This window comes from Arthrobacter sp. SLBN-112, from assembly GCF_030944625.1.
In the GTDB taxonomy this organism is placed as follows: domain Bacteria; phylum Actinomycetota; class Actinomycetes; order Actinomycetales; family Micrococcaceae; genus Arthrobacter.
The window spans coordinates 3,314,532-3,429,874 of the sequence record NZ_JAUSXY010000001.1 but is presented as its reverse complement, the minus strand read 5'-3'; the positions used below and the strand labels follow the sequence as shown (position 1 = coordinate 3,429,874).

General features: G+C 66.1%; 95 protein-coding genes, 7 tRNA genes, 7 pseudogenes and 1 riboswitch (1 of these 110 only partly in view). Of the genes and pseudogenes, 67 read left to right on the top strand and 42 right to left on the bottom strand.

All coding sequences use genetic code 11. The annotated features are described in order from the left end of the window. The 3 genes and pseudogenes from QF050_RS15995 to cydD all read left to right on the top strand — a co-directional run. Positions 1-1,339 carry the 3' portion of a cytochrome ubiquinol oxidase subunit I gene (locus tag QF050_RS15995; RefSeq protein WP_308931302.1) on the top strand. The gene continues 266 nt to the left of window position 1, outside the view, so 1,339 of the gene's 1,605 nt are visible here — the last part of the coding sequence; the start codon falls outside the window, past its left edge; it ends in the stop codon at positions 1,337-1,339. A 43-nt stretch (positions 1,340-1,382) separates the two neighbouring features. Further along, the gene (cydB, locus tag QF050_RS15990) at positions 1,383-2,432 is read left to right on the top strand and encodes a cytochrome d ubiquinol oxidase subunit II (RefSeq protein WP_308931301.1); all 1,050 of its coding nucleotides are present in this window, start codon (positions 1,383-1,385) and stop codon (positions 2,430-2,432) included. A 1-nt stretch (position 2,433) separates the two neighbouring features. Continuing rightward, positions 2,434-5,905, top strand: a pseudogene (gene cydD, locus QF050_RS15985) (thiol reductant ABC exporter subunit CydD). Positions 5,906-5,953: 48 nt separating this feature from the next. Here the strand turns inward: cydD and QF050_RS15980 are convergent. Next, on the bottom strand, positions 5,954-6,472 hold the full coding sequence (locus QF050_RS15980; RefSeq protein ID WP_308931300.1) for a DinB family protein: 519 nt from the start codon (positions 6,470-6,472) through the stop codon (positions 5,954-5,956). Positions 6,473-6,542: 70 nt separating this feature from the next. Here QF050_RS15980 and QF050_RS15975 point away from each other — a divergent pair, with 70 nt between their 5' ends. Further along, positions 6,543-7,529 carry an ABC transporter ATP-binding protein gene (locus QF050_RS15975; protein WP_308931299.1) on the top strand — a complete coding sequence of 329 codons (987 nt, stop codon included), beginning with the start codon at positions 6,543-6,545 and terminating at the stop codon, positions 7,527-7,529. Positions 7,530-7,536: 7 nt separating this feature from the next. Further along, positions 7,537-8,319, top strand: coding sequence for an ABC transporter permease subunit (locus QF050_RS15970; protein WP_308931298.1), 783 nt, complete (start codon positions 7,537-7,539; stop codon positions 8,317-8,319). A 27-nt stretch (positions 8,320-8,346) separates the two neighbouring features. Here QF050_RS15970 and QF050_RS15965 read toward each other — a convergent pair whose 3' ends face one another. Continuing rightward, positions 8,347-10,863, bottom strand: a complete 2,517-nt coding sequence (locus QF050_RS15965) for a DNA topoisomerase IV subunit A (protein WP_308931297.1) — start codon at positions 10,861-10,863, stop codon at positions 8,347-8,349. A 76-nt stretch (positions 10,864-10,939) separates the two neighbouring features. Between QF050_RS15965 and QF050_RS15960 the strand changes: the two genes are divergently transcribed. From QF050_RS15960 to QF050_RS15940, 5 genes and pseudogenes are all read left to right on the top strand, one after another. Beyond that, positions 10,940-13,624 carry a GNAT family N-acetyltransferase gene (locus QF050_RS15960; protein WP_308931296.1) on the top strand — a complete coding sequence of 895 codons (2,685 nt, stop codon included), beginning with the start codon at positions 10,940-10,942 and terminating at the stop codon, positions 13,622-13,624. Positions 13,625-13,665: 41 nt separating this feature from the next. Then, positions 13,666-14,409, top strand: a complete 744-nt coding sequence (locus QF050_RS15955) for a DUF5998 family protein (RefSeq protein ID WP_308931295.1) — start codon at positions 13,666-13,668, stop codon at positions 14,407-14,409. Between the two features lies 1 nt (position 14,410). Next, entirely contained in the window at positions 14,411-15,646 is a 1,236-nt protein-coding gene (locus tag QF050_RS15950) for an alkaline phosphatase family protein (protein WP_308931294.1), read from the top strand. Continuing rightward, entirely contained in the window at positions 15,639-16,367 is a 729-nt protein-coding gene (locus QF050_RS15945) for a thymidine kinase (protein WP_308931293.1), read from the top strand. Before QF050_RS15950 ends, QF050_RS15945 begins: the two co-directional genes overlap by 8 nt. A 390-nt stretch (positions 16,368-16,757) precedes the next feature. Then, positions 16,758-18,249, top strand: a pseudogene (locus tag QF050_RS15940) (DUF222 domain-containing protein). An 82-nt stretch (positions 18,250-18,331) separates the two neighbouring features. Here QF050_RS15940 and QF050_RS15935 read toward each other — a convergent pair. From QF050_RS15935 to QF050_RS15925, 3 genes are all read right to left on the bottom strand, one after another. After that, a complete protein-coding gene (locus QF050_RS15935; RefSeq protein ID WP_308931292.1) occupies positions 18,332-18,919 on the bottom strand; it encodes a dihydrofolate reductase family protein in 588 nt (195 codons plus the stop codon). Between the two features lie 114 nt (positions 18,920-19,033). Next, positions 19,034-20,347 carry a septation protein SepH gene (gene sepH / locus QF050_RS15930; RefSeq protein WP_308931291.1) on the bottom strand — a complete coding sequence of 438 codons (1,314 nt, stop codon included), beginning with the start codon at positions 20,345-20,347 and terminating at the stop codon, positions 19,034-19,036. 195 nt (positions 20,348-20,542) lie between these two features. Beyond that, positions 20,543-21,031, bottom strand: a complete 489-nt coding sequence (locus QF050_RS15925) for a DUF3093 domain-containing protein (RefSeq protein WP_308931290.1) — start codon at positions 21,029-21,031, stop codon at positions 20,543-20,545. Positions 21,032-21,136: 105 nt separating this feature from the next. On the opposite strand from QF050_RS15925, the gene dut reads away from it, so the two are divergent. From dut to QF050_RS15905, 4 genes are all read left to right on the top strand, one after another. Next, positions 21,137-21,655 carry a dUTP diphosphatase gene (gene dut, locus QF050_RS15920; RefSeq protein WP_308931289.1) on the top strand — a complete coding sequence of 173 codons (519 nt, stop codon included), beginning with the start codon at positions 21,137-21,139 and terminating at the stop codon, positions 21,653-21,655. Positions 21,656-21,760: 105 nt separating this feature from the next. Next, the gene (locus tag QF050_RS15915; protein WP_308931288.1) at positions 21,761-22,474 is read left to right on the top strand and encodes a DUF3710 domain-containing protein; all 714 of its coding nucleotides are present in this window, start codon (positions 21,761-21,763) and stop codon (positions 22,472-22,474) included. A gap of 46 nt (positions 22,475-22,520) precedes the next feature. Further along, complete coding sequence (locus QF050_RS15910) at positions 22,521-22,829, top strand: hypothetical protein (RefSeq protein ID WP_374121578.1); 309 nt, start codon at positions 22,521-22,523, stop codon at positions 22,827-22,829. Further along, positions 22,826-23,593, top strand: a complete 768-nt coding sequence (locus QF050_RS15905) for a DUF3159 domain-containing protein (RefSeq protein WP_308931286.1) — start codon at positions 22,826-22,828, stop codon at positions 23,591-23,593. Before QF050_RS15910 ends, QF050_RS15905 begins: the two co-directional genes overlap by 4 nt. Before the next feature lie 89 nt (positions 23,594-23,682). Here the strand turns inward: QF050_RS15905 and QF050_RS15900 are convergent, their stop codons facing one another. Both QF050_RS15900 and QF050_RS15895 read right to left on the bottom strand, forming a co-directional pair. Continuing rightward, on the bottom strand, positions 23,683-24,438 hold the full coding sequence (locus QF050_RS15900) for an NAD-binding protein (protein WP_308931285.1): 756 nt from the start codon (positions 24,436-24,438) through the stop codon (positions 23,683-23,685). Then, positions 24,435-25,109, bottom strand: coding sequence for a TrkA family potassium uptake protein (locus QF050_RS15895; protein WP_308931284.1), 675 nt, complete (start codon positions 25,107-25,109; stop codon positions 24,435-24,437). Before QF050_RS15895 ends, QF050_RS15900 begins: the two co-directional genes overlap by 4 nt. 118 nt (positions 25,110-25,227) lie before the next feature. Between QF050_RS15895 and QF050_RS15890 the strand changes: the two genes are divergently transcribed. The 11 genes from QF050_RS15890 (at position 25,228) to QF050_RS15840 (ending at position 40,303) form a co-directional block, all read left to right on the top strand. Next, on the top strand, positions 25,228-27,204 hold the full coding sequence (locus QF050_RS15890; protein WP_308931283.1) for an APC family permease: 1,977 nt from the start codon (positions 25,228-25,230) through the stop codon (positions 27,202-27,204). Beyond that, positions 27,201-28,589: a class I SAM-dependent RNA methyltransferase gene (locus QF050_RS15885; protein ID WP_374121536.1), complete on the top strand. Its 1,389-nt coding sequence runs from the start codon at positions 27,201-27,203 to the stop codon at positions 28,587-28,589. The genes QF050_RS15890 and QF050_RS15885 overlap by 4 nt, the downstream gene beginning before the upstream one ends. 165 nt (positions 28,590-28,754) lie before the next feature. Further along, the gene (locus QF050_RS15880; RefSeq protein ID WP_308931282.1) at positions 28,755-31,568 is read left to right on the top strand and encodes an aconitate hydratase; all 2,814 of its coding nucleotides are present in this window, start codon (positions 28,755-28,757) and stop codon (positions 31,566-31,568) included. 130 nt (positions 31,569-31,698) lie between these two features. Then, positions 31,699-33,672, top strand: a complete 1,974-nt coding sequence (dxs, locus tag QF050_RS15875; protein ID WP_308931281.1) for a 1-deoxy-D-xylulose-5-phosphate synthase — start codon at positions 31,699-31,701, stop codon at positions 33,670-33,672. Continuing rightward, on the top strand, positions 33,669-34,286 hold the full coding sequence (locus QF050_RS15870; protein WP_308931280.1) for a DUF402 domain-containing protein: 618 nt from the start codon (positions 33,669-33,671) through the stop codon (positions 34,284-34,286). The genes dxs and QF050_RS15870 overlap by 4 nt, the downstream gene beginning before the upstream one ends. Then, positions 34,283-34,843 carry a hypothetical protein gene (locus tag QF050_RS15865; RefSeq protein WP_308931279.1) on the top strand — a complete coding sequence of 187 codons (561 nt, stop codon included), beginning with the start codon at positions 34,283-34,285 and terminating at the stop codon, positions 34,841-34,843. The genes QF050_RS15870 and QF050_RS15865 overlap by 4 nt, the downstream gene beginning before the upstream one ends. A gap of 9 nt (positions 34,844-34,852) precedes the next feature. Continuing rightward, positions 34,853-35,830, top strand: a complete 978-nt coding sequence (locus tag QF050_RS15860; protein WP_308931278.1) for an aldo/keto reductase — start codon at positions 34,853-34,855, stop codon at positions 35,828-35,830. 37 nt (positions 35,831-35,867) lie between these two features. Next, positions 35,868-36,893, top strand: coding sequence for a nucleoside hydrolase (locus tag QF050_RS15855; RefSeq protein WP_308931277.1), 1,026 nt, complete (start codon positions 35,868-35,870; stop codon positions 36,891-36,893). A gap of 195 nt (positions 36,894-37,088) precedes the next feature. Further along, on the top strand, positions 37,089-37,940 hold the full coding sequence (locus tag QF050_RS15850) for an ECF transporter S component (RefSeq protein ID WP_308931276.1): 852 nt from the start codon (positions 37,089-37,091) through the stop codon (positions 37,938-37,940). 10 nt (positions 37,941-37,950) lie between these two features. Further along, positions 37,951-38,739: an energy-coupling factor transporter transmembrane component T gene (locus QF050_RS15845; protein WP_308931275.1), complete on the top strand. Its 789-nt coding sequence runs from the start codon at positions 37,951-37,953 to the stop codon at positions 38,737-38,739. 7 nt (positions 38,740-38,746) lie between these two features. After that, positions 38,747-40,303 (top strand): ATP-binding cassette domain-containing protein, encoded by a 1,557-nt coding sequence (locus QF050_RS15840; RefSeq protein ID WP_308932189.1) that lies wholly within the window; start codon positions 38,747-38,749, stop codon positions 40,301-40,303. Between the two features lie 55 nt (positions 40,304-40,358). On the opposite strand, the pseudogene QF050_RS15835 reads toward QF050_RS15840, so the two are convergent. The 9 genes and pseudogenes from QF050_RS15835 to QF050_RS15795 form a co-directional block, all read right to left on the bottom strand. After that, positions 40,359-42,519, bottom strand: a pseudogene (locus QF050_RS15835) (3-hydroxyacyl-CoA dehydrogenase NAD-binding domain-containing protein). Next, positions 42,516-43,796 (bottom strand): acetyl-CoA C-acyltransferase, encoded by a 1,281-nt coding sequence (locus QF050_RS15830; RefSeq protein WP_308931274.1) that lies wholly within the window; start codon positions 43,794-43,796, stop codon positions 42,516-42,518. Before QF050_RS15830 ends, QF050_RS15835 begins: the two are co-directional and overlap by 4 nt. Before the next feature lie 117 nt (positions 43,797-43,913). After that, on the bottom strand, positions 43,914-45,248 hold the full coding sequence (locus QF050_RS15825) for an HRDC domain-containing protein (protein WP_308931273.1): 1,335 nt from the start codon (positions 45,246-45,248) through the stop codon (positions 43,914-43,916). A gap of 39 nt (positions 45,249-45,287) precedes the next feature. Next, positions 45,288-45,938 carry a DUF3000 domain-containing protein gene (locus QF050_RS15820; RefSeq protein ID WP_308931272.1) on the bottom strand — a complete coding sequence of 217 codons (651 nt, stop codon included), beginning with the start codon at positions 45,936-45,938 and terminating at the stop codon, positions 45,288-45,290. Between the two features lie 58 nt (positions 45,939-45,996). Beyond that, positions 45,997-47,095, bottom strand: a pseudogene (locus tag QF050_RS15815) (low specificity L-threonine aldolase). 43 nt (positions 47,096-47,138) lie between these two features. Next, on the bottom strand, positions 47,139-47,873 hold the full coding sequence (locus QF050_RS15810; protein ID WP_308931271.1) for an SDR family NAD(P)-dependent oxidoreductase: 735 nt from the start codon (positions 47,871-47,873) through the stop codon (positions 47,139-47,141). Then, the gene (locus QF050_RS15805) at positions 47,870-49,237 is read right to left on the bottom strand and encodes a DUF6421 family protein (RefSeq protein ID WP_308931270.1); all 1,368 of its coding nucleotides are present in this window, start codon (positions 49,235-49,237) and stop codon (positions 47,870-47,872) included. The genes QF050_RS15810 and QF050_RS15805 overlap by 4 nt, the downstream gene beginning before the upstream one ends. Positions 49,238-49,409: 172 nt before the next feature. Further along, complete coding sequence (msrB, locus tag QF050_RS15800; protein ID WP_308932188.1) at positions 49,410-49,886, bottom strand: peptide-methionine (R)-S-oxide reductase MsrB; 477 nt, start codon at positions 49,884-49,886, stop codon at positions 49,410-49,412. 59 nt (positions 49,887-49,945) lie between these two features. Then, positions 49,946-50,437 carry a hypothetical protein gene (locus QF050_RS15795; RefSeq protein WP_308931269.1) on the bottom strand — a complete coding sequence of 164 codons (492 nt, stop codon included), beginning with the start codon at positions 50,435-50,437 and terminating at the stop codon, positions 49,946-49,948. 127 nt (positions 50,438-50,564) lie between these two features. On the opposite strand from QF050_RS15795, the gene QF050_RS15790 reads away from it, so the two are divergent. The 3 genes from QF050_RS15790 to QF050_RS15780 are packed head-to-tail and all read left to right on the top strand — an operon-like array spanning position 50,565 to position 54,284. Next, positions 50,565-51,848, top strand: coding sequence for an alpha/beta hydrolase family protein (locus tag QF050_RS15790; protein ID WP_374121535.1), 1,284 nt, complete (start codon positions 50,565-50,567; stop codon positions 51,846-51,848). A 1-nt stretch (position 51,849) separates the two neighbouring features. After that, entirely contained in the window at positions 51,850-53,421 is a 1,572-nt protein-coding gene (locus QF050_RS15785; RefSeq protein ID WP_308931268.1) for a succinic semialdehyde dehydrogenase, read from the top strand. A 38-nt stretch (positions 53,422-53,459) separates the two neighbouring features. After that, positions 53,460-54,284 (top strand): SDR family oxidoreductase, encoded by an 825-nt coding sequence (locus QF050_RS15780; protein ID WP_308931267.1) that lies wholly within the window; start codon positions 53,460-53,462, stop codon positions 54,282-54,284. Here the strand turns inward: QF050_RS15780 and ybaK are convergent. Genes ybaK through QF050_RS15765 form a run of 3 tightly spaced genes read right to left on the bottom strand, consistent with a single transcriptional unit; the run spans position 54,281 to position 56,219 of the window. Continuing rightward, a complete protein-coding gene (gene ybaK / locus QF050_RS15775) occupies positions 54,281-54,793 on the bottom strand; it encodes a Cys-tRNA(Pro) deacylase (RefSeq protein ID WP_308931266.1) in 513 nt (170 codons plus the stop codon). The two genes, QF050_RS15780 and ybaK, sit on opposite strands and share 4 nt — an antisense overlap. Before the next feature lie 11 nt (positions 54,794-54,804). Next, positions 54,805-55,266 carry a SufE family protein gene (locus tag QF050_RS15770; RefSeq protein ID WP_308931265.1) on the bottom strand — a complete coding sequence of 154 codons (462 nt, stop codon included), beginning with the start codon at positions 55,264-55,266 and terminating at the stop codon, positions 54,805-54,807. Between the two features lie 29 nt (positions 55,267-55,295). Next, positions 55,296-56,219 carry a sulfurtransferase gene (locus tag QF050_RS15765; RefSeq protein WP_308931264.1) on the bottom strand — a complete coding sequence of 308 codons (924 nt, stop codon included), beginning with the start codon at positions 56,217-56,219 and terminating at the stop codon, positions 55,296-55,298. Between the two features lie 216 nt (positions 56,220-56,435). On the opposite strand from QF050_RS15765, the gene zapE reads away from it, so the two are divergent. Continuing rightward, entirely contained in the window at positions 56,436-57,473 is a 1,038-nt protein-coding gene (gene zapE / locus QF050_RS15760) for a cell division protein ZapE (protein ID WP_308931263.1), read from the top strand. On the opposite strand, the gene QF050_RS15755 is transcribed toward zapE, so the two are convergent. The 7 genes from QF050_RS15755 to QF050_RS15725 form a co-directional block, all read right to left on the bottom strand. Continuing rightward, positions 57,470-58,702: a benzoate/H(+) symporter BenE family transporter gene (locus QF050_RS15755; protein WP_308931262.1), complete on the bottom strand. Its 1,233-nt coding sequence runs from the start codon at positions 58,700-58,702 to the stop codon at positions 57,470-57,472. The two genes, zapE and QF050_RS15755, sit on opposite strands and share 4 nt — an antisense overlap. 177 nt (positions 58,703-58,879) lie before the next feature. Then, positions 58,880-59,143 (bottom strand): antitoxin, encoded by a 264-nt coding sequence (locus tag QF050_RS15750; RefSeq protein ID WP_308931261.1) that lies wholly within the window; start codon positions 59,141-59,143, stop codon positions 58,880-58,882. Between the two features lie 140 nt (positions 59,144-59,283). Further along, positions 59,284-59,355: transfer RNA gene (locus QF050_RS15745), tRNA-Val, on the bottom strand. Positions 59,356-59,388: 33 nt separating this feature from the next. Then, positions 59,389-59,461: transfer RNA gene (locus QF050_RS15740), tRNA-Gly, on the bottom strand. A gap of 54 nt (positions 59,462-59,515) precedes the next feature. Beyond that, positions 59,516-59,587, bottom strand: a tRNA-Val gene (locus tag QF050_RS15735). Between the two features lie 37 nt (positions 59,588-59,624). Next, positions 59,625-59,695 (bottom strand) — tRNA-Cys (locus QF050_RS15730). Positions 59,696-59,742: 47 nt separating this feature from the next. Further along, positions 59,743-59,815: transfer RNA gene (locus QF050_RS15725), tRNA-Gly, on the bottom strand. Between the two features lie 364 nt (positions 59,816-60,179). Between QF050_RS15725 and QF050_RS15720 the strand changes: the two genes are divergently transcribed. The 14 genes and pseudogenes from QF050_RS15720 (at position 60,180) to hisF (ending at position 71,486) form a co-directional block, all read left to right on the top strand. After that, positions 60,180-60,251, top strand: a tRNA-Val gene (locus QF050_RS15720). Between the two features lie 104 nt (positions 60,252-60,355). Further along, positions 60,356-61,216, top strand: coding sequence for a cytochrome (locus tag QF050_RS15715; RefSeq protein ID WP_308931260.1), 861 nt, complete (start codon positions 60,356-60,358; stop codon positions 61,214-61,216). A gap of 78 nt (positions 61,217-61,294) precedes the next feature. Continuing rightward, positions 61,295-61,897, top strand: a complete 603-nt coding sequence (gene def, locus QF050_RS15710; protein WP_308931259.1) for a peptide deformylase — start codon at positions 61,295-61,297, stop codon at positions 61,895-61,897. Continuing rightward, positions 61,894-62,814: a methionyl-tRNA formyltransferase gene (gene fmt, locus QF050_RS15705; protein ID WP_308931258.1), complete on the top strand. Its 921-nt coding sequence runs from the start codon at positions 61,894-61,896 to the stop codon at positions 62,812-62,814. Before def ends, fmt begins: the two co-directional genes overlap by 4 nt. Further along, entirely contained in the window at positions 62,811-64,442 is a 1,632-nt protein-coding gene (locus QF050_RS15700; protein ID WP_308931257.1) for a transcription antitermination factor NusB, read from the top strand. The genes fmt and QF050_RS15700 overlap by 4 nt, the downstream gene beginning before the upstream one ends. Positions 64,443-64,512: 70 nt before the next feature. Then, positions 64,513-65,190 (top strand): ribulose-phosphate 3-epimerase, encoded by a 678-nt coding sequence (rpe, locus tag QF050_RS15695; RefSeq protein ID WP_308931256.1) that lies wholly within the window; start codon positions 64,513-64,515, stop codon positions 65,188-65,190. A 39-nt stretch (positions 65,191-65,229) separates the two neighbouring features. Further along, positions 65,230-65,377: riboswitch (FMN riboswitch) on the top strand. A gap of 170 nt (positions 65,378-65,547) precedes the next feature. Further along, positions 65,548-66,688: pseudogene (gene ribD, locus QF050_RS15690) on the top strand (bifunctional diaminohydroxyphosphoribosylaminopyrimidine deaminase/5-amino-6-(5-phosphoribosylamino)uracil reductase RibD). Further along, positions 66,688-67,347, top strand: coding sequence for a riboflavin synthase (locus tag QF050_RS15685; protein WP_308931255.1), 660 nt, complete (start codon positions 66,688-66,690; stop codon positions 67,345-67,347). The pseudogene ribD and the gene QF050_RS15685 overlap by 1 nt, the downstream one beginning before the upstream one ends. Continuing rightward, on the top strand, positions 67,344-68,096 hold the full coding sequence (gene ribB / locus QF050_RS15680) for a 3,4-dihydroxy-2-butanone-4-phosphate synthase (RefSeq protein WP_308931254.1): 753 nt from the start codon (positions 67,344-67,346) through the stop codon (positions 68,094-68,096). The genes QF050_RS15685 and ribB overlap by 4 nt, the downstream gene beginning before the upstream one ends. Then, positions 68,093-68,827: a GTP cyclohydrolase II gene (ribA, locus tag QF050_RS15675; protein ID WP_308931253.1), complete on the top strand. Its 735-nt coding sequence runs from the start codon at positions 68,093-68,095 to the stop codon at positions 68,825-68,827. The genes ribB and ribA overlap by 4 nt, the downstream gene beginning before the upstream one ends. 18 nt (positions 68,828-68,845) lie before the next feature. Continuing rightward, on the top strand, positions 68,846-69,331 hold the full coding sequence (ribH, locus tag QF050_RS15670; RefSeq protein WP_308931252.1) for a 6,7-dimethyl-8-ribityllumazine synthase: 486 nt from the start codon (positions 68,846-68,848) through the stop codon (positions 69,329-69,331). Between the two features lie 106 nt (positions 69,332-69,437). Next, complete coding sequence (locus QF050_RS15665; RefSeq protein ID WP_009358176.1) at positions 69,438-69,701, top strand: phosphoribosyl-ATP diphosphatase; 264 nt, start codon at positions 69,438-69,440, stop codon at positions 69,699-69,701. Between the two features lie 83 nt (positions 69,702-69,784). After that, positions 69,785-70,645, top strand: a complete 861-nt coding sequence (gene hisG, locus QF050_RS15660) for an ATP phosphoribosyltransferase (RefSeq protein WP_308931251.1) — start codon at positions 69,785-69,787, stop codon at positions 70,643-70,645. 63 nt (positions 70,646-70,708) lie between these two features. Continuing rightward, a pseudogene (hisF, locus tag QF050_RS15655) lies at positions 70,709-71,486 on the top strand (imidazole glycerol phosphate synthase subunit HisF). Positions 71,487-71,581: 95 nt separating this feature from the next. Here the strand turns inward: hisF and QF050_RS15650 are convergent. After that, positions 71,582-72,226, bottom strand: a complete 645-nt coding sequence (locus QF050_RS15650) for a TIGR03085 family metal-binding protein (protein WP_285243606.1) — start codon at positions 72,224-72,226, stop codon at positions 71,582-71,584. A 111-nt stretch (positions 72,227-72,337) separates the two neighbouring features. On the opposite strand from QF050_RS15650, the gene hisI reads away from it, so the two are divergent. From hisI to pyk, 11 genes are all read left to right on the top strand, one after another. After that, entirely contained in the window at positions 72,338-72,790 is a 453-nt protein-coding gene (gene hisI / locus QF050_RS15645) for a phosphoribosyl-AMP cyclohydrolase (RefSeq protein WP_308931250.1), read from the top strand. 107 nt (positions 72,791-72,897) lie between these two features. Then, on the top strand, positions 72,898-74,460 hold the full coding sequence (locus tag QF050_RS15640) for an anthranilate synthase component I (protein ID WP_308931249.1): 1,563 nt from the start codon (positions 72,898-72,900) through the stop codon (positions 74,458-74,460). Further along, the gene (locus tag QF050_RS15635; RefSeq protein WP_308931248.1) at positions 74,460-75,104 is read left to right on the top strand and encodes a Trp biosynthesis-associated membrane protein; all 645 of its coding nucleotides are present in this window, start codon (positions 74,460-74,462) and stop codon (positions 75,102-75,104) included. The genes QF050_RS15640 and QF050_RS15635 overlap by 1 nt, the downstream gene beginning before the upstream one ends. 104 nt (positions 75,105-75,208) lie before the next feature. After that, positions 75,209-75,496, top strand: coding sequence for an HGxxPAAW family protein (locus QF050_RS15630; RefSeq protein ID WP_308931247.1), 288 nt, complete (start codon positions 75,209-75,211; stop codon positions 75,494-75,496). Next, the gene (gene trpC / locus QF050_RS15625) at positions 75,496-76,317 is read left to right on the top strand and encodes an indole-3-glycerol phosphate synthase TrpC (RefSeq protein ID WP_308931246.1); all 822 of its coding nucleotides are present in this window, start codon (positions 75,496-75,498) and stop codon (positions 76,315-76,317) included. The genes QF050_RS15630 and trpC overlap by 1 nt, the downstream gene beginning before the upstream one ends. A 126-nt stretch (positions 76,318-76,443) precedes the next feature. Beyond that, entirely contained in the window at positions 76,444-77,763 is a 1,320-nt protein-coding gene (trpB, locus tag QF050_RS15620; RefSeq protein WP_308931245.1) for a tryptophan synthase subunit beta, read from the top strand. An 11-nt stretch (positions 77,764-77,774) separates the two neighbouring features. Further along, positions 77,775-78,587, top strand: a complete 813-nt coding sequence (gene trpA / locus QF050_RS15615; protein ID WP_308932186.1) for a tryptophan synthase subunit alpha — start codon at positions 77,775-77,777, stop codon at positions 78,585-78,587. 3 nt (positions 78,588-78,590) lie between these two features. After that, complete coding sequence (gene lgt, locus QF050_RS15610; protein ID WP_308931244.1) at positions 78,591-79,757, top strand: prolipoprotein diacylglyceryl transferase; 1,167 nt, start codon at positions 78,591-78,593, stop codon at positions 79,755-79,757. A gap of 260 nt (positions 79,758-80,017) precedes the next feature. Further along, complete coding sequence (gltB, locus tag QF050_RS15605; protein ID WP_308931243.1) at positions 80,018-84,631, top strand: glutamate synthase large subunit; 4,614 nt, start codon at positions 80,018-80,020, stop codon at positions 84,629-84,631. After that, positions 84,624-86,081: a glutamate synthase subunit beta gene (locus QF050_RS15600; RefSeq protein WP_308931242.1), complete on the top strand. Its 1,458-nt coding sequence runs from the start codon at positions 84,624-84,626 to the stop codon at positions 86,079-86,081. Before gltB ends, QF050_RS15600 begins: the two co-directional genes overlap by 8 nt. Before the next feature lie 64 nt (positions 86,082-86,145). After that, positions 86,146-87,636: a pyruvate kinase gene (gene pyk, locus QF050_RS15595; protein WP_308931241.1), complete on the top strand. Its 1,491-nt coding sequence runs from the start codon at positions 86,146-86,148 to the stop codon at positions 87,634-87,636. Between the two features lie 132 nt (positions 87,637-87,768). Here pyk and QF050_RS15590 read toward each other — a convergent pair whose 3' ends face one another. Further along, entirely contained in the window at positions 87,769-88,374 is a 606-nt protein-coding gene (locus tag QF050_RS15590; RefSeq protein WP_050684085.1) for an ANTAR domain-containing response regulator, read from the bottom strand. Positions 88,375-88,577: 203 nt separating this feature from the next. Here QF050_RS15590 and QF050_RS15585 point away from each other — a divergent pair. Next, positions 88,578-88,659 (top strand) — tRNA-Leu (locus QF050_RS15585). A 514-nt stretch (positions 88,660-89,173) separates the two neighbouring features. Here the strand turns inward: QF050_RS15585 and QF050_RS15580 are convergent. Further along, a complete protein-coding gene (locus QF050_RS15580; protein ID WP_308931240.1) occupies positions 89,174-90,040 on the bottom strand; it encodes a GntR family transcriptional regulator in 867 nt (288 codons plus the stop codon). A gap of 289 nt (positions 90,041-90,329) precedes the next feature. Here QF050_RS15580 and QF050_RS15575 point away from each other — a divergent pair, with 289 nt between their 5' ends. The 5 genes from QF050_RS15575 (at position 90,330) to QF050_RS15555 (ending at position 95,491) form a co-directional block, all read left to right on the top strand. Next, positions 90,330-91,577, top strand: a complete 1,248-nt coding sequence (locus QF050_RS15575) for a RuBisCO large subunit C-terminal-like domain-containing protein (RefSeq protein WP_308931239.1) — start codon at positions 90,330-90,332, stop codon at positions 91,575-91,577. Between the two features lies 1 nt (position 91,578). Continuing rightward, entirely contained in the window at positions 91,579-92,877 is a 1,299-nt protein-coding gene (locus tag QF050_RS15570; RefSeq protein ID WP_308931238.1) for a four-carbon acid sugar kinase family protein, read from the top strand. A 51-nt stretch (positions 92,878-92,928) separates the two neighbouring features. Beyond that, the gene (locus QF050_RS15565; protein ID WP_308931237.1) at positions 92,929-93,972 is read left to right on the top strand and encodes an alcohol dehydrogenase catalytic domain-containing protein; all 1,044 of its coding nucleotides are present in this window, start codon (positions 92,929-92,931) and stop codon (positions 93,970-93,972) included. Positions 93,973-94,043: 71 nt separating this feature from the next. Then, positions 94,044-95,081: a 2-keto-3-deoxygluconate permease gene (locus QF050_RS15560; RefSeq protein ID WP_308931236.1), complete on the top strand. Its 1,038-nt coding sequence runs from the start codon at positions 94,044-94,046 to the stop codon at positions 95,079-95,081. 161 nt (positions 95,082-95,242) lie between these two features. After that, positions 95,243-95,491 carry a hypothetical protein gene (locus QF050_RS15555; protein ID WP_308931235.1) on the top strand — a complete coding sequence of 83 codons (249 nt, stop codon included), beginning with the start codon at positions 95,243-95,245 and terminating at the stop codon, positions 95,489-95,491. An 82-nt stretch (positions 95,492-95,573) separates the two neighbouring features. Here the strand turns inward: QF050_RS15555 and QF050_RS15550 are convergent, their stop codons facing one another. After that, positions 95,574-96,137: a GNAT family N-acetyltransferase gene (locus QF050_RS15550; protein ID WP_308931234.1), complete on the bottom strand. Its 564-nt coding sequence runs from the start codon at positions 96,135-96,137 to the stop codon at positions 95,574-95,576. Positions 96,138-96,301: 164 nt separating this feature from the next. Next, entirely contained in the window at positions 96,302-96,628 is a 327-nt protein-coding gene (locus tag QF050_RS15545; RefSeq protein WP_308931233.1) for a hypothetical protein, read from the bottom strand. A gap of 279 nt (positions 96,629-96,907) precedes the next feature. Here QF050_RS15545 and QF050_RS15540 point away from each other — a divergent pair, with 279 nt between their 5' ends. Continuing rightward, positions 96,908-97,642, top strand: coding sequence for an Ltp family lipoprotein (locus QF050_RS15540; RefSeq protein WP_308931232.1), 735 nt, complete (start codon positions 96,908-96,910; stop codon positions 97,640-97,642). A 385-nt stretch (positions 97,643-98,027) separates the two neighbouring features. Here QF050_RS15540 and QF050_RS15535 read toward each other — a convergent pair whose 3' ends face one another. Beyond that, complete coding sequence (locus tag QF050_RS15535; RefSeq protein ID WP_308931231.1) at positions 98,028-98,246, bottom strand: hypothetical protein; 219 nt, start codon at positions 98,244-98,246, stop codon at positions 98,028-98,030. Between the two features lie 402 nt (positions 98,247-98,648). Between QF050_RS15535 and QF050_RS15530 the strand changes: the two genes are divergently transcribed. After that, positions 98,649-99,239, top strand: a complete 591-nt coding sequence (locus QF050_RS15530) for a recombinase family protein (protein WP_308931230.1) — start codon at positions 98,649-98,651, stop codon at positions 99,237-99,239. 862 nt (positions 99,240-100,101) lie between these two features. Further along, positions 100,102-100,905, top strand: a complete 804-nt coding sequence (locus QF050_RS15525; RefSeq protein WP_308931229.1) for a hypothetical protein — start codon at positions 100,102-100,104, stop codon at positions 100,903-100,905. Between the two features lie 1,543 nt (positions 100,906-102,448). Here QF050_RS15525 and QF050_RS20375 read toward each other — a convergent pair. From QF050_RS20375 to QF050_RS15490, 8 genes are all read right to left on the bottom strand, one after another. Beyond that, positions 102,449-102,904, bottom strand: coding sequence for a DUF2690 domain-containing protein (locus tag QF050_RS20375; protein ID WP_374121577.1), 456 nt, complete (start codon positions 102,902-102,904; stop codon positions 102,449-102,451). 746 nt (positions 102,905-103,650) lie between these two features. Further along, complete coding sequence (locus QF050_RS15520) at positions 103,651-104,472, bottom strand: fumarylacetoacetate hydrolase family protein (RefSeq protein ID WP_308931228.1); 822 nt, start codon at positions 104,470-104,472, stop codon at positions 103,651-103,653. A 97-nt stretch (positions 104,473-104,569) separates the two neighbouring features. Next, on the bottom strand, positions 104,570-105,487 hold the full coding sequence (locus QF050_RS15515) for a CoA ester lyase (protein ID WP_308931227.1): 918 nt from the start codon (positions 105,485-105,487) through the stop codon (positions 104,570-104,572). Positions 105,488-105,503: 16 nt separating this feature from the next. Beyond that, a complete protein-coding gene (locus QF050_RS15510; protein ID WP_308931226.1) occupies positions 105,504-105,758 on the bottom strand; it encodes a hypothetical protein in 255 nt (84 codons plus the stop codon). Positions 105,759-105,811: 53 nt separating this feature from the next. Continuing rightward, the gene (locus QF050_RS15505) at positions 105,812-106,891 is read right to left on the bottom strand and encodes a tartrate dehydrogenase (RefSeq protein ID WP_308931225.1); all 1,080 of its coding nucleotides are present in this window, start codon (positions 106,889-106,891) and stop codon (positions 105,812-105,814) included. 36 nt (positions 106,892-106,927) lie between these two features. Next, positions 106,928-107,875 carry a phosphoglycerate dehydrogenase gene (locus tag QF050_RS15500; RefSeq protein WP_308931224.1) on the bottom strand — a complete coding sequence of 316 codons (948 nt, stop codon included), beginning with the start codon at positions 107,873-107,875 and terminating at the stop codon, positions 106,928-106,930. 99 nt (positions 107,876-107,974) lie between these two features. Then, the gene (locus QF050_RS15495) at positions 107,975-109,348 is read right to left on the bottom strand and encodes a cation:dicarboxylate symporter family transporter (RefSeq protein WP_308931223.1); all 1,374 of its coding nucleotides are present in this window, start codon (positions 109,346-109,348) and stop codon (positions 107,975-107,977) included. A 95-nt stretch (positions 109,349-109,443) separates the two neighbouring features. After that, positions 109,444-110,610, bottom strand: a complete 1,167-nt coding sequence (locus QF050_RS15490; RefSeq protein WP_308931222.1) for a mandelate racemase/muconate lactonizing enzyme family protein — start codon at positions 110,608-110,610, stop codon at positions 109,444-109,446. A 232-nt stretch (positions 110,611-110,842) separates the two neighbouring features. On the opposite strand from QF050_RS15490, the gene QF050_RS15485 reads away from it, so the two are divergent. After that, entirely contained in the window at positions 110,843-111,541 is a 699-nt protein-coding gene (locus QF050_RS15485) for a GntR family transcriptional regulator (RefSeq protein ID WP_110543373.1), read from the top strand. Between the two features lie 60 nt (positions 111,542-111,601). Here QF050_RS15485 and QF050_RS15480 read toward each other — a convergent pair. Next, positions 111,602-112,129, bottom strand: a pseudogene (locus QF050_RS15480) (recombinase family protein). Positions 112,130-112,368: 239 nt separating this feature from the next. Between QF050_RS15480 and QF050_RS15475 the strand changes: the two are divergent. From QF050_RS15475 to QF050_RS15465, 3 genes are all read left to right on the top strand, one after another. Continuing rightward, a complete protein-coding gene (locus tag QF050_RS15475; RefSeq protein WP_308931221.1) occupies positions 112,369-113,001 on the top strand; it encodes a phosphotransferase in 633 nt (210 codons plus the stop codon). Positions 113,002-113,268: 267 nt separating this feature from the next. Next, positions 113,269-113,877, top strand: coding sequence for a sugar O-acetyltransferase (locus QF050_RS15470; protein WP_308931220.1), 609 nt, complete (start codon positions 113,269-113,271; stop codon positions 113,875-113,877). Further along, a complete protein-coding gene (locus QF050_RS15465) occupies positions 113,861-114,472 on the top strand; it encodes a TetR family transcriptional regulator (RefSeq protein ID WP_308931219.1) in 612 nt (203 codons plus the stop codon). Before QF050_RS15470 ends, QF050_RS15465 begins: the two co-directional genes overlap by 17 nt. A 153-nt stretch (positions 114,473-114,625) precedes the next feature. Here QF050_RS15465 and QF050_RS15460 read toward each other — a convergent pair whose 3' ends face one another. Beyond that, a complete protein-coding gene (locus QF050_RS15460; RefSeq protein WP_308931218.1) occupies positions 114,626-115,246 on the bottom strand; it encodes a TetR family transcriptional regulator in 621 nt (206 codons plus the stop codon). Between the last annotated feature and the right edge of the window lie 97 nt (positions 115,247-115,343).

Sequence of the window (115,343 nt, the reverse complement as noted above, 5' to 3'; positions counted from 1 at the left end):
CGTCTTTGGCGCCCCACTGGCACTGGAAGCCCTCCTGGCCTTTTTCGTCGAGTCCACCTTCCTGGGGCTGTGGATCTTCGGCTGGAAACAGCTCAAGCCGGCGATCCACCTCGCGTGCCTCTGGGTGGCCGTCATCGGCTCAGCCCTCTCCGCCTACTTCATCATCGTGGCCAACAGCTGGATGCAGCACCCGGTGGGCGTGGAAATGGTGAACGGCCGGCCCGTCATGACCGATGCCTGGGCCGTGTTCACCAACAACACTGCCCTGGTGGCCGTCCCGCACACCTTGTTCGGCGCCCTCGCCGTTGCCGGCGGCTTCCTCCTTGGCATCGCCTGGTACCACCTGTGGCGGAGGCGGCACGACGGCGTCGACGCCGTGGGTGCCGACGGCCGGGTCATCCCCGGTGCGGACGCCCGCATCCCCGGCCGCGACCGCACCGACTACAGCGTGTGGATCCGGTCCCTGCGCATCGGCGCCGTGGTGGCCATGATCTCGTTCGCGGGCACCGCCGTCACCGGCGACCTCCAGGGCAAGCTCATGTTCCAGCAGCAGCCCATGAAGATGGCCGCCGCCGAGGCCGCCTGCCACGACGGCACGGGCTTCTCCGTCCTGAGCGTCGGCAACGTGGGCTCCAAGAACTGCGACGACGTCGTGGCGGTGATCGAAGTCCCCGGCATCCTCTCCTTCCTGGCCAAGGGTGACTTCACCACCGAGGTGAAGGGCGTCAACAGCCTGCTGCCCGAGTACAAAGAGAAATACGGAACCACCCTGCCGGACAACCCGATCTACGGGGACCGCGCCGGCCAGGAGATCCAGTACGTCCCAGTCATGGAAGTCACCTACTGGGGCTTCCGGATGATGATCGGCTTTGGCGGCCTCGCCGCGCTGGCTGCGCTGGTGGCACTCTGGATCACCCGCAAGGGAACGGTGCCGGAATCACGCTGGCTGATGCGCCTGGCGGTGTTCGGCATCCTGGCACCGTTTGGCGCCAACGCCGCCGGCTGGATCTTCACCGAGATGGGCCGCCAGCCGTTCGTCGTGGCCCCCAACCCGGACCCCAGCGGCATCGACCAGGTGTTCATGTTCACCGCTGCCGCCGTTTCACCGGGGGTCTCCGCGGGGGAGCTCATCGCTTCCCTGGTGACGCTGACCGCCGTCTACGCAGTCCTGCTGGTGGTGGAAGTGAAACTGCTGGTGAAATACATCCGGGGCGGCGTAGTCTCCGCGATGCCCGAACTCGCCCACGCACCGGCGGACGAAAATGAAGACCAAACCCCCGGCGCCGGTGGCGCCGGGGAAGCCAAACCTGCCGACGACGTCCTGGCCTTCGCCTACTAGCCGCACCGGGCCCACGGGTTCCAAAGAGCAGAGGAAACGAACAATGGAACTGCTTCCCACCATCTGGTTCATCGCCATCGCGGTGCTTTGGACCGGCTACCTCTTCCTGGAGGGCTTCGACCTGGGCGTCGGGATGCTGATGAAGATCTTCGCCCGCAACAACACCGAGCGCCGGGTGCTCCTGAATACAGTCGGACCCGTCTGGGACGGCAACGAGGTGTGGCTCTTGACCGCCGGCGGCGCAACCTTCGCGGCCTTCCCGCTCTGGTACGCCTCCCTGTTCTCCGCGCTCTACCTGCCCCTGCTGGTGGTCCTGCTGGCCCTGATCTTCCGTGCCGTGGCCTTCGAATACCGCGGCAAGGTGGACACCGACAGCTGGCGGAACCGGTGGGACTGGGCGATTGCGCTGGGGTCCTTCTTCGCGGCCTTCGGCGTGGGCGCCGCCCTGGCCCTGACCACCACCGGCCTGCCGCTGAACGCCAACGGCGACCGGGTAGGCGGCCCCCTGGCCTGGTTCAGCGGCTACGCCCTGCTGGGCGGTGCGGCCGTGGTGGGATTCTCCCTGCTGCACGCCCTGGCGTTCCTGGCCCTGAAGACCGACGGCGAGGTACGGCACCGTGCGCGCCGGTGGTTCGTGCGGTTCCTGCCGTTCCTGCTGCTGCCGATCGCAGCGTGGGCCCTTGCCGTCCAGTTCATGGACGGCAAGCCCTGGACCTGGGCCGCCGTCCTGCTGGCAGTGGCTGCGGCCGTTATCGCGTGGCTGCTGGCCCGGGCCGGTTCCGAGGGCCGGGCGTTCCTGGCAATGGGCGCCTTCCTGGTGCTGGGAACCGCTGCCATCTTCGGCGCCGTGTTTCCGGTGGTGCTGCCCTCCACGCTGGACAGCGCCTTTGACCTGACCATCTCCAACGCCTCCTCCTCGGATTACACCCTGGGCCTGATGAGCATCGTCGCCGCCCTTGGCCTTCCCCTGGTGATCGCATACCAGGCCTGGACCTACTGGGTCTTCCGCCGCCGCGTCAGCGCCGACCACATCCCGGAAGCCCACAGCTTCCTCCCGGCGGTGGCCGCCAAGGCGTTCACCACCAAGGGCTGACGTGCGGCCAACGTTCCCCGCCGGCCCGGCCACCCGTTCCGCCATCTACTGGCTGGGGGTCCTCGCAGCGCTCAAGGCATTGTCCCTGGTCCTGATCGGCCAGGCGGTGGCGTCCGTCCTGGCCGGACTGGTTGCCGGGAGCCCCGCGTGGGGGACCCAGATCGCCGCCGGACTGATCGGCGTCCTGGTGAGGTCCCTGACCGTCTGGGGACAGGCGGTCGCTGCCCGCCGCGCCGCCTTTGGGGTGAAGGAAGAGCTGCGCGCCGGGCTGCTGGAGCATGCCCTCCGCACCGGCGTCCGCGGATCCGGGCCCGGCGACGGCGGCCTGGCGGTGCTGGCAACCCGCGGCCTGGACGCACTGGACAGCTACTACACCCAGTTCCTGCCGGGCACTGGTCAACTGCGCGGCCATCCCGCTGCTGCTGGGTGCTCGGATCCTCTTCGCGGACTGGGTGAGCGCGGTGGTCATCGTGCTCACGGTGCCGCTGATCCCGGTTTTCATGGTGCTGATAGGCCGCTACACCGAGGACAGCGTGCGCCAGGCCCAGGCGTCGCTGGCACGGTTGTCCGCGCACATGCTCGAACTCGCCAAGGGCCTGCCGGTCCTGGTGGGCCTGGGCCGCGCCACTGCCCAGCGCAAGGCCCTGGAAGAGATGTCCGAGGAATACCGCTCCCGCACCATGGGCACCCTCCGCACCGCGTTCCTCTCCGCGCTGGCCCTGGAACTCATCGCCACCATCTCGGTGGCAGTGGTGGCGGTGTTCATCGGCGTCCGCCTGGTCCACGGCGACATGCCGCTGGAGGCGGGCCTGCTGGCACTGATCCTGGCACCGGACTGCTACCTCCCGCTCCGCGAGCTGGGCACCGCCCACCACGCCAGCGACGACGGCCGGGTGGCGCTGACCGAAGCCGCGGCGGTGACCGGAGCACCCGAGGCGGCACCGCTGCCTGCCGCCAAAGCCGGCAGGCCGGGCGCCCCCCTCGAAGTCACCGGCCTGACGGTGCGGTACGCAGGGAGGGCCGGAACCGCCGTCGGCCCCCTCACCTTCACCGCACCGCAGGACCGGATCACCGCGCTGGACGGCCCCAGCGGCTCAGGCAAGAGCACCATCCTCGGCGTGCTGGCCGGGACCATCGGCGCCGGCAACGGCACCAGCATCTCCGGATCGATCAGGGGCCTGGACCGCGGCGCCATTGCCTGGGTGCCGCAACACCCCGTGATGGTGGCGGGGACCGTGTTGGACGAGGTGCTGCTGTACCTCACACGGGACCCGGGCCACGGCCCGGACCGGTTTGCCGCCGAGGAGGCTGCCCGCAGCTGCCTGGAGCGGGCCGGCGCAGGCCACCTGGCGGCCAAGCACCAGGCGGAGCTGAGCCCGGGCGAGCTGCGCCGGGTGGCGCTGGCCCGGGGACTGGCCAGGATTGATGCCGGGGCATCGATCCTGCTGCTCGATGAGCCAACTGCGCACCTGGACGACGCGTCCGCGGCCATCGTGGAGGACGCCATCCGCAGGCTCCGCGGCCAGGTCACCGTCATCCTGGTGGCCCACAACCAGCGCACCCGGCACCTTGCGGACCTGCTGGTTCCGGTGGCACGTCCCGGACAGGCTGTGGAACCGCAGGTGCCCGAACTCGCCCCGGGCCTGTTCGCCAGCACCTCCACCGGCGACCCCGCTTCCGGCGACCCCGCGTCCAACGGCCCGGCCACCGACGGCAGCGGCCCGGCGGGTGACGTGGCGGCGGGTGACGCGGCAAACCGCACCACCCGGACCACCTCCGGAGCCGCCGGACTCCTCGCCGCGCTCCTGGCACCGGTACGCGGCAAATTCGCGGCCGCGGCCGTCGTCGGCACCTTGGCGGCCATCTTCGCCGTCGCGCTGTCCGGACTCTCGGGCTGGCTCATCATCCGGGCCAGCGAACAGCCGCCCATCCTCTACCTCCTGACCGCCATCGTGGGCGTCCGGTTCTTTGGCATTGGCCGCGCCGTCCTCCGCTACTGGGAACGGCTGCTGCTCCACGATGCCGTCTTCGCCGCCCTCACGCGCCTCCGCGGCAGGCTCTGGGAATCCCTGAGCCGCAGGGCCCTGTCCCTGCGCCGGCTCCTGCAGGGCGGCAACGTGCTGGGAACGGTGATTGACGACGTCGACACCATCCGCGACCTCCTGCCGCGCGTAGTCCTGCCGCCCTTCACGGCGCTCGCGGTGTCCGTCCTGGCCCTGGCCGCCACCGGGGTCCTGGTGCCCGCTGCCCTGCCCGCCGTGATGGGCGCGGCTGCCGCCGGCCTGCTGCTCGCGCCTGCGGCGGCTCTGTGGGGGGACCGGCGGTCGGCCACCGCTGAGCAGTCCCTGCGCTCCGGCGTCCTGCGGCGGATAGCGGCCGCACTGGACGCCCGGGCCGAACTGCACGCAAATGGACTGGCACCGCATGTGCTCGCGGCACTCCGGGCGGAGGACCGGGACGCCACGCACGCCTCCCGGCGCTCCGCCTGGGCCGACGGGCTGGGACACGCCGTTGCCACCGCCGGCTGCGGAGCCGCCGCACTGGCCGCTGCCTGGCTGGCGGCCCCCGACGTCCTCGCGGGCCGCGTTGCCCCGGCCACGGCAGCCGTGGTGGTCCTCTTGCTGCTGGCGCTGGTGGAACCGTACGCAGCCATGACGACGGCGGTCCGCCAGTTCCCGGCCCTCCGCGAGGTCCTGCGGCGGGTGGGGGAGTCCGGCGCCCTGGACGGTGGTCCGTCAGGACACGGGGCGCGCCTGGCTTCCCCGGACGGCGACACCGGCGGGCTGCAAGCCCTCCCCGGCCGGGACCGCGGTGCGCCAGGCATTGCCCTGGTGGACCTGGCCGCAGCATGGCCGGATGGACCCCCGGTCTTCACAGGGCTGGACGCCGTGGCAGAGCCAGGGCGCTGGTTGGTTGTCAGCGGTCCGTCCGGTTCGGGAAAATCCACCCTGCTCTCGGTCCTGCTTGGATTCCTGGCGCCGGCGGCGGGGCGGGCACAGGTCTCCGGACGTGCGGCCTGGTGCCCGCAGGAGGCCCACCTCTTCGATTCCACCATCCGTGGCAACCTGCTGCTGGGGCGGCCTGCGGGGAACGGTGAACTGCCGGCCGGTGACGCTGAATTGGATGCCGTGCTGGCCGCCGTCGGACTCACCGGGCTGGCAGGCCGACTGCCCGCCGGCCTGGACACCCGGATCGGCCCTGGCGGTGCCTTCCTCAGCGGCGGCGAGCGCCAGCGCCTGGCCGTTGCGCGGACGCTGCTGACCGGTGCGGACGTGATCCTGCTGGACGAACCCACCGCCCACCTGGACGCGGAAGCGGCCGCAGCCATGCTGGCGGACCTTCGCAGGGGGCTGCGGGACCGTACGGTCATCCTGGTCACCCACAACGGGGCTGACATTGCCGCCGACGACGCCCGGCTGGAACTTCCGGCCGCTGCCGGGCAGCCCGGGCATCGCGTGGCAGTGTCGCACTGAGCCTGTAGCCGGCGCTCGGCAGGGGCCCGGGCCCAGTTGCCCTTGCTCCTAGCCGTCGACGTCGTGCAGGTGATGGACGACGTCGTGCAGGAAGTATTGGGCGAGCGTCAGGACCGTGAACCCGGATCCGTTGCTGCGCAGCCCCTTCCGTCCCCAGTCCTCTTCCCGGACACCGGCGAAGGAATCCGCAGCCTGGTGTCCTTCGGCGGCCAGTTGGGCACTCACCTCGGCCGGGTCGGCATTGGCATAGTCTTTTTCCGCCGCGGTCAGGTCCTGGTCCCAGTTGTCGAAGCGGGCGCCGTCCTCGGCCAGCATCAGGTTGAGCCGGTGGTCGAAGAGGCTGAAGACGTCCCGTACATGGCAGGCGTATTCCAGCGGCGACCACGTTTGGTCGTCGGGGCGCTCAGCGGCATCCGGCCGGCGCAGCACGGCCCGCCACCGGGGCAGCATGCTTTCGATGATGCCGGGAACGGTTGCCGGGGTCGTGGTGGAAGCGTCGAAGGAACATTCCGGGCAGGGCCGGGACAAGACCCAGGTCCAGTCCTTTTCATCAGGAACGATAGGCATGAGAGCAGTCTATGGGCCTCCGGGCCGAAAGACTCTGGGACACCGGGCAGCGCCTGCATAGCCTTGCAGGATGAGCGCGGACGGCCGCCCGGATGTCGATTCCCGGATGGATGCGGAGAACATGGTTCAGCTGTCCGGCCTGACCAAGCGGTTCGGCCGGAACACAGCGCTCGACGACGTGACCCTCACCATCGGGCCGGGCGAGGTGTTCGGCTACCTGGGCCCCAACGGGGCAGGCAAGACCACCACCATCCGGCTCCTGATGGGAATGCTGCGGCCCACGTCCGGCACTGCGTCGGTGCTGGGGCTGGATGCCTGGCGGCAGGCCCGGGACGTCCACCGCCTTGTGGGCTATGTCCCCGGGGAACCCGCGCTCTACGACCGCCTGACCGGCCACCAGCACGTGGCCTACTGCGCCCACCTGCGGCACCGGGACGATGCGCCGCGCGCCGCCGGGATGGCGGACCGGCTCGACCTGGACCTGAGCCGGCCGGCGCGGACCCTGTCGCGCGGAAACCGGCAAAAGCTTGCCGTTGTCCTGGCGGTGATGTCCAGGCCGCGGTTGCTGGTCCTGGACGAACCCACCAGCGGGATCGATCCCCTGGTCCAGCAGGTGTTTCACTCCATCCTCCGCGAGCACACGGCCGGCGGCGGATCGGCGCTGTTCTCTTCGCACGTCCTGGGTGAGGTGGAACGCGTCGCCGACAGGATCGGGGTGGTCCGGGCGGGAAAGCTCGTGGCGGTGGAACGGTTAGAGGACCTCGCGGCGCGGTCCCTGCACCGGGTGCGGGCCCGCTTCGCCGGAGCGGTGGCCCCGGCCGACTTCGCCGGAGTCCCGGGGGTGCGGGACCTGATGGTGGATGGCCGCTTGCTCAGCTGCAACGCCCCGCAGTCTGCCCTGGATGCGCTCCTGAAGCTGGTGAGTGCCCGGGACGTGGAGGACTTTGAGTGCTCGGAGGCGCCGCTTGAGGAAACCTTCCTGAGCTACTACGGGTCGGACCAAGGCGGCACCAACACCCTGGACACAGTCGTGACGGGGGTCCACCGTGCTGGCTAACGTCCTAATGAAGACATTGCGGGACCAAAGCAGGACACTGCTGGCGTGGGCCGTATCCTTGGCCCTTATCGTGGCCATGTACGCCGCAGTGTGGCCGGCCGTCGAGTCCCAGCCTTCCATCAGCGGCTTCATCGACCAGATGCCGGAGGCGTTCCGTTCCCTGTTCGCCACCTCCAGCGCGGACATGTCCACTCCCACCGGATACATCCAGGTGGAGCTGATGACCTTTATGGGGCCGGTCGCGGTTTTGATCTACGCCGTCAGCGCCGGTGCGGGGGCCATTGGCGGGGAAGAGGACCGGCACACCATGGACCTGCTGCTCTCCAACCCCGTGAACCGCGGGAGGGTGGTGCTGGACAAGTTCCTGGCCATGGCGCTCGGCACCTTCCTGTTGGCCGCCGTCATGGGCGTTTCGCTGGTGCTCGAGGGCAGCCTGGTGGACCTGGTCCTGCCGGCGGACAAGGTGGCTGCCGCCATGCTGCACCTCGCCCTGCTGGGTGTCGTCTTTGGCTCCGTTGCGCTGGCACTGTCAGCGGCCACGGGACGGAGCGGGCTCAGCCGCGGGATACCCGCCGTGCTGGCGGTGCTCGCCTACATCGTGAACGCGCTCGCGCCAATGGTGGACGCCTTCGACCGGATCCGGCAGGTATCGCCGTTCTTCCAGTACATCGGCCACGATCCGCTCCGGCAGGGCATCGCCTGGGACAGCGTCCTGGTATCGGCAGCCACCATCGCCGTGTTCCTGGCGCTCGCCGTCGCCGGCTTCCGCCGCCGGGACGTCGCGGGGTAAAGCCCTGGTGTGCCCTGGCCCCGGCTCCTAGCTTTCGGGTGCCGGGTCCGCGGTCCACGCCATGGTTGGTCCCACGGCTTCCACGGCCTGGGAGAGCGGGACGCCCGAACCATCGCGCCGGCCATGCTCCTGCGGCAGCGACCGCGCCACGCCGGCGGCGGATGACGCCTTCGCCGGGCCGTGTCCTGCCCAGGCCAGCAGCAGCGTGTCCTCACCCTTCAGGAACCGGTGTGCCCGGACACCCGCGGTGGCGCGTCCCTTGGCAGGATATTCATCGAAGGCCGTGACCTTTGCGGTCCCCGGGGCAGTGCCGGGGAGGGCGCCGTTGGTCCCCGCGATGCTGACCACGACGGCGGCCTCGTCGTTGGGACGGACAGCGCCGAAGAAGATCACCTGGTCCCCGGCAGCCAGTTTGATGCCGGCCATGCCACCTGCGGTGCGCCCCTGGGGCCGGACGACGGCGGCGGGGAACTTCAGCAGCTGTGCCTGCCTGGTCAGGAAGACCAGTTCGTCGTCGTCAGCGGCGGCGGGAGCCACCCCCACCACGAAATCCTTGTCCTTGAGGGTGATGACTTCCCAGTCTTCGCGGTTCAACGGGTAGTCCGGCTGGACGCGCTTCACCACGCCTTGGGCGGTGCCGATGGCCAGGACCTCATCGAGGCGGACAAACGCCACCAGGGATTCGCCCTTGACGAGGGTGAGGAACTCCTTGGCCGGTACGCCGCCGGCCAGGTTGGGCAGACCGGATACCGGCGGCAGGACGGGCATGTCCATGACCTGCAGACGGAGCATCCGGCCCAGCGAGGTGACGGCCGCGATCTCGCCGCGGGCAGAGGTCTTGACCACCGACGCGTACACGTCGTGTTTGTTCCGGGGCCCTGCTTCGGCGAGGGGCTCCTGGTTGCTGGTCCGGGCAACCTGCCCGGACGCGGTGAGGATGGCCCAGCAGGGGTCGTCGGCGATCTCCAGCGCCAGCGGTGCCGCCTTGCCGTTCTTGCCGGGGACCGCTGCCAGCTCGGCAGCGACGGTGGGGGACACGGCCTCGGATTCGAGCAGTACCGTGCGCCGCGCGGTGCCGTGTTCCTCGGCGATCGCACCGAGTTCGTCGGAGACCACCGTGCGGAGCAGTTCCTCTGAGTCCAGGATGGCCTGCAGTTCCGCGATCTCGCGGCGGAGCTCCTCCTGCTCCTTTTCCAGCTCGATCCGGGAGTACTTGGTGAGCTGGCGAAGGCGCAGTTCCAGGATGTAGTTGGCCTGGACCTCGGTGAGGTCGTAGATGGACATCAACCGTTCGCGGGCGGCGGCGGCCTCGTCCGAGGACCTGATGACCTGGATGACCTCATCGATGTCCACGATGGCAATGAGCAGGCCCTCCACCAGGTGCAGGCGGTCCTTCTTCTTTCCCAGCCGGAACGTGGTGCGGCGCCGCACCACGTTGATCCGGTGGTCTACGTAGACTCTCAGCAGGTCCACCAGGCCCAGGGTTTGCGGCTGGCCGTCAACGAGCGTGACGTTGTTGATGCCGAAGGAGTCCTCCATCGGCGTGTAGCGGTACAGCTGCTGCAGGACCGCGCTGGGGTTGAATCCGTTCTTGAGTTCGATGACCAGCCGCAGTCCATGCTTGCGGTCCGTGAGGTCCACGATGTCGCTGATACCGGTCAGCTTCTTGGCGTTGACCGCGTCCTTGATCTTCTCGATCACCTTTTCCGGGCCCACCATGTACGGCAGTTCGGTGACCACCAGGCCGGTGCGGCGGGCCGTGAGCTGCTCGATTTCCACCTTGGCCCGGGTCTTGAAGGAGCCGCGGCCGGTGGCATACGCGTCCCGGATGCCGTCCAGGCCTACGATCCTGCCACCGCTGGGCAGGTCGGGCCCCGGCACGAACCGCATGAGGTCCTCCAGCGTGGCGTCCGGATGGGCGATCAGGTGCCGGGCGGCCGAGATCACCTCCACCAGGTTGTGCGGCGCCATGTTGGTGGCCATGCCGACGGCGATGCCGGTTGCGCCGTTGACCAGCAGGTTGGGGAAGGCGGCGGGAAGGACGTCCGGCTGGGTCAGCTGGTTGTCGTAGTTGGGGACGAAGTCCACTACGTCTTCGTCGAGGTGGTTGGTGAGCGTGAGGGCCGCTGCCGCCAGCCGGGCCTCGGTGTACCGCGGTGCTGCCGGGCCGTCGTCGAGCGAGCCGAAGTTGCCGTGCCCGTCAATCAGGGGCAGCCGCAGGGAGAAGTCCTGGGCCATGCGCACCATGGCGTCGTAGATGGCGGCGTCACCGTGCGGGTGCAGCTTTCCCATGACCTCGCCCACCACGCGGGCGCTCTTGACGTGGCCCCGGTCCGGGCGAAGACCCATGTCGCTCATCATGTACAGGATGCGGCGCTGCACCGGCTTGAGCCCGTCGCGGGCATCCGGAAGCGCCCGGGAGTAGATCACCGAGTACGCGTACTCCAGGAAGGAGCCCTGCATTTCGGACGTGACATCGATATCGACGATGTTTTCCGTGTAGTTGTCGTCCACGATGGGTTTTGAACTTTGGCGGCGGGCCATGGGGTTTGGTGAATCCTTCTGGGGGTGCTGGCAGCTTTTCGGGCATGCTGCGCTAGTTCTTGGCTAGGCTAAGCCTATGGTGGATCAGCCCGGGGACGGCGAATATCCGGAACATTGGGAGGCCGATGTCGTCCTGCGTGACGGCGGAACTGCGCACCTGCGGCCCATCCACCCGTCGGATGCCGACGCCGTCCAGGCCTTCCACACCGGGCAGTCGCAAAACTCAATCTACATGCGCTTCTTCGCGTTCAAGGCCAAGTTGTCGGCCAAGGAACTCAAGCGCTTCACGGAAGTGGACTACAAGGACCGGGTGGCGTTCGTCATCACCATCCACGGTGAGATTATCGGCATCGGCCGCTATGACCGGCTCACCGACCCCACGGAGGCAGAGGTGGCCTTCAACATTGCCGACGCACACCAGGGCAGGGGCATCGGCTCCATCCTGCTGGAGCACCTGGCGGCCGCTGCGCATGAAAACGGGATCCGCAAGTTCACCGCCGAGGTGTTGCCGGAGAACCGCAAGATGCTGATGGTGTTCTCCGACGCCGGCTACGACGTCAAGCGGCATTTCGACGACGGCGTCGTCAGCCTCGAGTTCAACGTGGAGCCCACCGAGAAGTCGCGCGCCGTGATGGAATCCCGCGAGCACCGCGCGGAGGCGAGGAGCGTCCGGGACCTGCTGACGCCGTCGTCGGTTGCCGTGATCGGAGCCAGCCGCAAATGGGGCACCGTGGGATACCAGCTGCTGGAGCACATCATCGAGGGTGGCTTCCACGGGTCCGTCTACGCCATCAACCCGGAGGCGCTGGAATTGGCCGGGATGATCCCTTACGGCAAGCTGTCCGAAGTTCCCGAACCCGTCCAACTGGCCATCATCGCCGTGCCTTATGAGGAGGTGGCCGGCGTCGTGGAAGACTGCGCGGCCGCCGGGGTCAAGGGCGTGGTGATTGCCACGGCAGGCTTCGCGGACGACGGCGAACGCGGCCTGCTGCGGCAGCGCGCCCTGGTGCGCCAAGCCAGGGCCAACGGGATGCGCGTGATCGGGCCGGCGTCGCTGGGCATCGCCAATACGCACCCGGACGTGTCGCTGAATGCGTCCATGGCGCCCACCATGCCGCTGCGCGGCGCCCTGGGCCTGTTCAGCCAGTCGGCGGCGATCGGCGTCTCGCTGTACGCCGCGTCCAGCCGGCGCCGGCTGGGACTCTCCAGCCTGCTCTCGGCCGGCAACAGGGCAGACGTTTCCGGCAACGACATGATGCAGTACTGGGAGGACGACGCCGATACCACCGCCGTGGGCCTGTATCTGGAATCGATTGGCAACCCGCGCAAGTTCTCCCGGATCGCCAGGCGCCTGGCCCGCACCAAGCCGGTGATCGTTGCCAAATCGGACACGATGGGATTGCGGCTGCCGCCCGGACACGCCGTCCGGACCACCCAGGCACCGGCCGGCGCCCTGGACGCCATGCTGCGCCAGTCGGGCGTGATTCGCGTGGAAACCGTGGAAGAGCTCGTGGACGTCGCCCAAGTGGTGTCCGGCCAACCGCTTCCGGCCGGACCCGACGTCGCCATCTTCAGCAACTCCCAGGCCCTCGGCAACGTGGTGGCGGACAGTGCCGTGGCGCACGGGCTTGGCGTGGCCCGGGTGGTGTCCGGGCTTGACCTCGACACCGGCCAGTCGGTGGCGCTGCCCGCCCTGCGGACGGCACTGCTTGACGCCTTGGGCTCGGATACCGTGCACGCCGCCATCGCAGCCCTCCTGCCAGCCAGGGGCTTGACCGTTGACGCGGTGGCCCGGGTCCTGGCGGAGTGTGCGGCAGAGGCAGGAAAACCGGTGGTGGCAGCCTTCACCGGCATCCTGGACCCCGCCATCATTGTGGAGGGCCTGGTAGGCGCCGATGGGTGCACCGTCCCCTGTTTCTCCAACCCCGGTGCCGCCGTTGCGGCGCTCGCCGCCGTGGTGCGGTATGCGGAATGGGCTGCCCGCGACCAGGGACAGTTCGTGGAACCGGCGGGGTGTGATCCCCGCAAGGCCGAGGCGGAACTCGACGAACTGCTCCGGGACGTCACGGGTGAACAGCTCAAGCAACTGGAGCCGGCAGCAGCGGCTTCCCTGCTGGGGCATTACGGCATCACCGTCCTGCCATCGGCCGCCTTTACAACGCCGGATGAGGCCGTGCAGGCAGCGGAAGCCCTCGGCTGGCCCGTGGTGCTGAAGACCACGGACCCCGCCCTCCGGCACCGGCTGGACCTGGGCGGGGTGCGCCTTGGCATCGAGGACGCCCAATCGCTGCGCCAGAACGTGGTGCAGATGCGGCGGGCGCTCGCCGCCTACGGAGACCCGGCCCTTGAAGTCCAGTCCATGGCATCGGTCGGTCAGGCTTGCACCTTCCGGGCCATCGAAGACCCATTGCTTGGGCCGGTCATCTCGTTCGGCCTCGCCGGTGACGCCGTCAACCTCCTCGACGACTGGGCCCACCGGGTTCCGCCGCTCTCCGCGGCCGACGTCCACGACTTCATCCGTGCACCCAGGGCATCACGAAAGCTGTTCGGCTACCAGGGGCTCCCTGCTGTTGACGTGCAGGCGCTGGAGGACCTGGCCGCCAGGCTGGCCTGGATGAAGGACAACCATCCGGAGATCGCACTCGTGGAATTCAACCCCGTCCTGTGCGGGACGTCCGGGGCCGCGATCCTGGCCGCTGACGTGCGGATTGGCAACGCGGCCCAGCGGACGGACAGTGCCCGCAGGGCCATGCTGGGCTGAGGCGGTTAGCAAGTGACCGGCCGATCTGTGAAAATGGGGGCATGAGCTTCCAGCCTCCCGCGTCGGCGCCCGAAACGCCCGGCAATGAAAACCAGGCACTCCGCCAGCACAGCTCACACAACCACGGACTCCAGGGCCAGAGCCTCGAAGACGCGCTGCAGAAGGCCGGGTTCTACCCGCGCCTGGTCTCCGACGTCGTTGACGACGCGTTGGACGGCCGGGACTGTGTGGCCCATCTGGTGCACCTTGAAACCCACTTTGACCGGGCAGAGGTGCGGCGCCACATCACCGTGCTGGTGCTCACTGCGGACATGCTGGTGATCACCCACGTGGACGACCAGCAGCTGGACGAGGCGGGGGAGCAGATCGTCGCGCAAATCTCCACCGAATCGGTTCCTGTGGCACAGATCCGTTCGGTGGTCCTGAGCTACATGTACGCCCAGCCGCAAAATTACAAGCCCTCGGATCCCGTGCGCGAACTGACCCTGTCCATTGCGTGGTCCGGCGGCCAGCGGCTGGACATGGGGCCCGCCAGCTGCGGGGACCCGCAGTGCGAAGCCGACCACGGCTACACCGGGACCATCGCGCAGGAAGACATCGTGCTCCGCATCAGCGCTGAGGCAGACGGGCTCCAGGCCGTGCAGGACGCCAAACTTTTTGCGCGTGCCCTGCGCGCCGTCAACACCGGCTCGGCAGCTCCCGTACCCCACGTGCAGTCCATGGCACCCCGTCCGCGGTCCGGGGTGTTCGGAAACCGGCTCAGCCGCGGGCACCAGCAGCGCTGAGATGCCGGAAGCCAGCCACCAAGCCGTACACACTCCCGCGGACTCCGGGCAGAGTCCCGATCTTCCGGCCGCCCCCGCTTATGGGCGCCGCTCCGTCGCCGAAGTCCTCACCAGCGCCGCAGCGAGTTTGGGGCTCGAAGGCTTCGACAACACCTTGGGACTCCCCGCTGCAAGCCGCGTCTGCGTGGTCCTCGCCGACGGCCTGGGCAGGAACCTCCTGAAGCAGAAAGCCGCGCACACACCCTTCCTGCGTTCCGTGGTGCAGGCAGGGCAGGGCGATGTTCCCGTGTGGCTGGACTCGGCTTTTCCTTCCACCACAGCGGCGGCGTTGGCCAGCTTTGGGACCGGGCTGCCGGCGGGCCAGCACGGCATGGTGGGCTACGACGTCCTGGACCCCGGGCAGGACAAGGTGGTCAACCTCCTGGGGAACTGGGACCCCGGCGTCGACCCGGCCACGTGGCAGCCGTTCCCCACCGTATTTGAGCGGGTGGCCGGGCAGGCGGACGTCAGTACCGTCAGCCTCGCCCAGTTCGACGGCTCGCCCATGACCCGCGCCGCCCTGCGCGGGGGCAGGTTCATCTCCGGGACAACCGCCCATGCGCGCACCGGGGCTGCCGCCGATGCCATGGCGGCCGCCGGCCCGTCCCTCATGTACTTCTACGTGAACGAGCTGGACAAGGCCGGCCACCGCTACGGCTGCCGGTCGGAGCAGTGGGAACACCAACTGGAGGAGCTCGACGCCACGGTTAAGCGGCTCAACTCCTCATTGCCCGCCGGGACCACGATCCTGCTCACTGCGGACCACGGGATGCTGGACATTCCCGAATCGCAGCGCATCGACTTCTCCGCCGACACCGCGTTGGTTGACGGTGTCCGGCATACGGCCGGCGAACCCCGGATGGTCCACCTGTACCTGGAAGACACGCACCGTGAAGGTACTGCCGGCCGGGAACGGCTGCTGGCTGCCTGGAAGGCACGGTTCGGCGACCGGGTGTGGGCATTCACCCGGGACGAAGCAATCGCCGGGGGCCTTTTTGGTGACGTCCGGCCTGCCGTTGAAGGCAGGATCGGTGACGTCATGATCGCGGCGCGGGACGCCGTCGCCCTCTATGACGGCCGGCGCATGCGGCCGACCGCCATGGATGTGGTGGGCCAGCATGGCTCCCTGACCAAGGCGGAGCGGGAGGTCCCGCTGCTCTGCTTCACGGCCGACGGAAGGAGCCGCCGGCGTGGCTGAACTCATTTTCTTCTCCGGGACCATGGACTGCGGAAAATCCACGCTTGCCTTGCAGATGGACTACAACCACCGGGCACGCGGCCGCGGCGGCGTGCGGTTCAGCCGCAACGACCGCGCCGGCGAATCCCGGATCTCCAGTCGGCTGGGCCTGGAGACGGACGCCGTGGAGGTGCTGGACACCACGGACTTCTGGGAGGAAGTCATGGTCCGCCGCACCCAAGGCCGGCGGGTGGACTACCTCATCTGCGACGAAGCCCAGTTCTACACGCCTCAGCAGGTGGAGCAGCTGGCCAAGGTGGTGGACGAGATCAACGTCGACGTCTTCGCTTTCGGCATCACCGCAGACTTCCGCACCCGGCTGTTCCCCGGGTCCCAACGCCTCATCGAGCTGGCGGACCGGGTACAGGTGCTCCAGGTGGAGGCGCTGTGCTGGTGCGGCCGCCGGGCCACGCACAACGCCAGGACGGTCGACGGCGTCATGGTCACCGAAGGTGCGCAGGTGGTGGTCGGCGACGTGGACATGGTGGCTGACGCCGCCGCCCCGGAAGCCGGGCACGTCCCCGTGGTGGGGTACGAGACGCTGTGCCGGCGGCATTTCATGCGCAGGGTGACCGCGCACGGCGCCAAGTTGATGGCACAGCAGGATCCATTGCTGCCCTTCGAGGTGGACGCCTGCCTCTGGCGCGGTTCAGGCGGTCCGGGGGAGCCCGGCAGGACGTAACCGTCCGCACGGAACCCGGTCGTTGAGCTTGTCGAAACCGGGTGGTTGGGCACGTCTGAGACCCGGTCGTTGAGCTTGTCGAAACCGGGTGGTTGGGCCGTCGAAACCGGGTGGTTGGGCACGTCTGAGACCCGGTCGTTGAGCTTGTCGAAACCGGGTGGTTGGGCACGTCTGAGACCCGGTCGTTGAGCTTGTCGAAACCGGGTGGTTGGGCACGTCGGAGACCCGGTGGTTGGGCACGTCGGAGACCCGGTGGTTGAGCTTGTCGAAACCGGGTGGTTGGGCACGTCGGAGACCCGGTGGTTGAGCTTGTCGAAACCCGTCCGGTCTTCTGTGGTGTCCGTTGTGGTGGCGGCCTTAAATGTCAGACCCTCTGGTGATGATTGGTGTATGGGGAAAGCGGCGGTGGTGGGGGCTTTTGAGGATATTCGTGCTGCCCTTGCCGTGCTTGTTGCGGAGGTGGACGGGTGCGGTGTGGAGCTGTTCTCGGTTGCTGATCCGTTGGCGGGGTTGGCGGATGGGTGCCTGGATGTCCTGGCCGGTGTCCGTGAGGTGGAGGCCAGGGTCGCTGGTCTGAAGGCGAAGGCGGCGGTGGGGTATGCGGATGCTGCCGGTGTTGTTGCGGGGCCGGGGGTGCCGGTGGTGGCGCAGGAGATGGCGGTCGCGGCGGAGATCGGCTGCGTACTCAGTCTTGGTCCGCGGGCCGCGTCCTCGTTCCTTGCCACTTCCCACGCCCTGGCAACGTCCTTGCCGCTCACCTTCGCCGCGTTGCAGGCGGGGACTCTGTCGTGGGGGCATGCGGTGGCCATGGCTGATGAGACCGCGGCCCTTGATCCTGCCGGGGCGGCGGCGTTGGAGGGGCATTTCCTGGACCCCGGCGCACCGGATCCGGCGCGCGGTTGTCCGGTGGGGGAGTTGCCGGCGCACCGGTTCCGTGCCAAGGCCCGGACGTGGCCGGGAGCGCCATCATGCCGAGTCGATTGAGAAGCGCCATGCCAAGGGAATTTCGGATCGGCGGGTGGAGTACCGGGCGGACCGGGACGGGATGGCGTGGCTGGGCGCGTACATGCCTGCGGACCAGGCGTTGGCTGGGTTGAACCGGCTCACCGCGATCGCCCGGTCCCAGCAGGGACCTGAGGAACCCCGGACCATGACACAGCTCCGTGCGGACAACTTCGCTGACGCGATCCTCACCAACGGACTTACCCCCGCCAGCAGCGGGAGCGGTACCGGCGGAGGTGGGGAGGGCCTCAGCGAGGGGTTCGACGCCGGGACCGGGGACGGGACGGGGGCTGGCTTGTCATCTTCGATCCGGGCGCAGGTGTTGGTGACCGTGCCGGTGTTCTCCCTGCTGGGTCTGACCGATGAGCCGGCGGTGCTGGACGGGTACGGGCCGATCCCGGCGTCGATGGCCCGCCGATTGGTCGCTGAGGGGGCGGGCTCGTTCTACCGGGTGCTGGTGGACCCGCGGGACGGGGCGCCGTTGGAGATCGGGCGGACCAGTTACCGGGTGGGCAAGGCCATGCGGAACTGGCTCCGGCTCAGGGACGGTAAATGCCCGTTCCCCGGCTGCAGCAACCCCTCCCTGGACACCGAGGCCGACCACATCCTCGCCTGGGCAGAGGGCGGCAGCACCGGAATCAGCAACCTGGGACAGCCATGCCCCAAACACCACCGCCTCCGGCACACCACAGGCTGGAAACCCACACCCGCCAGCAAAACCGAACCACCCGGCTGGACCTCACCGGCCGGCCGCCACTACACCAGCGAACACCAAGACTGGGAACCCACAACATGGCCCCCGCAACTGAGACAGGCCTTGGTCGCGCCCGGTGAACGGAGCCTCCTCGAAGAAGCCCTCATCGAATATCTCAACGGGTGACCCGACAACAAAGGGGATCCTGTACCACCGCGGGCAGGTCAGCGGGCACCCGCTGTGGCCACCGTCGGCCGCCGACGGAGTCTTACTGGCTCCTGCGCCGGTAGCGGATGTGGGTGGCCAGCGGTGAGTGAAGCACCTCGAAGGGTTCGAAGTCGAAAGACTCGACGCCGTCGAAGATCCGCTCGCCCGAACCGAGGAGGACCGGTGCGATGTCGAGCGTAAGTTCGTCGACGACGCCCGCAGTCAGTGCCTGGCGGACGGTCGAGGCGCCACCGGCGATGTCCACCCCCTTGTCTCCAGCGGCTTGGCAGGCGGCGGCGTAGGCGGCGTCGAATCCGTCGGTGACGAAGTGGAAGGTTGTCCCGCCCTCCATTTGGATCGGGGCATGTTCATGGTGGGTCAGAACGAACACCGGTGCGTGGTAGGGCGGTTCCGGACCCCACCAGCCGTTCCATTCCTCATTCCACTCACCGCGGATGGGGCCGAACATGTTCCGGCCCATCACATATGCGCCGCGGGGCCGCATGAGCCAATCGGCGGCGGCCTTGTTGGCTTCAGTGGCCCGGGGGTCGCCGATATGCCAGCCGTGCAGTTCAAGTCCTCGTTTGCCCAGCGGGTTTTCGAGGCTCTGGTCCGGTCCGGCGACGAAGCCGTCCAGTGAAATGGACATGTGGCAGGTTGTGTCCGGCACCGCAAACCTCCTGGTGATGGCGCTATTTAACAAGGCCGTGTGGTGGGGAGCCTAGCACGTGCCTGCGGCCATCAGGGGCCTGGCGAGAAGCTCTTAGTCGCTTCGGGTTCCGAAAACGATCTCATCCCAGGACGGAACGCTTGATCGCTTAGGTTTTGCCGGCCGTTCCGGCGCCTCAGTCTCCGGAAGCTGGCCGGTGCTGGGGGAAGAATCGTCCTGCTTTGCAGTGGTTCGGCGGGGGTTGCTGCCAAGCAACTCATCCAATCCGGCGCCGCCGGTTTGTGCACCCTGGCTGCCGCCGGAAGGTTTCTGCGGCGACGCCGCAATGGTGATTTCCCTCGTATCGGTGCTGACGCCGTCGTGCAGCCGCAATGCGTCGTCCTGGACATCGCGGTGCGGCGGAAGAAGGCTGAGCCTGGACAGCATGGACGGCCTGGCGTCCCTGCGACGGATGAACGAATCACCCTGGGCAGCCGGTGCGTCGCGCTGGCCGTCCTGGGGTTCCGGTTCGTTTGTATCGGGTTCCGGGACCACCTCGGACGGGCGGGGATGGGCTGCCGGTACCCCATGGGTGAGCAGCAGTGCCAGGGCGTCGTCGGAATCTTCGTCGACGCCTATCCGATGGCCACGCCGTGACCGGAGCATATCCAGGAGGCCGTCGGATTCCTTGCCGGACTCCTGCGCCTGGGCGCCCTGGCCACCGGACGAAGCCTTGGACGAATCCGCGTCAGTTTCAAAGTCGAAGGGGCGGTCCGAAACCGCGGTGAGGCGGCGGGCCGGAACAGGTCCGTCCAGAGGCTCAAGCTCGCTAAGCTGCTGCGCCCAGCGGTTGGTGTTCTGCAGTGACTTGCGTGCGGGACTGAAGGTCCACAGGGCCGGGGGTTCCTCGCCGATGCCGGAGGTCCCTCCGGGTTTGGCCTCGAAGCTCGCTGATACCGTCCAGGTGCCGTCCTGGCGCCGCCACGAATCCCATTCCACCGTCGTCGGGTCGATTCCGTGCGCGGAGAGGCGGTGGGAAACCATGTCGTCCAAGGAGGCCGGGTTGTCGCCGAACGCCGAGCGGTAGATGTCGTGGCCGGGGGAGGGCGCCGCGACTTCAATTTTCCGCGCCTGCTGCGCAACGTACTCGCGCTCGGCAAGGACCGGCCCTTCGTAACGCTCCACCTTGGCCAACGGCATGCCCGACAACTCGGCAACATCGGCAGCAGTGGCGCCGGCCCGGATCCGGGCCTGGATATCCCTGGGGGACATCGGAACGGCAGGCCGCTCCGCCCGCGGCTTGGCCGCGGACCGGCTGGCCGTCCTGAGGGCCTCATCGATCGGCAGCTGGAACATCTCGCCGCCGGCCCCGCTCAACAGGAGATGCGTCCCGTCGTCGTGCACGCCTACAAGCCGTAGATCCTGCATACAAATCCTCCACCCTGGCATTACTATCAATCGAAACTCTGCCACCCGGTGGCGCCGAATTGGCTCAAGGGGCAGGGCGCGCCGTGATTTTCCGCCTGATTCCGGCCCGAAGGGTCGGCGCCAGGGCGTCAAGCCTGGCGCCGAGGATATGCAACCGCAGGCGGGTCATGGGGCTGCCGCCGCGGATACCTGCTCTCAACCCCTGGTCAGGGCTGCCGTCAGCTTGTCCGGGTGCCGGGTGGAGGTGAGCCAGTAGGGGGTGCGGTCGGCCGGGTCGGTGATCTCGATCTTCACGACGGGGTCGATCCAGCCCCGGATGCAGAGGTAGGCGAGCCCGTTCAGCCTCGTGCCCCGCTCCGCTGTGGCTTCACTGGACGTGAACTGCTCTACGCTGCCAACATACCGGCGTTCGATGGTGGCCCGTCCGACCGTCAGCGCGTCCCGGGTAACCGTAATGGTGGGAGTGGACAGGACCAGGAGCACGGTAATGATGGCAAGGAGCACCACCGCGGCTGTATACCCGGCGGCCATGCTGATGGGTGCGAAGACCAGGATGCCGGCTCCGGAGACGCCCGCTGCGATGATCCACATCCAGGCATTGGGCCAGAGCTTCTCCTGATACGTGACAGGAGTCCCGGCCGAAGGTGTGCTGGGAAGGGACTCTGGCGTGCTTGATTCGGGCATAGGCCAAGCTTTCCACCTTTGGTCCGCTATTTCATCTTGGGTGCGGGGGGCTCCGGATCCGGTCATCTGGGACTGTTGCGGGGGCGCGGGTTAGAGTGAGTGACTGTGACTGAACATCCCACCGCAGTAGACCTCGTCCCGGAGGCGGCAGCCCCCGCCACTGCAGCGCCCACTTTGCAGGTCCAGTTGAAGATGCTGGATCCGGACCTGGAAGCTCCGTCGTATGCGCATCCGGGCGACGCCGGAGCAGACCTTCGCGCGCGCGAGGACGTGGTCCTGATGCCGGGGGAGCGCAAACTGGTCCCCACCGGTGTGGCCATCGCCCTGCCCGACGGCTTCGTGGCGCTGATCCACCCGCGCTCCGGACTGGCCACCAAGCACGGCCTGACGATCGTCAATGCGCCAGGCACGGTGGATGCCGGCTACCGGGGCGAGATATCGGTAACCCTGCTGAACACCGACTCATCCCAGCCAATTGAGCTGCGCCGCGGCGATAGAATTGCCCAGATGGTTATCCAGCGGGTGGAACACGCCCAATTCATTCCTGTCAGCGAATTGAGCGGCTCCGTGCGCGGTACGGGAGGCTTCGGCTCCACCGGCGGGTTCAACGTTCCCGGAGCCTGACGCCTCCACCCACAACCGCTGCCACGCCAGCACGCACGACGGCGGGGCCTGCTCCCGGCCGGCAGATTTTGAGAACTGGCACATTTGAGAACGAAGGAGTCACCCATGGTCTTTGGGCTCGGCAGGAAAGCCAAGAAGGAAGAGCCGGCACAACCGGCCGAAGAGCTGACGGCAGCGGAACCGGGAGAAGCCGGGACCGCCGCCTCCACGCGCGGCCAGGACGGCCCCTTCGATGAGTCCGAGGTAGGCAGCCGTGACGGCTTCGTGGACCTCGGTGCCTTGCTGATCACGCCCAGCGAGGGACTCCAGCTCCGCCTTGAGGTTGAAGAGGCAACGCAGCGGGTGGTGGCAGTGACCCTTGACCTGGATGGGTCCAGCCTCCAGCTGCAGGCGTTTGCCGCCCCCAAGACAGAGACGCTCTGGGATGAAATCCGCGAACAGATCGGGCAGTCGGTCGGTGCCCAGGGCGGCCAGGTCGAAGAGGTGGAAGGCGCGTTTGGGACGGAATTGGTAGCCAAGCTGCCTGCCGGGCTTCCGGACGGCAGCCAGGGCTACCGCGTGGCCCGGTTCATCGGCGTCGACGGTCCGCGCTGGTTCCTGCGCGGCGTCCTCGGCGGCCCCGCGGCTCTGGAGCGCCCCGCCGCTGAAGCGCTCGAAACCCTGTTCCGGAAGGTGGTGGTGGTCAGGGGTGACAGTCCCATGCCGCCGCGGGATCTCCTTCAGCTGCGGCTGCCAAAGGATGCCTCCGCTACTCCTCCGCCCGCCGGTCCCACTTTGGAGGAGCCCGAACGTGGTCCCGAAATCACCCAAATCGGCTGAGACCGCCAACGGCGGACCCGCCCAGGCGTCCGGTGGGCTGACCCCGCTGAACCAGCTGCCGGACAAGGGCCGCGTGCTGTGCCAGGGACACATTGACTCCGTGACCTTCGTGCCCGCAGAGCGGACGGCAGAATTCAGCGCCATCGTCTCCGAGACCGGCACCGGACGGCCCGGTCCCGGCCCTGACAGGAACAATCCCGCGCGGCTTCGCATCGTGTGGCTGGGCCGACGACGCGTACCGGGCATCGAAGCGGGCGCCGAGATCCGGGTCGAAGGAATGCTTGCCCGCGGCAAGGACATGCCCACCATCTTCAATCCCCGTTACGAGATCATGTCCCGCCAGGAGAACGAATGACCGAGCAGCAGCCCGAACAGTCCTCCGATAACGCCACCCCGGGACCGGGCCGACAGGGTGCGGGCGCGGCCCCGCAGTCTCCGGTGGCGGGCCTGGCGGCCGAGTACGCCGCCAAGGCAGGGCTCCACCGCACCCATGACGGGCGGGTGGATGTCCTGCGGAGTGCAGGGGGAGTCCAGGGCATTGCGGAGAGCATTGTTCCCGGCCTGGTCTTCCTGATGGCGTTCACCGTTACCCGGGAGCTCACGCTCTCCCTTGTGGCTGCCCTGGCGTCGGCGGCCGCGTTCACCATCGCCCGGCTGGCACAACGGCGCCCCCTGACCCAGGCCCTCGCGGGCGTGGTGGGCGTCGGCATCTCAGCGTGGCTGGCCAATACCACCGGCAAGGCGGAGGATTTCTATCTGCCTGGCTTCTTCACCAACGCCGCCTACATCCTGGCGATGGTGGTTTCGATCATCGTCAAATGGCCGGTGGCCGGGCTCCTCTTCGGTTTCATCCGCAACGAGGGCGTGGAGTGGCGCAAGGATCCGGACCGCGTCAAGGCCTACCGGCTGGGCACCTGGATCATCGTTGCGGTTTTGGCGCTCCGGCTCATCGTGCAGGTGCCCCTGTACCTGATGGGCGCAGACGGCCTGGCCGCACTCGCCACCACGCGCCTGATCATGGGGGCGCCCCTGTACATCCTGGGGGTGTGGGTGGCCTGGCTCGTCACCCGCCCGGCTCCGGCGGACGTGGAAGACCAGGCCGGCGGCCAGGCCGCCTGACACCTCAAGCCGCCTGACGCCTCAAGCCGCCCGACGCCTCAAGCCGCCTGACGCCTCAAGCCGCCCGACGCCCCCGGCGCCCGGTGCACCTAGCCGTCGAAGCCGTCGTCGTCTGGGACCGGTCCGTATCCGTTGGCGGCAGGCTGGGCGGCGGCCTGCGGCGAGGCGTCGACGTCGATGCTCCCGGGAGCCGAAGAGAGAAGCTCACGCAACTTGTCCTCCGCGGCGATGGTGGTGACGAAGAAGAGTTCGTCGCCGCCGTCAATCACGTCGTCCCGGCTCGGGGTGATGGGTGCCTGGTCGCGGAGGATTGCCACCAGGGTGGCGTCCTCCGGCCAATGGATGTCCCCCACGGTCATGCCGATAACGTGCGAGTCGTGGGGCACGGTGAACTCCACCAGCGAGGCCACGCCGGTCTGGAGGGTCAGGAGCCGGACCAGGTCGCCGATCTCCACCGCCTCCTCCACGAGCGCTGTCATCAGTTGGGGTGTGTTGACGGCGACGTCCACGCCCCAGGAGTCGTTGAACATCCAGTCGTTCTTGGGGTTGTTGACCCGCCCCACGGTGCGGCCCACCCCAAACTCGGTCTTCGCCAGCAGCGAGACCACCAGGTTGACTTTGTCGTCACCCGTGGCGGAAACCACGACGTCGGCGTCTTCCACCTTGGCGCCCTGGAGCGTGGAGAGCTCACACGCGTCACCCACCAGCCAGTGCGCTCCCCGCAGGCCGCTGCGCCCGATCACCTCGGGCTTCAGGTCGATCAGGAGGATCTCGTGCTTGTGCGCGAGCAGTTCCCGGGCGATGGACGAACCGACGCTGCCGGCGCCAACGATGACAACTTTCACTGATACTCCTTGGCGGGGGCTTTGGCGAGGATCTGGGCGACCAGGGCGCTGCGGTCCACCTGCAGCATGGCGTGCACGGTATCGCCGTCCTGGTATGCGGTTCCTGCGTCGGGCAGCAGGCCTTCGCCGAAACGGGTGAGATAGGCCACGCGGACACCGGCAGCCTTCTCGATGCTGCTGATCCGGTGCCCGATCCAGCCGCCGTCCAGGTCAAGTTCGGCCAGGACCAGACGCCCGGAGGGCTCCCGGAAGTCGCCGGCGAGGTGCTGCTCGGGGAGGATGCGGCGCAGGACCTGGTCTGCGCTCCAGCGGACGGCGGCCACCGTGGGAATGCCCAGGCGCTGGTAGATCTCGGCACGTCCCGGGTCGTAGATCCGGGCCACCACGTGCGGGACGTGGAATGTCTCGCGCGCCACGCGGGTCGCCAGGATGTTCGAGTTGTCACCGCTGGACACCGCCGCGAAGGCATAGGCTTCACCCACGCCGGCCTGCTTGAGGGTGTCCCGGTCGAATCCCACACCGGTGACCTTCCGGCCCGTGAACCCCTGGCGGAGCCGGCGGAACGCGCGGTCGTCCTGGTCGATGATGGCCACGGAATGACCGGCATCCTCCAGCGTGTGCGCCAGCGTTGCCCCCACCCGGCCACATCCCATGATCACGAAATGCGCCACCGTATCTCCTCTGTATTTATGTCACGATCGTGCAGCTAGAACTCTACCGGCACGTCCGTGGTTCGGCCCGGCCCGGGTCCGTCATGACATCGTCCGCGATTCAGACTAGCTTTGTGGGGTGTTGACAATACTGAACGCCGTCAAACGCGTGCTGGTGGGCAGGCCCTTCCGCAATGACCGGCTGGCCCATACCCTGCTTCCCAAGAAGATCGCACTGCCGATCTTCGCATCGGACGCGTTGTCGTCCGTAGCCTATGCCCCGGACGAGATCCTGCTGACCCTTGCCCTGGCAGGTGTCAGCGCAGTGTCGATCTCTCCCCTGGTGGGCCTGGCCGTGATGGTGGTCCTCCTCACCGTCGTGGCCTCCTACCGGCAGAACGTCCACGCCTACCCCTCCGGTGGCGGCGACTACGAGATCGCCAACGTGAACATGGGAAAGTACGCCGGCCTGACCGTGGCCTCGGCGCTGCTTGTCGACTACGTCCTGACGGTTGCCGTGTCCATGTCCTCGGCTGCGGCGTATCTCACCACTGCTGTCCCGTCGCTGCACGGCCAGCAGGCAATCATTGCCACCATCGGCGTCGTCATCCTTGCATTGGTGAACCTGCGCGGCATCAAGGAGGCGGGCAGCGTCTTCGCCGTCCCCACCTACATTTTCATGGCTTCCATCCTGGGCATGACGGCGGTGGGCATCTTCCAGGCGGCTACCGGGCAGCTGGGGCAGGCGCCGTCGGCAGCCTTCACCATCGTCCCGGCCGAGGGATTTGACCAGGGCCTGGTGGGGCTGGCCGGCGCCTTCCTGCTCCTGCGGGCGTTCTCCTCCGGCGCCGCGGCCCTGACCGGCGTTGAAGCCATCAGCAACGGCGTTCCCAACTTCCGGCACCCCAAAAGCAAGAACGCGGCCACCACCCTGCTGCTCCTGGGTATCATCGGCGCCGCGATGCTCGCGGGCATCATCTACCTGGCGAACGCCACCAAGGTCCACATCGTTCTGGACCCGGCCAAGGAATTCCTGCTCAACGGCAGCCCGCTGCCCGAGGGCTACATCCAGAACCCGGCCATCAGCCAGATCGCGCAGACGATTTTCGGCCCTGGTTCCATTCCGTTCTACATCGTGGTGGCAGCCACCGGCGTCATCCTGGTGTTCGCATCCAACACCGCCTTCAACGGCTTCCCGGTGCTGGGGTCCATCCTGGCGCAGGACGGCTACCTGCCACGGCAGCTGCGGACCCGCGGCGACAGGCTCGCCTTCAGCAACGGCGTGCTGGCCCTTGCCGCCGGCGCGCTGGTGCTGATCATCTCCTTCGACGCCGATGTCACCAAGCTGATCCAGCTCTACATCGTGGGCGTCTTCATCTCCTTCACCCTGAGCCAGCTCGGCATGATCAGGCACTGGGGCCGTGAACTGAAGCTCGCCAAGGACAAAGCCGTCCGGCGCCGGATGATGAAATCCCGGACCATCAACACCATCGGGTTCGGCATGACCGGCCTGGTGCTGGTCATCGTCCTCATCACCAAATTCCAGCAGGGCGCCTGGATCGCCTTGCTGGCCATGTTCATCCTCTTCCTGATCATGTGGAGCATCCGGGCACACTACGACAATGTGGCCAAGGAACTTGCCGTGGACGAGGATTCCTCACCGCGCGCCCTGCCCACCCGGGTCCACGCAGTGCTGCTGGTCTCGCATGTCCGCAAGCCGGTCCTGCGTGCCCTGGCCTATGCCCGCGCGTCCAGGCCCTCTCGGCTGGACGCCATCACCGTGGACATCGATCCGGAAGAGACCGCCCACACCATCACCGACTGGGAGAAGCTCGAAATCCCGGTTCCGCTGACGGTCCTTGCCAGCCCTTACCGCGAGACGGTCACGCCCATCATGGACTACGTCAAGCAGATGCGGCTTGACTCCCCGCGGGACCTCATCGTGGTCTACATTCCGGAATACGTCGTGGGCAAATGGTGGGAACAGCTGGTGCACAACCAGACTGCCCTGCGCATCAAGACCCGGCTGCACTTTGAGCCGGGCGTCATGGTGGCCAGCGTTCCCTGGCAGCTCAAATCATCCGAAGAAGCCAAGAACCTGCAGGACGTCCAGTGACCGTAAGAACCCCGCCCACCGCACTGCCGGCAACCGGCCAGGCCGGCCACGCCGGCGAAGAGGCCGTGCTCGACGTCGGGCCCGTGGCCCACGGCGGGCACTGCGTGGCCCGCCACGAAGGCCGGGTGGTCTTTGTCCGGCACGCCATCCCCGGCGAGAAAGTCCGTGCCCGGCTGACCGATGCCGGCGACGACGCCAAGTTCTGGCGGGCGGACGCCGTTGAGATACTCGAGGCGTCCCCGGACCGGGTGGAGCACTTCTGGCACCTGGCCGATTCGGGCCGGGCCTGGGGCCACGGCCACCCGCCGGTGGGCGGCGCCGAGTTCGGGCACATCAGCCTGGCCCGGCAACGGCAACTGAAAGCGGACGTCCTGGCCGAGCAGCTCACCCGGCTTGCCGGCGTCGACCCCGCGCCGTCCTTTTGGACCGGCGGCGTGGAAGCCGTGGGGGAGGCGCACGACGACGGATCCGGCCTTGGGTGGCGGACGCGCGCAAGCTTTTCGGTCACCCCCGGAGGCAAGCTGGGCATGCATGCACACCGTTCCGGGCACATTGTTCCGGTGCGGGACATGCCGCTGGCCACAGAAGCCGTCAACGCCCTGCGCCTGTGGGAGCTGGACCTGCAGGGCATCGAGCGCGTCGAAGTGGCGGCTCCGGCCAACGGTTCCCGCCCGCTGGTGCTCCTGGCGCCGGCGCCCGGAACCAAGGACAAGCGGCTGCGCGCAATTGCTGCCGGACTGCCGGCGGATGTGTCCGTGGCGGCATTCGATCCGCTCAGCGGCGACGTGACGCAGGTCCGGGGCCGGACGTGGGTGCAGGAATCGGCGGCCGGCCACGACTACCGGGTGACCGGCGCGGGCTTCTGGCAGATCCATCGCGACGCGCCGGAAACACTTGTGGGCGCTGTCACAGAATTCCTCCGCGGCGGCGGCTTCCTGCAGGCCGGGGCCGTGGTTGCGGATCTCTACGCCGGCGCCGGCCTGTTCACCGCGGTGCTGGCCGATGCCGTAGGGGAGACCGGGTCCGTGCTCTCGGTTGAAGGCGCGCCCGGATCCAGCCGTGATGCCCGCAAAAACCTCCACTCGGTACCACAGGTCGAGGTGGTCCAGGGCCGCGTGGAGCGTGTGCTCCGCCAGAAACCGCGGAACTTCGACGCCCTCCTCCTCGACCCGCCGCGGGCGGGTGCCGGGAAAGCCGTCGTCGGGCAACTCATTGCTTCGCAGCCCCGTGCCATCGCCTATGTGTCGTGCGATCCGGCGTCGTTTGCCCGTGACCTCGGTTACTTCCGCCGCTCAGGATGGGAACTCGCCGGGCTTCGGGCCTTCGACTTGTACCCCCACACCCACCACCTTGAGACGGTGGCGCTGCTGACTCCCGGTCCGTGATGCCACCGAGGTTTTGGACTACGATGGCCGTAGTAGTCCCACGTCGCGCCCGAATTCTCGGCCGGCCGTGTGCAATTTTCGGGCCCTCGAACTACTTAGGGCGTCCTAACTAGCAGGCGGTCAACCGCGCGACAAAGATGAAACTGTTGCGAGAGGAGTCCTGCGATGAGCACTGTGGACAGCTTCGGTTCAAAAGGCAAACTTAATGTAGCCGGAACCGAGTACGAAATTTTCCGGTTGAACTCCGTTGAAGGTGCAGAAAACCTTCCGTTCAGCCTCAAGGTATTGCTTGAAAACCTATTGAGGACCGAGGACGGCGCGAACATTACGGCCGACCACGTCCGCGCACTGGCCGGTTGGGATCCCAACGCCGAGCCCGACACTGAAATCCAGTTCACGCCGGCGCGCGTGATCATGCAGGACTTCACTGGCGTGCCCTGCGTTGTGGACCTCGCCACCATGCGTGAGGCCGTCAAGGAACTCGGCGGAGACCCGAAGCGGGTCAACCCGCTGGCACCGGCGGAAATGGTGATCGACCACTCCGTGCAGATCGACGCCTTCGGCAACTCCGGCGCACTGGAGCGCAACATGGAGATCGAGTACCAGCGCAACGGCGAGCGGTACCAGTTCCTCCGGTGGGGCCAGACCGCGTTCGACGACTTCAAGGTTGTCCCGCCGGGAACCGGCATCGTGCACCAGGTCAACATCGAATACCTGGCCCGCACGGTCATGACCCGCGAGGTTGACGGTTCGCTGCGCGCCTACCCTGACACCTGCGTCGGCACCGACTCGCACACCACCATGGTCAACGGCCTGGGCGTGCTCGGCTGGGGCGTCGGCGGCATCGAAGCAGAGGCTGCCATGCTGGGCCAGCCCGTCTCCATGCTGATCCCGCGCGTCGTCGGCTTCAAGCTGACCGGGTCCATCCCGGCCGGCGCCACCGCCACCGACGTCGTGCTCACCATCACCGAGCAGCTGCGCCAGCACGGAGTGGTGGGCAAGTTCGTCGAGTTCTACGGCGAAGGCGTCGCGGCCGTGCCGCTGGCCAACCGCGCCACCATCGGCAACATGAGCCCCGAGTTCGGTTCCACCGCCGCCATGTTCCCGATCGACGACGTCACCCTCGACTACCTGCGCCTCACCGGCCGGTCCGACGAGAACGTTGCCCTGGTCGAGGCGTACGCGAAGGAACAGGGCCTCTGGCACGACCCCTCCCGCGAGATCAAGTTCTCCGAGTACCTTGAGCTGGATCTGTCGACGGTTGTCCCGTCGATCTCCGGCCCGAAGCGCCCGCAGGACCGCATCATCCTCACCGAATCCAAGGCCCAGTTCCGCGAGGACCTCCGCAACTACGTCAAGGTTGACCTCGCCGACGGCAGCCTGGACGAAGCGATCGACGAGAGCTTCCCGGCATCGGACTCACCGTCGTTCACCGCCTCGGCGACCCACCTCACGGAGCAGGCCCCGCACGCCCACGGTCCCAAGTCCAACGGACGCCCGTCCCAGAAGGTGGCCGTCAAGACCGCCGACGGCCGTGAATTCGAACTGGACCACGGTGCCGTGTCGATCGCCTCGATCACCTCCTGCACCAACACGTCCAACCCCTCCGTGATGCTGGCTGCCGCACTGCTGGCCCGCAACGCCGTGGACAAGGGCCTCACCTCGAAGCCCTGGGTCAAGACCTCCGTTGCTCCCGGCTCCAAAGTGGTCACCGACTACTACAACAAGTCGGGCCTGACCCCGTACCTCGAGAAGCTCGGCTTCTACATCGTCGGCTACGGCTGCGCCACCTGCATCGGCAACTCCGGCCCGCTCGACGCCGAGATCTCCGAGGCCATCCAGGCCAACGACCTCTCCGTCACGGCCGTGCTTTCCGGCAACCGCAACTTTGAAGGCCGGATCAACCCGGACGTCAAGATGAACTACCTGGCCTCCCCGCCGCTGGTCATCGCGTACGCCCTGGCCGGAACCATGGACTTCGACTTCGAAAACGATGCCCTGGGCCAGGACGAAGCCGGCAACGACATCTTCCTCAAGGACATCTGGCCGAACCCGGTCGAGGTCCAGCAGGTCATCGATTCCTCGATCGACAAGGGCATGTTCGCCCGCGGCTACGAGGGCGTCTTCGACGGCGACGACCGCTGGAAGGCCCTCGACACCCCCGCCGGCGACACCTTCGCCTGGGACGAGAAGTCCACCTACGTCCGGAAGCCCCCGTACTTCGAGGGCATGCAGGCACAGCCGGAGCCGGTCAAGGACATCGCCGGTGCGCGCGTACTGCTGAAGCTCGGCGACTCCGTCACCACCGACCACATCTCCCCGGCCGGTTCCTTCAAGTCCGACACCCCGGCCGGCCAGTACCTGCTGGCCAACGGCGTGGAGCGCAAGGACTTCAACTCCTACGGCTCACGCCGTGGCAACCACGAGGTCATGATCCGCGGCACGTTCGCCAACATCCGGATCAAGAACCAGTTGCTGGACGGCGTCGAGGGTGGCTTCACCCGCGACTTCACCCAGGCAGACGGTCCCCAGGCCTACGTCTACGATGCCGCGCAGAACTACCAGGCCGCCGGCACCCCGCTGGTCGTCCTGGCGGGCAAGGAGTACGGCTCCGGTTCGTCCCGCGACTGGGCTGCAAAGGGCACCGCGCTGCTGGGCGTCAAGGCTGTCATCGCCGAAAGCTACGAGCGCATCCACCGCTCCAACCTGATCGGCATGGGCGTCCTGCCGCTGCAGTACCCGGCCGGCCAGAACGCCGCCAGCCTGGGCCTGACCGGCACGGAAACCTTCGCCGTTGAGGGCGTCACCGCCCTGAACGAAGGCACCACGCCGAAGACCCTCAAGGTCACCGCGACGGCCGAAGACGGCTCCACCACCTCCTTCGATGCGGTCCTGCGCATTGATACCCCGGGTGAAGCCGACTACTACCGCAACGGCGGCATCCTGCAGTACGTGCTGCGCCAGATCTCCGCGAACTAGCGGCAGCTGCTGCGCAGTCAGCATCCTCCCCGAAGCCCCGGCCGGTCACCGACCAGCCGGGGCTTCGGCTTTGCAGCCAAGCCAAGGCGTTAGAGTTAAACGGCACGTCTACCACCCGAAGGAGGGGTCATTGGGAATCTTGGACACCATCCGGAATCCGCAGGACCTGAACGAGTTGACCGAGGAACAGCTGGAGCAGCTGGCTTCGGAGATCAGGGAGTTCCTGATCACGAACGTCTCCCAGACGGGCGGCCACCTCGGACCCAACCTCGGCGTCGTGGAACTGACGCTGGCCGTACACCGCATCTTCGAATCCCCCCGCGACAGCATCGTCTTCGACACGGGCCACCAGTCATACGTCCATAAACTCCTCACAGGGCGCCAGGACTTCAGCACCCTCCGCCAGGAAGGCGGCCTCTCCGGCTACCCCTCACGTGTGGAGTCCGAACACGACATCGTGGAAAGCTCGCACGCCTCCTCCTCCCTGTCCTGGGCGGACGGCATCTCCCGGGCCCGCCAGCTCACAGGCGAAGGCGACCGGCACGTGGTGGCCATCGTGGGCGACGGCGCCCTGACCGGTGGCATGGCCTGGGAAGCCATCAACAACATCGCGGCAGACAAGAAGCGCCGGGTGGTCATCGTCGTCAACGACAATGGGCGCTCCTACGCCCCGACCGTGGGCGGTTTTGCCGACTACCTCGCGTCCCTGCGCCCCACCATTGACTCCTTCCGCGCCGCGCCCGCCTATGAGGGCGCGCTGGACTGGTGGAAGAAGAAGCTGCAAAACGGCGGGCCGGCAGGCCAGTTCACCTACAAGAGCCTGCACGCCATGAAAAAGGGCATCAAGGACTGGTGGGCTCCGCAGGGCATGTTCGAGGACCTCGGCATGAAATACATCGGCCCGGTGGACGGCCACAACCTCCAGGCCATGGAGCATGCGCTCTCTACCGCCCGGAACTACGGCGGCCCCGTCATCGTCCACGCCATGACCGAAAAGGGACATGGCTACGCCCCCGCCCGCGCCCATGAAGCGGACCAGTTCCACGCGGTAGGCATCATCGATCCGGAAACCGGCGAACCAACGGGCACCGGCGGCGCCCAGTCCTGGACCTCCGTCTTCGCCGACGAGATCGCCGCCATCGCCGACGAACGCGAGGACATCGTCGGCATCACCGGCGCCATGCTGATCCCGGTGGGGTTGCACAAGTTCGCCGCCAAGCACCCGACGCGCGTCGTCGACGTCGGCATCGCCGAGCAGCATGCCCTCACCGCTGCCGCCGGTATGGCTTTCGGCGGGCTCCACCCCGTCGTCGCCGTCTACGCCACCTTCCTGAACCGGGCCTTCGACCAGCTGCTGATGGACGTCGCCCTCCACAAGGCCGGAGTCACCATCGTGCTGGACCGTGCCGGTGTCACCGGCCCGGATGGCGCCAGCCACCACGGCATGTGGGACATGGCCATGGTCCAGATCGTTCCCGGCCTGCACCTGGCCGCACCGCGCGACGCCAGCCGCCTCCGGGAGGAACTGCGGGAAGCGGTGGCCATCAGCGACGCGCCCAGCGTGGTCCGCTTCTCCAAGGGATCGGTGGGCCCCGAGGTGGATGCCCTCGAGCGGCTCAGCGACGGCGTGGACATCCTGGCCCGCCGCCCCTCCGGCTCCACCGAGAACGATGTCCTGATCGTCAGTGTCGGTGCCATGTCCGAGCTCGCCCTCGATGTCGCAAACCGGCTTGGTGCGCAGGGCATCAGCAGCACGGTGGTTGATCCGCGCTGGGTGCTCCCGGTCCGCCGCTCCATCATCGCGCTGGCTTCGCACCACCGCCTGGTGGTCTGCATCGAAGACGGCGTCCGGGCCGGCGGCGTCGGCTCGCGCATCCGCCAGGAAATGCGCGCTGCGGGGGTGGACACCGCACTGAACGAGGTGGGCCTGCCCGTTGAGTTCCTCGACCACGGCACCCGCGCCCAGGTCATGGAGCGCGTGGGGCTCACCGCCCAGCAGATAACGCACGACGTCGTCGCGCAGGTTTTGGGAACAAAGGTACCGTTCGCGCGTCCCCTGCCGGGGCAGCAGCACCCCACCACTGGCAGCCTCCCGATCCTGTGAGGGACGAGGACGCACTGAAGTACCCGGGCGCCGTGGGGGAGTCGGGGCCGGTTTTGCATACCACCACCACACGCGTCCCCGGCAACCTGCAACCCGGCCAGCTGGTGGTATCCCGCAACCGGAAATGGAACGGCAAGGCACACTGGGTGGTCCCCGGGCGGTACCTTGGCGAAGACGAGCACGGATGGTGGATCTTCCAGGGCACCAACGAGTTTTGTTCACGCCCCGGCGCCGCGTTCTACACGCGCTCCGACGCCGTGCTCCTGGTACCGCGCCAAGGCGACTGGGTGGCCACGTTCTACGATTCCGCCCATCCTGCCGGCGTGCGGCTCTACATCGACCTCGCCGTGGGCCATGAATGGACGGACATCCGGCCTGCCGTAACCGAGTTGCACGTGATCGACATGGACCTGGACGTGATCCGCACCGAATCACGCGGTGTCTTTATCGACGACCAGGACGAATTTGCCGAGCACAGCGTGTCCATGCGCTACCCCCAGCGGCTGATCGAGGATATCCAGGCGGCCGCGGACGAACTTTTCCATGCCGTGAAGGCGCAGCAGGCGCCTTTCGACGGTACCGACGTTGAATGGTTTGCAAAGGGACGCATATGAGCGGCATTGTCAGGGTCTACAAGCGCGACGACGAGGGAACCCTCCACTTCCGGGAAGCCTGGTTCGATGAGGAGTACTCCCAGTTCGTCATGAACTTCGGTGCCGTGGGGCACCAGAGCAAGACAGAGGAAACCGACGTCCCCGACGCTGACGCTGCCGGTGGCCTGCTGGACGCCTTCGCAGCCCAGTGCGAGGAGGACGGCTACGCCGAGATCCCCAACGAGGAGCAGTTCTGGGTGGTGGCCCAGTTCGCCCTCAAGACCAGGGAAGGCACGGAACGGGACCGCTACCTGGAGCAGAAAGCCAAGGATGCCCTCATCAGCCACCTTGCCTGGCGGGGACTCGGAACCGTGGAGCGGTCTGAGTTCACGGATTACAAACTCAACATCTTCTGTCTCTGCCCGGATGTGAACAAGGCCGTCAACGCCATCAAGGTGTGCGCCCGCGGCGAGGACCTGGACTTCACCAAGCTCAGCATCGGTGCAGCCCCGTACAGCGAAGCCGACCACTTCAAACTCAAGCACTCAGCCAAGCCAGCCAACAGCTTCAGCCTTTAGGAGTCGTCCTTGACCAGTTACCGCCGCGTTGGAAAATCAGGCCTCACCGTCTCCACGGTAGGCCTCGGATGCAACAACCTGGGCCGCGCCAACACCAGCACCGAGTCGCAGGAAGGCACCAACGCCGTCGTGTCTGCCGCCCTGGAGGCCGGGATCACGCTGTTCGATGTTGCGGACAACTACGGCCGCGAACCGGGACTCAGCGAGACCATGCTGGGCAAGGCACTCGGAAACCGGCGGGACCAGGCCGTGGTGGCCACCAAGTTCGGAATGGACGCCCAGGGCGCGAACGGCCCCGACTTCGGTGCCCGGGGCTCCCGCCGCTACATCATCCAGTCCGTCGAAGCATCGCTGCGCCGGCTCGGCACCGACTGGATCGACCTCTACCAGTTCCACACTCCGGATCCGCTGACACCCATCGACGAGACCCTCGCCGCGCTGGACGACCTGGTCCGCAGCGGCAAGGTCCGGTACATCGGCCACTCCAACCGGGCCGGCTGGCAGATCGCCCAGGCCGAGTATGTGGCCCGCGAACTCGGCGGCGCACGCTTCGTTTCCACCCAGAACCACTACAACCTCCTGGACCGCCGGGCCGAGCAGGAAGTCACGCCTGCCGCCGAAGCCCTCGGCCTGGGCGTCATGCCCTACTTCCCGCTGGCCAACGGGCTGCTGACCGGCAAGTACGCGCCGGGCCACGCTCCGGACGGTTCCCGGCTCAGCCACACACGCACCAACATGGTGCACGACGCCGACTGGGACCAGCTGGGCAGGTTCAGCCTGTTCGCCAAGGAACGTGGCCTGACCGAGGTGGAGGTGGCGTTCTCGTGGCTTGCCGCGCAGCCGTCCGTGGCCAGCGTCATCGCGGGCGCCACCAAACCGGAGCAGGTCCGGCAAAATGCCTCGGCCGCCGACTGGCAGCCGTCTTCGGAAGACCTCGCGGAGCTGGATGCCATCTTCCCCGCTGTTCCCAAGGTGGCCCTCTTCTAGGACACCGGAAACCCAAGAGCAACGGAAATACCGGACTGTGACCTCCTACCTGCTGGATGTCGATACCGGCATCGACGACGCCCTGGCCCTGGCCTACCTCGCCGCGCTGCCGGAGACGGAATTCGTGTCCGTCACCGCAACACCCGGGAACGTGGACGCGGACCAGGTGGCCCGGAATACCTTGGCACTGCTGGAACTGTGCGGCCGGCCGGGCGTCGAGGTGGCCATCGGGGCGCGCGGGCCGCTGTCCATCCCGCTCACCACCACACCCGAAACCCACGGTCCGCAGGGGATCGGCTACGCCGTGCTGCCCGGGCCTGCCGGGCAGGTCTCGGCGCGGAACGCCGTCGACCTTTGGCTCGAACACGCCCGCGCCAGGCCGGGGGAGCTCACCGCCCTGATCACGGCGCCGCTGACCAACTTTGCCCTGGCCCTCCGCCAGGAGCCCGACCTGCTGCACCTCCTGGCCGGCGTGGTAATTATGGGCGGGAGCTTCTACCACCAGGGGAACACCACCCCCACGGCCGAGTGGAACACGCACGTGGACCCGCATGCAGCAAAGGAGGTGTATGCGGCGTACCGCGGCAAGCCCCTGGCTAAGCTGCCGGTGGTCTGTTCGCTGGACACCACCGAGCGGATGGAGATGCGCCCGGAGCACGTCCGGCAGCTCGCCGAGGCCGCCGGCGCCGCCGTCCCGGAACTGGTCCTGCCGGACCAGCCCGAGGGCCTGCGCAGCACGTCGGACAACGGCATCATCCGGCACCTCTCCGACGCGCTGCGGTTCTACTTCGAGTTCCACCGGCAGTACGACCAGGGATACCTGGCGCACGTCCATGACTTCTTCGCCGCCGGAGTTGCCGCCGGCACACTCGAGTACGATGCCCGCCCCGCCACGGTGGACGTCGAAACCGGCTCACCCTTGCTGATGGGAACCACGGTGGCTGATTACCGCGGGCTCTGGGGTGCGCCTCCAAACGCCAGGATTGTCTCCGCCAACAACCCGGAGCAGGCGTTCCGCGAGCTGGTATCCGCCATCGGCGGACTGGCCCGGCGGGTGGGATAGGCGCCACCTGCACGGCCCGTCCAGGCCGCCCCGGATTACCGGACCATTGCCGGGCCCCGGACCGAAAACGCCCGGTAGAATGGGCCACGGACCGGCCCGGCGCAGTTGCCGCCGGCAGCTGCCGAGGTGACATAGGCAGCCCCACCCCAGCCCGGTTCTGCCGGGCCACTGCCCGCACCCGAAGGAACACTCCCCATGTCATCGCCCTCCCTGACGCTTCCGTCCCAGGAACGCCCGGCAGCCCGCCGCCGCCGGCTGCTGGAGATCCTCGGCGCCCTGGCCATCGCCGCCACCTACGCCTACCTGGTCCTGAACCAGCCAGCCGACATCACCGGGGGCCCCGGCAGTGTCTCGGCCCTGATCGCACTCTCCGGCTTCCTGGCAGGAGCGGTCCTGTTGATCGTCGCCGTCCTGCCCACGCTTCCGGCGTCCACGCTGGTGCTGATCCCGGTGGCGCTGGTCCTGAACATCGTGCTGGGCCAGTTCGTCGGCAGCACCCTGGTGCCGTTCTACCTCGACGCGATCGGTACCGTGCTGATCGCCGTCCTGGCCGGACCCGCCGCGGGCGCTGCCACCGGCGCACTCAGCAGCATCGTCTGGTCCTTCTTCAACCCCACGGTGCTGCCTTTCGCGGCTGGCGCCGCCCTCATCGGCTGCCTGGCCGGCCTCGCCGCCCGCTACGGCCTCTTCCGCCGCTTCTACCTCGCCCCGGTGGCCGGGTTCGTCACCGGCATCATCGCCGGCGTGGTGTCTGCCCCGGTGGCCGCATTTGTCTTCGGCGGAACCTCGGGCGTGGCCACCGGTGCGATCGTCAGCGCCTTCCGTGCCATGGGCGATACCCTCCTGGCGGCCATCACCAAGCAGGCACTGATCTCCGACCCCATGGACAAGGCCATCGTGTTCACCATCGTGGCCATCCTCGTCTACGCCCTGCCGCGCAGGGCCCGGCAGCAGTTCCCCTTCCTGCGCCGTCACCGGGTCCTCGCAGGCAAGGCACCCGCCGAGACCGCTGAAGCACCGGCACAGGGCGCCAACAGGGAAAACTGACCCCAACGCTGTGACAGCATCCCCCGACAGCAGTACCGCACGGCCAGGCAGGCCGCTGCGCCTGAATCCGCTGACCTTGCTGGCTGCTGCCGGGAGTACGGCGGTCATCACGACGGCGGCCGGCAGCTGGCCGCTCTCGCTCACCGTCGTTGCCGCTTCCCTGGGCCTGTCGGCGGCGGGTGGCACCGTCCGGCGCGTGCTGGCTGCCGCCGCCGCAATACTGGTCCCGCTTGGCTTGTCATTACTGATGCTGCACGGGTTGTTCTTCCCCGAGGGATCGACCGTCCTGGCCGAATGGGGGCCCGCCCGGGTCACGGCAGAAGGCCTGGGGTTCGCCGGCCAGCGGATCCTGCAGCTGGGCGCCGTGATCCTGGCCTTGCTGGTTTTCTCCTTCAGCGTCAGCCTCCCGGACCTCGTGGCGGCACTGTCCGCCCGCGGCGTGCAGGGCCGGTTCGCCTTCGTCCTGGCCTCCACCCTCACCCTCCTGCCCGCTATCAGCGCCCGGGCACGGCGGATCCGCCAGGCCCAGGAGTCACGGGGACTGGTGGTCACTCGTGGCCTCCTGTCCAGGCTGGCAGCGTTCCGGCTCCAGGCGGTTCCCCTGGTCCTGTCCCTGGTGGAGGATGCCGGCACCCGGTCCGCGGCCCTGGAAGCACGGGGACTCAGCAACACCGGACCCCGGACCAGCTACCGGGAAGTGCCCGACTCCCGGCTGCAGCGCACAGCACGCGCCGTCCTGGTGCTGTTGGCCGCCGCTGCAGTGGCGCTGCGGCTGGTACAGGCAGGTGCCGGTGCCTGAGCGCCTGATGGATGCCGATACCGCCATTCGCGGCAACCGCCCGGTCCTGGCCGCCGGCATCCGGTCCTTTACGTTCCACGACGACGAAAGAGCTGCCCTGCGCGACGTCGCGGTTTCCTTCGCGGCAGGCTCCTTCACGGCGATCCTGGGTGCGTCCGGCAGCGGCAAGTCCACCCTGGGCCGCCTGCTGGCGGCGTGGTTGCCGCCGGGCAGCCACGGAGTGCTGGCCGGCTTCCTGGAGCTGTCCAGCTCCCGGCTTGATTTCGACGGCGGTCCGGAAGATCCCCGGATCGATCCCGCCCAGTGGGGCCGGCATGTGGGCTTCGTGCCCCAGGATCCTGCCACGGTCCTGTCAACCGTCCGCTCCACCGTGGCCGAAGAACTCGCGTTCGGCCTGGAGAACTCCGGGATGGATCGTGCCGCCATGAGGGCCGCGGTGGAGCGCACCGCCGCTCTTCTGGGCCTGCAGGATCAGCTGGGGCAGGATCCTGCCCGGCTCTCGGGCGGCCAGCTCCGCCGGCTGGCGATCGGCTGCGCCATCATCACAGGGCCGCCGGTGCTGGTCATGGATGAGCCTTTCGCTTCCCTTGACGCGGCCGGCGTCGACGGGCTCGCTGCCGTGGTGCGGGACCTCCTGGCGCGCGGGACCGCCGTCGTCATCCTCAGCCAGGCCATCGATCCACTGCTTCTGGAGGCCGGCACGTGGGTGGTGCTGTCCGGGGGGACCGTCACCGGCAGCGGACCGCCCGCCGTCATGGGGGCCGGTTCGGGGGTGTTGCCGCCGGCCATCCGGCGCCCCGCCGCCCCGGTCGCCGCGGTTGCCGGGCCCCGGCCCGTGGTGCCACAGACGGGGACCCCGGCATTGCAGCTGCGGGATGTTGCCTTCGCGTACCCGGCCGTACAGGGAGCCGGCAGGAGGCGGCGGAAGAATGTGCAAGCGGGCGAGCCCGGCGGCCCTGCGGTGGTGCTGCGGGATGTCCACCTGGCCGCCCACCCCGGGGAAATCGTCGCCGTCACCGGGCCCAACGGGGCAGGCAAGTCCACGCTCCTGCGGCATTTCAACGGGCTGCTCCGCCCCGCCGCGGGGGCTGTGTATGTCCGGGGCACCGACATCTCGGGCGTACCCGTCGGGCGGACGGCTGCCTCGGTGGGCCTGTTGTTCCAGCAGCCCCGCGACCAACTCTTCGAACGGTCCGCCCTGCGGGAGGTCGGCTTTGGCCTTGCCCGGCTGGTCGGCCCCGCCCTGGCTGCCCAACGTGCCGCGGCGGCGCTGGAGGCAGTCGGGCTGGCGGACGCCGCCCACGAACACCCCGCCGAACTGCCCGCTTCAGCCCAGCGGCTCCTGGCACTGGCCACGGTCCTGGCGCGGAAGCCGGCCGTTCTGGCGCTGGACGAACCCACCGTGGCGCTGGACGGCGACGGACTGGCCCTGCTGGACGCAGCCGTCCGCCTGGCAGCCGCGGAAGGCGCCGCCGTCGTGCTGGTCACCCATGACCTGGGCTACGCACGCTCGGCGGCGCACCGCATCGTGGCGCTCGACGGCGGCCGGCTGGTTCCTGCCTGACCAGCCCGCCCAGGAGTGCCCAGGCGGGACGTGGTGGCCAGGCGGGAGGGAGTGCCTAGGCGGGGCGGGACGCCACGCCGGGGGCCAGGAAACGCCGGCCGTTCACCCGCTCGGACGCTCCCACCCGGTCCAGGTAAGGAGTGATGCCACCCAGGAACAAGGGCCAGCCCGCACCAAGGATCATGCAGAGGTCCACGTCTTCCGGGCCTGCCACAACGCCCTCGTCCAGCATCAGGCCAATCTCCTCGGCCAGGGCGTCCTGGACGCGGCGCAGCACCTGATCCCCGGTGGAGGGACTGGAGCCAACGGACATCAGGCTGGTGGTGGCCTGCGGGATGGTCCGGGAGCCATCGGCGGCGGTTTCCCAGAGCGCCTTCACGTTGTTGTCGATGAGCGTTGCCAGGTTGGCGGACACCGGGAACCGGTCGCCGAACGCCGCGTGCAGCGATTCCTGGACGTGCTGCGCCACGGGCAGGCCAACCATGGCCAGGAGCGTGAAAGGCGTCATCGGCAGGCCCATGGGCCGCAACGCATTGTCAGCCACGTCCGCCGGGGTTCCCTCATCGAATACCGCGGTGACCTCTCCCATGAGCCGCAGGAGGATGCGGTTGACCACGAACGCGGCCGCATCTTTGACCAGCACGGCGCTCTTCTTCAACGCCTTCGCCAGTTCAAAAGCGGTGGCCAGCACGGCGTCGTCAGTCCGGGGGGCGCGGACAACCTCCAGCAGCGGCATGACGGCCACGGGGTTGAAGAAGTGGAACCCGACGAGGCGCTCCGGGTGTTCCAGGTCCTCGGCCATCGCCGTCACGGACAGCGAGGAGGTATTGGTGGCCAGAATGCACTCCGGCGAGACGATCGCCTCCACCTCCTTGAACACCTGCTTCTTGACGTTCAGTTCTTCGAAGACTGCCTCGATCACGAAGTCGGCATCCGCGAACGCTTCCTTGGACACCGAACCCGTCACCAGCGCCTTGGTGCGGTTGGCGGCGTCCTGGCTGAGGCGTTTCTTGCCCAGCAGTTTGTCCACTTCGGCGTGGACGTAGGCCACGCCCTTATCCACCCGGGCCTGGTCGATGTCCGTCAGCACGACGGGCACCTTGAGCTGGCGCGCGAAGAGGAGTGCCAGCTGGCCGGCCATGAGTCCGGCGCCCACCACGCCCACCTTGGTGACGGGTCGGGCAAGTTTGCGGTCGGGTGCCCCGGCGGGCCGCTTGGCGCGCTTCTGCACCAGGTCCAGGAAGGCGTACACGGTGCTGCGGAACTCGTCCGTCTGCATCAGCTCGGCCAGGGTTTCGCACTCAAGGGCGGCGGACTCTGCCGCTGTCATGGTGCGGTTGGCTTCCAGGAGGTCAAGGACCTTGCCCGGGGCCGGGGACGCGTTGGATGTCTTGGCTTCCACGAACTTCCGGCCGGCAGCCACTGCGGCCTGCCAGCGGGCTTTCACCCCGGTAGCGGAAGGGTCGACGGCGTTGGCCCGTTCCGGGACGACGTCGCCGGAGATGACTTCCGCGGCCCATGCCAGCGACTGTTCCAGGAAATCGGCCGGTTCGAAGACGGCGTCGGCGATGCCCAGCGCGAACGCCTGCTGCCCGGATAGGGGGCGGTTGTTGCTGAGCGGGTTTTCGATCATGACCTTGACGGCGTTTTCCGGGCCCGCCAGGCGGGGCAGGATGTAGACGCCGCCCCAGCCGGGCACCAGGCCCAGGAAAGCTTCGGGCAGTGCCAGCGCGCCTGCTCCGGTGGACACGGTGCGGTAGGTGGACTGCAAGGCGATTTCCAGGCCACCGCCCAGCGCTGCACCGTTGATGAAGGCAAAGCTGGGGACGCCAAGGTTGGCCAGGGTCGCGTAAACGTCATGGCCCAGCTGTGCCATCCACAGGCCGTGCTCGCGCTGTTCCAGCGACTTCACCGCGGAGAGGTCAGCGCCGGCCACCAGGTAGTGCGGCTTTCCGGTGACGCCGACGCCTACGATCTCACCACGGGCTGCACGTTCGCGCAGGCCCTCCAGCGCCGTGGCCGAGTTCCACCAGCGTGTTGGGGCCCAGGGTGGTGGGCTTGGTGTGGTCGAGGTCGTTGTCGAGGGTGATGAGGGCGAACGTGCCCGGCCCCGGCTTGCCTGCCGTGCCCGGAAGGTCGATGTCCTGTATATAGGAATGGGTCACGGTTTCGTTGGGGAAAAGGTCCGCCAACTTGCGGTAATCTGCGGCGCTCATGCGGTGGCTCCTTCGGAAACGGTGGTGGCGGTGGTGTCCCCGGATGGGGTTCCACTGTAGTCGGGGTGGTGCGGGTTCTCCCAGATCACTGTGCCACCCATTCCCAGGCCCACGCACATAGTGGTGATGCCGTAGCGCACGGACGGGTCTTCCTCGAACTGGCGGGCCAGCTGGATCATGAGCCGGACGCCTGAGGATGCGAGCGGGTGGCCCAGGGCGATCGCCCCGCCATAGCGGTTGACCCGGGGGTCGTCGTCGGCAATGCCGTAATGGTCCAGGAAGCTCAGCACCTGCACGGCAAAAGCCTCGTTGATCTCGAACAGGCCAATGTCATCTATGGTCAGCCCGGCGTTCTTGAGCGCCTTTTCGGTGGCGGGTACCGGGCCGATGCCCATGACCTCGGGTTCCACGCCGGCGTAGGCGTAGCTGACCAGCCGCATCTTCACGGGCAGCCCCAGTTCGGCGGCGGCTTCGGAGGACGCCAGGACAGCGGCCGTGGCGCCGTCGTTCAGCCCGGCGGCGTTCCCGGCGGTGACCCGGCCATGCGCGCGGAAGGGCGTACGGAGGCCTTCGAGGTCCGCCATCGTGGTGCCGGGGCGGGGTGGTTCATCCTTGCTGTGGACGGTCCAGCCCTGGCCCGGCTTCCTTGCAGCCACCGGAACCAGGTCCGGCTGGATCCTGCCCTCCTGGTAGGCGGCAGCAAGTTTGTCCTGGGAGGCCACCGCGTAGGCGTCGGTACGCTGCTTGGTAATGGCGGGGAAGCGGTCGTGCAGGTTTTCGGCGGTGTTGCCCATGTTCAGGGCTGCCGGATCCACCAGGCGCTCGGACATGAACCGCGGGTTGGGGTCGGCGCCGGAGCCCATGGGGTGGTGGCCCATGTGCTCAACTCCGCCGGCGATCACGACGTCGTAGGCGCCGAAACCGATGCTGCCTGCCGTGGTGGTGACGGCGGTCATGGCACCGGCGCACATCCGGTCGACGGCGAAGCCGGGGACCGTCCGCGGAAGTCCTGCCAGCAGGGCGGCGGTCCGGCCGAGGGTGAGTCCCTGGTCCCCGGTCTGGGTGGTGGCGGCGACGGCCACCTCGTCGATCCGCTCCGCCGGCAGTGACGGGTTGCGGCGCAGCAGGCCGCGGATGCATTTGACGATCAGGTCGTCGGCCCGGGTCCCGGCGTAGATTCCTTTCTCGCCGGCCCTGCCGAAGGGTGTGCGGATGCCGTCTACAAAGACGACGTCGCGGACAGTGCGCGGGGATGCGCCGCTTCCGTGCTGGCTCACGTGTAACTCCTCATCGAGACGTAGCGCCGGATGCATGCCGGAGGACGGCAGCAGCATGGCGTCGGTTCCACCGATGTTACTCGTGAGTAACTTAGCCCGCAAGGGCCGAGGCGTTGGTTACTGGCCGCCCGCGGCAGCGAGGGGTTTGGGCTCCCTGGGCGGCAGCGGCTGCGGGTTCAGGAAAGCCTCCGCGATCAGCGGCGCCGTGAGTCCCACCTGCCACTCGCGGGCACCGAGCGCCCGCAGTTCGGCGGAAATGGATTCCTCCGTGACCTCGGCCGGCGGGCGCCAGGCCACACGCCGCAAGTAGTCGGGCGTCAGGAGGTTCTCCAGCGGCAACTTCAGCTCCTCGGCCTTCTCCTGGAGCAGCGGCCGGGCGGTGGCAAGCCGGGCGGCGGCCTCCGGATCCCGGTCTGCCCAGACCCGCGGCGGCGGCGGGGCGTTGGTGGCCAGGTGCAGGGGCGGAAGGTCTTCAAGGTCCCGCGCGGCGGCGATGCACCGAAGCCAGCGCGGGGCCTCGCGCTGCGCCGCACGGCCGTGGAAGCCCTTGGTGCCCAGCAGTTGGGGCACGGTGGCGGGCATGGCCTTCGCGGCCGCCACCAGGGCTGAGTCCGGAATGAGCCGGCCGGGCGCGACGTCGCGCTTCTGCGCCAGCGAGTCGCGTTCGAGCCACAGCTCCCGGACGGCGGCGAGCTGCCGGCGGTCCCGGATCTGGTGCAGGCCGGAGGTCTTCCGCCACGGATCCACCCGCGGGGGAGCGATGCCGGCCGCAAGGATGGCGGCGAATTCCTGCTCCGCGTACTCCAGCTTGCCGTCAGCCTGCAGCAGCTCGATGAGTTCCTCGCGCAGCTCCGTCAGGACCTCGACGTCGAGGGCGGCATAACGCAGCCAGGGTTCCGGGAGCGGCCGGGTGGACCAGTCGGCCGCCGAGTGCTCCTTGGCCAGGCCGAATCCCAGCAACTGCTCGATGACGGCGGCCAGGCCCACCCGGGGCAGCCCGGCCAGGCGGGCGGCGAGCTCGGTGTCGAACAGCCTGTCCGGCCACATGCCGAGCTCGGAGAGGCAGGGCAGGTCCTGGCTGGCGGCATGCAGGATCCACTCGACGCCGCGCAGGGCGTCGTTAATGATGTCCAGGTTCCCGAACGGTTCGGGATCGATCAGCCAGGTCCCGGCGCCTTCGCGGCGGATCTGGACCAGGAAGGCCCGCTGCCCGTAGCGGAATCCGGAGGCGCGCTCGGCGTCCACACCCGCGGGCCCGCTGCCGGCAGCGATGGCGGCGGCGCAGCGCTCCAGGCCGGACTGGGTTTCGATGACCAGGGGAACACCGTCACGGGGCGAGTCAAGGTCGATGATTTCGGGGATGGGGCTGTCGAAGCCCTCCACGGTGATGTGTGGTGCGGCAGCAGCAGCCGGGACGCCGGCCGTGGTGTTTTCCGGAATGTTTGGGGTCATGATTCCCCCAGTTTACCGGGCAGGTCCGTCAAAGCCCGGTCAGCTTCGGCGCCGGTGCGGGAGGGCGGTGACGCCGTCGGGGAGGGGCGGCAGGCCGGCGAAGGTGCACACCATGTCCGACCACGCCTCCAGGTGCGCCTGGACATCGGAGGAATCCGGAGTCCAGGAGGCCCTGAGTTCGATGTCGATGGAGCCGGGGCGGCCGGCCAGGGTGCCGAAGCTTTCGGAAAGGACGCGGGTGGCGGTGCCGCCGGCCGCACGGTAGGCCGCCTTGTGGTTTTCCAGCGCCTCCACCAGCCAGGTCCAGGCCACGGTTCCCAACATCTGGTCGTTGCCCATGTCCGGTTCCAGTTCGGCGCGGATGTAGGTGACGATGCGGAATTCGCCGTCCCAGACGGCTGAACCGTCCGGGTCGTGGAGCAGGATGAAGCGCCCCGTGGCGAGTTCCGTTTCGTCCTCGTCCCCGGTGGCCGGGGCGGCGGCGAAGGCCATGGCCGCAGGGCCATGCATGGGAGTTGCGGCGGCCCCGGCGCCGGGCGCCATGACTTCGGCGCCCAACGCGACGGCGAAGGGTGCCAGGCGTGCGGGTGCAGGGATCTCGGCGAGGCGCAGTTCCTTGCGGCACTGTGCCTTCCTGAGGGTTCCCAAGGCGTGGAGGAAAGCCGGGGGAACCTGGTCAAGTGCGTTCACCTTGGCAGATTACGGGGCCGGACGCGGCAGGACGGGAAGGCTCGCCGTCACGGGCCGGTCACCCGTCCCGGCCGTCCCGGTATTCCCGGAGTTCGTGGCGGATCGCGGCGGCGAAGGCATCGACGTCTTCTTCGGTGGTGTCGAAGGAGCACATCCACCGGACTTCGCCGGCGGCCTCGTCCCAGTCGTAGAAACGGAAGGAGCTGCGCAGCCGGTCAGCCACCCCGGGAGGAAGGACGGCGAATACGCCGTTGGATTCCGTCTTCCGGGTGGGCCGGACACCGTCGATGGTGTCGACCGCGGCGCGGAGCCTGGTTGCCATGGCGTTGGCGTGCGAGGCCGAACGCAGCCACAGGTCACCTTCGAGCAAGGCGATGAACTGGGCAGACAGGAAGCGCATCTTCGAGGCAAGCTGCATGTCCATCTTGCGCAGGTACACCAGGCCGTGTGCTGCCTCGGGGTTCAGCGCCACCACCACTTCGCCGTAGAGCAGCCCGTTCTTGGTGCCGCCGAAGGAGAGGATGTCAACGCCAGCGTCCCGGGTGAAAGCCCGCAGCGGCAGGCCGAGGTGGGCGGCCGCGTTGGCCAGCCGGGCCCCGTCCATGTGCAGTTTCATCCCCTTCGCGTGCGCGTGGTCGGCAATGGCCAGCACTTCCCCGGGGGTGTAGCAGGTGCCCAGTTCCGTGGTCTGGGTGATGGAGACCGCCAACGGCTGGGCTCGGTGCTCGTCACCCCAGCCCCAGGCTTCCCGGTCGATCAGTTCCGGCGTCAGCTTGCCGTCGGGAGTGGGGACGTGGAGCAGTTTCATGCCGCCGATGCGTTCCGGTGCGCCGTTCTCGTCCATGTTGATGTGCGCGGTGGAGGCGCACACCACGGCGCCCCAAACGGGGGAGCAGGGACTGCAGCGAGACGACATTGGCGCCGGTGCCATTGAAGACCGGAAAGCATTCGATGCCCGGGCCGAAGTGTTCAACCATCAGCTCGTGCAGCCGCGCGGTGTAGTCGTCCTCGCCGTAGGAGACCTGGTGCCCCTCGTTGGCGGCGGCCAGGGCTGCAAGGATCTCGGGGTGGACCCCGGAGTAGTTGTCGGAGGCAAACCCGCGCACACCGGGGTCGTGCAGCCGCTGCGGGGCGCGTGTTTCTGCTGTTGTCGTCATTGGATTGCTCACGCTTTCAGTGTAGGGACAGTCGCGGCGGCGGTCAGTCCGCCAGCCGGAGCCGGGCACCGTTCAGTTCGGCGGCGGGAGTGGTGAACAACCGTACGACGGCGGCCGCCAGGTCAGCCACGTCCGTCGCCCCGGGGAAGGACCGTTCCGGATGCTTGCGGCGCAGTCCGTCGTCCACCAGGGCTTTCACCACCAGGACCACCGCGGCCGCCTGCCCGCCGCCTTCCGTCGAAGCCCTTCGGAAGCCGTCCGCCATGGCCATGGTCCAGGCTTCCGCGGCGGCCTTCGCGGCCACGTAGCTGGCCACTGCCGCGGCGGGCTTGTCGAGGGCAGTGGAGGACACCATCGCGAACCTTCCGTGCGGGGAAGCGGCGATGTCGTCGAAAAAGACGCGCGAGACGTTGCGCAGGGTGGTGATGGCGCCGCGCTCCAGGAACTCCCAGTCGTCGTCGGACTGGTCTGCGATGCCCGTGGCGCCACGCCAGCCACCCACCAGGTGGATGACCGCGTCCACCGCTCCCAAGCCCTGGCCGACCTCGTCCCGCAGTTGCCGGACCTCGGCCACCGCGGCGAGGTCGCATACGAACGGTGTGACGGCATCGCCCGCCTCTTCCGCGGCCGCCTTGATGCGGGCCGCATCGGAGCCCGCCGTGGCCACGCGGTGCCCGGCGGCAGCCAGGGCCCGGGCAACAGCGATTCCGGACGCGCCGCTGCCGCCGGTAACCAGGATGGTCAGTGACGGTACGTCCGGCCCCGGGGGCTGGCTCACAGCGCCGACCGGCCGGTGATTCCGGCGGTCGACTCGATGACCGGGCGCATCTTCTTCTCCAATGCTTCGTAGAACATGGACAGCGGAAATTCGTCGTCCAGCACCTGGTCCGTCAGCCCTCGGGGGGTTCCCGCCAGCGGGAGGGCGTCCGGCCCTTTGGCCCACACAGAGGCCGGGTTGGGGGTGACGGTCGCCGACACCAGCCGGTAGGCGGCCAGCCAGTGCGCGGTCTTGGGCCGGTCGATCGAGCGCCAGTAGAGTTCATCGATGCTCTCGCCCAGGGCGATGACGGCGTCCGCCACCTCATCCCAGTCGATGGCCAGGCGGGTGTCCGTCCAGTGCAGCACGTGCTGCTGGTGCAGCCAGGCGAAGAGGAGCTGGCCGCCCAGGCCGTCGTAGTTGCGGACCCGGCTGCCGGTGATGGCGAAGCGGAAGATCCGGTCGAAGATGATGGCGTACTGCACCAGCTTGGCGTGCCTCCTCGCCTGCGGGTCGGCGTCGTCATCCTTTTCGATCCGCACCGACTCGCGGAAGGCCGTGAGGTCGCAACGGAGTTCTTCCAGGGAGTACAGGAAGTAGGGCATCCGCTGCTTGATCATGAAGGGGTCGAAGGGCAGGTCGCCGCGCATGTGCGTCCGGTCGTGGATGAGGTCCCACATGACGAACGTGGCTTCGGTCAGGTCCTGGTCCGCGAGCAGTTCCGCGGCGCCCTCCGGCAGCTCCAGGGACGTGATCTCCGCGGCGGCCTTGAGGACGCGGCGGAACCTCGCGGCTTCCCGGTCCGCGAAGATGGCACCCCAGGTGAAGGTGGGGGTTCGGCTGACCGCCACGGTTTCGGGGAAGAGCACGGCGGAGTTGGTGTCGTAGCCGGGGGTGAAGTCCACGAAACGGATGGGGACGAACAGCTTGTTCGAGTAATCCCCGGCCTCCAGCCCGGCAATGAATTCGGGCCAGATGACCTCGATGAGCACAGCCTCCACCAGCCGGTTGCTGCTGCCGTTTTGGGTGTACATCGGGAAGACCACCAGGTGCTGGAGGCCGTCCTGGCGCTGCTGCTGGGGTTGGAACGCCAGAAGCGAGGACAGAAAGTCAGGCACTGCGAACCCGCCGGTTGCCCACGCGGAGAAGTCCCGGCGGACGGCGTCCAAGTAGGCCGCGTCGTGGGGGAACGCGGGGGCCAGGGCCTGGATGGCGTCGATGATGGCGGATACATGCCGGGACGCCTCGGGGTGGTTCCCGGCCTCGGGAACCGAGCCGTCCTGGGCCTGGAGGGCCTGCAGGGCGGTTGCGGCGCCCTTGAGCCGGAGCCAGTCTTCGTTCCGGGCGGAAATTCCCGTAACGGCGGTGGTCAGGGCCTCTGTCATCGTCGGCTGCCTTTCTGGTTGCTTGCTTCTCTGGCGAGCGTAACAAGCAATCAGAATGACTTATGCCCGGCGGCGCTAAGCGTAAGCAAGTGTTGGCCTCGAGGCGTTGTTCGCGTCCCGAGGCCACCATGTAGCTGGTCGATCGGCTGCGGCGCCCTCAGGCGCCGGCGCCTCAGTTCCCTGAGGGCGCCTCTTCCGCGTCGTCCTTCGCCACGAGCCGCAGGGACACGGAGTTGATGCAGTACCGCTGATCGGTGGGAGTGCCGTAGCCCTCGCCCTCGAACACGTGGCCCAGGTGCGAATCGCACGCGGCGCAGCGCACTTCCACGCGGTCCATGCCCAAGGTCCGGTCGTGGATGTAGCGCACGGTCCCATCGGCAAGGGGCGCCCAGAAGGAGGGCCAGCCACAGTGGGAATCGAACTTCTCGTTGCTGGTGAACAGTTCCGTCCCGCAGGCGCGGCACTGGTAGACGCCGGCCGTGTGCGTGTCCCAGTACTCGCCGGTGTAAGGGCGTTCCGTGCCGGCCTGGCGAAGGACCCGGTACTCCTCCGGCGTCAGTTCTTCCCGCCACTGGGCATCGCTTTTCTGCACGGGGGATTCCGTTGCAGTGCTTTCCTTGGTGTCCGCTTGCCCGTTGACGTCCACCATGCCCGTTGCCTTATGACCGAAAATGCTGTTTCCAAAGATGCTCATGGCAATACCAACGCTCAGGAGTCGCCGATAAATCCCGAACCTGCGTACAGGTGGAGCACGGGAACGCCGAGCTGGTCCTGGGCTTTGTTGGCCCAATCCGTGTGGAACGTATCCGCCACGGCGTGCGGCCGCGTGATCACTACGGCCTGCGTGGCACCGGTTTCCTTAACCTTTGAGACGAGGCTGTCCACCGCTTTACCGGCCACCACCTGGCCGGTAACCCCGGAGCCGAGGCCCGCCAGCGCCACGAGGGAGGCCGCGAGTGTCTCATCCGCCTGCGCCCGCTCGGTGGCGTCATCGGGAGTGCCGCCCGCAAGCTCCCTGAACGCCTTGGCCACGTCCAGCATGGACAGGTTTTCCAGGAAATCCACCAGCAGGTGCCGCTCGGTATTGGCCGGCACCAGGACCACCAGGCTGCTGTCCGACCCGTCCACGAGCCGTTCTATGTTCAGGCGGTCGTCCGCGCCAAGGGGTTCTTCTGTCAGGATGACGATTGGATCACTCATGGCCATAGCCTAGTCCGGCCCGCGCACGCCTGCACTGCACCCCGCGCACACCGGCGGATTGCCGCAGGGCGTGCCGCGGACGCCGGGGAATGCGGGTATCTGCGGCAACGCCGGTAAGAATAGAGCCATGGCACCTTTCCGGCGAGCGCGCCCTGCAGTGACTGCACCCACCCGGGATTCCGGCGGGATGTCGCCGGGGGCGAAATGGGCAGTGGGCGGGGCCATTGCCGGCGGCTCACTGGCCGGCCTGCTGGGAGCCGGCTCCTCCGCCCTGGCCGTGTACTTTGCACGCAGGGTGATCACCCCCGCGCGGCAGCGCGCGGCGGACAAGGAAGTCCTCGCCGTGATCCGTGACGGCCACAAGCAGCAGGTGATCCTGGCAGCCAACGACGACACCACCGTTGACGGGGTGTACGGCTTCTTCTTCGACGGCGGCAAGGGCCACGCCCGGATCGGCCGCATCGTGTCCTACTCGCCCGCTGAACGAACCGTCCTGCGCGAGGTTGAGGCCGTGTACAGCGGGGACCTGTCAACGGCCCGCTGGGGATGGTGGAGCGGCGCCACCTACCCGGACCCGGCCGCCGCCGGAATTCCGTTCGAGGACGTGCTCATCCCCGTGGAGCGCGGCGAAGCGCCCGCTTGGTTGGTACGGGCGAAAGGGACCGCGCGGACGTGGGCCATCATGGTCCACGGCCGCGGCGCAACCCGGCAGGAAGCCCTGCGCGCGGTGGGTCCGGCGCTGGAACTGGGCCTGACCAGCCTGCTGGTGTCCTACCGGAACGACGGCCTTGCCCCGTCGGCCGATGACGGGCGCTACGGCCTGGGCTCAACGGAATGGCAGGACATTGAAGCCGCCATCGAGTACGCGCTGGCCAACGGTGCCGAAGAAATTGTCTTGTTCGGCTGGTCCATGGGCGGGGCGATCTGCCTGCAGACTGCCGACCTGTCCCGCTGCCGGCACCTGATCCGGGCCATGGTGCTCGATGCGCCGGTCATCGACTGGGTGACGGTGCTGGCCCACCACGCCCAGCTGAACCGGATCCCGTCGCTGGTGGGCCGGTACGGGCAGCTGATGCTGGGCCATCCGCTGGGACGCCGGCTCACCGGCCTCTCGGCTCCCGTTGACCTGAAAGTCATGGACTGGGTGTCCCGGGCCGTCGAGCTGAGGACGCCCACGCTGGTCATCCACAGCGTCGACGACGAGTACGTGCCCTACGGACCGTCCGCCCTGCTGGCCGAGCGGAATCCCGAAATGGTGACGTTCGAGACGTTCAACCACGCGCGGCACACCAAGGAATGGAACGTTGATCCGGAGCGCTGGGAACGCCTGGTCAAAGCGTGGCTGCGGCAACAACTCGCACCGCGGCTCAATCCTGGGTCGCTGGGCCGGGCCACCCCGGCCGGGGCCTGACATGGAAGTGCCTGGCGGCGTCGCTGCCTTGACTGCCCGCAGCCGGGACCTGGCCGCCGGACTTCAAGGGTTGGTGACCGGGGCCCCGGGCGGCCCACGGCACGCCACGTATGCGCCGTTCGACGGCTCGCCGGTGGGCGATGTCCCGGTGTGCAGCCCGCACGACGTCGACACCGCCTTCGTCACTGCCCGCGGTGCGCAGCGTGACTGGGCAGGCAAGCCGGTCGCCGAACGCCGGGCTGTGATCCGGCGGTTCCGGGACCTGCTGCTGGACCGGGAGCGGGACGTCCTGGACCTGGTCCAGGCAGAGAGCGGGAAATCGCGGCTGAGCGCCTTCGAAGAATTCGCGGACGTTGTGATGACGGCGGACTACTACGAACGCAACGCGGAAAGATACCTCCGGCCGCGCCGCCGGAAGGGAGCATTCCCGGCCCTGACCCGCACCACCGAGTACCTGCTGCCCAAGGGCGTGGTGGGAGTCATCAGTCCGTGGAACTATCCGTTGACCCTCGCCGTCTCGGACGCCATCCCTGCACTGCTGGCCGGAAACGGCATCGTCCTCAAACCGGATTCGCAGACCCCGTTCACGGCACTCCTGATGCTCAGGCTGCTCCGGCAGGCCGGTCTCCCAACGGCCCTGTTCCAGATCGTGACCGGGCCCGGCCCTGAGATAGGACCCGCCTTGATCGGGCTGGTCGATTTCCTGATGTTCACCGGGTCGTCGGAAACCGGCAAAACTGTCGCCCGGCAGTGCAGCGCCCGGCTCATTGGCTTCTCCGCCGAACTTGGCGGCAAGAATCCCATGCTGGTGCTGGCGGACGCAGACGTTGGCAGGTCCGCCGCCGGTGCGGTGCACGCCTGCTTCTCCAACTCCGGCCAGCTGTGCGTCAGCATCGAACGGATCTACGTGCACGCGGACGTCTACGACCGCTTCGTAACCGCCTTTACCGCCAAGGTGAAGGGTATTCGGCTGGGTCCGGGAACCGAATGGGACATCGGCATGGGATCACTCATCAGCGCAGCACAGGTTGAGCGGGTGGACCGCCACGTCCAGGACGCGCTCGCCAAAGGCGCGGAACTTCTCGCCGGCGGCCGGCGGCGGCCGGACCTGGGACCGTTCTTCTACGAACCGACCGTCCTGGCGGGCGTCACCGGGGACATGCTCATGGCCCGGGAAGAGACGTTCGGGCCGGTGGTTGCCATCTACCGGGCAGCGGATGACGACGAAGCAGTCACCTTGGCCAACGACTCCGACTTCGGGCTGAACGCCAGCGTCTGGTCTGCCTGCCATGGCGAAGCGGTTGGCCGCCGGCTGATGACGGGAACGGTCAACGTCAATGAAGGCTATGCCGCCACCTGGGCCTCCCATGACGCACCGATCGGTGGAATGAAGGATTCCGGGGCCGGGCGCCGCCACGGCCGGGAAGGCATGCTGAAGTACACCGAGCCGCAGACCATTGCGGTGCAGCGGCTGCTGCGGGTGGCGCCGGCCGCGGGCATCTCGAACAAGGCGTACGCCCGCATCATGAAACGGGCCATCATCCTGATGGGCCGACTTCCCCGCCGCCGCTAGGACAATGTCCGTGGCGCCGAGATCCCAGGAGGACTGACATGCCCAGAGGAACCCGGCTTGCCGGTGCAACGGTGTTGATCACGGGAGGTGGCAGCGGGCTGGGCCGGCGCCTGGCACTCGGTGCCGCCGGACGCGGAAGCAGGGTGGTGATCTGGGACGTGGACGCCGAACGCGGTGTGGCAGTAAGGGATGAAATCCGGGCCGCCGGCGGCTCCGCCGATGCACAGGCCGTGGACGTCACGGACAACCAAGCCGTCAAGACCGCCGCCGAGGTGGCAGGGCCCGTGGACATTGTGGTCAACAACGCCGGAGTGGTCAGCGGCAGGAGGCTCCTGGATGCCACGGACCGGGACATCGAACGGACCATGCAGGTCAACGTGATGGCCTTGTACTGGGTCACGCGCGCGTTCCTCGGCGGCATGGCAGGCCGGCGCCGCGGAACCGTGGTGACCATCGCCAGTGCCGCCGCGTTGGTGGGTGTTGCCCGCCAGACGGACTACTCCGCCAGCAAGTTCGCCGCGTTCGGCTTCGACGAGTCCCTCCGCGCCGAACTCCGGGCCGCGAAAACGGGGGTCAACACCCTGGTGGTCTGCCCCTATTACATCGACACCGGGATGTTCGACGGCGTCCGGACCCGGTGGCCGCTGCTCCTGCCTATCCTCCGGGAAGAGCAGGTGGCAACCAAAGTCCTTGACGCCATCGAGGCCGGCCGCCGCAAACTGTTCCTGCCGCCCGCGGTCAACCTGCTTCCCGTGCTGCGGATCCTTCCGGTCGGCGCGTTTGACCGGATCATGGACGTGCTGGGCGTCAACCGGACCATGGACCATTTCACCGGCCGTTCCGGGCAACGCCCGCCCGGTTAAGGCCTGGAGTGTCCGGCGGTGACCGAGCTGATGGGCGCCGCCACGGCGTCCGTGAGCCGGATCAGGTCCGCGGGTGCCAGTTCGATGTCCAGTCCGCGCCTGCCACCGGACACCAGCAGGGTCTCCAGTGCCAGGGCGCTGGAATCCAGGACAGCGGGGGAGGGCAGGCGCTGGCCGAGGGGCGAGATGCCGCCCAGGACGTAACCGGTCCGCCGTTGGGCGGCATCGGGATCGGCCATAGCAGCTTTCTTGGCGCCGAGCGCCGCGGCCATGGCCTTGAGGTCCAGGGTTCCGCTGACCGGCACGATGCCTACGGCCAGCCTCCCCTCGACGTCCACCATCAGGGTCTTGAAGACCCTGGACGGATCGATACCCAGGGAAACGGCTGCTTCGGTGCCGTAGCTCCCGGCAGCGGGATTGTGGGTGTAGGGGTGCAACACAAAGGGAACCCCGGCCGCGGTCAATGCCGCTGTGGCCGGAGTTCCCTGGAAAGCGTTCTTGCGCGCCATTGGTTGCGAGGTCAGCCGTGAGCGCGTGAGGCCGCGGCCACCTTGCGCTTGATCCTGCCCAGCATCGCCGTCATGCCCCGCATGCGGAGCGGAGTGATGGCCCTGGTGAGACCCAGCAGTTCGGGCATGTCATCGGGGACTGACAGGATTTCCCCGGCGGACAAACCGTCCAGGCCCTCGTGCAGCACACCGGCGAAACCCCGCGTGGTGGGAGCCTCGGCCGGGGCCTTGAAGTAGAGGTGCACGACGCCGGCCGGGCCGTCGTCGTTCTTCTCCGTCTCAATGGTGAGGAACAGCGGCGACTGGCACTCCACTACCTGCTCAAGGAGTTCAGGGTGGTCCTTGAGGCGGTCGGGAAGATCGGGCAGCCCCTCCGAGAACTCCAGCAGCAACTGGAGCCTCTCGGGTTCGGTCAGGGCCTGGAAATCGTCCACGATCGCCGCCAGGGCGGTTGGCAAAGCTTGAGTAGTCATCGTTCCAAGTCTACGCGGGGGAGCCGGCGTCAGGCTCCGACGGCGACAGGAACGGAACCGCGCCCGGCGCCCTTGACGATCGGTACGCGGACGGCGTTGCCCCACTCGGTCCAGGATCCGTCGTAGTTGCGGACGGTTTCGAAGCCCAGGAGGTACTTCAGGGCGAACCAGGTGTGGCTGGACCGCTCGCCGATCCGGCAGTACGCCACGACGTCGTCACCCTCGGCCAGGCCGGCCTCGCCAAGGTAGATGGCTTCAAGTTCTTCACGGCTGCGGAACGTCCCGTCCTCGGCGGCCGCACGGGCCCACGGGATGGAAGCGGCGGTGGGGATGTGCCCGCCGCGCAGGGCACCCTCTTCCGGGTAGGCCGGCATGTGGGTCCGCTGGCCGGTGTATTCCTCGGGGGAGCGGACATCGATCAGGGGCTTGCCCAGGTGGGCCAGGACATCGTCCTTGAACGCGCGGATGGGGGCGTCGTTGCGCTCCACCACCGGGTAGCTGCCGGCCGCGGGGGACGGCTTCTCCCTGGTCAGTTCGCGGCCCTCGGCAATCCACTTGTCCCGGCCGCCGTCGAGCAGCCGGACGTCCTGGTGGCCGAACAGCGTGAATACCCACAGGGCGTAGGCGGCCCACCAGTTGGACTTGTCGCCGTAGATCACCACGGTGCTGTCCCGGGAAATGCCCTTGGACGCCGCGAGTTCGGCGAAAGCGGCACCGTCGACGTAGTCGCGGGCGACGTCGTCGTTCAGGTCGGTGTGCCAGTCGATCTTTACGGCACCCGGGATATGCCCGGTCTCGTACAGGAGCACGTCTTCGTCGGATTCGACCACGATGAGCTCGCCGTTGGCCACAGCGCCGCCCTCGATGGCGGCGGCCAGCCACTCCGTGGAAACGAGCCGCTCGGGGTGGGCGTAGGCTGCGAACTTCTCATTCTGTTCAACCGGGTAGGGCATGGCGTTGGCCTTTCACTAAGAGCACGGGAAACCGTGGGACCGGCATTGGAACCTGTTCCCACCCTAGCCAGCGCCTCCGGCGTTGTCCGTATTCCGTTAACAGGACGAAATGTTGGCTTGGTCACGCGGCCGTGCCGGGGGAAGGTGGCGGGCCCGTCTGCGCCCCGGGTAGCCGGTATCCTTTCTGGGGACCAACCACGAGCAGAACGGACCACCTTGGTACAGATCGAACAGCTTGCCGCCCGCACTCCGGCAGTTTCGGTGGACGAACTCCTCAAGGGCTTCTACCCATCGCCGCGGTTCGGCGAGGTTTCCTTTTCGAGCTACCGCCCGGACCCCAAGCAGCCAAGCCAGGCAGCCGCCGTGCGCGCCCTTGAGGAATTTGCCGGCGGCGTGGGGTCGGGCAACGGAGGCGGGCTTTTCAAGAAGCTGTTCGGCAAGAAGGACGAATCCAGGGCAGGGATCTACCTCGACGGCGGGTTCGGCGTGGGCAAGACCCACCTGCTCGCATCGCTGTGGCACGCAGCGCCCGGGCCCAAGGCCTTCGGCACGTTCGTGGAGTACACCAACCTGGTGGGCGCCCTGTCCTTCCGCAAGACCGTGGAGGCGCTGAGCAGCTACAAGCTGGTGTGCATCGACGAATTCGAACTCGACGATCCGGGCGACACCGTCCTGATGTCCCGGCTCATGCGGGAACTGGCCGACGCCGGCGTCAAGCTCGCTGCCACGTCCAACACCCTCCCCGGTTCCCTGGGCGACGGCCGTTTCGCGGCGGTGGACTTCCAGCGCGAGATCCAGGTGCTCGCGGACCAGTTCGACGTCATTCGCATCGACGGTGAGGACTTCCGGCACCGTGGCCTTCCCGCCGCCCCGGCCCCGCTGAAGAACAGCGAACTGAACACGCACATGAAGGCGGAGTTCGACGGCCAGACCGTGGCGCAGGACGAGTTCTCCACCCTGATCCACCACTTGGCGGGCGTGCACCCCAGCCGCTACCGGCAGCTGATTGACGGCATCGACGGCGTGGTGTGGCGCAACGTGGAAACCATCAGCGAGCAGGCCGTCGCACTGCGGTTCGTCGTCCTGGCAGACCGGCTCTACGACAAAGACGTTCCCATCCTGGCCAGCGGCGTCCCATTCGACAAGCTGTTCACCGAGGAAATGATGACCGGCGGATACATGAAGAAGTACTTCCGTGCCGTGTCCCGCCTCACCGCGCTGGCCCGTGAGGGCCAGAACCACGAACCCTCCTAGGTCCCGGCCCGTTCCCCGACGCGGCGCTGCCGGCGTGGAACCAGCAGTGCCCGCACCGCCAGGCCCGCCAGGAGCGCCCAGAACGCGGATCCGATTCCGGCGAAGGCAAGGCCCGAAGCCGCCATCAGGAAGGTGACCGCGGGGGCAATCCGGTCTTCCGGGTCCGCCAACGCGGCCGAGACCGCCGAGGCGAGGGTTCCCAGCAGGGCAAGCCCGGCCACTGCTTCCAGCATCCCCGCCGGCGCCGCGCCCACCACAGTGACCAGGGCAGCGGAAAACGCAGCCAACACCAGGTACGCCGGCCCGGACACGAAACCGGCGATCCACCGCCTGCTCCGGTCCGCGCCGGCCTCCTCGCCGGCGGCAAGCGCCGCGCTGAGCGCTGCAAGATTGATGGCGTGGCCGCCGAACGGTGCCCCCAGGATGGTACCCGCACCCGTCACCAGCATGGCGGGCCGCCACGGGGTTTCGTATCCGAACGACCGCAGGACTGCCACCCCGGGGACGTTCTGCGACGCCATGGTCACCACGAACAACGGGACAGCGATGCCCACCAACGCCTGCAGGGTGAAAGCGGGAGTGGTCCACAGCAGGGCGGGCATGAGGGTTTCGGCGCCAATGGTGGTCCCCTCGGCGGCCAGGGAAACCCCGATCGCCAGCAAGGCAACCAGCAGGGCGCCCGGCACGGCCCACCGTGGAGCGAACTTCATCATCACCAGCCAACACAGGATCACGGGCGCCACGAACAACGGGACCGTGCCCAAGGCCTTGAAGGGGGCCAGGCACAACTGAAGCAGGACCCCTGCCAGCATCGCCTGCGCAAGCGAGGGCGGGATGGCTGCCATCAGCCTGCCGAGCGCGGGCACCAGCCCGGTCAACGCCAGCAGTACACCCGCCACAAGGAAGGCCCCGACGGCGGCCGGCCAGCCGCCGTCGGGCGTTCCCGAAGCTGCCAGCAACGCGGCACCCGGCGTTGACCAGGCCAGCGTCACCGGAACCCTGGAGCGCGAGGCGAGCAGCAGCACACCAAGCCCGACGGCAAGCGTGACCGCCAGCAGCCCGGAGGCGGCCTGGGCAGGATCGGCACCCACCGCCCTCAGGCCGGCCAGGACCACGGCAAAGGATGAGGTGAAGCCCACCAGGGCGGTGACGATCCCGGCCACGACGGGCCGGGATTCGATCCGGGCACGGGCAGCCTTCGCCGCGGACGGGGCAGGGGAGTTGGACATACCGGCAGGTTACCGGCGCTGGTTTGGGAACCTGCAATCGGGGCTGCAAGGCCTCCTTATGCGTGGAAACCGCTGCTGGACGCCAAAAGCGCCGTTAAACGCCAAAGGCGCGGGCGCCGCCTCCCGGCGGGACCCGCGCCCCGTTGACGTGCAGGGGCAAAGCCCTGGCCAAATCCTTTACGGAGCCCTGTCGACCGGTGGAACCGGATTTTCAGGAGCTGCCGGCGGAACCTGCCCGGCGGCAGGTGCCTGGCCCGGGGTTCCGTTCTTGTCAATGAGCTTGGAAGCGCCATCCTGGATCTTGTCGACGTGGCCTGCGTACTTGCCGCCGGTCTTCGTGTCGACGAGATCGCCGGCCTTGGTGATGCCGTCCTTGATGGCCTGCTCGTTGCCGTGGATGAGACCCTGAGCCTTGCCCTTTAGATCGTCAATCAAACCCACGAGCACCTCCCTTCGATCGCGGAGCCAGGTCGCTCCTCGCGCCTTCGATCCTATCGGCGGCTGAAAGGTGTGCCAAGGGAATTCGCCCGGAGCGTATGCCCGGACAACAAAAAAGCAGCTCCGGAGAGCTGCTGTTCGTGTGGGCGATACTGGGATCGAACCAGTGACCTCTTCCGTGTCAGGGAAGCGCGCTACCGCTGCGCCAATCGCCCGGAACCGGACGACCGGCTGATGGGATATAAGAGAGCGGACGACGAGATTCGAACTCGCGACATCCACCTTGGCAAGGTGGTGCTCTACCAGCTGAGCTACGTCCGCGTGTGCAGGATAAACCGGTAACCCGGTGCTACTGCGGGCAAGTTGCCTTGCCAGTGGGCGATACTGGGATCGAACCAGTGACCTCTTCCGTGTCAGGGAAGCGCGCTACCGCTGCGCCAATCGCCCATTGCCTCCGGTAAACCGGAAACCATGGTTTTCACCGAGGTGGGTACGGGATTCGAACCCGTGTATACGGCTTTGCAGGCCGCTGCCTCGCCTCTCGGCCAACCCACCGTGTTAGCGTCGATTCCGAAGAATGTTTGCTGTGACAGTGTCCTGCGAGCGGACGACGAGATTCGAACTCGCGACATCCACCTTGGCAAGGTGGTGCTCTACCAGCTGAGCTACGTCCGCATTTTGGAGGGTTGATTCCCTGCCGTTTCCGGCATTTCCTCGCGTTCCAACGAGTAAAAACAATATAGGAGGTTCCGGGATTCTCCAAATTGCCCCCGGCTCCCAATGGTCATGCGGCTCCACTTCCGCGTCAGGACGCGGATTTCCAGACTTACAAGCGTGTAAGTCACGACGACGGGAGGCGGCGGGAGCGGCCGCCCCGGGCTGATCCGTTTGCCACGAACGGGTTCTGCGATCGGGCCGTCCTCATTGACCGGGACGTCATTACGTGGCGGGAGGCAGCCCCGGCCCCTATGCACGGTTGCTGCCTGCAGGAGCCGATTTTTGAAATGGCCGGGAGGTCGGCTAGCATTCAAATGCATCGGGGCGATTGGCGCAGTGGTAGCGCGCTTCGTTCACACCGAAGAGGTCACTGGTTCGAACCCAGTATCGCCCACCGCAGAGGTCCGTTTCCGCTCATACGCAGCGGAAACGGACCTTTTTTGTGTTCGGATCCTGCGTCCGGAGATTTTGTCGGCCCCCTGTGAAAGAGTCTTTTGTATGACTGATCCGCTTCTTGCCCACGCCACTGAATACGGCCGGATGTACGCACGGTCCACGTCTGAACAGTTCTCCGTGCCGTCCATCACCACGGTCATCAGCCAGCAACCGCACGGCCTCGACGGCTGGTTCGGCTACATGGGTGCGAGCAGCCTGGCCAAAGATCCCCTGCTGTCGGACTGCCTGGGGAGCCCGGCGAAAATCAAGCAGGCCATCAACCGGGCGGCGAAGGCCGCCGAAACCTACCGGGACGACGCCGCCAGGCGCGGGGACCGGGTCCACAACTACTGTGAGCAGGTGGCGCTCCGTGCGCTGGGGCGCCCGCACACCATGAAGGAAGCCCGCGAGGCCCTGGCCGCCAACGGGGAAGAAGCCTTCGCCGTCCGCTTTGACGAGTGGTGGGAGCTCTTCCGGGTGGAGCCCGTCGCCCCGGAAATCACGGTCTGGAACCAGTCGGTGGGCTACGCCGGAACCCTCGACCTCGTAGCCCGCATCAACGGCCGCGTTTGCCTGATCGACTACAAGACCAAGGGCACCACCCGCGACGGACTGGTCAAGCCGCTCGATGACAAGGTGGTCATGCAGCTGGTCGCCGGAATGAAGGCCGAAGAGAGCCTGGTGGATCCGGAAGCCGGAACCTGGGAGCCCTGGAAATACGGCGACAACCCGGTCCTGCTGGCCGTCGCCATCGGTGAAACTGAGGTGCGGCCCGTCCGCGCCAACCCCGAGGTCCTCAAGCATCACTGGTGGAAGTTCTGCGCCTTGCGCCGGGTATGGGAACTGTCCGCGGACACCCATAGTGCCGGCACAGCGCTGCTGCCCATCGCACCGCCGCCGCTGGCACAGGCCCGCACCGCCTAGGCAGCAGCCGCCACGGCAGGGGACTGCACCTAAACTGGACAGGTTCCCCTTTCCGCCAACCGTGAGGAATAACTGCGCATGGCTATCCTGAATATCCGCATCATTGGCGATCCTGTGCTGCGCACAGAGGCCGATCCCGTGACGGAATTCGGACCCGAACTTGCCAAACTGGTCGCCGACATGACCGAAACCATGGAGGACGTGGAGGGCGCCGGGCTCGCCGCCCCGCAGGTCGGCGTCAGCAAGCGTGTCTTCACCTACCGCATCGACGGCGTCGAAGGCCACATCATCAACCCGGTGCTGGAAAACAGCGAGGACTACCAGCCGGACCATGTGGAGGGCTGCCTCTCCATCCCTGGGCTCGGATTTCCGGTCCGCCGCTTCCGCACCACCCGGGTCACCGGAGTCGACATGAACGGCAACCCGGTGACGGTCGAAGGCGAGGGACTGCTCGCTCGGTGCTTCCAGCATGAAACCGACCACCTGGACGGCATCCTCTACACCGACCGGCTGGAGGGCGACGACCGGAAGGCAGCGCTGCGCTCCATCCGCAACGCCAACTACGACGCCGTCACCGAACGCACCACGGCAAAGCGGGCCAAGAGTGTCGGGTCCAGCTTCGGCGGCGCAAGTTTTGGTGGGCCCAGCGCCTCCGGCTCCAGCTTTGGCGCCCCCGAATGAGGGTCCTGTTCGCTGGTACACCGGCCGTCGCCGTTCCGTCGCTCGATGCCCTGGTCAACGCAGGCTTTGAAGTGGTCGCGGTCCTGACGCGCCCCGATGCGCCGCTGGGCCGGAAGCGCGTGCTGACGCCGTCCCCGGTTGCCCGGCGGGCCGCTGAACTCGGCATCGACATCATTCATGCGGCCAAAGTCGACGCCGACACCACCGCACGCATCTCGGCGGCCGCGCCGGATGTGGCAGCCATCGTCGCTTATGGCGGCCTGGTCCCGCCGGCCGCGTTGGCAATACCCCGCCACGGCTGGGTCAACCTGCACTTCTCCCTGCTGCCGTCCTGGCGCGGGGCGGCGCCGGTACAGCGGGCCGTGATGGCCGGAGACGACCTCACCGGCGCCGTCACTTTCCGGCTTGAAGAAGGACTCGATACCGGTCCCGTCTTCGGAACCCTGACGGAGCCCGTGGGCGCCCACGACACCGCAGGCGACCTGCTCGAGCGGCTTTCACACAGCGGAGCGGTCCTGCTGGCGCAGACACTCTCGGCCATCGACGCCGGAAAAGCGGCGCCGCAGCCACAGGCGGGCGACGTCACACTGGCACCGAAGCTGACCTTGGACGATGGCCGCCTCACTTGGGCCCACCCGGCTCTCGCCATCAGCAGGCGGGCGCGCGGCGTCACCCCCGAGCCAGGCGCCTGGACCATGCTGGACGGGCAGCGGATCAAGCTCGAGCCTGTCCGGCTCCGGCCGGACATTGCCGGCCTTGCGCCGGGGGCGGTGACAGTCCAGGAAAAGAGCGTTGTGGTGGGAACGGGGTCGCACGCGGTGGAACTCACCCGGATCCAGCCCGCCGGCAAGAAAATGATGGCTGCCGCCGACTGGGCGCGCGGTCTGGCTTCAGTGGAGGGCGTGGTGTTCGAATGAGCGGTTCCGGAGCAAACCCGGGCGGCCAGGGCAGGCCCGGAGGGCGCGGCAGGGCCGGGCAAAGCGGCCAAGGCAGCAGTGGTGGATCCGGTGGCGGCGGCCGCGGCAACGGCGGTCCCGGCGATGCCAGCCGGCGGAACGCCAAGGGAAGGGAACGCAACCGGGGGCCGCAACGGAGCTTCACGGAACAGGCGCCGTCACAGCGGACCAGGCGCGCCGACCCCGCGCGGCTGGTGGCCTTCGAGGTGCTGCGCGCGGTGGCACATGAGGATGCCTACGCCAACCTGGTGCTGCCCGCACGGATCCGGCACCACCACCTGGACAAACGGGACGCCGGCTTCGCCACGGAATTGAGCTACGGTGCCCTGCGAAGCCAAGGCACCTACGACGCCATCCTGGCCCGGTGCGTGGACAGGCCGCTTGACCAGCTTGATCCGGCAGTCCTCGACGCCCTCCGGATAGGCGTCCACCAGTTGCTGGCCATGAGGGTCCCGGCCCATGCGGCATTGGACCAGACCGTTGGGCTTGCCCGCGCCGTCATCGGTGCAGGCCCCTCGGCGCTGATCAACGCCGTCCTCCGCAAAGTCACGGCCCGCACCCTTGATGAATGGCTGGACCTGCTGGTGGCTGGGGAAACCGACGAAACGAAGATCGCTTCGCTGCGGTACGCCCATCCGGAGTGGATTGTCCGGGCCATGCGGCAATCGCTGGTGGCCCACGGCCGCTCCGCTTCGGAGATCAACGCGCTGCTGGAAGCTGACAACGCCGCACCCGTGGTCAACCTGGTGGCCCTGCCCGGGCTCGGGAGCCTGGATGAGGCCCTGGAAACCGGCGCCACCCCCGGTGAACTGGTGGAGGGATCCGCACTGTCCAGCGGCGGGGACCTGGGCCGCCTGTCCTCTGTCCGCGCCGGAACCACCCGCGTGCAGGACGTCGGTTCGCAATTGGTGGCCAGGGCGCTGGCCGCCGTCGACCTCGGCACGGCGGCGGAGGCTGGTGCCGGGCCAACCGCAGCGGCGGACGCTTCCCGCGAGGCGTGGCTTGATCTGTGCGCCGGGCCCGGCGGGAAAGCGGCACTGTTGGGGGCACTGGCCCACCAGCGGGGGGCCACGCTCCTGGCGAACGAACCGGCACCGCACCGGGCAAAGCTCGTGGGCCAGGCGTTGGCCGCCGTGCCGAACGACAGCTGGCAGGTCCGCACCGGAGACGGCCGTGATGTGGGGGCTGAGCAACCCGAAAGCTTCCACCGCGTCCTGGTGGATGTTCCCTGCACAGGCTTGGGAGCGCTGCGCCGCCGTCCGGAGTCCCGGTGGCGGCGCTCGCCCAAGGACATCGCAGACCTCGGCCCCCTGCAGCGCGAGCTGCTGGCATCCGCCCTGGCAGCCGTCCGGCCCGGAGGAGTGGTGGCGTATGTCACATGTTCGCCGCATCCGGCCGAAACCACCGCCGTAGTGGCTGACGCCATCCGGAAACGCGACGACCTTGAACTCCTTGACGCCGGGGCCGCGCTGGACGCTGTCAGCCTCACCGGCAACCTCGGCGCCGGGCACGAGCTGACGGCCCAACTCTGGCCCCACATCCACCACACCGACGCGATGTTCCTGGCCCTCATCAAAAAGAAGTCCTGATCAAGAAAGTCCTGCGCAGGCAGGAACTTTCTTCCCAAACACACCAGCACCTTCAGCGAAAGGCACTTCCGTGACGCAATGCTGCATCAACCCGAGCATCCTCTCCGCCGACTTCGTCAACCTTGAGGCCGAACTGCAGCGGATCAGCAATGCCGACGCCGTGCACGTGGACGTGATGGACAACCACTTCGTCCCCAACCTGACCCTCGGGCTGCCGGTGGTGCAGCGGATCCAGGCGGTCAGCCCCGTTCCGCTTGATGCGCACCTGATGATTGCCGATGCTGACCGCTGGGCGCCCGGGTTTGCCGACGCCGGGCTGGCGTCGGTCACCTTCCACGCCGAGGCCTCCATTGCACCCATCAAGCTCGCGCGGGAACTGCGCAGCAGGGGAGCCAAGGCCGGGATGGCCCTTCGTCCAGCCACGGCCATTGAGCCGTACCTGGACATGCTGCCGGAACTGGACATGTTGCTGATCATGACGGTGGAGCCGGGCTTCGGCGGCCAGGCGTTCCTGGATGTCACGCTGCCTAAAATCCGCAGGGCCCGGGCAGCCGTTGACGGTTCGGGACTGGGAGTGGCCATCCAGGTGGACGGCGGCATCACCGAAGAGACCATCACCCGGGCGGCCGAAGCCGGCGCCAACGTCTTCGTGGCCGGTTCCGCGGTCTACGGCGCGGACGATCCCGCCGCAGCCATCGACCTGCTCCGCGCCAAGGGAAGCCGGACGTTACGTGCGGCGACGGAATAACCGGCGGCCCCTGCCGGTTGTGGCACAATAACAACACACATACGTGCTCCGGGGTCGGTGTAAGTCCGAACCGGCGGTGACAGTCCGCGACCCGCGAGCCGGTGTCCTCCGACGAGGACCCGGCAGACGGTTGAACCGGTGGAATTCCGGTACCGACAGTTAAAGTCTGGATGAGAGAAGCACGTACAGCTGTATCTGCGGGCCTTTGGGCTCCGCAGCGTTCTGCTGTCGTATATCCCCGGAGCCATCGCGGTTCGAGAGGGAAGGAACGACACGAATGAACCCCCAGCGATGGCTCTTAAATGCCGCAAGTCCTGCTGCTTCCACGCCAGGCACCAACTACCCGATGGCCACCGCATGAGCGGCGCAGTTGAGCTGAAGCCCGCCGCCGGAGTGGTCACGGCCTTCAGCACCCATGAAGTAAGCGCCATGGAGCACGCCCTCCAGGCAGCCCTGCAGGGTCCGCGCGGTGCCAACCCCCTCGTGGGTGCCGTCGTCGTCGGACCCGACGGCCGCCACCTTGTCACCGGCTACCACCGCGGAGCCGGCACCGCCCACGCCGAAGCCGACGCAATAGCCCAGGCCGCCGCCGTCGGCCTGGACCTCTCCGGCTGCACCATGGTGATCACGCTCGAACCCTGCAACCACGTGGGCCGCACCGGGCCGTGCACGGAAGCGATCATCGCCGCAGGGATCACCGACGTGGTCTACGCCGTTGATGACCCCCACGACCCCGCCGCCGGGGGAGCGGCCACCCTCCGCGACGCCGGAGTGCGGGTCCGCAGTGGCCTCGGCGCCGACGAGGCGCTGGACCTGAACCGGCAATGGTTTGAGGCAGTCGCTGCCAAACGGCCCTTCGTTACGCTGCACATCGCGCAAACCCTGGACGCCCGGATCGCCGCGGAAGACGGCACCAGCCAGTGGATCTCCAGCCCGGAATCGCTGGCGGACAACCACGGGATCCGCAGCCGCATCGATGCCATCCTGGTGGGCACGCAGACCGTGCTGGTGGACAACCCCCGCCTGACCGCCCGCAACCCCGCCGGTGGACTCGCCCCCAAACAGCCCGTGCGGGCCGTCATGGGGCTCCGGGACATTCCCGACGACGCCGCAATCCGCGGCGACGACGGCCCTGGCCACCCACCTGCCCACGCGGGATCCCGCCGAAGCACTGTCCATGCTGTACGACGCCGGCGCCCGCCACATCATGGTGGAGGGCGGATCCCGCATCCTCAGCTCGTTCCTGTCGGCCGGGCTTGTGGATGAACTGATCATGTACCTCGCCCCTACCCTGCTGGGATCCGGCACCCCGGCCCTGGACGGGCTGGGCATCACCACCCTTGCCGACGCCCAGCAATGGGAATGGGATGCGTCCGACGGCGGCGCAGTGCGGACGCTGGGCCGGGACCTAAGACTTCACTTAAGACCGCAACGAAGAGTTGCACTGGACCACCAACCAACCCGCGATACCGCGGAGCAAGCCCAGGGAGGCCGCTGATGTTCACCGGAATTATTGCTGAGCAGGGGCAGGTGCTGTCAGTGGAGCGTGACGGCGACACCAGCGCCACCCTCCGGCTGCACGCACCCGGGTCCACGGAGGGCCTGGCACTTGGCGGCTCCATCGCCGTCAACGGGGTCTGCCTCACCGCAACCGCCATCGATGGCAAAGAGTTCAGCGTCGACGTCATGGGCGAGACCCTGGTCAGGAGCACCATCGGCGAACTCGCCACGGGCGACTCCGTCAACCTGGAACGCTGTGTCCCTGCCGGCGGCCGCCTGGACGGGCATGTGGTGCAAGGCCACGTGGACGGAGTGGGGGTCCTGCTGGAACGTGAACCCCAAGGCAACTGGGAGCGGTTGCGGTTCGGCGTGCCCGCCAACCTGGCCCGCTACATCGCAGAAAAAGGCTCCATCGCCATCGACGGCGTCTCCCTCACCGTGACTGCCGTCAGCCCGGCGGCCGAGCAGGCACCCGGGTTCGAGGTGGGCCTCATCCCCACCACGCTGGCGGAGACCGGCCTGGGCACCAAACACACCGGCAGCCGGGTAAACTTGGAAGTCGACGTCCTGGCCAAGTACACCGAACGGCTGCTTGCCTTCCGCGAACCCGGTGTTGCAGGCGCCGGCGAAGCCGCCATCGCAGGAGGCGCACGGTGAACGCCGCAGTACGCCTGGAAGCCGCCGTCGCCGGTGAACCGGCAGCCAATCAACCCGAGGACCGGGCCCAAGCACCCGGCAAAGGCCTGGACCGCATCGAGGACGCCGTGCGCGCCCTGGCCGCCGGCCGGCCGGTGCTGGTGGTCGACAATGAGGACCGCGAGAACGAAGGCGACATCATATTCGCCGCCCAGCACGCCACGCCTGCGCTGATGGGCTGGACCATCCGGTACAGCTCAGGCGTGATCTGCGTGCCGCTGACGGGCGCACGCGCCGATGAACTGGACCTGCCGCCGATGACGGCCGTCAACCAGGACGCAAAGGGCACCGCCTACACCGTCTCCTGTGATGCGGCCACCGGCGTCAGCACCGGAATTTCCGCGACGGACCGTGCCTTGACCGCCCGCATCCTGGCGGACCCGCACGCCGGCCCGGCCTCCGTGACCCGTCCGGGGCATATTTTTCCGCTCCGTGCAGTTGAGGGTGGTGTGCGGGAGCGCCAGGGCCACACCGAGGCCGCGGTGGACCTGTGCCGCCTTGCCGGCCTGGAGCCGGTCGGGGTGATCGCGGAAGTAGTATACGACGACGGTGAAATGATGCGCCTGGACGGTCTCAGGACGTTCGCGGCCGACCATGGGTGCCCGCTGATCTCGATCGAGGACCTGGTGGCGTACCTTGAAGCCGGGGCCGGGGGAACCCAGCGCGAGGAAGTCCGGGTAACACCGGGCGAAGAGAAGGAGAAGCCATGACGGCACAGGCAGCCAGAGACGACAGCCATCAAGACGGCCACCGGGACCACCACTCCGTACCCGGCGCCGGGACCTACCCCGTCAGCGGGGGCCCCGTTGTACAGCTGCCCACCGCCTTCGGCGACTTTGTGGCCCAGGCATGGACAGACCTCCTCACCGGCGTTGAACACCTCGCCGTCAGCTCGCCCAACGCGCCCACTGACGGCAAGGCCCCCTTGGTGCGGCTGCACTCCGAGTGCCTCACAGGTGACGTCTTCGGCTCCTACCGGTGCGACTGCGGGGAACAGCTCGCCTTCGCGCTGGAACTGATCCGGGACAACGGCGGCACGCTGCTCTACCTGCGCGGCCAGGAAGGCCGCGGCATCGGCCTTGCCAACAAAATCAAGGCTTACGCGCTGCAGGAAGCCGGCTTCGACACCGTGGAAGCCAACGAGCAACTGGGCCTGCCGGTTGACGCCCGGTGCTACAAGGCCGCGGCCCAGATCCTCGCCGAAATGGGACTGCACGAGGTCCGGCTGCTGAGCAACAACCCGGACAAGCAGAACAGGCTGGCCCAGGCAGGCGTCAAGGTAGTGGAAATGGTCCCCACGGAGGTTCCCTCCCGCGAGCAGAACATCCGGTACCTCCGCACCAAGAAGGACAGGATGGAGCACCGGCTCCTGCTGGACACCGACGTGGCATCCGTGCCCGTGACAGCCCCCGAATCCCCGTACGACCACGAACAAGACTGAACGGAACACGACAAACCTATGAGCGGACACGGCGCCCCCGACATCGACCTCAGCACCCTTAACCCGTCCGAGACTTCGCAGCTGAAGCTGGCCATCGTGGCAGCCAGCTGGCACACGCAGATCATGGACGGCCTCCTGGACGGCGCGCTGCGGGCCGCGAAGGACGCAGGCATCAGCGAACCCACCGTCCTGCGGGTTCCCGGCAGCTTCGAGCTGCCGGTGGCAGCCGCAAGGCTCGCCCCACATTTTGATGCCGTGGTTGCCCTCGGCGTCGTGATCCGCGGCGGCACGCCGCACTTTGACTACGTCTGCCAGGCCGCGACGTCGGGCCTCACCGACGTCAGCGTCTCCACCGGTGTCCCGGTGGGCTTCGGCGTGCTCACCTGCGACAACGAACAGCAGGGCCTGGACCGTGCCGGCCTGCCCGGCTCCAAGGAAGACAAGGGCCACGAGGCAGTGACCGCGGCTTTGGCCACCGCGGTCGTGCTGAAGCAGTACGCCTAGCACCGGCGTCCGGCGTTGCGGGCGCGGTGTGTATTCGCTCACATCGCGCCCGTCATGGAACGGCCCGGGAAGCGCCCGTGCGGCCGCACCAAGTAGGCTGGAGGGCGTGAAGAATTTCGAGACGCTGTTCGCTGAGCTCAGCGAGAAGGCAGCCACCCGTCCGGAAGGCTCCCGCACCGTCGCAGAATTGGAGTCCGGTGTGCACGGCATCGGCAAGAAAGTCGTTGAGGAAGCAGCCGAAGTTTGGATGGCTGCTGAATATGAATCCGATGAAGCAGCGGCAGAGGAAATTTCCCAGCTTTTGTACCACCTGCAGGTTCTGATGCTCGCCAAAGGCCTGACCCTGGAAGACGTCTACAAGCATCTGTAGCCACCGGTCCGGCGCTTGCCGCCGGGCCCACTGTGGCCTGCATTGCCTGAAAACCCAGACCTTCCACCCAGAAAGAATTTCCCATGCTGCGAGTAGCCGTCCCCAACAAGGGCTCCCTGTCCGAAGCCGCCTCCGCCATGCTCTCCGAAGCCGGATACCGCCAGCGCCGCGACAGCCGCGAACTGGTCATGGTGGACCCCGACAACGACATCGAGTTCTTCTTCCTCCGTCCCCGCGACATTGCGGTCTACGTGGGCCAGGGAACGCTCGACGTCGGCATCACCGGCCGTGACCTGCTGCTGGACGCGGAGGTGGAAGCCGAAGAGCTGCTGCCGCTTGGATTCGCCGCTTCCACCTTCCGGTTTGCCGGTCCGGTGGGCGACTTCAGTGCCGCTGCCGAGCTCGAAGGCAAGCGCCTGGCCACCAGCTACGACGGACTGCTGCGCAATTACCTTGCCGAACGCGGCATCAACGCAAAAGTCGTCAGGCTCGACGGCGCCGTTGAGTCCTCCGTCCGGCTGGGCGTCGCCGACGCCATCGCCGACGTCGTGGAGACCGGCAACACCCTCAAGGCCGCCGGCATGGAAATCTTCGGCGACCCCATCCTGAAGTCCGAGGCTGTCCTGATCCGCCGCACCGGCAACGGCGGCGCCGCAAACGGCACCGCCAAGGAAATCGAGGTCCTCATCCGGCGCCTCCAGGGCGTCCTGGTTGCCCGCCAGTACGTGCTGATGGACTACGACATCCGCAAGGAACTCGTAGAGAAGGCCGCCGGCCTGACCCCCGGCCTGGAATCGCCCACGGTATCGCCGTTGCGGGACTCCGACTGGGTCGCCGTCCGGTCAATGGTTCCCAAAAAGGAAACCAACCGGATCATGGATGAACTGTACGACCTTGGCGCCCGCGCCATCCTGGTCAGCAGCATCCACGCCTGCCGTATCTGACGCCGCCGGCACAGACACGGTCCAAGCCCAGTTCATCAGCACCGCAGAATCCCAGGAGTTCCCATGGCAGTAGCAGTTCGGGTCATTCCCTGCCTCGACGTCGATGCCGGACGCGTCGTCAAGGGCGTCAACTTCGAGGGCCTCCGGGACGCGGGCGACCCCGTGGAACTCGCCCACGCGGTACGACAAGGCAGGCGCCGACGAACTCACCTTCCTCGACGTCACGGCGTCCTCCGGGAACCGCGAGACCACGTTCGACGTGGTCCGCCGCACCGCCGAGGAAGTGTTTATCCCGCTGACCGTCGGCGGCGGCGTCCGGGGCGTAGCCGAGGTGGACAAGCTCCTGCGCTATGGTGCGGACAAGGCCTCCATCAACACCGCTGCGGTGGCACGGCCGGATGTCATCGACGAAATCACGCGCCATTTCGGCTCCCAGGTGCTCGTTTTGTCCGTGGATGCCCGCCGCACCCGCCCGGGCTCCCAGCCCACGCCGTCGGGATTCGAAGTGACCACGCACGGCGGCCGCACCGGCACCGGGATTGACGCCATCGCCTGGGCCAGGGAAGCCGCCGACCGCGGGGTGGGGGAGATCCTCCTCAATTCCATCGACGCCGACGGCACCAAGGACGGCTTCGACCTCGAACTCATCAAACTGGTCCGGGCCGCCGTCAGGGTTCCGATCATCGCTTCAGGCGGCGCAGGGGAGCCCGCACACTTCCCGCCCGCGGTTGCCGCCGGCGCGGACGCCGTGCTCGCCGCGTCGATCTTTCACTGGGGGCCTGACGACATGATGTCCCAGGTCAAAGAGGCCATCCGCGCGGCAGGCTTCGAAGTACGCTGACGGTTTCGACAAGCTCGACCAACGGTGGTTGAGCCTGTCGAAACCTGATTTCGACAAGCTCAATCACCGGTGGTTGAACCGGCGGGGACGAATCCCTAGAGCCCTACTTCTGCCGACTGGAGGAGGGCGACGGCGTCCGGTTGGCCTTCGAAGGTGACCAGGGCGTGGCGCGTGCGGCCGTGGGCGTGCATCAGCAGTTCGCCCGGCTCACCGACGATCGCCACCGAAACGGGTGCCCGCTTGGCAACGTGGCGCGGACCGGACGGGCGGACCAGGACGATGCCGAGGTCCACGCCGCGGTACAGAATGGCGGCACGCTTGACCAGTTCGTCCCAGAGCGCATCCGAGTACGCCTCGTCCAGGGCCCGTGGCGCCCACCGGTCCACCGCGCGGCGGACGTCCTCGGTGTGCACGAAGTACTCGATCAGGTTTGCGCTTTCGTCCAGCGCCTTGATGCTCATCGGCGAGAGCGCCGGCGGACCCGCGCGGAAAGTGTTCACCAGCCGGGCGTAGTCCTCGGTGGTGGTCAGTTTGGCAGCAAGTTTGGCGGTGGCCTGGTCGGAGGCCTTGGCCAGGCTCTTGATGATCAAACCAAGCCCGACGGCGGCCTTCCGCTCGCGCAGGTACAGGTGCGCGGCAAGGTCCCTGGTGCGCCAGCCCTTGCACAGCGTGGGCGCATCAGGGCCGGCCGCAAGCAGGGTCTCGGCCAGGACTTCTCGGGACGGTTCGACGAAATGCATCACTTGTGAAACTAGCACGAGAGCTGCGAAGTTGGGCAGCATGGCGCCGCCCGGTGGCGTGCCGTTGTTCACATCGGGAGGGCGGCCGGCAAAGGCACTAGACTTGACCCGATGTCTGAGCAGCCAACCCCCGCCCCAACCGCCGGATCCATCGGATCCCGGGTACCGTCGTCGTCCGCTGAATCCGCCCCGGCAACACCAGCCGCCGGCCCGCTTCCCGAGGAGGTGGCAGCCGCGCTCAAGCGCGACGCCGCAGGCCTGGTGGCAGCGGTGGTCCAGCAGTTCGACACCAACGAGGTCCTGATGCTTGGTTGGATGGATGACGAGGCACTGCACCGGACCATGACCACCGGACGCGTCACGTTCTACTCGCGGTCACGCCAGGAGTACTGGCGCAAGGGCGACACCTCCGGGCACGTCCAGTGGGTCAAATCAGTTGCCCTGGACTGCGACGGCGACGCCCTGCTGGTCCGGGTCGACCAGGTAGGCGCCGCCTGCCACACCGGCACCCGCACCTGCTTCGACGGCAGGGACCTCAACGTCGTCGCAGGCCAGGCAAGCTAGGCCGGACCGGCTGCCGGGCCCGGCGTCCCGCCGCGGCCACCCAGCAAGCACAGTCAAGGAGTCCGGCACGGCCGGCCCTTTCGAAGAACAGGCGGACAAGCATAGCCATGCAGGACCTTGGAACCATCAGCCCAAGCCTCGAGGAATTCCGGGAACTCGCCGGCCACAGCCGTGTCATCCCCGTCAGGCTCAAGGTGCTGGCCGACGCCGAAACCCCAATCGGCCTGTACCGCAAGCTGGCGCAGGGCCAGCCCGGAACGTTTCTGATGGAATCGGCGGCTGTTGGTGGCGCCTGGTCCCGCTACTCCTTCATCGGTGCCAGGTCCCGCGCCACCTTGACCACCAAGGACGGCCAGGCGCACTGGCTGGGCGAACCGCCTGCCGGTGTTCCGGTGAGCGGCAGCCCCGTCGATGCCGTCCGCGACACCATCGACGCCCTGCGCACCGACCGCTTCGACGGGCTCCCGCCCTTCACCTCCGGCCTGGTGGGATTCCTGGGCTGGGAAACCGTCCGGCACTGGGAACGGCTGGTCAGCCCGCCCGAGGATGACCTGCAACTGCCGGAAATGGCACTGAACCTGGTCACCGACATGGCCGTGCACGACAACGTTGACGGCACGGTCCTGCTCATCGCCAACGCCATCAACTTCGACAACAGCTCCGAGCGCGTGGACGAGGCGTGGCACGACGCTGTCGCCCGGGTCAAGGAACTCCTGGCAAAGATCAGCGCCCCCGTGCCGCAGCCGGTCTCCGTGCTGGAACCGGCGGCCCTGGATTTTGCGTCCAGCGTCCAGGAACGCTGGGACGAGGCCGAGTACCTGGCCGCACTGGACCGCGGCAAGGAAGCCATCGTGGACGGCGAGGTCTTCCAGGTGGTGATCTCGCGACGGTTCGAGATGGATTGCCGGGCCTCCGCGCTGGACGTGTACCGCGTGCTGCGCAACACCAACCCCAGCCCGTACATGTACATCTTCAGCCTGGCCGACGCCGAGGGCCGCGAGTACTCCATCGTCGGGTCCTCGCCCGAAGCCCTGGTCACGGTCACCGGTGAGGAAGTCATCACCCACCCGATTGCCGGTTCCCGTCCGCGCGGAAAGACCGTGGAAGCGGACAAGGCCCTCGCCGAGGAACTGCTCGCGGACCAGAAGGAACGCGCCGAGCACCTGATGCTGGTGGACCTCTCCCGCAACGACCTCTCCAAGGTTTGCGTGGCGGGAACCGTAGATGTCACCCAGTTCATGGAGGTGGAGCGTTTCAGCCACATCATGCACCTGGTGTCCACCGTGGTGGGCAGGCTGGCACCGCAGGCCAAGGCCTATGACGTCCTGAAGGCGACCTTCCCGGCCGGCACCCTCTCGGGTGCGCCCAAGCCCCGCGCACTGCGCCTCCTGGACGAACTCGAACCGCACCGCCGCGGCATCTACGGCGGCGTGGTGGGCTACCTTGATTTCGCCGGCGACATGGACATGGCCATCGCCATCAGGTCCGCACTGATCCGTGAAGGCCGGGCCTACGTCCAGGCCGGTGGCGGCATCGTGGCTGACTCGGTGAACCCCACGGAGGCCCTTGAGACTGTCAACAAAGCCGCCGCCCCGCTGCGCGCAGTCCACACGGCCGGCTCCCTGCACAACATCTCCGCGGAATCACTCCCCGGCGGGACGGAGTCCTGATGTCTGATTCCGGGTTGGCCGCAGGCAGCGTGGGGAAACCAGGCAAGGCCAGGAAGGCCCGGGCCACTCCGGTGTGGGCGCGCAAGTCCACGCTGGTGCTGCTGATCGTGCTCCTGGCCCTGGCCGCGTTCGGCACCACCACCCAGACGTGGATGACCGCCACGCTTGACCCCAACCAGACAGGTGCGGCGCAAAGCGTCCTCCCCGTGCAGGGGAGCAAGGCGGCCACCACCGTCACGGCCCTGGCGCTGGTGGCCCTGGCCGGCGGACTTGCCGCCTCCATTGCCGGCAGGATCGCCAGGTGGGTCATCACCGCGATCATCATCTTTGCTTCGGCCGGCATCGTGGCCGCCGCCGCCACCGTCCTCGCGGACCCGCTGGCAGCCGCTCAGGGAACCATCGCCACCGCCACCGGCGTCTCCGGCAGCCAGGCGCACGTTGAGCTGACCACTTTCCCGGCAGTCGCCGTCGTCGCCGGCTGCCTCCTGGCCCTGGCCGCCCTGCTGATTATTCCCGCGTCACGACACTGGAAGGCGCGCACCAAATATGACGTGCCCGTCGCAGCGGGGTCAGCCGCACCGGCCGGACCCGTGGACGAGATCGACAGCTGGGACAGGCTTTCGCGCGGCGACGACCCCACCTAAGGGCGGCCGCCGCCGTCACCGGAACCGGCGGGACACCTGACGGTACGCGGGCGGCAGCCAAAAAATGGCAGAATGTAAGCAGTATCCATCCTGAGGAGATTTCCATGAGCAAAGCACCTGCGTCCGTTTCCACGTCAGGCACCCGCACGGTAGCCCCCGGCGCCATTGACCACAGCCAGGACCTTGGCCACGGCAACAGCCCGGCCGCCTGGACCTGCGTCATCGTCATGCTCGTCGGAGCACTCATCGCAGCCATCGCGTTCGTCATCGCCAGCACCCCCATCTTCATTGGCGGGGCCGTGGTCATGGTGATCGGATTGATCCTCGGTTACGTTATGCGCAAGGCAGGCTACGGCGTCGAAGGCAGCAAGCTGAAGAACTCCGGCCACTGATGGCAACTGTTCTCGACGACATCAACGCAGGTGTCCGGGAGGATATGGAGGCCAGGAAGCGGCTCATTTCGCTGGCTGAGCTGAAGGACCGCGCCGGCTCAGCCGCGCCGGCGCACGACGCCTGGGCGGCCCTTGGCGGCACCTCCCCAACCCGGGAACAGCTGAAAGTCATCGCGGAGATCAAGCGCCGCAGCCCCTCCAAAGGCGATCTCGCCAGCATCGGGGATCCGGCATCGCTGGCCAGGCAGTACGCCGACGGCGGTGCCTCCGTCATCAGCGTCCTCACCGAACAGCGACGCTTCAACGGTTCCCTCGCCGACCTCGACGCCGTGCGCGCCGCCGTCGACGTCCCGCTGCTCCGCAAGGACTTCACACTTGACGAGTACCAGATCTGGGAGGCCCGTGCCCACGGTGCCGACCTCATCCTCCTGATCGTTGCCGCGCTCTCCGACGCCCAACTCACCGAGTTCAGCGCCCTCAGCGCCGAACTGGGCATGAACGTGCTGGTGGAGACGCACACCGAAGAGGAAATCGAGCGTGCCGTGGCGGCCAACGCCCGGATCATCGGCGTCAACGTGCGTAATTTGAAGACGCTCGACGTCGACCGTTCAGTCTTCGCCTCATTGGCGGGCCTGATCCCCGGCGAAGCGGTCGTGGTCGCCGAATCGGGGGTCCGCGACGCCGCCGACGTCACGCATTACGCCGCAAGCGGCGCCAACGCGATACTGGTGGGCGAGGCCCTGGTGAGCCACGCGACTCCCCGGGAACGGATTGCCGAATTCACTGCCGCGGGTGCCGCCGCGATCGCCGCGCGCCGCTGACGGCACCTGGCGCACCCTGCATTGCGGAGCCGGCCGGGGCCGGCCCCGCAATGCCTGCAATCACCGATCCGGCCTCCGCCGGAACAGCACACTTTTGACCGATCAACTTGGAACAGGACGGGACTGATGGCCGACGCACCCTCAGGGAACGCTGAGAACAACACCGCGGAAGCATTCCTGCAGGGCGGATCCCTCCGCCACGCGCCGGGGCCGTACTTCGGCAGCTACGGTGGCCGGTGGATGCCCGAGTCCTTGATCGCCGCCCTGGACGAACTTGAGGAAACCTTCAACAAGGCCAAGGACGATCCCGAGTTCCGGGCGCAGATAGCCGACCTGAACAAGAACTACTCCGGGCGGCCGTCGCTGCTGACCGAGGCCAAACGGTTTTCCCAGCATGCCGGGGGAGTGCGGGTGTTCCTCAAGCGCGAGGACCTCAACCACACGGGTTCGCACAAGATCAACAACGTCCTGGGCCAGGCACTGCTCGCCAAGCGCATGGGCAAGACCCGGATCATCGCCGAAACCGGCGCCGGCCAGCACGGCGTGGCCAGCGCCACCGCCGCTGCTCTCCTGGGCTTGGAATGCGTGGTGTACATGGGGGCCGAGGACTGCCGCCGCCAGGCACTGAACGTTGCCCGGATGGAGCTCCTGGGTGCCAAGGTCATCCCGGTCACCAGCGGATCCCAGACCCTCAAGGACGCCATCAACGACGCCCTCCGGGACTGGGTGGCCAACGTTGCCAACACGCACTACCTGCTCGGGACCGCTGCCGGGGCCCACCCGTTCCCCGCCATGGTCCGGTACTTCCACGAGGTCATCGGGGAGGAAGCCCGCGCCCAGATCCTGGAGCAGGAGGGCCGGCTCCCCGACGCCGTCTGCGCCTGCATCGGCGGCGGATCCAACGCCATCGGCATCTTCCACGGCTTCCTGGATGACCCTTCCGTCAAGATCTACGGCTTCGAGGCCGGCGGCGACGGCGTGGAGACCGGCCGGCACGCCGCCACCATCTCGTTGGGCAAGCCCGGCGTGCTGCACGGCGCCCGCTCCTACCTGATGCAGGACGACGACGGGCAGACCATCGAGTCGCACTCCATCTCCGCAGGCCTGGACTACCCCGGGGTCGGCCCGGAACATTCCTACCTCTCGGACATCGGGCGGGTCAGCTACGAGCCCATCACCGATACCGAAGCCATGGAAGCCTTCCGCCTCCTGTGCCGCACTGAGGGCATCATTCCCGCCATCGAGTCCGCGCACGCGCTGGCCGGCGCCATCAAGGTGGGCCAACGGCTTGCCGCGGAAGACCCCGCCAACGCTGGGGAGAAGATCGTCATCGTCAACCTCTCCGGTCGCGGCGACAAGGACGTGGCCACCGCGGCCGAATGGTTTGACCTGCTGGATAAGAATTCCGCCGAATCCGAAATCGGCAAAGAGGGGGAGCAGCTGTGAACCACGCAGAGATGACCAGCAAGTCGGCAGCCGCCATCGACCGGGCCCGCTCCCAGGGGCGGGCGGCACTCATCGGGTACCTCCCCGCCGGCTACCCCAGCGTTGAGGACACCATCGCCGCAGGCATCGCCCTGGCAGAGAACGGCGCCGACCTGATCGAGATCGGCATTCCGTATTCCGACCCCGTCATGGACGGCCAGGTCATCCAGGCCGCCACCACCGAGGCGTTGGCCAAGGGCTTCCACGTCAAGCAGGTCTTCGACGTCGTCGCCGGCATCACCAGCAAGACCGACGCCGCCGTCCTGGTCATGACCTACTGGAACCCGGTGGTCCGGATGGGCGTGGACGAATTCTCCCGGCGCCTTGCCGAGGCCGGCGGGGCTGGGCTCATCACGCCGGACCTGATTCCGGATGAGGCCGCCGAGTGGATGGCAGCCTCGGACAAGTACGGCCTGGACCGGGTGTTCCTGGTGGCCCCGTCCTCCACCGCCGAGCGCATGCAGCGAACCGTGGACGCAAGCCGCGGATTCGTGTACGCCGTCTCCATCATGGGCGTCACCGGTGCCCGGACATCGGTCAGTACGGCGGCGAAGGACGTAGTGGCAGCAGCCCACGCGGCCGGCGCCGAGCGCGTCTGCGTTGGACTTGGGGTTTCCACCGCGGACCAGGTCCGCGAGATTGCCGCCTACGCCGAAGGCGTCATCGTGGGTACGGCGCTGGTCGCGGCCATCCGCGACGGGGGAGTGGACGCGGTCGCCGCCCTCACCAAGGACCTCAGCACCGGCCTGGCGCCGGAAGCCGGCCACACCACGGACGGAGCCTAAGCCATGCAGGCACTGATCCAGGCAGCCGCACTGGCACCCGCCATGGTGTCCGGCAGTATCCCCAGCCCCAGCTGGTCAGGGTTCGACATCCCGCTGCCGTGGGGCAGCCTGCGGATCCACGCCTACGCGCTGTGCATCCTGGCCGGAATTGTCGTTGGGCTGTGGCTGACCTCCGTCCGCTGGGCCAAGCGCGGTGCCCCCGACGGCAGCGTGTGGGACATTGTCATCTGGGCCATTCCCTTCGGCATCATCGGCGGCCGCCTCTACCACGTGGTCTCCTCACCGGATGCGTACTTCGGCCCCGGCTTCGACGGCACCGGCGACCTATCGCTGATTCCGCAGATCCAGCGCGGTGGCCTCGGAATCTGGGGCGCCGTCGTCCTGGGCGCCGTCGGTGCGTGGATCGGTTGCCGCCGCAGCGGCGTCAAGCTCAGCGCCTTCGTCGACGCAGCCGCACCCGGCCTGCTCCTGGCCCAGGCCCTGGGACGCTGGGGCAACTACTTCAACCAGGAACTCTTCGGCGGCCCCACCACGCTGCCGTGGGGGCTGCAGATCGACGCCAACAACCCGAACTTCCCGGCCGGGCTGCCTGCAGACACCCTCTTCCACCCCACCTTCCTCTACGAGTCGCTGTGGAACGTGGCAGGCGTGCTGATCCTGCTCGCCCTGGACCGGCGGTTCAATTTCCGGCGGAGCAGGCTGTTCTGGCTGTACGCCATGTACTACACCCTGGGCCGCGTCTGGATCGAAGCGATGCGCATTGACGACGCCGAACAGATCAACATTTTCGGCATTACCGCCCGGCTCAACGTGTGGACCAGCATCGTCGTGTTCGTGGCGGCCCTGATCGCCTTCCTCCTGCTGGGCCTCAAGGGCCGGCCGGAGCCGGACACCGTGTACCTGCCGGGCCGCGAACCGGACGAAACACCCGTGGCCGAGTCAACCATGGAAGACGACGAGGAAGTCCGTGATCCGGACACTGTTGTCTCAGATAGTGATTCGCGTGGTAATCTCCCAGGTAACCAAAGCGGTTCCCGGCATGCTTCCGACCCCACGGAAGAAACCGCGGCGGCTCCGGCAGGCTCCAAGCCTGGTCTGGATGCCACGGCTTCCGGAACTTCCGGCAGCACAGCCACAGGACCCGCATCGGAGGCCGGCACCGGTAAGTAGGAAGCCGGCCAGGCAGGGCAGCAGAGCCACCGCTCGAAGGGCCCGAAACCACAATGTCGTGGCATGGGGCCCGTCCTGGCAGCAAAGAGATGCCGCCGGATGAAGCCCCGGGCAGCTACCTGCGTAACCGTTAGTTCAGCAGGCTGCGCTGACCTACAATTTCCAGTAATCAACACTTTGTTGTGCCCTTGCAACGGCGCCGACGAGTGGGGCCAACGGTGTCCCTTCCATACGCACGATCAGGAGGAAGGACGTCTCCCATGACCCAAACTCTTAACACTCCCAGCTGGTCCGAACCGGAACAGCCTGAGACTGCACTGTCGCCGTTCAAGCGCTTCGCCGCCATGCCGGAGGCTGCCGGGCTGTACAACCCGGAGCAGGAGAAGGACGCGTGCGGCCTTGCCATCATCGCGACCCTGCGCGGGGAGCCCGGGTACGACATCGTCGATGCTGCCCTGACTGCCCTGCGCAACCTTGAACACCGCGGCGCCGTGGGCGCCGACGAGGGAACGGGCGACGGCGCAGGGCTGCTCATGCAGATCCCCGACGAGTTCTTCCGGGCAGTCACCGAGTTCGAGCTGCCCGCGCCCGGCCAGTACGTGGCCGGCACGGCGTTCCTGCCTGCAGAGCAGCGGGAAGCCAACGCAGCCAAGGCAGGCATCGAGGGCCTGGCCGCCGACGAGGGCCTGAAGGTCCTTGGCTGGCGCGAGGTGCCGGTTGTCGCCGATCTCGTGGGCGCCATGGCCCGCGCCTGCATGCCCTACTTCTCCCAGCCTTTCCTGGCCTCGGCCAGCGGCGAGGAACTGGACCGCAACGAACTCGACTCCCGTGCCTGGCGGATCCGCAAGCGCGCCCAGAACAAGTTCGGCGTGTACTTCCCCTCGCTGTCCTCGCGGACCATCGTCTACAAGGGCATGCTGACCACCGCCCAGCTGGAGCCCTTCTACCCGGACCTTTCGGACAAGCGCTTCAAGACCAAGCTGGCGATCGTCCACTCGCGCTTCTCCACCAACACGTTCCCGTCCTGGCCGCTGGCCCAGCCGTTCCGCACCATCGCCCACAACGGTGAAATCAACACCGTCAAGGGCAACCGGAACTGGATGCGTGCCCGCCAGTCACAGCTGGCCAACCCGCTGCTGGGCGACTCTCCCGAAGAGCTGTACCCCATCTGCACCCCCGGTGCGTCGGACTCCGCGTCCTTCGACGAGGTAGCCGAGCTGCTCTGGCTCTCCGGCCGCCCCATTACGCACTCGATCATGATGATGATCCCCGAGGCCTGGGAAAACCACGCCACCATGGATCCTGCACGGCGCGCGTTCTACGAGTACCACTCGCTGCTGATGGAACCGTGGGACGGCCCTGCCGCCGTCTCCTTCACCGACGGCAACCTGGTGGGCGCCACCCTGGACCGCAACGGCCTGCGCCCCGGCCGCTTCTGGATCACCGAAGACGGCCTGATCGTCTTCGCTTCCGAGGTGGGCGTGATCGACGTCGAGCCCTCCAAAGTGGTCAAGAAGGGCCGCGTGTCCCCGGGCAAAATGTTCCTGGTGGACACCGAGGCCGGCCGCATCATCGACGACGAAGAGGTCAAGGCCGAAGTCGCCGCGGCCAACCCGTGGGCCGAGTGGGTCAAGGACAACCTGATCGACCTCAACGAGCTGCCCGAGCGTGAGCACGTGGTCCACACCGCCGCGTCCGTGAACATCCGCCAGCGCACCTTCGGGTACACCACCGAGGAACTGAAGATCCTGCTGGGCCCGATGGCCCGCACCGGTGCCGAGCCGCTGGGCGCCATGGGTTCCGACACCCCGGTGGCGGTCCTGTCCAAGCGCCCCCGGCTGCTCTTCGACTACTTCGTGCAGTCCTTCGCGCAGGTGACCAACCCGCCGCTGGACGCCATCCGCGAGGAACTGGTCACGTCCCTGACGTGCGCCATCGGACCCAACGGCAACCTGCTGGACACCAAGCAGGTGCGCCAGCCGCAGGTCCAGCTGCCGTTCCCGGTGATCAACAACGACCAGCTCGCCAAGATCGCCAACATCGAGGATGCCGATGGCAACCGCGTGGCCATGAAGGTCCGCGGCCTGTACCGCCCTGAAGGCGGCGAGAACGCACTGCGTGCCCGGCTCACCGAAATCTGCGAGCAGGTCTCCGGTGCCATCAACCGCGGTGTCCAGTACATCGTGCTCTCCGACCGTGACTCCAATGCCCAGTGGGCGCCGATCCCGTCCCTGCTGCTGGTCAGCGCCGTGCACCACCACCTGCTGCGCAGCGCCAACCGCACCAAGACCGCCCTGGTGGTCGAGGCCGGCGACGTCCGCGAGACACACCACGTGGCCGTCCTGATCGGCTACGGCGCGTCCGCCGTCAACCCGTACCTGGCCATGGAATCCGTGGAGCAGCTCATCGCGGCAGGCGACGTGACGGGCGTGACCCCGCAGGACGGCGTCTACAACCTGATCAAGGGCCTTGGCAAGGGTGTCCTGAAGATCATGTCCAAGATGGGCATCTCCACTGTGGCCTCCTACACGGGCGCCCAGACGTTCGAGGCATTGGGCTTGGGCCAGGAACTGGTGGACGAATTCTTCGCCGGCACGCACTCCCAGCTGGGCGGCGTGGGGCTGGACGTCATCGCAGCCGAGGTTTCCGCACGCCACCAGATGGCATACCCGGAAGGTGGCATCGAGCAGCCGCACCGGCCCCTGCTGGGCGGCGGCGAGTACCAGTGGCGCCGCGACGGCGAACCGCACCTGTTCAACCCGGAGACCGTCTTCCGGCTGCAGCACGCCACGCGTGAGCGCCGGTACGACATCTTCAAGGCCTACACCAAGGGCGTGGACGATCAATCCACCAACCTGATGACCCTGCGCGGGCTGCTCAAGTTCAAGAACGAGCGCCCCTCGGTTCCGCTTGAGGAAGTGGAGCCCGTCTCCAGCATCGTCAAGCGGTTCTCCACCGGAGCCATGAGCTACGGCTCCATCTCCCAGGAGGCCCACGAGACGCTGGCCATCGCCATGAACCAGTTGGGCGGCAAGTCCAATACCGGTGAAGGCGGCGAGGACGTGGACCGCCTGCTCGACCCCAAGCGCCGCTCTGCCGTCAAGCAGATCGCGTCCGGCCGGTTTGGCGTGACCAGCCTGTACCTGACCAACGCCGACGACATCCAGATCAAGATGGCCCAGGGTGCCAAGCCCGGCGAAGGCGGCCAGCTGATGGCGCAGAAGGTCTACCCCTGGGTGGCCCGCACGCGCCACTCGACCCCCGGCGTCGGACTCATCTCCCCGCCCCCGCACCACGACATCTACTCGATCGAGGACCTGGCGCAGCTCATCTACGATGCCAAGCGCGCCAACCCGTCCGCACGGGTGCACGTGAAGCTCGTCTCCGAAGTGGGGATCGGCACAGTGGCGTCCGGCGTGACCAAGGCGAAGGCCGACGTCGTACTGGTTTCCGGCCACGACGGCGGAACCGGCGCCTCGCCGCTCAACTCGCTCAAGCACGCCGGTGTTCCCTGGGAGCTTGGCCTGGCCGAGACCCAGCAGACACTGATGCTCAACGGCCTGCGCGACCGCGTGGTGGTGCAGGTTGACGGCCAGCTCAAGACCGGACGCGACGTTGTCATCGCCGCGCTGCTGGGCGGCGAGGAATTCGGCTTCGCCACCGCACCGCTCGTGGTGGAAGGCTGCATCATGATGCGCGTCTGCCACCTGGACACCTGCCCGGTGGGCGTTGCCACCCAAAACCCCGAGCTTCGTGCCCGCTTCAGCGGCAAGCCGGAGTTCGTGGTCAACTTCTTCGAGTTCCTGGCCGAGGAAGTCCGCGAAATCCTCGCCGAGCTTGGTTTCCGGAGCCTCGAAGAGGCCATAGGCCACGCCGAGGTCCTGGACGCCCGCGACGCGGTCAACCACTGGAAGGCCGACGGCCTGGACCTGGACCCGATCCTGCACGGCCTGGAGTTCGACGACGACGCGCCGCTGCGGAACATGACCGGCCAGAACCACGAGCTGGACAAGCACTTCGACCAGCGGCTGATCACCATGGCCACCGAGGCGCTGACGGACCGCAGCCCCGTGAAGATCAACGTGGACGTCATCAACACCGACCGTTCCGTTGGCACCATGCTCGGCCACGTCGTCACCAAGACCTATAGCACCGATGTGCTGGCCACGGACACGATCGACATCACGCTGAACGGCACTGCCGGTCAGTCGCTGGGCGCCTTCCTGCCGGCGGGCATTACCCTGCGGCTGTTCGGCGACTCGAACGACTACGTGGGCAAGGGCCTCTCCGGCGGCCGGATCATCGTCCGACCGGACCGCACCAACGTCTTCAAGGCGGAGACCAACGTCATCGCCGGCAACGTTATCGGCTACGGCGCCACCAGTGGTGAGATGTTCCTGCGCGGCCAGGTGGGCGAACGCTTCCTGGTCCGCAACTCCGGTGCCACGGCCGTCGTCGAAGGTATTGGCGACCACGGCTGCGAGTACATGACCGGCGGCCAGACGCTGATCCTGGGGCGCACCGGGCGCAACTTCGGCGCGGGCATGTCCGGCGGCACCGCCTACGTGCTGGACCTGCGGACCACCCGCGTCAACAAGCAGGCCCTCGAATCCGGCGAGCTGCAGCTGCGCGAGCTCGACGCCGAGGACCGCGACATTGTCCATGGGCTGCTGGTGAAGCACATCGAGGAAACCGACTCCCAGTTGGCGGCGCGGCTCCTCGAGAACTTCGACGACACCGCTGCCCGCATTACCAAGGTGCTGCCGCGCGACTACGCGGCCGTGCTGCAAACCCGTCTTGACGCCATCGAAGAGGGCCTTGACCCTGACGGCGAAGAAGTATGGTCTCGAATCCTGGAGGTGACCGGTGGCTGATCCACGCGGATTTCTGAAAGTACGCCAGCGTGAAACCCAGCCGCGCCGTCCCGTTCCCGTGCGCATCATGGACTGGAAGGAAGTCTACGAAGCGCAGGAGAAGGGCGTCCTGAAGGCGCAGGCCGGACGTTGCATGGACTGCGGCGTTCCGTTCTGCCACCAGGGCTGCCCCCTGGGAAACCTCATTCCCGAGTGGAACGACCTCATGTGGCGGGACAAGGGCGAGGAAGCGATTGAGCGGCTGCACGCCACCAACAACTTTCCCGAGTTCACCGGCCGGCTGTGCCCTGCGCCGTGCGAGGCCTCCTGTGTGCTGGGGATCAACCAGCCCGCCGTCACCATCAAGCAGGTTGAAGTTTCGATCATCGATGAGGCGTTCGAGAACGGCTGGGTCAACCCGCTGCCGCCCGCGCGCCTGACCGGCAAGACCGTTGCGGTGGTCGGGTCAGGCCCGGCAGGCCTGGCCGTCGCGCAGCAGCTCACCCGCGTGGGCCACACCGTGGCAGTCTACGAACGCGACGACAAGATCGGCGGATTGCTGCGCTACGGCATCCCCGACTTCAAGATGGAAAAAGAGCAGGTGGACCGCCGCGTCGAGCAGATGAAGGCCGAAGGCACCCGCTTCCGGACCGGCGTGGCCGTGGGGACCGACGTGACCTGGGAGCAGCTGCGCCGGCGCTACGACGCCGTCGTGGTGTGTACCGGTGCCACCGTCCCGCGCGACCTGCCCATCCCGGGCCGGGACCTCGAAGGCGTCCACTTCGCCATGGACTACCTGGTGCCCGCCAACCGTGTGGTGGCCGGGGAAGCCATCGACAACCAGATCCACGCCAACGGCAAGCACGTGATCATCCTGGGCGGCGGTGACACCGGTGCCGACTGCCTCGGCACCGCCCACCGGCACGGCGCAGCATCCGTGACCACCCTGGCGATCGGCAAGCAGCCTCCGGCCGAACGTGCCAGCCACCAGCCGTGGCCCACGTTCCCCAACCTCTTCGAGGTGGCCAGCGCCCACGAGGAAGGCGGCGAACGCACCTACCTCGCGTCCACCGTTGAATTCGTTGGCGAAAACGGAAAGCTCACCGGCGTCAAGGTGGCCGAAACCGAATTCGTCGACGGCAAGCGCCTCCCCAAGGCCGGCACCGAGCGGATCATTCCCGCCGACCTCGTGTTCCTGTCCCTGGGGTTCACCGGAGCCGAACCGGCCGGCATCACCGAACAGGTGCACGCCGACTTCGACGGCCGCGGCAACGTTGCGCGCGACGGCTACTACATGACCAACACCGAGGGTGTCTTCGTTGCCGGTGACGCCGGCCGCGGGCAGTCCCTCATCGTGTGGGCCATCGCCGAGGGCCGCGCCGCCGCAGCAGCAGTGGACAAGTACCTGATGGGAAGCACCATCCTTCCCGCTCCCGTCGCGCCGACGGACCGCGCCATCGCCGTCCTCTAGGGGTGCATCGAGGGTTCACCTCGCCGACAACTTAACCAATGCAAGTGACCAATAGGGTAGGTATATGAGACGCGCAAAAATTGTGGCTACGTTTGGCCCGGCAATTGCCAGCTACGAGAACACCCTGGCTGTGCTGGAGGCCGGCGTTGACGTCGCCCGCATGAACATGAGCCACGGCGATTACACCGTGCACGACAACACCTACGAAAACGTCCGCAAGGCGGCAGCGGACCTGGGCAAGGCCGTGGCGATCATGGCCGACCTGCAGGGCCCAAAGATCCGCCTGGGCCGTTTCGTTGACGGTCCGCACGCCCTGGCCGTGGGTGACATCTTCACCATCACCACCGAGGACGTTCCCGGCACCAAGGAGATTTGCTCCACCACCCTGAAGAGCCTCACCGAGGACGTCAACGTGGGGGATGCGTTGCTGATCGACGACGGCAAGGTGGCGTTGCGCGCCATTGAGGTCGACGACGTCAAAGTCGTTGCCGAGGTGACCGTCGGCGGCATGGTGTCCAACAACAAGGGCATCAACCTTCCGGGCGTGGCCGTCAACGTTCCCGCCCTGAGCGAGAAGGATGAGGACGACCTCCGCTGGGCGATGCGCCGCGGCGTGGACCTGGTGGCTCTCTCGTTCGTCCGTGATGCATCGGACATCGTCCGTGTGCACGAGATCATGGATGAAGAAGGCCGCCGCGTGCCGGTCATCGCCAAGATCGAGAAGCCGCAGGCTGTTGAACAGCTGCCGGAGATCATCGACGCGTTCGACGCGATCATGGTGGCCCGTGGCGACCTCGGCGTGGAGCTTCCGTTGGAGGAAGTGCCGATCGTGCAGAAGCGCGCCATCGAGCTGGCCCGCCGCTGGGCGAAGCCGGTCATCGTGGCCACCCAGGTGCTTGAGTCCATGATCGACAACCCGCGCCCGACCCGTGCAGAGGCATCCGACTGCGCCAACGCCGTCCTCGATGGTGCCGACGCCGTCATGCTTTCCGGTGAGACCAGCGTGGGCAAGTACCCGATCGAAACGGTCAAGACCATGGCCCGGATCATCGAATCCACCGAGGTCCACGGCCTGGAGCGCGTCCCCCCGCTGGGGACCAAGCCCAAGACCCGTGGTGGCGCCATCACCCGTGCCGCCGTCGAAATCGCCGACCAGCTGGACGCCAAGTACATCTGTGCGTTCACCCAGTCCGGTGACTCCGCCCGACGCCTGTCCCGCCTGCGCCCCATCAAGCCGGTCTTCGCGTTCACCCCGGTGGAGCAGGTCTGGAACCAGATGGCGCTGACCTGGGGCATCCAGCCGGTGCTGGTGCAGATGGTGGACCACACCGACGCCATGACCGCACAGGTGGACCGCAGCCTCGAGGAAATGGGCCTGGTGCAGGACGGTGACCTGGTGGTCATCGCTGCCGGTTCCCCTCCCGGAAAAGCCGGTTCCACCAACTCGCTGAAGGTGCACAAGGTAGGCGACCTCGCCGACTCCACGCGCGCCGGTGAAGTCAGCAGCAACAAGGAAAAGCTCGGCCCCTGGCCGGAAAAGAAGAAGAAGGCCTAGGCTTTCGAACCAAAAAGGGAGGATCCCCGCCGCTTGGCGGGGATCCTCCCTTTTTAGTGCTCCGGCGTGTAGACCGTCCGGTGATTGAGCCTGTCGAAATCCCTGATGGTCCCGGCCGGCCCGGCCCGCGGCCTAGTTGACCTGGTTGATGATGGTTTCGGCGACCTCGCGCATGCTGAGGCGGCGGTCCATGGAGGTCTTCTGGATCCAGCGGAAGGCTTCCGGTTCCGTCAGGCCCATTTTGGTGGTCAGCAGGCTCTTGGCGCGTTCAACGAGTTTGCGGGTGGCGAACTGTTCCTGCAGGTCGGAGACCTCGCTCTCGAGGGCCTTGATCTCCTCATGGCGGGAGAGGGCGATCTCCAGGGCCGGGATGAGGTCTGCGGGTGTGAACGGCTTGACCACGTACGCCATGGCGCCGGCGTCGCGGGCGCGTTCCACCAGTTCCTTCTGGCTGAACGCGGTCAGCAGCACCACGGGCGCGATGCGGGCCTTGACGATCTTCTCGGCTGCGGAAATGCCGTCCATGACGGGCATCTTGACGTCCATGAGGACCAGATCCGGCTTCAGTTCCTCGGCGAGCTGGACGGCCTTCTCGCCGTTGTCCGCCTCACCCACGACGTCGTAGCCTTCGCCGCGCAGGATCTCGATGATGTCGAGGCGGATGAGGGTTTCATCCTCTGCCACAATGACGCGGCGCGCCGGCTGGGACGTGGACTTGGACTCCGTCTGTTCAGTCACGGGATCTCCTTGAAAAGGTACGGCGGGACATCACTATCTTAGGTGCCACCGCGGCTGTACTTGGCTTGCAGGGTTTGTTTGCGGCGACGGCGGCGCGATTCTGGAATTCAGCCTATCTGCATGTAGAGTAATTCCGCGTACGTGAAGCGATCGCGTTGCTCACAGTCAGCTGTGGGCGTAGCGGTTTGCTCCATGTATTCCGCGCCCGAGTGGCGGAATTGGCAGACGCGCCGCACTCAAAATGCGGTATCGAAAGGTGTGTGGGTTCGAGTCCCACCTCGGGCACGGTGTTTCCGCAGGTCAGAAGCTTTTTAAGCTGAGTAGTGTTGACAAAGCTTGACACTTTCCCGCTTCGGGTGTTCTCCAGTCCTTAATAAGTAGCTTCCGGCCGCCCCGCAGAGGGCTGCATGCTGCCGCCGACTCTGCAACGTGCCATAGTTCTCTGGCTGCCGGTCCGATGGTGCCTGACTAGGCCTTTCCTGGAGGTCGCCGGAATTAGCGTCATGATGTGACACGGTTTCAGGCACCTCATGCGCAGACCGTCGTTAAGTTTGAGCTGCATTCGGTTCCAGGTGCACCGGAGCGTCGCGTCGACGACACGCAGAAGACTGGCACGGAGAATGAAGCGCCCGGTGAAGCCCGCGCCCCAAGAGTCTCGAAACCGCGGGAATTGGTACACACGGGCGCGAGGCGCGGCAAGTATCCCGCAACTTTGTTTGTTCGGCAGTTGCGCTCCCGCGGGGTGTCGGGATTCAACGTTTCCGTCAAGAGGTGACTCTGTGCGGCGGCATCGCAGCCTTTAGTGTGCCCCTCGCTCAAGATCTGATAGTTCAGATTCCAGTTGCTGGGTCAGGGTCCGAAGGCGGCGGATGTGCTCTTGGGAGACGCCTCCGGGCTGGGTTGTAACTTGTGCGTCGACATCGAAAACGGTGTTGGGGCTGTGCCAGACGTTGAACCACTCGAGGCCATGGCCGAGAGCGTCGCGGGTAACTCCTTGAAGCAGCAGCAGCGGTTCGCGCGTGTTGATGTTGAGCTTCCCGGCTAGGTCGGGATCCGATGAGACTGCCTGTACTTGGCGGGGGCCGCCGGCGGGGTGGTAGCCGTGGTCCCGCATCAGGCTCAACAGGGACGCATCTTCCAGCAGTTCGACGGTGAAGTGCGGGAAGAAGTCGCGAGGGACCCAGGTCCGCATGAATGCCACAGGAAGGTCGTCGAGGTAGCGAACCCGCTCGATCTTCCAGGTGTTGGTGGTGTTGAGGGCCTCGATGCCGGCCAGGGGAGGCTCGGCCGGTTCCACGGTGAGGACGTGGGTGCGGAGGCGCTGGCCGTGTGCTGCGGCCTGTTCGTCCAGGCCGCCCGCGCGCTGGACATGCCGGCGGAGGACTGGTGTAGCGGCTACGACGCTGCCGCGGCCGCGCTGGCGGCGAATCAGGCCCAGGTCAGCGAGGCCGGACAACGCCTGGCGTACCACGCTGCGGGAGACGCCGAACTGTCTTTGCAGTTCCTCTTCGGTGGGTAGCGAAGAGCCTGGGGAAAGTCCCATGTCGACGATTTGCCGGTGCAGGATGTCCCGGATTTGGGCGTGGAGAGGGCCCCCGCCTTCCCGGTTCAGAGGGCTGCTGCGTCCCGCCTGCTCCGCCGCTGACTCTGTTGATTCCACGCTCACATTGACTCCTCTGTCGCTGTGCACATCTTAGCCCTCAGGTTGGTCACGCGGCGGATTCAGTGTCGTGGGGCGGTCTTGACGTGATCCGCACCACCTACTATTGTACGTATCAAAGGTACGGACAACTTTGGTTCCCGGGTCACAGAGGATGCCGTGAACGCGAAGTCCCGAGTCACCTGCTTGAGCCCGCATCGGCGCGTGAGCGAAGTGAAAGTACCTGCAGGTGAAAGTCGGATACGTAAGTTTCAAGCCCCCACATTGGAGAGTTCCATGCGCGACCCCGCGCTCGGTGCGTTGCACCTACTACCTAGAATCTGAAATTGACCCGGAAAAGGCCGCCGCCATCATGGCCGGCGAACAGTCCAGCGGCACCTTCCTGCCGGTGCCGGGTGAATCCGCCCGGATCCGGGAGCGGCACGCGGCCCGGATCTCGGATGTGCAGGAACTGGGCTTTTGCCGCCCTTCTCTGCCATCACGGGCGAACCCGGAAAAGGTCCGGGCTGCACTGGTGACCGTGGACTTCCCGATGGAGAACGTCGGCACCGACCTGGCAACGCTGCAGACAGCGATTGCAGGCAATCTTTTCGAGTTGGGCGATCTTTACGCCTGTCGTCTTCAGGACATTCAGTTGCCGGAGGACTTCGTCGCCGCCCACCCGGGTCCGGCCTTCGGTATCGAGGGGACCCGTAAGCTCATCAGCGACGTCCAGGGCGTGATGGTCGGCACCATCGTTAAGCCCAACGTCGGGCTTTCCGAAGATGAATTCCGACTGGTGGTCCGGGATCTGGCGATGGCGTCCATTGACCTGATCAAGGACGATGAACTCATGACTGACCCGGCCTATCTGCCGCTGGAACGCAGGGTCGCAGTCGCCACCGAAGAGATCCGGGCAGCCGAGCAGGTCACCGGCCACTCGACCATGTACGCCTTCAACATCACCGGCGACCTCGCAGGCCTGCAAAAGCGCCACGACCTGGTCGTCGAGGCCGGCGGCCGCTGCGTGATGCTGAACATTCCCGTGATGGGGCTGCCTGCCCTGGCGTTGCTGCGCAGCTTCGCCGAGGTTCCTATCCACGGCCACCGGGCCGGTCTCGCGGCCTCCATGAGGTCCAAGGCCCTGGGCATGGATTACCGGGTCTGGCAGCAGATGGCCCGCCTGGCCGGCGCCGACCACCTGCACGCCAGCGGGCTGGGCAGCAAGTTCTACGAACTCGACGAAGAAGTGGCCTCTAACATCCGAAGCCTGCTCGCACCTCTCGGACAGACCATCGCACCGCTTCCCGTGTTGTCGTCCGGGCAGAACGTCACCACCCCGGGCCCCACCTTCGAGGCCGTACGCTCCACAGACCTGATGATGCTCGCCGGAGGCGGAGTCGCCGCCCACCCGGACGGACCCGGAGCCGGAGTGCGCAGCCTCCGCCAGGCTTGGGAAGCGGCCGTCGACGGAGTGCCGCTGCAGAGCGCAGCGGACACGCTCGCCCACACCGGGGACGATGCTCTCCTGCACGCAGTCCAGACATTCGCGAAAGGTGCCTGACATGCCCGCTTTCGGTTTCGTCGCCGACGACCTCACCGGAGCCGCCGACGTCCTCGCCCAAGCCCACCGCTACGGGCTCGAAGCCGCCCTGGTCATCGGGGACGCCCCACTGCCCACGGACACCGACGTCGTCGGGTTCGCCGGGCCTGCCCGTTCCCTGTCCGGCACGGCCTTCGACAACCTGGTCACCCGTGACCTTGCAGGCATCGCCACGCTGAACCTGGAGGTCCTGCTCTACAAGGTCTGCTCCACCTTCGACAGTTCCACCACCATCGGCAGCATCGGCCGCGGTATCCAGCTGCTCCACGAACAGTTCCCGCTGCACGGACCCATCCCGGTCGTCCCGGCCCAACCCGCTTTCGGCCGCTACACCGCCTTCAGCAACCACTACGCAACCTACGCCGGCCAGATTTACCGGCTGGACCGCCACCCGGTCATGTCCCGCCACCCTTCAACACCCATGTCCGAAGCGGACCTGCGTCAGGTCCTGACCGAACAGCTCGGTGACGACCAGGTACCGGGGGCCATCCATCTGCCGGCTTATGACGACGGAACCTTCAAGGATGCCTGGGCGGACCGGAGGCGGGAACCCGGGGCGAAGGCCTTCGTGGTTGACGCCGTCGACGAACACCACATGGACGCGGTCGCAGAAGCACTCACCCGGGAAGAGCACGGTCACGGTCCCTCGATCGTGGTCGGATCCGGCGGCATCATGGCCGCGCTGGCCAGGTCCATCTCGGACCAAGCTGCACGCACCCCCGGCCGGCAGAAGCCCTCCGGGCCGGTGCTGGCCGTCAGCGCCTCAGCCTCCAGCACCACAGCGGAGCAGATCAACGACGCAACCTCCCATGGCTGGGAGGACGTCCCGGTCCCTGCCGAGCTGCTGCAGAGCGACGACCCGGCCCTGGTCGCCGCCCTGGATGAACGCGTTTCCGCCGCGCTCCGGGCAGGGCGCAACGTCGTCGTTCACACCACCCGCGGCGCAGCTGACCCACGCTACGGGGCAAGCACACCAGTGGACGCCGGGTACGTCGGCACGTTGATTGGCGGCATTGCTGCCCGCATGGCCGATGCCGGGCTTACCCGGGACATCGCCGTCTGTGGCGGCGATACCTCCAGCCACGCACTTATCGCCATGGGCGTGCGCCAACTGCGGGTATCGGACCAGTTCGTCACCGCCGGCCCCATTCTCCGCGCCGATGGCGCCTCCGCCGTCGGCGGGTGCCGGCTGCTGCTCAAGGGCGGACAGGTCGGACCGACCGACATCCTGCGCCGCTTCGCCGGCCAGCTCCCCGCCTAACACTCCACACAATTTCCTCCACGCATCAAGAACCAACGAAAGGCGGCCCCCATGCGGGCAGTAGTCAAAAACGCAGCCGAACGAGGCGTCACGTACGTCACCGACGCCGGCGATCCCAAGGCAACGGAAGGCAATGTCGTCATTGAAGTCGGCGCGGCCTCCCTGTGCGGCACGGACCGTGAACTCTACGAATGGACCCCGTCGGCCCAGGCCTTCAACCTCAACCTCCCGGTCATCCTCGGCCACGAAGGCGCAGGAACCATCGTCGAGGTCGCCCCCGGGGTCACCGGCCTGAAGGTGGGCGACCAGGTCGCCCTTGAAAGCCACCTGACCTGCGGCCAGTGCTTTCCCTGCCGCACCGGTGACGCCCACACCTGCGAACGAACCGGCATCCTCGGCATGCACATCGACGGTGTTTTCGCCGAATACGCGGCCGTCCCCCAGGACATCTGCGTCAAGCTCCCCACCGGCCTGTCCCTCGAATCCGGTGCACTGCTCGAAGCCGCAGGCGTCGCCGTCCACGCCATCCAGCGCGCCAACTACTCCGTCGCGGGCAGGGCGGTGCTCGTCAGCGGCGCGGGCCCAGTCGGGCTCGTGGTCGTGAACCTGGCACTGCTCATGGGCGCCTCCCATGTCATCGCCGTCGATCCCAACCCCTACCGCCGCGCCCAAGCCGAAAAACTCGGCGCGACCGCACTGCACCCCAGCGACGGCATTGTCGAACGCTGCCGCGAACTCACCGGCCGGCGCGGCGGCTTCGACGTCGCCTTCGAATGCTCCGGAGCCCCCGGCACGCTGACCACTCTCTTCGACGCCGTCCGCCGCGAAGCGACCGTCATCACCGTCGGACACCCCAGCCGCCCCGCAGAGGTCGACATCGCCGCCTACATCAACAAAAAGGGCATCACCCTTCGCGGGATCTTCGGCCGCCGGCTCTGGGAAACCTGGGAACAGAGCCTGCTGCTGCTTGACTCCGGAAAGCTGGAGCTCGACTGGCTCATCACCCACCGCAAGAAGCTCAGCGAGATCGACGACGCCGTGGAGCTTCTCACCGGCGATGCCTGCAAAGTCCTGCTCATCCCAGGCCTCGGCTAACCCCACAAGCAACGGAACTGACGGTCCGAACCGCAGTTCCCAACCAATCAGCTATTCACTAGGAGAAATCAATGTCGATTCCCATCAAGAAAGCTCTGGAGAAGGTCCCCGGCGGCATGATGCTGGTGCCCCTGGGCATCGGTGCCGTCATCCACACCCTGGCCCCGGACGCCGGTAAGTTCTTCGGTTCCTTCACAGGTGCCTTCTTCACCGGCCTGGCGCCGCTGCTGGCCGTGTTCTTCGTCTGCCTCGGCGCGACACTCGAGGTCAAATCAACGCCCTACATCCTCAAGAAGGGCGGGGTGCTCCTCGGTTCCAAAATTCTCTTCGCGATCCTCATCGGCGTCATCGCCGGGCGGTTCCTCGGCGAGGCCCCCATCGACTCCGGAATCCTGGCCGGCCTGTCGACCCTCGCGTTGGTTGCCGCCCTGAACGACACCAACGGCGGGCTTTACATCTCACTGATGGGGCAGTTCGGCCGCAAACGCGACGCCGGCGCCTACTCCATCCTGTCCCTGGAATCAGGCCCCTTCCTGACCATGGTCACCCTCGGCATCGCCGGCCTGTCGGCCTTCCCTTGGCAGGCACTCGTCGGCGCCATTCTCCCGCTGGCCCTGGGCATGCTCCTCGGGAACCTCGATAAAAACATGCGGCATCTCTTGGCCCCACTGGTACCGGCCATGGTGCCGTTCCTGGGCCTGGCCCTCGGCCTGACCATCAACCTCAACGCCGTCGTCGAAGCAGGCCTGCTCGGCATCGCACTCGGCCTGTTCGTGGTCTTCGTCGGCGGCGCCGTGCTCCTCCTCGCCGACAAACTCACCGGCGGCGACGGCGTAGCCGGCCTCGCGGCAGCAACCACAGCCGGCAACGCCGCACTCGTTCCCGCAATCATCGCCACCGCCAACCCCGTCTACGCCCCGGCAGCAGAACACGCCACCGTCCTCGTCGCAGCCTCGGTCGTCGTCTCCGCGGTCCTCTGCCCGCTCGTGACCTCAGCATGGGCAAAGAGGGTGCAGAAAAAGGACCGTCTCCAGGACATCGAAGAGAACTCCCCCCAGCAGGAGGCGCCAGCCCCCAAGCATGTAGGTAGTACCCCGGAACTGACCTAGCAGTACTAAAGGAAGTGGGCGGGGCGTGCACAATGCACGCCCCGCTTCCTTATATCCACGTTTGTCAGCAATGCCGCCCAGGCAAGGTGGTAACCGGGAAATGCGAAGCGTCCCTACTGAAGCTGAGCGACGTGCGGAAGACCAGTATGAAAGGAATAGCAATGATTGCAGGCGCACAAATGGCTGACCGGCCAACGGTGACAGTGGGAGCCCAGCCACTGAGCTATCACAACTGGGTCCACCTCAACCCCGGCGACCGCGTGATTGTGAAACGACACGGATTCGCGGCCGAACAAGGCACCGTGGACGAAATCAGCGAAGATGCCAGCTACTTCTGGGTCTGGATCGACGGCCAAAGCCGCATCCTGATCTTTCACGGCGACGGATCAGCCATCCACAAGCAGTTCTGATAGGCGCCCGACACGAGAGACTCAAGGGACGTCAAAAACGACCGGTTCTGGGACAACTCCCCGTTCTGTCGTACCTAGAGCGCTACCAGGCGCGGTAGAACGGATAGGGGTAGTTCGAGTTCTCTGTGACCATGCGTGGGAACGGAAGCTCCGGATCTGGTTCGGTGTAGCTGTTGGCGTCGCCTACGACGAAACCCGCTCGTCGGTAGAGCTTAATGCCGGCATGAGCGCAGAAGCCAACCGTCATAGCTGGGGCAGGAGCGCCGGCGGTACCCGTGATGTTGTCGAGCATGCCGAGAAGGATTGTTGCCATACCTCTGCCGCGGTGTAGAGGGTCGGTTACCAGGTGGCTCACTATCAGCAGCGTCTTGCCGTCTATGGTCATGACCTGAGTTACGACGGCGGCTACAAGAGCGCCTTTGGAATTCTTGACGACGATCCCGAGGCTGTTCGGCGTCAGCCTCCAGTCGGCAGGCACACTGATGTATTTTCTGACGAGACCATTGACTGCGGGCCAATCCTCGCGAGTCAGCGGGCCGAAGGTGAATCCTTTCTCAACTAGTGGACGTGCGTACTTTATGCGCCGATTACTCGCCACGTCCTTCGCTGCGCCGACTCCTGGACTCTCGATATTTAAGTTGCTCACGTGCTGACAATACGTTCTCTGCTCTTTCCGAGGGAGCAATGAAATCCCAATCACGAACTAAAGGGTTGAAAATGACGGATTCATGGGGAGCCTGCGCACAGCCTTTGCGGACATCAAAAACGACCGCTTGTTGGGCCTTTATAGGCGCAGTTCTGGCGGGCTGCTTACTTGGGTGCCGCCTTCGGGCCTACCATCATATAAAGGAAGCGGACCAAGAATATCGCCGCGATGGCGAACATGACGGTTGCAGTTTGTGGGTAACCCGAGATGGCGTTTTCGCAGGCGTCTGCAAGGGCTGGGAAGAAGCTCCGCCTTGGCATGGGGTCGAATGCCGTCCCACAGTACGTGTCAACGACACCGTACTTATTTGCCGCGCTAGCTTTGACCCGTACAGTGGCCGTGAATATTCCAGCCGCAAGGGCAGCTGTCCCGATCAGAAATAGCGTCAACCTCATAGCGGGTGTGCTGGGACCCCTGAATATGTTCGCCATAGGAGTATTAGAGCACTCCCACCCTTTTCCCACTTGGTATGTCACTCAGTAGCTGGCCTTTCGCACTGTCATTCCCAGGCATATCCTCGATGGGAGGGGACCTTTCGTAGGTCTCCTTCAAGGGAAAGTAGCAGCGACCCAATTGTCTAGCAGATGGCAGCTTGCTCGATGATTGCGAGGTTTTTTGTCGTGTCGACACAGTCACCCCCTCCAGCTCAGCCCCAAACTCCTCCTAGCGGTCCTGAACCGTCCAGCAACGGCGTGGGTGTCGCTGCCCTTGTGATCGGCATCGTAGCCGCGGTCCTGGCTATCATCCCGTTTCTCGGGGTTGTGGCATTCCTCTTAGGCCCAGTGGCAGTAATCCTCGGAATCATCGGCCTTCGGCTGAAATTCCGAAAGCGTGGTACTGCATTGGCAGGGCTGGTTCTAGGAGTGCTAGCCCTAATCATTGCAAGTATCGTCATCACATCTATCGCTTCCGGAATTAAGTCCGCGACGAATCCCCCTGCGCCGAGCAACCCTCCTGTGGCCACGTCTCCAGCACCAGAAACAACGGTCCTGACCCCGAACCCGTTAGACAACGCCACCCCTGGACAGAAGAACGCGCTTCGGAAAGCCGAAAGCTATATCGAATTCCAGGCGTTCTCACGCCAGGGCTTGGTCGAGCAGCTGGAGTTCAACAAGTTTTCTCCCGAGGATGCAACGTGGGCCGTTGACCACCTCACCGTGGACTGGCGGGATCAGGCAACCAGGAAAGCACAGTCCTACCTGGAAAATCAGGCGTTTTCACGTCAGGGTCTGATTGACCAGCTCGTCTTCAACAAGTTCCCGGCTGAGGACGCGACCTGGGCCGTTGACCACGTCACTGTGGACTGGAATGAACAGGCTGCGAAGAAGGGAAAGTCCTACCTGGAAAATCAGGCGTTCTCCCGTGAAGGTCTGATTGACCAGCTCGTATTCAACGGATTCACTCGTCAGCAGGCCGAGTACGCTGTAACCCAGGCAGGGCTGTAGGGTCCGGACCCAAACGCGGTTAGCTGATTCTCAGAAACTGCAGGCCGCGTCCCCTTGCCCCCTCCCCATTGCAGGCCAAAGACCCACCGCCCCGCGTGTCATAAACAACCGTTTCTGGAGGCAGCCGTGGGCGCGGTGGGGGGGTCACCCCCCCGGCCTGGGCGGCCAGGAAAAGGGCAAAAAAATAGCCCCGGCAAGAAAGCCGGAGCTGTGGATATTTGTACGAGCGGGAGGGAGTCATGAGCTCCCTCCCGCTAGGTAGTTCTCCATCACTCCGCACCAGCTCGATCGAGGGATCCGGACCTGGATCTCGACTCGCTGGGGGTCCTACGGAGTTTGGATTCATCCTGCCGAATGCAGGATGCAAGCTAAAAGTCCGGGGTCGCTACTTCACCATCAGGTACTGCGTCGCAATCCCCGCGAGGATTGCGATAGTAATCTTGAAAACGCCGCGAACGATCTTCCTCGTTATCTCGCCGCTTTCGATGTGCGCACCTGCGCACGCACCAACCAGCTGGAGACAAATAACACCAGCTGTAACAACAGCCTGAAGCAGCTCCCGCTGCAACCGCTGTATCTCCCGTTTTGACTTCTTCATCGACATGACGGGTCCTTCCTAGCGAAGAACCTGCCGAACGGGCGCCTGAACCATATGACGTCATTAGGATCAGGGTTAGTTCGCCTGGTCCTGCGACTTTCTCAATGATGAGGACCTCGGAAAGGTCTTCATCTCAAGTCCCTTCGTGAGAAGGGGGTAATCATTAATTCTAAGGCTTGGGATGGCTGGTGGGAAGAAATTCTTTGTTCGGAGAGGCCACTGTCCGGACGCCGAACGGCCACTGGCGGTGAACACGGAGCGATGGGTTCTTCTGTGAGGAGTCCGCAAAAACGACCGTTTCTGACCTGCCGACGGCAAGCCTACAAAAATGCCGAAAAACCGCCCTTACTGTAGTCAAAACTGGTTGCCGAAAAGAGCAGTCAAAAGGTTGATAGGAGGGTTTTTGACGTGTTCGGGAACGTGGTCGGCTATGCAAGGGTCAGTACTCGTGGCCAATCGCTCGATTCACAGGTGGACGCGTTGGTAGCGGCAGGAGCAGTCCGCGTCTTCCAGGAGTACGCGTCCGGTGCTACCCAGGCACGGCTATGGTGGAAGGACTGCCTGGACTATCTTCAGCCGGGCAACGTGCTTTTGGTCGCAGACCTGACCAGGCTAGGCCGTAGTACCTCCGACCTTGCTGACATCGTTACAGTGCTGGGTCAGCGGGGGATAGGCTTCCGTTCCCTGGCTGAACCCTGGTTGGACACGAGCAGCGCCCACGGCAAACTCATCTTTGACATGTTCGCTTCCCTGGCAGAATACAAACGATCACGGCTGTCGGAAAGAACCAAGGATGGGCTGGTCGCAGCGAAAGCGCGAGGCCGGCTCGGCGGCCGCCCGCGGTCCATGACGCCAGGAAAACTGGAAACGGCGCGGCAGCTGCGCAGCGAGGGAAAGACTCTGAAGGAAACGGCTGAGCGGCTGAGCGTCAGCGTTTCATCACTGACTTGGGCTCTTAGCAGGAGGGACGTCCCAGAGGTCGCGTCGGAAGCTGCCTAGCACGCCCTTGTTTTTGAGATAGCTTGCTGGACATCGGTTCACAGAGGTGTCATGTAGATCTTGTCGCATCTGGCCTTCTGCAGAGTGTCGCGCTGCAGGTCCAGGTTATACGCCCGGGTGGAACCCGGCGTAGCCGATGCGGTGCGAAGTGATGAATTTTCATCTTCCCAAAAATCGGGTCGGGGTGTTAGTTCGACTATAAAGATTCGAGAATTATTTGTGAGAACCGCGACGGGTGGGCAGCTTTTCGTCATGGAGACCAATTTCCGCGGCCGGACCTCGCGCCACTTCCATGAACCGCCGGCACCGGGATTCTCGATACGCCGTTTTCTCTGAATCCTTCGTTATTGAGAGGAGTCAGGATGAGGATCCCTCAGGCGCGGCATTCCGCTTGAATGTCGCACGGTCAGATTATGCTCTGTTCATGACTATAGATTCAGTAACGGCACTACTTCTCGTATGGTCTGCTTCTCCGCTGGGCGTTGGCGTCCTCACGGGTGTCATCGTTGCTGTAGTACTTTCTCTGCCACGCCTCATCCTCAAGTTTGTTCACGGAATCATCAGCAGCCCCGAAAGGATACTTATGGGCACCCTAAACTTCATCGATCGAAGAACCTCTGCCAAGCACCAGGGCTTGCTCTAAAGAAGGCTCGACTCATGTGGTTCCGAGCCATTCACTGTCCACCCTTGCGGCCGGCCTCTGCAGTCCTAACTAAGGTGATGCCGTGCAGGAACTGGACCCCGGTCGTGGGGAATTCGCCGCCCGGTCGACCTCGAAAGTTTGGCGACCGAGGACCGCTTCAAGGAATGCAGCAGGTATGTCCTACCAGCCCCTGACGACGCCCCATAGGAGAATGTTTCCATGCTTTTCAACGCGCTTTACTTGGACGAAGATGCATTGGCAAACTATATCGCTGCCCTTGAAGGTGGGTTGCGAGAGTCAGGTACATCACGCTCTAAGGGAAGCCACGGATTCGGGGGCTCGCTCGGCTGGGGTGGGACGAAAATCGAAGGCAAGAGCGACGCCGAGACCGAGAACACGCTGAACTTGAAGGATCACAATGCATCCCGTCTACAGCGCCTTATAGACGCTGGCCGCGAGAACCCGGAGAAGGTCGGATGGATCGAAACAACTCAGCCGGACATAGATTTTGCCGAGGCGGGAACTGGGGCGTTCATTGATTGGGAATGTGACATTTATGTACCGGAAGCCATCGCCGCCATGGCAAACCACGAGGGATTAAGCAGCACGCTGAGCACGATGAAGGCCTTGATGCCCTCAGCCAAAGCGCTTGGCCTGAGTATGGATGGCATCCCAGATACAAAGGAGATGGATGCTATGGCGGCATTCCTAGATCAACTCGATATCGCTCCCGTCATCATCGGCGATGACAGTGACACGGACTGGAAGGTCGTCGGTTCGCTTAACAAGCAGTGGATTTCCCCGAGCGCGTCGTTTGACGGTTGCGCACGCATCGTGGGCAAGGTCAAGAAACGTGTGCTCCACGATCGTTGGTATCCGATGGTTTCCCTGGCTGGCATGAACCTCGTAAACAGAGATGAACGTCGTCGGATGGAACGTGAAGGACCGAAGGACGCAAGTCAGGAAAACCAATTCGTTCAAGGTCCTCTGCTAGTGCTCGATTACCTGGCCATTTTCAGCTGATCGGATCTACGGCCCAGCAGCTCTCGTGGACCTGGTCGTATCCTTGACGTGAACATTCGGCATCGTAGCGATGAGGGGAACGCTGTGTTTAAACGCTCGCACGGAGCCCAGCTAACGTCCGAGCAAGTCCAGGAGTTGGACGATAGCTTCTTCGAATCCCGCCCTTTTGAATACTTTCAGGCGCGAATTTCGGCTCTCATTTCATCTGCTTCGGCACGGGCAGCCAGTACCTCTGAAGCACTGGGACTGGATTTTGCGTCAACTCTCGGGCTAGCAGGGGCTAGCGGAGTGCTGTCCTTCGACGCTTCCGATCGAGAATTGCAGGTTGCTACAGATTCTTTTGCCCTTAGGCATCATGTCGCTGAAGCGCTTGTGCGCCTTTATGAAGGTCTACTGACGACGTACGAACCAGGTGGGGTTCCCAAGTCGGTATGGGCGTCAATTGCAGACGGACCTGACAAGACAATCCTCTTGGTCAACAGGGTGTCGGCGCACTTGTCCAGCCAGGAGGGTGCCGAAACCTTTTGGAGTCTTGTACTTCCGCCGAGCGCCGCTGAAGCGGAACCAGGCCCAGATACTGTCACCGCATTGAACGTCATGGGATCATGGCTCCAGCATGCCATGAACTTACTTGTGCGGGATGACGTGAATATCAACGCTGCCCATAACAAAGTCAAGCACGGACTCGCAGTGCGGTCCCGGAATAATCTGCGCCTGACGCTGACGACAACACCGCCGAACGACGACGGTACGGTTCCGCTGAGCGGTCTCACAGGACCAGATGCAATCGACTTGTTTGACACGGTCACCCTTGACTGTCTGGCTCGTCCCCCAAAACAAAGGGGTCACAGGCAGGGTCTAGAGATGTCGACTCTGCGGCTATCCGCCGCGACGCTTCTGGCGGAAGCCTGGATGATTTCCATAACTTACGGAGCAATGTTCCGCGTCGCTGCAGATCGTCACTTTTGCGGCCGGCAGGCCGAGCTATCGCCCTACCCGCGGTTGCCGCTAGGCCCGACCCCCGACCAAGTCTTAGCGAATTCAGTGGTGGGAACGCGCCAAGTTGTCACTACACCACCCGGTGGAGGCGAAACGGAACGAAAGGCGGGCATAGCTTTCCATGAGGCTTTTCTCCCTTTGGACATCAATTTTGACGCGAAGTGGACAGGTACAGTCGTTGAGGGTTGATCGAGTGGCAAAGCGGCTCTAGCCGCTCGCGCCCTTCCCCCTTCAGACATGCCCCAGTGAAGGATCCCTCAACGGGCCGGCTGTGCAGACGACTTTGGATATTCCGTGCAGTCGACTTCGAAAAGTGACAGCCGCCAGAGAGCTTAGATACTCACCGACCCGGTTTCAAAAAAGTGGGACAAGGATGGTGGTTGCCACACGGGGCTTTGTGTCTCGTAACTTGTGATCCGACTCGGGAAGTTGTGTAGGAACGTGAAAGAAGACCAGCCCCAGCGCGAAACTGCCTGGGGCTGATCTTCTTGCGGTTGGAATTAGCTATAAGGACCGAGTCGACTCTAGGCCGTTCAGTGCGCAGTCAACCGCGGCCGCCACCATTCCGGCATCGTCGTAGATATATCATCTCCGCCTTGACCTTCTTCACAGGGCTGTAGATCATCGGCGACCATAGGCTTTCCCCGTCCTTGATTGTCTTGTTGGTCAGATCGATTGCTTGGGTGTAGCCCGTGTCCTGGACGGCACGCAAACCAACGATTCCGCAGTTCATGCTCCAACCTGTCGGGTATTTCGTCCATTTGGCCCAGTTTGTCCCGCACTTCGGAGAGTAACGAAGCTCTACGATGCCCCCGCCTAGCTCCTGAACATGCGAGTCGAGGGTCACCGCCCCCTCAGAGCACCCTGAGGCAACCGGGTCCTCCCCGCTGCAGTAGTCCCCGTAGCAGGTTGGCTTAGTTTCTGGAGATGAGGTGCTGACCTGCACACTAGTAGGGTTCGCGTAGCTTGGTGCAGCGAAGAGGACGGATAGCGCCAGCATTGATGCCATCGCTGCAGCTCTTGCTTCGGAAGCTTGCTGGGGTTCAGGAGTCTTACGGGCGGAAATGAGTGTGTTGACAGTGTCAACACTCTTCCCGTCGCTTTGGGACTTACAGCCCGCGGACTGGCTAGGATTCCGCATGTTTTCGCGGGTTCCCAGCCTTTTCAACGGCTGGAATGTAGTTCGAGTCCCACCTCGGGCACGACGTATCCCCTCGTCAGAGGCGATTTTGCTTTGACGTGTTGACAAAGCTTGCGGTCGCGTCCTCTGACGGGTTGGGTCGCGGGCTATGGCCTGGCCGCCGCGAAGCCTTGTTCAGGTGTGTGGGTGGCGGGTTCAAGTCCCTGGCTGGTGGGCCTTCCGCCTGCTGAAGTGGGTTATATGGTTCCTCGTTCGGGTTCTGTCTGGTTGGGCGTGGTTGTCCGACACTCATTCATGGCTCAGGGGAGTGGGGACGACATGACTTCGGCGATCTCGCTAAAGAACGCCCCTGGGGGCGGTCTTAGGGCGTGCGTGCGAGAGTCGTGCCCCGAGGTTTGTCCTGCCAAATTGGGTGTCGACAGTGTCCACACCTATGTCTGCTTTATAAGTGGGGCCTTATGGTGCCGGGCCGACGAATATCTAGGTAACGCGGGGCACCTAACGTCCGTGCGTCAGCTCTGCCCCGGCATCTTTGTCAGAAGGAACTATCGACGCCGACTAAACATAGAACGCCGCACTTATCGGCAAATTCCACAGGGTATGCGTCAGGTGGCTTCCGCCCTGACGGTGTTGGTGATGCTGCCGATCCCTGTCACTGTCACGGTGATGACGTCACCGTCTTTGAGGAACAGTTGGGGGTCTCTGCGGTATCCGACTCCGGCTGGTGTGCCGGTGAGGATGACGTCCCCGGCCTCCAGGGTGGTGAATTCGGAGATGGTGGCGATGAGTGTGGGGATGCTGAAGATCAGGTGTGAGAGATCCGATTTTTGGACGACTTCCCCGTTCAGGGTGGTGCTGATGCCGGCGTTGCTGATGTCGGTTTCTGCTGGGGTGACGATGAAGGGGCCGAGCGGGGTGGTGTTGTCCCAGATCTTGCCCTGCAGCCATTGGTGGGCCTTGTTCTGGTAGTCGCGCATGGTGACGTCGTTGGAAACGCAATATCCCAGAATGTGATCCAGGGCGTTCTGTTCGGCGATGCGGCGGCCCGGCTTCCCGATAATAACTGCGAGTTCGCCCTCGAAGTCGATCTGGCTGGATTCCGGGGGCAGGATAATGTCGTCGTTCGGTCCGATGAGGGTGGATGTGTACTTGGGGAAGAGCACGGGAAAGGTGGCTGTGCTGGTGTCGTCGGTGTGGGCTTTGTAGTTCTGGCCCACGCAGAGGATTTTCCCGGCCCTGGGTGACGCCGCGCGCAGGGTGACCTCGGATAGGGGAACCCGTGATTCCCCCAGACGGGCGGCACTGGCAAGGAGATCGGCGGATGTTTCCGGTCCGACGTCGGTAAGCCCGGCCAGCGGGATGACGTGGCCGCCGTGAACTTCACCAAGGTAGTGGCGACCCTTGTATCGGTAGTTTGCGTAAGCCATTCGTTCTCTCTTCATGATCTTGGCTGCTGACGGCAGTGCGCTTACGTACTGCGAGGGGCGTCTTTGGTCGCCTTGGCCGACCACGCCGGCCGGGGCGTTAGTGGGCAGGCTGCACCCCAAAGGCGACGGCGAGTTTCATGATCTTCTCGGCGCGGCCCAGGCGGGGCAGGTCGGAGCCGTCACGGATAACGCGGCCGTTGGCCTCGAAGTCGTTCATGAAGTCGGTGGCCCACGCGACGTCGGACGGCGTGGGGCTGATGACCTCGTTGATCACCGGGGTCTGGTCAATGGCCAGGCAAAGCTTGCCGGTCATGCCCATCATCACCGTGATGCCGGTCTGCTCGCGCAGGATGGGGTGGTTGGTGCCGACGGTGGGGCCGTCGATGGGGCCGGGCAGGTTGCCCACGCGGCTGGCGACGACCAGCTTGGCGCGCGGGTAGGCCATCGCTTCCGGGGTGGCGGCCATGCCGGTATCGCGGCGGAAGTCGCCGGAACCGAAGGCCAAACGGAACGCGCCCTGGGCCTTGGCGATGTGGTTGGCTTCCTCGATGCCGATGGCGGATTCCACCAGGGGGATGACGGGGGTGTTGCCGTCCATGCGGTGGAAGCTCTCGGTCACCTGGTCAGCCGATTCGGTCTTGGCGAGCATGACACCGAGCAGGCCCGGGGTGCCGCGCAGGCCCGCGAGGTCGTCAGCCCAGAACGGGCTGGTGGCATCGTTGATCCGGACCCAGGCCTGGCCGCCGGCGGTCAGCCAGTCGATGACGTTGTTCCGGGCCTGGTCCTTCTGCGACGGGTCCACCGCGTCTTCAATATCCAGGATGATCGAGTCAGCCCGGGACACGGCCGACTGGTCAAAGAGTTCCGGCTTCATGGCATTGACCAGCAGCCAGGAACGGGCGATCTCTGCGGGGATATTGCGTTCAAGGACGAAGCCCGGGAGCACATTCCTCAGGACCGGGGTGGAGTAGGAGGTGTCGTCGGTGCTTTGGGGCATGTAGGTGGGCTGGGTCATGGGTCTCCGTGCTAGGTCAGTCATGTGATGGTGCTGTCGATGTCGTCCGGTAGCAGATCCCGTCTTCGGCTTCTTCCGGGTGGGCCCACACCTCGATCCCGTGCGCGGCTTCGTACGTGGTGCGTGGTTGGGTGGCGTCGCCTGCGATCCAGAGCGCTGTGGAGTCTGACATCGCGTCATCCACGATTCCGGTGCGGATGAGTTGGCCGTGCTGGCGGATCTGAACGGTCGCTCCTATGAGCCGTCGCCAGTGGAGGTGCTGTCGGAGCATGATCCGCTCTCCGACGGCGGGTGGGCGCCCGTTGCTGGGGCCGGTCGAGGGGGTCATGATGCAGTCAGGGCCGATGCCACGGCTTCGCCCAGTTCCTTTGTGGTGGCATTGCCGCCCATGTCCGGTGTGAGTGCCTGAAGTCCATCGGCGAGCACGGTTTCCATGGCGGTGGTGATGGCGGCAGCGGCCTCGGGTTCCCTCAGGTGGTCCAGCATCATTGCGGCGCACCAGATCTGGCCGATGGGGTTGGCGATGCCCTTGCCGGCAATGTCCGGCGCGGAGCCGTGGACGGGCTCGAAGAGGCTGGGGAACCGGCGTTCTGGGTTGATGTTGCCGCTGGGGGCGATGCCGATGGTCCCTGTGCACGCCGGGCCCAGGTCGGAAAGGATGTCGCCGAAGAGGTTGCTGGCGACGACGACGTCGAACCAGTCCGGGTGCATGACGAAGTTCGCCGCGAGGATGTCGATGTGGTATTTGTCCACCTTCAGGTCCGTGAAACCCTTCGCCATGGCTTCCACGCGCTCGTCCCAGTAGGGCATGGTGATGGAGATGCCGTTGCTCTTCGTGGCGGAGGTCAGGTGCTTCCTGGGCCGGCTTTGGGCGAGGTCGAAGGCGTACTTGAGGATCCGGTCCACGCCGGTGCGGGTCATGACGGTTTCCTGGACCACGGTTTCGCGGTCGGTGCCTTCGAAGATTTTCCCACCGATGCTGGAGTATTCGCCTTCGGTGTTTTCGCGCACGACGTAGAAGTCCACGTCGCCAGGGGCACGCCCGGTGAGGGGGCTGGGCACCCCGGGAAGGAGCTTGACCGGGCGCAGGCTGACGTACTGGTCGAAATGGCGGCGGAACTGCAGCAGGCTTCCCCACAGCGATACGTGGTCAGGGACGACGTCGGGCCAGCCGACGGCGCCGAAGAAGATGGAGTCGAACTGGTTCAGTTCCTCAAACCACCCGTCGGGCAGCATTTTGCCGTGCCGGGTGTAGTAGTCAGCCGAGGCGTAGTCGAAGTGCTCGTATTTGAGGTTCAGGTCGAAGGCTGAGGCTGCGGCGTCCAGGACGCGCAGGCCTTCGGGCACGACTTCGGTGCCGATTCCGTCGCCGGGAATGACTGCGATGCGGTGGGGTTTCGACATCAGGGAACCTTCTTCGTCTTTGTCGGGTGTTTGGGGTTAGCGGTCGACCGGGTGGGCCGGTTCGCGGTTTTCGAGGACGTCTATGACGGCGTGTGCGGCAGCCAGGCCGGCCCGTGCCCGTGCCTCGATCGTTTGTCCGGCGAGGTGGGAGGTGATGAGCACATTCTCCAGGCCGCGTAGGGGGCTGTCGTCGGGTAGGGGTTCGCTCTCGAGTACGTCCAGCGCGGCGCCGCCGATGGTGCCGACGGAGAGTGCCTCGGCCAGGGCCTCTTCGTCCACGAGGGAGCCGCGGCCGGTGTTGATAAGGACGGCGGTGGGTTTCATTGTTTGCAGCCGGGGCGCGTCGATGAGTTTGCCGGTGCTTTGGCTTCCGCGGGTATGCAGGGAGAGGTAGTCCGCGCCGGCGATGACGGTGTCAAGATCCGTGAACTGGAACGTGGTGTTTGCTGGGTCCGGGTGGGCGGTGCTGACCAGGACGTTCATGCCCAGGGCTGCGCCCAGGTTCGCGGTGGCGCGTCCGCTGGGACCGAAGCCGATGATGCCGAGAGTGGATGCGCGCAGTTCGTGGCCGGCTTCCCGGGGCCAGCCGCCCTGGCGGACAGCGGTGGTAACGTCCGCGAGATGGCGTGCGGACATGATGATCAGTCCGATGGCCAATTCGGCGACCGAGTGGTGGTTTGTTCCGGGGGCGTTGCAGACCCTGATTCCTTGTGCGGCCGCGGCCTGGACGTCGATGGAGTCGTAGCCCACGCCGCTGCGGGCGATGACTTTCAGGGATGCGGCGGCGGAGAGCATGTCCGCTGTGACCGGTTCGCTGGCGAGGATCGCGCCGGATATGCCCCCGAACAACGAGCGGCGTTCCTCCAGTGTCCGTGAGCCTTTGGACGGTGCGTAGACGGGTTCCAGGCCATGGTCGCAGAGGAGGTCGTAGACGGCATCTCCGGCGTGCAGGTAGTCGGTAGTGATGAGTATGCGCCGGGCCATGGTGTGGTGTTCCTCGTCGGTATAGCGGTGGGCTGGTGCTGGGTGAAGTGCACACTGGGCAGGGCCGCCCCCCGGGGAGAGAGGCGGCCCTGACAGGGTTTAGTGGGCGTCGACCGTCTCGGTCTCGACGTGGTCGGCCGTCCTTGCCGGAAGTTCGTTTTTCTTTCGACCCGATGCGTGTATCACGTTGCGGGCCTGTTCCAGGTCGAAGTCTTTCTCCCATTTGCCGACGACGACTGTTGCCAGCACGTTGCCGATGACGTTGATGAAGACGCGGCCTTCGTTCAGGAGGCGGTCAACGCCGACGATGAGCGCGAGGGCCGCGGTGGGGATCGCGCTGACGGCTCCCAGGGAGCCGGCGAGCACGATGAAGGCTCCGCCGGCGACGCCGGCTGTTCCCTTGCTGGAAATCATCATGATGCCGACCATGGCCAGCTGCTGTTCCCAGGAGAGGTGGATCCCGACGGCCTGGGCCAGGAAGACGGATGCCATGGTCAGGTAGATCGCGGATCCGTCGAGGTTGAAGGAGAACGCGGACGGAATGACGATGCCGACGGTCGGCTTGCCGACGCCCATGTTTTCGAGCTTCTTCATGACCTGCGGGAGCACGGCCTCGCTTGAGCATGTTGCCAAGGCGATCAGGAGCTCGTCTTTGAAGTAGCGCATGACGGTGAAGATGTTCAGGCCGCAGGTCCGGGCGATGATGCCGAGGACGACGAGGACGTAAACGATGCAGGTGGCGGTGAAGAGCAGGATGAGGAAGCCGAGCTGCTGAAGGCTGGTAGCCCCGTACTTGGCCACGGTAGCGGCGAGGGCGCCGAAGGTGCCGATGGGTGCCAGGCGCATGAGCCAGCCAACGATCCGGAAAATAACGGTGGATAGGGCGCGGATGCCGCCGGTGAGCAGGACACCGGATTCGCCCGAGAGGTTCAGTGCTGCGCCGAAGACGATGGAGACCAGGAGGGCGGCCGGGATGGCGCTGCTGGTGAGGGCGCCGAAGAATGACGTGGGGATCAGGCTGTTGACGAACTCGATGCCGTCAAAGCTCTTGCCGGCGCCGGGGATCTTGTCGGCGTTCAGCTTGGACACGTCGATGTTCATGCCGTCGCCGGGGTGGAAGATGTTGGCGACGAGCAGGCCGATGAGCATCGAGATGAGGGAGAGGACGATGAAGTAACCAAGGGCCTTGATGCCGATTCGTCCTGCTTTGCGGAGGCTGTCCATGGACGCAACGCCGAGGGTGACGACGCAGAAGACGACCGGGATGATGATCATCTTGACCAGGGCGATGAACCAGTCGCTGAGAGGGGTCAGCTGCGAGCCGACCTGCGGGATGAACATGCCTACGAGGATGCCGAGGACTCCTCCGAGGAGTACCTGGAACCAGAGTTCACGGATCAGACGCCCGAACCGGGACGACTGTTTGGGCGGGTGTGGGGAATGCTGGTGGTCCTGCACAGTGTGGGAAGACATCTTGGGTGCTCCTTTGCACGTCAGACAGAGAAGTTTGGGGTGGTTGCCTGGTCCCGGGCAGTTCTGCTGCCCGGGACCAGACAGGTGTGGGTGGTTTACTCGTGCAGGCCGCGCAGGACCTTGTAGAACTCGGCCTTGCCTTCCAGGCCAATGCCGGGCAGGTCGCCGGGGGCTACGCGGCTGTTGACGACGACTGCGTCGTCGGTGAAGCCGCCGGTGGGCTGGAATTCGCCGGGGTAGGACTCGTTGCCGCCGAGCTTGAGGGCTGCGGCGATGTGCAGGGAGAACTGGTGTCCGCCGTGGGGGATGCAGCGGCGGGAGGACCAGCCGTGCTGGGCAAGCATGTCCTGGATCCGGCGGTATTCGGTGAGGCCGTAGCTCAGGGCCGGGTCGACCTGGATGAAGTCCCGGTCCGGGCGCATGCCGCCGTAGCGGACCAGGTTCCGTGCGTCCTGGAGGGAGAACAGGTTCTCTCCCGTGGCGATGCTGTTCCGGTAGTGCTCGGAAAGGGTGGCGTTCAGGGCGTAGTCCAGCGGGTCGCCGACTTCTTCGTACCAGAACAGTCCGTACTTATCGATGGCTTTTCCATATTCCAGGGCGGTGTCCAGGTCGAACTTGCCGTTGACGTCCACCATCAGGCGGGACGCATCGCCGTCGAGGACCTCGATCACGGCCTCGATGCGGCGAAGGTCCTCTGCCAGGTCGGCGCCGCCGATCTTCATCTTGACAATGTTGTAGCCCTGGTCAAGGAAGCCGCGCATTTCGTTCTGCAGGTCTTCCAAGGTCTTGCCGGGGGCGTAGTAGCCGCCGGCGGCATAAACGAAGACGTCCTTGTCCGGATTGCCGTCACCGTAGTGGTCCGAGATCCAGCGGTACAAGGGGACACCGGCGATCTTTGCGGCGAGGTCGTGCAGGGCCATGTCGGCCACGCCGACGGCGACCGACCGTTCGCCGTGGCCACCGGGCTTTTCGTTGGACATCATGATGTCCCATGCCTTTTCCGGTGACAGTTCGCCGTTCTCATCCATGAGATCCTCGGCAGGAGCATCCATCAGGCGCGGCAGGATGCGGTCCTGCAAGATGCCCGTCGCGTTGTAGCGGCCGTTGGAGTTGAACCCGTAGCCGACCAGCGGGTTGCCGTCAACGAAGACATCGGAGACGAGCGCGATGATTGTGCAGTCCATCTTGGTGAAGTCAATGAACGCGTTCCGGATGGAGGAACTGATGGGGATGGTGCCTACGTGGGCGGAAACGATTTTCATCTTTGAATCTCTCTTGGTCGGATCTTATTTCTTATAAGATGGATGCTCGGAACTTGCCCGAGGGTCTCATCACCTGCAGCAGCTGGTATCAAATATCTTATAAGACGTTGAATCGAGGTTAGCTTGCCCGTGACCGGGAGCACAAGCCCAGCGAGCAGATTTCTTATAAGATGTTTCCTGACGGGGCTATACTAAGGGGAACGGGCGACTCCCGGCAGATTTGGAGCGACAGATGAGTACCAACGTCTTTTCGAGCAAGGGCAGCCTCGCGTACAGCGAATTGCGCCAGATGATCCTCTCCGGCGCCTTAGCCCCTGGCTCGCGCATTTCCCAGTACGAGTTGGCCGAGAACATGCAGATGAGCATCACCCCCCTGCGTGAAGCGATCCGCCGGCTCTCAAGCGAGGGCCTGATCACTATGGACACCCACCGCGACTCCAAGGTGGCCGACATGAGCGCCGCCGAAGCCCGCGAGCTCCTGGAAGTCCGCCTCTCCTTGGAGCCGTCAGCAACCGAACTGGCCGCCTACCGCCGGACCGACGACGATGTTGCCATGATGCGCGCTGCCGCCGAGAAGCTGTTGCCCGTCACTAAAGTGTGGGGCGAGGATGCCATCATCGCCCACCGTGAGTTCCACCGCGCCGTTTACACCGCTTCGCACAACGCCACCCTCATCAAGCTCCTGGACGATCTGTGGGACAAGTCGGACCGCTACCGGCGCATCGGCTTGGAACTGCCTTCCGGTGATGAGCCCCGCACCATCGACCTGAACCAGCACCACCAGATCCTGGAACTCGTCACCGCCGGAGACGGACCCGGCGCAGCAGAACTGGCCCGCACCCACATCGCCAACAGCCTCACCGCATCGGTAACTGGGGCGTTGGAGGAGCGGGAGAACGCATCATCACCCGACCTCGAAAGAACCGCTTAGAGCCCCTGTCTGCTCCTAGATCTGATCTCTTCTGCTTACTAGCGTCAGGAGGCGCGACATTTAGCGCCGCCAAAACGCCGTCACAGAGCGCCGTGAACCACAAGCCATAGGCGCAACAAACCGACTGTCTCCATAAAGGATCCATAGTTGAGACATGCAGTCGGATGTTCGTTGATTTCGGAGCAGGTCCCCCTTGCCCCGCGCGTCGGTCACGATCCGAAGTTTGTCGGCTATCACGACCGGGTCGGAGAGTGGCTGGCCGAACCGGGTTCCGCCCTGCCGCGCCGCGGCAATGCCCGCGTTCACGCGTTCACGCGTTCGACGATCAGCTCCCGCTCGTACTCGGCCAAAGTCGCAAGCATGTTCAGCATCAGCTCGCCCGACGCTGTTGTGGGGTCAATACCGTCCGAAGTGGATCTCAGGTACACACCGCGTTCCCGCAGCAGGTTCACCGTGTTCTGCCTTGGTTCCGGACGTGACGTCAGCGAAAACATCACGCTTCTGCACTCCGGCATCGACAAGCGCGTCGAGCTGCAGCTTCGCGTCCTGACCCGACTTACTCACACGCGTATACCCAAGTTGTCTCAATCGGCCCATTTTGCCTCAGAAGCCCCCAGTCAGCACCCATCTGAGACGATTCGCGGTGATACATCTTTTCAAGACACGCGGCGGACCGGCAGGCCGCCGGTTCCTTCGATCCTCATCGACACCACGTCCTTGTCTCGAAAAACTGTTGCTTTTCAAGACGCCATGGCTCAGTTGGTCCTGCCAGTTCCTCTTGCTGGGGCGGACTGAAATGTTTTAGCTCGGGCGCGAGCAATACGAAGATGTCGAACGGGCCTCGCCCCCTCGCTCGCATCCATGCGCTCGACGTCCCGTGGACGAATGTATCGATCGAGGACCCGGCGTCACAAGACTGGTCCGAGCTCGCCGCGCGGGCGACGGCAACCGGACAGCCGTGGGCCGGTGAGCTTGCCTCTCAAGTCGAGACGTTCCTCGCGATTGCCCACTTCGTCGAAGCCTGCGAACGGCGTGGCCCCGTCGTGCTGACCCGCAGGGACATCCAACCGTGGAATCTGCTCGCTCGAGAGGGGCGGCCGGTGGTGCTCGACTGGGAGCTCTCGGGGATGCTCGATTTGTCCAGTGAACTCGGCTCGACCGCGCTGAGCCTGGCAAAGGGACCCGGCTTGGAGGACATCGAGCCCGCCATTTTCCGCTCCGTTCTCGACGGCTATGTCGCGGGAGGCGGAGTGCTGCCGCCGCCAGGTCCAGGCTGGTTTGTCTTTATGATCGGCGGCTGGTTGGGGCACACGAGGTGGAACATCCTCCGGTGCCTCGCCGGTGTCGAGTCGAGCACCGGCCCTGACCTCGCGCTCTCGCACGAGTCCGTACGCAACGGTGTGCGCGGCCTCCCCGACCTGTTCGGGCGACTTGGAGAGCTCGTGGCGCTGCTCTTGTGACAGTGACCTGCATCCGTGCTTGGTACGGGGCGTAAGGCGCTTCCGATCCCGTCAGGGTCCATAGTCGACGGCCTGCCGCGCGCGGACACGCGGCACCCACATCGAACCGGTCAGCGATACGGGAGGCGGTCTAGGAGTGCCCGAACTGCTGGTAGTCCGCATGTGTTGCGCTGTCGCCATGGTGATGCAGCCTTTGGCCGCCTCCGCACCCGTGAATTCGTGGTCGTGCCGAGGACGAACCAGACGGCTTTTAGTACAGTTGTACACATGGCCCACGACTACTTCTCCGGCGATCCGAGAACGAATTACGAACGTATGGCTGCCGGTGATCTGTACATGTCTGATGACCCTGAGATTTCCAAACGACAGCAGCGGGCCATCAGCTTGGCGGGGAAGTTCCAAGCGGCTTTTCTCGAGGATGCAGAAGGGGCCCAAGCGGTTATGAGGGAGCTTTTGGGTCACGTGGGCGGGGACGTCCATGTTCGCGCGCCTATCTATGTCGACTATGGAGCCAATATCTCGATAGGTGACGGCACGTTCATTAACTACAACCTGACGGCGCTGGATGTAGCTTCCATCAGCATCGGGAAGGATTGTCAGATTGGCCCTAACGTCCAACTGCTGACTCCTACACACCCTGTGGCTGCGGGACCTCGGCGGGACAAACTTGAGGCGGCCAAACCGATCGTCATTGGTGACAATGTGTGGTTGGGCGCCGGAGTTATCGTCCTCCCAGGGGTCACCATCGGAGAAGATAGTGTTGTAGGTGCCGGTTCGGTGGTCACCCATGACATTCCTGCAGGAGTTGTTGCTCTTGGTGTGCCGGCAAAACCCGTCCGATCTGTGGAGGAATGGGTCAATGACTCGAAGGTTTGATCCGGAACGCCGGAATCGCATCCTCGAAGCTACTTTGGAATTGATAGCTGCCGAAGGGGTCGCCGGTACATCGCACCGGAAGATTGCTGCCTTGGCGAACGTGCCGTTGGGTTCCATGACCTACCATTTCGCCGGAATAGACGAGCTTCTCCATGAAGCGCTGACCCTGTTCGCCACCAGGATCAGTGACAGGTTCGAGCGGAGAATGAACGAGGCCTCGTCCGCAGATGATGTCAAGAAGGCCGTGGTAGAGATGATCGTGCAGGACACCTATGGAGACCGCGACGCATTGGTGTTGACGCTTGAGCTATACACTCTTGCAGCGCGCAAGCAGGAGTTCCGGCATCTAACGCATGACTGGATGATGCGCAGCAGGACGGCCTTTGAACGGCACTTCGATTCAACGGTGGCCCGGCAGCTCGATGCCCTCGTCGAGGGGCTATCGATACATCGAGCCTTCGAGCCCCAAGACTACGACCGCACGATGGTCGCCGACGCAGTCGACAAGCTGCTGGACGGCGTCGAACCGGAGAATTTCGCCGTGGAACCTCAGGGACTCGGCTTGTTTTTCTCCGACGGCGCGAATCCTCGCTAAGCCAGATGCTGGATGGCCTTGGCCGTGGGCTCCCTTTGGTTTCCGGTTGAGACGAACGGGTTTGCTTAGCCGGAGCGCAGTCTGTCTGCCCGTTGCCGATGTGAGAGTAATTGAAGGTAACTACTCGGCGGGCGTGAGGTCTGGGCGGCCGCCTTACGCCCATGGAGTGGGCGTTCCGGGACCAAAGGTTCCGAGCTGAGTACATATACCCAGAAGGCCTTCCGGCCAATCTTCCGGTGATGTGTATTTTCGGAATGCCAGGCCGACCATCAGTGATTCCAGAAGTTGAGCCGCCTCCGGGCCAAAATGGGGTTCAAGGATTCGGGAGCTACCTTCAATCCACTCGCTGGCCAATGCTAAGAAGTCGGAGTCACGCAGAACCATAGCCTGGAACTCGCTTGAAAGGGCCAGTCCGGCCTCCGGCCGGGAGGCGTCTTCGTTGATCATTGCCATTATTTGGCGGGTCGCCTCGGCTCGACTGCGGCAGTTGGCGAGATGGCGCTCCAGGCGTTCGAGCTTGACCGCGACAAACTTCCTGAACACGGCCTTGAGCAAATCCTGCATTCCAGAGAAGTGATAGGTCAAGGACCCCAACGGGACATCGGCCTCAACAGCGATGCCTCGCAGGGTAGTTCCTACCACGCCGTTTGCTGTGAGGACAACGAGGGCAGCGTCTACTATTCGGTCTTTTCGTCTCGGGTCAAACCTCCGTTTTCTTGGGCCGGAGTGGCGAATAAGGGGCGTGGGCGGTTCCAGATGTTCTTCATCGCTCATTGAAGGGCCCTTCTAGTCCATAACTCCTGCAGCTTCTATACGGAACTAAATTCTCGCCAAGTCCACGATACGTACGTACGTACACTAGACAACTAAT

Coding starts and splice junctions, on each gene's coding strand:
- cydB (WP_308931301.1), top strand. CDS start 1,383: ATGGAACTGCTTCCCACCATCTGGTTCATCGCCATCGCGGTGCTTTGG.
- QF050_RS15980 (WP_308931300.1), bottom strand. CDS start 6,472: ATGCCTATCGTTCCTGATGAAAAGGACTGGACCTGGGTCTTGTCCCGG.
- QF050_RS15975 (WP_308931299.1), top strand. CDS start 6,543: ATGAGCGCGGACGGCCGCCCGGATGTCGATTCCCGGATGGATGCGGAG.
- QF050_RS15970 (WP_308931298.1), top strand. CDS start 7,537: ATGAAGACATTGCGGGACCAAAGCAGGACACTGCTGGCGTGGGCCGTA.
- QF050_RS15965 (WP_308931297.1), bottom strand. CDS start 10,863: ATGGCCCGCCGCCAAAGTTCAAAACCCATCGTGGACGACAACTACACG.
- QF050_RS15960 (WP_308931296.1), top strand. CDS start 10,940: ATGGTGGATCAGCCCGGGGACGGCGAATATCCGGAACATTGGGAGGCC.
- QF050_RS15955 (WP_308931295.1), top strand. CDS start 13,666: ATGAGCTTCCAGCCTCCCGCGTCGGCGCCCGAAACGCCCGGCAATGAA.
- QF050_RS15950 (WP_308931294.1), top strand. CDS start 14,411: ATGCCGGAAGCCAGCCACCAAGCCGTACACACTCCCGCGGACTCCGGG.
- QF050_RS15935 (WP_308931292.1), bottom strand. CDS start 18,919: ATGTCCATTTCACTGGACGGCTTCGTCGCCGGACCGGACCAGAGCCTC.
- sepH (WP_308931291.1), bottom strand. CDS start 20,347: ATGCAGGATCTACGGCTTGTAGGCGTGCACGACGACGGGACGCATCTC.
- QF050_RS15925 (WP_308931290.1), bottom strand. CDS start 21,031: ATGCCCGAATCAAGCACGCCAGAGTCCCTTCCCAGCACACCTTCGGCC.
- QF050_RS15915 (WP_308931288.1), top strand. CDS start 21,761: ATGGTCTTTGGGCTCGGCAGGAAAGCCAAGAAGGAAGAGCCGGCACAA.
- QF050_RS15905 (WP_308931286.1), top strand. CDS start 22,826: ATGACCGAGCAGCAGCCCGAACAGTCCTCCGATAACGCCACCCCGGGA.
- QF050_RS15880 (WP_308931282.1), top strand. CDS start 28,755: ATGAGCACTGTGGACAGCTTCGGTTCAAAAGGCAAACTTAATGTAGCC.
- QF050_RS15865 (WP_308931279.1), top strand. CDS start 34,283: ATGAGCGGCATTGTCAGGGTCTACAAGCGCGACGACGAGGGAACCCTC.
- QF050_RS15850 (WP_308931276.1), top strand. CDS start 37,089: ATGTCATCGCCCTCCCTGACGCTTCCGTCCCAGGAACGCCCGGCAGCC.
- QF050_RS15840 (WP_308932189.1), top strand. CDS start 38,747: ATGGATGCCGATACCGCCATTCGCGGCAACCGCCCGGTCCTGGCCGCC.
- QF050_RS15825 (WP_308931273.1), bottom strand. CDS start 45,248: ATGACCCCAAACATTCCGGAAAACACCACGGCCGGCGTCCCGGCTGCT.
- QF050_RS15805 (WP_308931270.1), bottom strand. CDS start 49,237: ATGACAGAGGCCCTGACCACCGCCGTTACGGGAATTTCCGCCCGGAAC.
- msrB (WP_308932188.1), bottom strand. CDS start 49,886: ATGGTGGACGTCAACGGGCAAGCGGACACCAAGGAAAGCACTGCAACG.
- QF050_RS15795 (WP_308931269.1), bottom strand. CDS start 50,437: ATGAGTGATCCAATCGTCATCCTGACAGAAGAACCCCTTGGCGCGGAC.
- QF050_RS15790 (WP_374121535.1), top strand. CDS start 50,565: ATGGCACCTTTCCGGCGAGCGCGCCCTGCAGTGACTGCACCCACCCGG.
- QF050_RS15785 (WP_308931268.1), top strand. CDS start 51,850: ATGGAAGTGCCTGGCGGCGTCGCTGCCTTGACTGCCCGCAGCCGGGAC.
- QF050_RS15780 (WP_308931267.1), top strand. CDS start 53,460: ATGCCCAGAGGAACCCGGCTTGCCGGTGCAACGGTGTTGATCACGGGA.
- ybaK (WP_308931266.1), bottom strand. CDS start 54,793: ATGGCGCGCAAGAACGCTTTCCAGGGAACTCCGGCCACAGCGGCATTG.
- QF050_RS15770 (WP_308931265.1), bottom strand. CDS start 55,266: ATGACTACTCAAGCTTTGCCAACCGCCCTGGCGGCGATCGTGGACGAT.
- QF050_RS15765 (WP_308931264.1), bottom strand. CDS start 56,219: ATGCCCTACCCGGTTGAACAGAATGAGAAGTTCGCAGCCTACGCCCAC.
- QF050_RS15755 (WP_308931262.1), bottom strand. CDS start 58,702: ATGTCCAACTCCCCTGCCCCGTCCGCGGCGAAGGCTGCCCGTGCCCGG.
- QF050_RS15715 (WP_308931260.1), top strand. CDS start 60,356: ATGACTGATCCGCTTCTTGCCCACGCCACTGAATACGGCCGGATGTAC.
- def (WP_308931259.1), top strand. CDS start 61,295: ATGGCTATCCTGAATATCCGCATCATTGGCGATCCTGTGCTGCGCACA.
- fmt (WP_308931258.1), top strand. CDS start 61,894: ATGAGGGTCCTGTTCGCTGGTACACCGGCCGTCGCCGTTCCGTCGCTC.
- QF050_RS15700 (WP_308931257.1), top strand. CDS start 62,811: ATGAGCGGTTCCGGAGCAAACCCGGGCGGCCAGGGCAGGCCCGGAGGG.
- QF050_RS15685 (WP_308931255.1), top strand. CDS start 66,688: ATGTTCACCGGAATTATTGCTGAGCAGGGGCAGGTGCTGTCAGTGGAG.
- ribA (WP_308931253.1), top strand. CDS start 68,093: ATGACGGCACAGGCAGCCAGAGACGACAGCCATCAAGACGGCCACCGG.
- ribH (WP_308931252.1), top strand. CDS start 68,846: ATGAGCGGACACGGCGCCCCCGACATCGACCTCAGCACCCTTAACCCG.
- hisG (WP_308931251.1), top strand. CDS start 69,785: ATGCTGCGAGTAGCCGTCCCCAACAAGGGCTCCCTGTCCGAAGCCGCC.
- QF050_RS15650 (WP_285243606.1), bottom strand. CDS start 72,226: ATGCATTTCGTCGAACCGTCCCGAGAAGTCCTGGCCGAGACCCTGCTT.
- hisI (WP_308931250.1), top strand. CDS start 72,338: ATGTCTGAGCAGCCAACCCCCGCCCCAACCGCCGGATCCATCGGATCC.
- QF050_RS15640 (WP_308931249.1), top strand. CDS start 72,898: ATGCAGGACCTTGGAACCATCAGCCCAAGCCTCGAGGAATTCCGGGAA.
- QF050_RS15635 (WP_308931248.1), top strand. CDS start 74,460: ATGTCTGATTCCGGGTTGGCCGCAGGCAGCGTGGGGAAACCAGGCAAG.
- QF050_RS15630 (WP_308931247.1), top strand. CDS start 75,209: ATGAGCAAAGCACCTGCGTCCGTTTCCACGTCAGGCACCCGCACGGTA.
- trpC (WP_308931246.1), top strand. CDS start 75,496: ATGGCAACTGTTCTCGACGACATCAACGCAGGTGTCCGGGAGGATATG.
- trpB (WP_308931245.1), top strand. CDS start 76,444: ATGGCCGACGCACCCTCAGGGAACGCTGAGAACAACACCGCGGAAGCA.
- trpA (WP_308932186.1), top strand. CDS start 77,775: ATGACCAGCAAGTCGGCAGCCGCCATCGACCGGGCCCGCTCCCAGGGG.
- lgt (WP_308931244.1), top strand. CDS start 78,591: ATGCAGGCACTGATCCAGGCAGCCGCACTGGCACCCGCCATGGTGTCC.
- gltB (WP_308931243.1), top strand. CDS start 80,018: ATGACCCAAACTCTTAACACTCCCAGCTGGTCCGAACCGGAACAGCCT.
- pyk (WP_308931241.1), top strand. CDS start 86,146: ATGAGACGCGCAAAAATTGTGGCTACGTTTGGCCCGGCAATTGCCAGC.
- QF050_RS15570 (WP_308931238.1), top strand. CDS start 91,579: ATGCCCGCTTTCGGTTTCGTCGCCGACGACCTCACCGGAGCCGCCGAC.
- QF050_RS15565 (WP_308931237.1), top strand. CDS start 92,929: ATGCGGGCAGTAGTCAAAAACGCAGCCGAACGAGGCGTCACGTACGTC.
- QF050_RS15560 (WP_308931236.1), top strand. CDS start 94,044: ATGTCGATTCCCATCAAGAAAGCTCTGGAGAAGGTCCCCGGCGGCATG.
- QF050_RS15555 (WP_308931235.1), top strand. CDS start 95,243: ATGATTGCAGGCGCACAAATGGCTGACCGGCCAACGGTGACAGTGGGA.
- QF050_RS15545 (WP_308931233.1), bottom strand. CDS start 96,628: ATGGCGAACATATTCAGGGGTCCCAGCACACCCGCTATGAGGTTGACG.
- QF050_RS15535 (WP_308931231.1), bottom strand. CDS start 98,246: ATGTCGATGAAGAAGTCAAAACGGGAGATACAGCGGTTGCAGCGGGAG.
- QF050_RS15525 (WP_308931229.1), top strand. CDS start 100,102: ATGCTTTTCAACGCGCTTTACTTGGACGAAGATGCATTGGCAAACTAT.
- QF050_RS20375 (WP_374121577.1), bottom strand. CDS start 102,904: ATGCTGGCGCTATCCGTCCTCTTCGCTGCACCAAGCTACGCGAACCCT.
- QF050_RS15520 (WP_308931228.1), bottom strand. CDS start 104,472: ATGGCTTACGCAAACTACCGATACAAGGGTCGCCACTACCTTGGTGAA.
- QF050_RS15515 (WP_308931227.1), bottom strand. CDS start 105,487: ATGACCCAGCCCACCTACATGCCCCAAAGCACCGACGACACCTCCTAC.
- QF050_RS15510 (WP_308931226.1), bottom strand. CDS start 105,758: ATGCTCCGACAGCACCTCCACTGGCGACGGCTCATAGGAGCGACCGTT.
- QF050_RS15505 (WP_308931225.1), bottom strand. CDS start 106,891: ATGTCGAAACCCCACCGCATCGCAGTCATTCCCGGCGACGGAATCGGC.
- QF050_RS15500 (WP_308931224.1), bottom strand. CDS start 107,875: ATGGCCCGGCGCATACTCATCACTACCGACTACCTGCACGCCGGAGAT.
- QF050_RS15495 (WP_308931223.1), bottom strand. CDS start 109,348: ATGTCTTCCCACACTGTGCAGGACCACCAGCATTCCCCACACCCGCCC.
- QF050_RS15490 (WP_308931222.1), bottom strand. CDS start 110,610: ATGAAAATCGTTTCCGCCCACGTAGGCACCATCCCCATCAGTTCCTCC.
- QF050_RS15485 (WP_110543373.1), top strand. CDS start 110,843: ATGAGTACCAACGTCTTTTCGAGCAAGGGCAGCCTCGCGTACAGCGAA.
- QF050_RS15475 (WP_308931221.1), top strand. CDS start 112,369: ATGTCGAACGGGCCTCGCCCCCTCGCTCGCATCCATGCGCTCGACGTC.
- QF050_RS15470 (WP_308931220.1), top strand. CDS start 113,269: ATGGCCCACGACTACTTCTCCGGCGATCCGAGAACGAATTACGAACGT.
- QF050_RS15465 (WP_308931219.1), top strand. CDS start 113,861: ATGACTCGAAGGTTTGATCCGGAACGCCGGAATCGCATCCTCGAAGCT.
- QF050_RS15460 (WP_308931218.1), bottom strand. CDS start 115,246: ATGAGCGATGAAGAACATCTGGAACCGCCCACGCCCCTTATTCGCCAC.